Source organism: Roseovarius sp. THAF8 (genome assembly GCF_009363735.1).
Lineage (GTDB): Bacteria > Pseudomonadota > Alphaproteobacteria > Rhodobacterales > Rhodobacteraceae > Roseovarius.
On the sequence record NZ_CP045410.1, the window covers coordinates 2,256,639 to 2,369,522 of the forward strand.

Here is a 112,884-nt window from a genome sequence, read left to right on the forward strand (position 1 = left end):
TCGTGTTGCGCCGTTCGACCACGGACTGGGCCTGCGAAACCGCCTTGAGCAGCGTTCCGCGTTCGATGCTGAGTTTCATGCCCTCGCTCCCTGCGTGCGTGCCTCTGCCGGGCACCGGGACCGGCACGTTAGCAAGTTTCGCCTTATGCTCAAGCCTTTTATTGCGCCCTTAACCCTCAAGCGCGCGGCGCAGAATCTCGAGGTTGTCGGCGATGTCGCTGTCCTGCGCCCGCAACTCCTCGATGCGACGCACCCCGTGCATGACCGTGGTGTGATCGCGGCCGCCGAAACGCCGCCCGATCTCGGGCAGGGAGCGCGACGTCAGCTGTTTGCACAGGTACATCGCGATCTGGCGCGGGCGCGCGAAGGTGCGCACCCGCTTGGGTCCGATCATGTCGCTGAGACGGACATTGTAATGCTCCGACACCTTGCGCTGGATTTCCTCGATCGAGACCTTGCGTTCGGACGCGCGCAGGATATCGGCCAGGCAGTCCTGCGCCAGTTCCATCGTGATCTGGTGCCCGACAAGCGAGGCGAAAGCGTAAAGCCGGGTCAGTGCGCCTTCGAGCACGCGGACATTCGTGGAAATGCGGTGCGCCAGGAATTCCAGCACGCCCTCGGCCATTTCGAGGCTGGGATACTGCTCGGCGAAGCGGTCCGCCTTGGATTGCAGGATCCCGAGCCGCAGTTCGTAATCGGTGGGATGCAGGTCGACGACGAGGCCGCATTGCAGGCGCGACTTGATCCGCTCTTCGAGATTGGCGATTTCACCCGGCGCGCGGTCGGCGGAGATGACGATCTGCTTGTTCTGGTCCACCAGCGCGTTGAAGGTGTGAAAGAATTCCTCCTGCGTGCTGTCCTTGCCGGCGATGAATTGCACGTCATCAACCATCAGCACGTCGACCGAGCGGAAAAGCTCCTTGAAGTCCATCATGCGGCGGTCGCGCAGGGCCTGCACGAAACGGTACATGAATTGTTCGGCCGACAGGTACAGGACGTTCAGTTCCGGCTGAGACGATTGCAGTTCCCAGGCGATGGCGTGCATCAGGTGCGTCTTGCCCAGCCCCACGCCGCCGTAAAGGAAAAGCGGGTTGAAGGTGACGGGCCCGCCTTCGGCGACGCGCTTGGCGGCGGCATGGGCCAGTTCGTTGGGCTTGCCGACAACGAAACGGTCGAAGGTGAACCGCTCGTCCAGCGGGGCGGAAGACAGGACGTCGTCGGTCAGGCGGGTCGCGGTGCGAGCCGGCTCGGCGGCTGTCGCGGGCGCGGCTTTCGGTGTCGCGACCGGCTTTTGCGTCGAGTTCGCGGCGACCTGGAAATCGATGCGGCGGATGGAGGGCGCGAAGCCGTTGACCTTGAACAGGATCAGTTCGCCGAAGTTGCGCGAGACGTAGTTGCCCTGGAAGGTCGTGGGAACCTTGAAGGTGACCACGTCATCGCTGATCGCGGTCAGTTCCAGCGGCTCGATCCAGTTGGTGAAGTTGTTCTTGCCTATCGTCTTGAGCAGGTCCTGTTTGATCTGGCCCCATTGTTCTTGCGTCATGTTTGCCCCGTTCCGCGGTCAACTCGTTTCGCCTCGACGCGCCCTCGACTGGCGCGCCCCTCAATAGTTGCGATCGCAGTTCGGTCGGCAGCAGACAAAGCATCGCCGGCCCGGCGGCACGGTGTGCCGCCGACAAGCCTTGATGGCATTTGTCCGGGCGCAATCACGGGCGTGTCCCAACTCGTCCCCACAAGCCAAGGGCGGCCGCCGCAAAGATCGCGCGAATTGCGTTGGACAATACGGTACCCCGACATCTGTCGTTTGCACCGGCGCGACCAGAGCAGTCGGTCGCGTCATCCGGTGCGGGTTCCTGTCCCCCCAAGCGTGAATCGCCTGGTGAAATTAGCAATTGAGTCAGCGCAACAGCAACTGTTCTTAGCGCTTGACACGAGCTTTCCGCGAAAAAAGATCAATGGTCCCGAGTCGTTCTCAACCATAAAAAAAAGGTGCCGGACGATTCGGCACCTTTTCCTTCAATAGCTTAGTGTCGTCGCTCAGCCGATCGATTTGATCCGCGAAGCAAGCCGCGACATTTTCCGCGAAGCGGTGTTTTTATGAAACACTCCCTTGGAAACGCCGCGCATCAGTTCGGGCTGCGCGGTACGCAGTGCGTTTTGTGCAGCTTCCTTGTCGCCGGACGCGATTGCTTCCTCGACCTTGCGCAGGAATGTGCGAATCCGCGAGCGGCGCGCCTTGTTGACGCTGAGACGGCGCGCGTTCTGGCGCGCACGTTTTTTGGATTGAAGAGTGTTGGCCATGGTGTGAACCTTTTCGGGTCTGTCATTTCGTTTCAAGTGTGCACGACGACAACCCGTTCCGGCAGGCCAATGGGCCGGAATGATTCTGGCCAGAGCGGGCCGCACGCGCATGTATGGCGCAGGCGTATAGCGGCAAACTTCGCGAAAGCAAAGCGGGAATCGATGAAAACCGCTTTCGCCCGCCTCGCGCGCCCGGCATGATCCGACCGACGCAACCGGAGAAACCAAGATGACCCTTGCCCACCGGAACTGGGTGCCCGCACGAAGCGAGACCCTGGTTCAGACCATCGCGACCCGAACGGGCTCGGAAACCAGTGCCGCGATTGCCACAAGGATCGAGGCCCTGGCCGAGGAAAACCGCAAGATCCACGAGCGCGACTGTTTCAACCTGAACCCGGCCACGAACGTGATGAATCCGCGCGCCGAAGCACTGCTGTCCTCGGGGATCGGATCGCGGCCATCGCTGGGCTATCCCGGCGACAAGTACGAAATGGGCCTTGAGGCCATCGAGGAGATAGAGGTCATCGCCGCCGAGCTGGTCGCCGATGTCTTTCAGGCGAAATTCGCCGAGATCCGCGTGCCGTCCGGGGCGCTGGCGAATCTTTACGCGTTCATGGCGATCTGCAAACCGGGCGATACGATCATCGCGCCACCGGCCACGATCGGCGGGCATGTCACGCACCATGCCGATGGATGTGCCGGCCTGTTCGGTCTGCGCACCGTACCGGCGCCGGTCAACGCGGATGGGTACACGATTGACCTGGATGCGCTCCGGGAAATCGCCCGGCAAGAGAAACCAAAGCTGATCACCGTTGGCGGCTCGTTGAACCTGTTCGAGCATCCCGTGGCCGAGGTGCGCGCCATTGCCGACAGCGTGGGCGCGAAGGTCATGTTCGACGCCGCCCACCAATGCGGGATCATTGCCGGGCGGGCGTGGAAGAACCCCCTGGCGGAAGGCGCGCATCTGATGACGATGAGCACCTACAAGAGCCTCGGCGGTCCGGCGGGCGGCGTGATCGTCACCAACGAGCCCGAGATGGCGGAACGGCTGGACGCCATCGCCTTTCCGGGCATGACCGCCAATTTCGATGCCGCCAAGTCGGCGGCCCTGGCGGTGTCGATGCTGGACTGGCGCGAGCACGGGACGGCCTATGCACAGGCGATGATCGAGCTGTCTCAGGCGCTGGCAGAGGCGTTGGCGGTACTGGGCATTCCGGTCTTCGAGACGCCCAAGGGATATACCACCTCGCACCAGTTCGCCGTCGAGGCGGCGCAGTTCGGGGGCGGACAGGCGGCCTCGAAGACCTTGCGCAAGGCCGGGTTCCTGGCCTGCGGAATCGGCCTGCCCATCGCGGAGGTACCGGGCGACATGAACGGTCTGCGCATCGGAACGCCCGAGCTGGTTCGCTGGGGCGTCACGGCAGAGGACGCGCCGGCGCTAGCGGAGCTGATCCACGCCGGCCTCACCGGCGATCCACAAGCAGTCGCGCCGCGAACTCAGGAGATGCGCAGTCGGTTCGATGCGCTACATTACGTGATCTGAAACGGGCGGGGGCCTACAGGCCCCTGCGCCTTACTTGTCGCGGAACTGGGCTTCGCGTTTCTCGGCGAAGGCGGCCATGCCTTCCTTCTGGTCCTCGGTCGCGAAGAGCGAGTGGAAGACGCGGCGCTCGAACAGCAGGCCCTCGGCCAGCGGCACCTCGTAGGAGCGGTTGACCGCTTCCTTGACCGCCATGACGGTGATCATGGATTTCTCGGCGATCTTGCCTGCCGCCGCCATCGTTTCCTCCATCAGCTTCTTGGCCGGAACGACGCGGCTGACGAGGCCCGAGCGGTCGGCCTCTTCGGCATCCATGAAACGGCCCGTCAGGTTCATGTCCATGGATTTGGATTTGCCGATGAACCGCGTCAGGCGCTGGCTGCCGCCCATCCCGGCCATGACGCCGAGGTTGATTTCGGGCTGGCCGAACTTGGCGTTGTCCGCGGCGATGATGAAGTCGCACATCATGGCCAATTCGCACCCGCCGCCCAGCGCATAGCCCGAAACGGCGGCAATGATCGGTTTGCGGATGCGCACGATGGCGTCCGCCTCGGGGCCGAAGAGGTTGCCTGCGAAGACGTCCACGAAGGACTTTTCCGACATCATCTTGATGTCCGCCCCGGCCGCGAAAGCCTTTTCCGAGCCGGTGATGACGATGCAGCGCACCTTGTCGTTGCCTTCGGCATCCTGCAACGCATCGACAAGCTCGCCCAGCAGCTGGTCGTTGAGGGCGTTGAGGGCATCGGGGCGGTTGAGGGTAATCTTGGCGACGTGGTCTTCTACTTCGACGATGATCGTCTCATAGGCCATGAAATTTGCTTTCGCTTGTTTCTGTCAGGTCTGAGTCATTACCATTTGAGACAGTCGGATCAAGGTTATCTTTGACAGGTCGCACAATAGAAGCTCGAACGGCCCGATTGCACGACGCGGCGCACAATTCCGGTGCATCCGGCGCGACGGCACGGCGCGCTCTCGCGGTCGTAGACGTCGAAGCTGTGCTGAAAATATCCAAGCTCTCCATCGGCTTGGCGGAAGTCGCGCAAGGAGGAGCCGCCAGCGAGAATCGCGTCGTTCAGCACGGCGCGGATGATCGGCACCAGCGCCGCGACCCGGCTGGCCGAGACGCGACCGGCGCGGCGCAGGGGCGAGATACCGGCCCGGAAAAGCGCCTCGCAGACGTAGATATTGCCCAGTCCCGCGACGATTCGCTGATCCAGGAGGGCGGACTTGACCGGCGTGTTCTTTCCCGCCAGCGCGGCGACCAGGTAGGGCTCGTCGAACTGGTTGCCCAGGGGTTCGGGGCCCAGCTTGGCCAGCAGCGGATGCGCCTCGGCGGTGTCGGTGGCCATCAGGTCCATCGCGCCGAAGCGGCGCGGATCGTTGAAGGTGATGCGGGCACCGTTGGCCATGTCGAGCACCACGTGGTCGTGCTTTTCCACCGCGGGATGGTCGTGCACGAACTGCCCCAAGGGATCGCCCGAGATCAGGATGCGGCCGGACATGCCGAGGTGGATCAGCAGCGTCTCGCCCGAGGACAGGTCGGCAAGGATGTATTTCGACCGCCGCCGCAGGGCGAGGACGCGCTGGCCAGCCAGACGCTCGGCCATGCCCGGCGGGAAAGGCCAGCGCAGATCGGGGCGGTTGACGCGCGCGGTGGCGATCACCGCGCCGGTCATCGCGGGTTCCAGCCCGCGGCGCACTGTCTCGACCTCTGGCAATTCCGGCATTCCGCCCCTCTGCGACCAAACGGGCGCATTGTAACCCGCCCCCGGCGACCTATAAGAAGGACTCGAGGATCAAACGGCAAGGCCGCGGGGATAAATGACCGGGAAAACAACGCATTTCGGATACGAGGACATCCCCGAAGAGGAAAAGGCGGGCCGCGTGCGCGGCGTGTTCGGTTCGGTCGCGTCGAAATACGACGTGATGAACGACGCCATGTCCTTTGGCATTCATCGCCTCTGGAAAGATGCGATGATGGACTGGCTGGCGCCACGCGCAGGCCAGCGCCTGCTGGACGTGGCGGGCGGCACCGGCGACATCGCCTTTCGCTTCCTGAAACGCGCCGGGTCGGGCCATGCCACGGTGCTGGACCTGACCGAGCCGATGCTGGTCGAGGGGCGCAAGCGGGCCGAGGCGGAGCAGATGGCGGCGAGCCTCGACTGGGTGGTGGGCGACGCGATGGCGCTGCCCTTTGCCGACAACAGTTTCGACGTCTACACGATCAGCTTCGGCATTCGGAACGTCACTCGCCCGCAGGAGGCCCTGAACGAGGCCTTTCGCGTCCTGAAACCCGGCGGGCGGCTGATGGTGCTGGAATTCAGCCAGATCCCCAATGACCTGATGCAGAAGGTCTATGACCTTTATTCCTTCAACATCATCCCGCAGATGGGCCGGGCCATCGCCGGGGACCGCGACAGCTATCAGTACCTGGTAGAATCGATCCGCAAGTTCCCGGACCAGGAGACTTTCCTGGGCATGGTGCGCGACGCCGGGTTCGAGCAGGCCAAGTACCGCAATCTCAGCATGGGAATCGCCTGTCTGCATTCCGGCTGGAAGATCTGAGCCATGCGCGGGCCGCACAATATCCTGCGCCTGATCCGCACGGGCGCCACGCTGGAGCGCACCGGCGCCATGGGCCTGATCATGGACGCGATGGACGCGCCGCCGCTGGTGCGCGGGACCATGCGGTTCCTGGCTTGGCCGTTTCAATGGCTGGGCTACAAGGGCGACACCAGCATGCCGCCCGCCCTGCGCGCGCTGACCGCGCTGGGCCCGGCCTATATCAAGTTCGGACAGGTCTTTTCGACCCGGCCCGATATCGTCGGCGATGCCCTGGCGCAGGAACTGCGGGTGTTGCAGGACAAGCTGCCGCCCTTCGACGCCAGCGTCGCCAAGGCCAGCGTGGCCAGTTCGCTGGGGCAACCTGTCGACGCGATATTCTCCGAGTTCAGCGCACCGATTGCCGCCGCGTCGATTGCGCAGGTCCACAAGGCGCGGCTGCGCGATACCGGCCAGGACGTGGCGGTCAAGGTGCTGCGCCCGGGGATCGAGCGGGCCTTTCGCAGGGATATCGACGCGTTCTATTTCGCGGCGCGCATGATCGAGGTGCTGTCCCCGTCCGCCCGCCGACTGAAACCCCGCGATGTGATCGCCCATTTCGAAGGCGTGGTTAACGGAGAGCTCGACCTTCGGCTCGAAGCGGCCTCGGCCAGCGAGTTCACCGCCAACACCGCCGAGGACGAAGGTTTCAGCCTGCCGGCGGTCAACTGGGACATGTCGGGGCGGCGTGTCATGGTCATGGAATGGGCCGACGGCGCGCCGATGGGCGACAACGCCGCCATTGATGCCGCCGGTCACGACCGCGCGGAACTGGGCGAACGGGTGCTGCAGCTTTTTCTGAAACATGCGCTGCGCGACGGGTTCTTTCACGCCGACATGCACCAGGGCAACCTGAAGGTCGCGCCGAACGGAGATATCATCGCCTATGATTTCGGCATCATGGGACATATCGACGAGTACACGCGCAGGGTCTATGCCGAGATCCTGTACGGGTTCATCAAGCGTGACTACCGCCGGGTCGCCGAAGTGCATTTCGAAGCCGGATACGTGCCCGCCGACCGCGACGTCGATGAATTCGCGCGGGCGCTCCGCGCCGTGGGCGAGCCGATCTTCGGCATGGATGCCTCGAAAATCTCGATGGGGGGGCTGCTAAGCTATCTCTTTGAAGTGACAGAGAGATTCGGGATGGAAACCCGGACCGAGCTGATCCTGCTGCAACGCACGATGGTGGTGGTCGAGGGCGTCGCCCGCAGCCTGAACCCGCAGACCAACATCTGGCAGGTCGCCAAGCCCGTGGTCGAGGATTACATCCGCAAGAACATCGGACCCGGCGCCGCCGTGCGCGACTTGCGCCGCACGCTGATGGTCGTGTCGCGCTATGGCCCGCGCCTGCCGCAGATCGTGGAAAGCGCGTTGATCCGCCAATCCAGGCCTGCGCCGGAACCAAGGCAGGGCCTGCGCTGGAAATCCGTGCTATGGCTGGGGCTCGGCGTCGCGTTCGGCACGATGGCGACGCTGCTGGCGACGACTCTTTTCTGAGACGTGGTTTTGATGTGACTCCGCCCGTGTATCAAGTTGCAATCCACCGCCAAGGGTGTCGGAATCAAGGTTGCCTCGCTATCCTGCAGGGGACGTCAAAGGAAGGAAACGCGCAGTGATCCGTACATCGACATGCGTTCTGATCACGCTCGGATTGCTTGGCCTCCCCGGCCTCGCGCTGGCCGACAACCTGAAAACGCTGACGACCAACAATTATGGCGTGCCCGGCGGCCTGATCGACATGCCGACCGCCGAATCCGCGCCGGACGGGCAATTGTCGACCAACGTCACGTATTTCGACGGGTTTTACCGCGCGACCCTGAGCTTTCAGATCACCGACCGCCTGACAGGCAGCTTTCGCTACGCGGGGACGGAAGGCATCTCGCCGACCTTTTCGACCTATTACGACCGCAGCTTCGACCTGCGGTTTCGCGTGTTCGACGAGACGGATTGGACACCCGCCGTCTCGGTCGGCCTGCGAGATTTCGTCGGCACCGGGCTGCTTTCCAGCGAGTATGTCGTCGCCACCAAGTCGATCGGGGACCGCCTGCGCGTGACCGGCGGCCTCGGGTTCGGGCGGCTTGGCAGCTACGCAAGTGACGGCAGCATAGGCTCGCGGGCACCCTTCAGTTTTGCCCAGGCCGGCACGGGTGGCCAGTTCAACGTCGACGACTGGTTCCAGGGCGACTACGCGTTCTTCGGCGGTGTCAGCTATCAGGCGACGGACAAACTGTTGCTGAGCGCTGAGTATTCCTCGGACAATTACGACACCGCGCAAGCGGCAGGGGTTCTGAAACGGTCGACCCCCTGGAACTTTGCGCTGTCCTATCAGATCAACGATGGCACGGCCTTGCGGGCGTTTGCCCTGCATGGCGAAGAGTTCGGCGCCGCGCTGACCTTCAGCCTCAATCCCAAGACTCCGTCGGTCAAGGGCGGCACCGAGCTGGCGCCCCTGCCGGTCGCCGTCCGTGGGCCGCGCAGCGCCGAAGACCTTGGCTGGACCACCCAGCCGGGCCGCGAGAAGGCGATCACCGCGTCGCTGGAGAACAGCCTTCAGCAATCCGAGCTGGACCTCGAGGGCGTGACGCTGAACGCTCGCAGCGCACATGTCCGCATCCGCAACGAGAAATACGATGCCACGTCGCAGGCGCTGGGCCGGACATTGCGCGTCATGAGCCGCGAATTGCCGGCTTCTGTCGAAATGCTGCATGTGACGCTGATTGAGAACGGCATCCCGGCCAGCACGATGAGCTTCAGCCGCACCGACCTGGAACGGCTGGAACACAGGCCGGCGCGCGAGGCGCTCGCCGCCGCGCAGTTCAGCGATACGCTGCGCTTCGGCGACTATCCCGACCCGTTCCCCGAGGTCTATCCGCGCTTCGAATGGTCAATCGCTCCGTATCTTCGAACCTCTCTGTTCGATCCGAACGATCCGCTGCGCGTCGATCTTGGCGTGCGGGCGAAGGGCAAGTATCACCTGGGGTCCGGGTGGGTCCTGTCGGGGTCTGTCGGTCAAAAGGTGGTCGGCAACCTGGACGAGGCGGCGCAACCCAACAACTCCCAGTTGCCGCGGGTGCGGTCCGACACGGCGCTTTACAACCAGACGGACGAACCGTTCCTGGAGCACCTGACAGTCGCCAAGTACGGCCGGCTTGCGCCGGATTTCTACAGCCGTGTCACCGCCGGCTATCTGGAGCGCATGTATGCCGGTGTTTCGGGCGAGGTTCTGTGGAAGCCGGTGAACAGCCGGTTGGCGCTCGGGGCGGAGCTGAACTACACCCATCCGCGCGATTTCGATCAGCAGTTCGGACTTCGGTCGCGGGTCACGCCGGGCGGCACGATCCCCGAGTTCAATGGCCATGTCTCGGCCTATTACGATTTCGGCAATGGCTTTCACGGCCAGCTGGACGCCGGGCGCTACCTGGCCGGCGACTGGGGGAGCACGATCACCCTCGACCGCGAGTTCGCCAACGGCTGGAAGATCGGCGCGTTTGCCACGTTCACCGACGTGTCGTCGTCGCAATTCGGCGAAGGGTCGTTCGACAAGGGAATCCGCTTTACCGTTCCGCTTTCGTGGCTGCTGGGCCAGCCCACCAAGCAAAAGGCCAGCGGCGTCATCCGCCCCCTGACCCGGGACGGCGGTCAGCGGCTTGAAGTGGACGGGCGGCTTTACGAGACCATTCGCGGATCGCATCGCCCCGAAGTCGCAAAGAGCTGGGGGAAATACTGGAGATGACGCGTATATCGAAGCATCTGCTCGCCGCCGGTCTGATCGCGGTGCTCGGCCTGACGGCGTGCACCAACACGCGCCAGGAATCATCGATCCTGTCCGTCGGCAAATCCTTGATAGACTCCCGCCGCGCCCAACCTGGCGCCAGGCCCAAGGTCAACGATAGCATCGTCCAGCGCGAGATAGGCCGCGCCCTGCAATCGACCGACGGTCCGCTTGCCCTCATGCAGATCGAGGGAACGGGCAGCGTCGCGGTGCTGCGCGTGATCGAGACCAACGGCCCGCATTCCACCTGGGCCGCCTGGGGCACCAGCGAACGCCGCAGCGTGTCGACACGCGGCGGGGTCATCACATCGACCCGCGGGCTGGGCACCGACCTGATGTCGTCCAGTATCAAAGGGCTGCTGACCATGCTGTCGCGCCGGCAGGACGGGATCGAAAGCCAAATTCTCAGACATCTGGACGGCGAAAACCAGATCGAGGAAACGCTGGCCTATTGCGCCTTCACGCCGGGCCCACGTCAGGACTATGCCGCGGGCGCGCTGCGGCTGCAGGCAACGCGGGTCGACGTCTATTGCAAGTCCGACAACGGAACGTTCAGCAACTATTACCTGGTCAGCCAGAACGGCCGGATCGTCAAGTCGCGCACCTGGCTGGGCGAGGGGTTGGGATACTTCACCTTGAGCCATCTGCGCTGAGATCCAAAGCGTTTCGCCTTTTCCCTGAACCATCGGCGAATGGCGAAGCGCGTGCAACGATTGGCTGTTGTGCTGGGTTTCGCGGGTAAGCTGTGATCCGGGTTTATCGCGAAACGCTTTAGTGCCGTGCCGGAGTGCTGCCCGGGTCAGCGAAAGATGGGAAAGCAAAAGAAAAGCGGGCCCGAAAGCCCGCCTTTAAATCGGAATGTACCGCAAATGCGGTTTTATCAGTTCGCCACCAGGCTCGTCGTGGAGGACGACGAGTCGGCGAGGGCGACGATCAGGCCAGCGGCGACAACGCCGACGACAACGTAGGTCACGCCGCCGATTGACAGCAGCGAGCCTTGCTGGGCCTGGGTCGACACGAACGGATCGTTCGTTGCGGGTGCGTCCTGAGCGGCGGCCGGCGCAACCGAGGCTGCGACAACAGCAGAGGCAGCGATGAGTGTCGAAAGTTTCTTCATGACAGTCTCCAAGTGATAGGGTTGCACGATGCCGAAGCACCACATTTCACGTCCTGTATCTCATATCCGGGTCGGAATTAAAACCTTATCTGTACGCCAGCGGGCAAATTCGCGGATTATTTTGGCGCTGTGACCAATACGCCAATTTATTGATCCGGTCGCGGCAGACGGAGGCCCAGCAGCGACGCGGCACCGACCTCCTGGCCGTTTTCCATGACCAGGACGGTCTGGCCTGCGTCGATGCGCGCCTCGATGATTCGTCCGTGCACCTCGACCGGCGTCGACGCGACGACCTCGGCACCCGAGAAAGATTCGACCGTCACGTCATAGGTGCCGGGCGCCAGCACGGTGCCCGAAGCGTCCGTGCCCAGCCACGCGATTTCCTCTCGGTCTCCGGACACGGCGAGGCGCTGGACCTCGGCCCCGAGACTGTCACGCACGACAAGCTCGTGCCTGTCGGCCAGGCTGTCGCCCGCAATCGTCAACCTCACGGGTGCGCCCTCGAAGACCACGGGCGCGACCGCCCGCCCTTCCATGCCGATCCAGCCGGACAGTTGCGACACGCCCATGAGGCTCATCTGGGCACTGAGCGCCGACAGCAGGTCGTTGCTCTTGACCTGTTGTTCAACGCCCGAGAATGTCGCCAGCTGTGTCGCGAACTCGGTCGACTCCATCGGGTTCAACGGGTCCTGGTTCTCCATCTGGACGGTGAGCATTTTTATGAAGGTCTCGAAGTCGGAACTGAGAACGGTCGAAGCGGAGCGCGACGCCTGTGCGGCAGCCGCGCCGGTCGCAGAGGTGGTGGGAGCAACGTCCATCATTTTGTCCTTTCAGAGGGTCAAAGCCGAATATCGACGCGATCGAGCGCAATGGATGCGTGCCCGACCTGCGGGTGCGTGGCCGGTGCCTGATCTTCGGTCAGCGCCGCGTCCACCGGCCCGATGGCATCGCCCTCGGGCCCACGGCCCTGACCGGAGCGCGGATGTCCGCTTTGGCCGAACGAGAACTGGGCCGCGCCGTAGCCGATATCGCGAAAATCCTGCGCAAGCATGTCTGCATGCCGGCGCAGGAGGTCGAGTGTTTCGGGGCGGTCGGCCATCACGCTGACAAGAACCCCGGCATCGCCGGTCTGAAGGCTGATCCGCACGCGCCCAAGTTCGGCCGGATTCAGGTGAATCTCGGCGGATTTGTCGCCCGCGCCGCGGAACCCCGTGGTCAGCTGTTCGATCACGTGGCGCGGCAGGTCAGGACCGCGCGTCGCCGCCGCAAGGGAGCTTTGGCGCAAGGGCGCGCTGGTCTCGACCTGGCTCGTGTGGGCGGAGCTTGGGCTGGTGCGGCCCGTTTCATCCAGCGTGTCGCCGACGCGCTCCTCTGCGGGCAGAACCGGGTTGCGAGCTGCAAAAACCGGGGGGGTGGGTGCGACGGGGGCCGCAGGAGCGGCCACGACCGACGGAGACGGCGCGGACGGGGCCCGCTCCAGCTTTTCTGCGGGCTCGACTGTTCCTGGCGTCGGCCGCGCTACATTCTCCAAGGCTTGTTCGGGTCGAACCATCGCCGCGGGCGCAATGCGATCGATTGTTCCCGCCGGGGCGCGCGCTGGCGCCTTGGCCCGTGTCAGACCCTGGTCCGGCCGACTCTGAGGGGCCGGATGGAACGGCGCGGGTTGCTCGCCGCGTGAATACGGGCGGTTTGCAGACCCCGCATCGCGGGTTTCACCCCCGGTGTCGCGCACCGTCGCCGCAGGCCTGGCTTCGGTGTCATTTGAAGGGTTCGGGCGCGTTTGGCCGGCAGGGACGTCCAAGCTGCCGGCTCGCGCGAGTCGCGGCGCTGCATCATTTGAGGCGTTGGCCGCCCGCGTGTCCAATGTCGGACGGGCCGCGTTTGGCGCGGGTCCACCTTCGGCGGCCCGGGCAACGGTGACCGGGCCATCCGCGGGGTCGACGCGAGAGGCCGCTGTGTTCACGGACGATTGAGGCGGCTCACCCGGTGTCAGTGACGGCACGCCCGGGCCATCCTCTGCCACCTTCGACAAGGACACCTTGGCATTGTTCGCGATGGACGCGGTTATGTCAGGGTCGACGCTGCTGGAAGCCGCCTGCCCCATTTCCAAGGCCGCACGCTCCGCGCCCTGTCGCCGCATTGCTGGTGACGGCATCTTTGCAAGCAGTTCAGCGTTCGAGGACGCGGGACGATCACCCGCAATCGCGCCGGGCACTATGCGGGCCGGCCCGACGTCCTCGGATGAATCCTCCGCCTGATCCGCTTGTCCGCACGGTCCGCCCGGTCCGCCCGGTCCGCCAAAGACGGTTGCCGGGTCGCGAGCCGCGTCGGGGCCAGCCGCATGCGACGATGCGGCCCCGTCTTGCCGCGATAGGTGCGCGGCTTCTGCGGATGCCTGTGCGTCTGGGCGTTCTGCAACGGGGGTGTCGGGACGACCTGTTGCAAAGCCTGCATGAGGACCGGAGGTGGCCGGATCCTCGTTCGGCGGTCCGCCGCGCCCCGTGCCTTGTTCAGTCGCCGCAGGTAGATCGGCGGGAAGGTCGTCACGACTGCCGGCCGCTTCCGCAAAGGCGGGCGGAAAGAGCGACGAATCCTTGCCGCGATTAGTAGCCGGATCATCAACCGACACTTCCGACACTTCTTGATCTTGCGCTGCCGCATCGTCTTTCGTGTCAGGGTGCGCAGGCACGACGGCCCCTGCGGTATCGTTTACCGCACCCGCCTGATCGCGGGCGCGCATGTCCGTGAAAACGGTCGCAAAACTGCGCCGGTCGGCCCCTCCGGACGTGTTGCCCGCCTGAACCGGATCGGTCCCCTGCCTGGGAGGGCCAGCGCGGGAATGGGCGGTCGTGGCGTCGCCGGTCGGTAAGTGAAACATCGAATAGCTCCGGGATTTCTTCCTCAGCCCGGAAAACTTCGCAGATCGGAATTACCAGTTCTTTACCGCTTTGATGTCAAATGGCGGAAAGTTCACTGCATTGGAGGAAATCTGGTGACGGTTTTTTTACCCATCGGGCCGAAACTCGACCCACAAACAACGCAGCCTGCGACACCGGCGGACGCGCGTCGTCACGCCGCCGCGATGCAGGCCGCCCAGAAGCTCGAGGCGACTTTCCTCGCGGAGATGCTCAAGGCCGCCGGCCTTGGTGAGCAGGCCAGTTCGTTTTCCGGCGGCGCGGGCGAGGACCAGTTCGCCTCGTTCCACCGGCAGGCCCTTGCCGACAGGATTGCGCAAGCAGGGGGCATTGGTCTGTCCGAACATTTTCTGAGGTCAATCATGGAGAGACAAGGTGAGTGAGACTTCCGCCCAAACCCTGATCGATGAACTGGACCGGCTGCTCGATTTCGAGCGCCAAGCCGTCCTGGACGGCAACCTTCAGGAAATGTCGGGCATCATCAGGAAAAAGGAATGCCTGATCGACGCGCTGAGCGATCTCGATGCGTCCCATGCCGCCCCGATGTCCGAGATCCAGGACAAGCTCACGCGCAACCAGACATTGCTTGACGGCGCGCTGCAAGGCATCCGGCGCGCGTCGGCGCGACTCGCCGCGGTGAGAAAGGTGCGCCGGACCCTCGAAACCTACGGCGAGGACGGACAGAAGAAGACCATCGACGCACGAGTCGCCCGCCAACTGGAGAAGCGGGCGTGAGATTCGAAGCCGTTAGGCAATCATTTGTCTCAAATGCCCATCAAGCGAGCGGCCGGTGTTAAGGGTCTCTTAGCAGTTCAACGGCATTTCTCGGCCTGCGTCCGGAAACGGATGGCGCGATGCCGATCAGATGCATCGCACACGTCAGAACGACTTTCGAGGCAACCGCGTGACAGCGGTGCAATTGGACCGGCGCAAAGCGCCGCAAGTAAAGGAACATGCTATCGCGACCTTCCAGGCACCGCCATGGTGCCCGTCACCGCCCGTGACCTTTTTCCGTTTGATGATGACCGGCGCGGCGTTGTCACCAGACGCACTCATCTCACCACCTATTTACTCACCCGAAACAATCGTTAGCAGACAGCAGCTTACTCGATTGTTAACAGATCAATTTTTCCGCGTTACGCGGCGGCGGATCCCCGCGGGGAGACCAGAGCATTTGAAGCAAATGCCCTGCACTTGGCTTTTGAGATTCCCTCGCGGAAATGGTATCAAGGGATAGATCGCGCCAGTATGGCCGAAACCAACTCCAGTGACACGTGTGGTGCGTAGGGAGCACGTGGGGCAACGGAGGGTATCGGCAGATACGCGCGATACCCTCCGTACGATTTTTCCATGCGAACCTGCGAGAGGTCTGCATCCTAGGGCGTCAGGCCCGCCATCCCGCAAATGATGGTCCATTCGTCCTCGGTCACGGGTTGCACCGACAGGCGAGAGTTGCGCACCAACACCATGTCGGACAAGCGCGGGTCGTCCTTGACCATGTCCAGAGTGACCGGCGTCTTCGCGGCCTCCAGCGCCTTGATGTCCACGCACTCCCAGCGGTCATCCTCGGTCGTGCTGTCGGGATGCGCTTCGGCGATGACCTCGACGGTGCCGACCACCGCCTTTTCCGTTTGACTGTGATAGAAGAACCCGCGGTCACCCACGGCCATGTCACGCATGAAATTGCGCGCCTGATAGTTGCGCACGCCGTCCCATTCCTCGCCGGCATCGGCCTTGGCCACCTGCTGGTCCCAGCTCCAGGTCGACGGCTCGGATTTGAACAGCCAATAGCGCATGGCTCAGATCACCTTGTTCCAGGGAATCAGCTCGACACTCTGAAAAAGGTCGGCCGCCTTGTAGGGGTCTTTCGCCGCCCATGCCTCGGCGGCGGCCATGTCCTCGACCTCCAGGATCACCAGCGACCCGATCATGCCCCCCTCGGCATCCAGGAGCGGGCCGGCCTGGCTGACGACGCCGCTTTCCTTCAGATAGGCCACGTGCTTGTCACGGTTGTCGAGACGGGTTTGCAGGGCGCCGGGCTTGTCCCGGGCAATCAGGGCGATCAGCATTCATTCTTCCTTCAATGGACGTTGCAACAACATATCGACCGCGTCGCGCACGTTCAATTCACCACTGACCAGCCCGGTCACGACGCGGGTGATCGGCAGGTCCAAGCCGGTCTCCTGCGCCATCTCCGCCAGCGCCTGGGCCGTCGCCGCGCCCTCGACCGTCACACCGCTGTCAAACGCATCGCCCGCGCCGATGCTTTGACCAAAGCGATAATTGCGCGACTGCTCTGACGTGCAGGTCAGCACCAGATCGCCAAATCCCGAAAGCCCGGCCAGGGTCTCGGCCTTTGCGCCATATTTTTCCGCCACCTTCACAAGCTCGGCGAAACCGCGCGTCATCAGCGCCGCCCGCGCACTCTCCCCCAGCCCGGCACCGATCGCCACGCCGCACGCGATGGCGATGACGTTCTTCAGCGCGCCACCAAGCTCTGCGCCGATGACATCCGTGGTGCGATAGAGCCTGATGTTCGGCGTAGTCAGTCGCATCTGCAGGCGTTCGCCGGCGCTTTCATCTGCGCATGCCAGGGTCAGCGCGGTCGGCAGGCCGCGGGCGATATCATGGGCAAAGGACGGGCCGGTCAAGGTGGCGGGAATGGCGTCGGGCACATGCTCGGCGACGATCTGCGTCGGCCTCAACCCGGTGCCGCGCTCCATCCCCTTGCAACAGGCGACCACGTGTTTGCCCGCCAGGGTTTCGCCGCAAGTCTCCAGAAAGCGTCTCAGCTTTTGCGCCGGAACGGACAGCAGCACGATTTCGGCCTGCAATATAGTCTCTATATCGTCTGAAACCGCGATATTGTCCGGCAGGTCGACGCCGGGCAGACGTCGCGCATTCTGCCTCGACGCGTGGATTTCGCGCACCTGCTCGGCATCGCGCGCCCACAGGGTCACCGGGCCGTTTCGGGCCAGGGAAACGGCCAGCGCTGTTCCGAATGCACCGGCGCCGATCACCGCGATCATGCCTTCGCCCCTTTCTTTCCCCCGCCCAGAAGGGACGGGCTGCGTTGGTCCAAGGGCCAGCGCGGACGCGCGGCCAGGGTCATGTCGTCAATCCGCCCCGCGCGGAAGAGTTCCCCGCCGGCATAGGCGATCATCGCCGCGTTATCCGTGCAGAGCGCCAGCGGGGGTGCAACGAAAGCCACGCCGAATTCGCTTGAAACAGTCTCTAACCCACTGCGAACGAGCTGGTTCGCGGCCACGCCACCGGCAACGGCCAGCGCCGGCGGCGCGGAAAGGATTCTGCCGGCCTCGGTCAGGGCACGCCGCGTCTTTTCCTGCAGCACATCTGCGACCGCACCCTGGAACCCGGCGCAAAGATCGGCCCGGTCCCGCCGTGTCAGCCCGCCCTTCTCGGCGATCACCTCGTCCCGGGCGCGCAGCAGCGCGGTTTTCAACCCGGAAAACGACATGTCGCAGCCTGGCCTGTCCAGCAGGGGCCGCGGGAAACGGAACCGCTCCGCATCGCCCCCCCGGGCCTCGCGCTCGATCATCGGGCCGCCGGGCTGGGACAAGCCCAGCAAGCGCGCGGACTTGTCGAACGCCTCTCCAGGCGCGTCGTCGATGGTGCCGCCCAGCCGCGTGAAACGGTCGCTTCCCTCGACCAGCAGGAACTGACAATGACCACCCGAAACGAGCAGCATCACGTAAGGATATGCCAGACCATCCGTCAGCCTTGGCGTCAAAGCGTGCCCCGCAAGGTGGTTGACGCCCACGAGCGGCAGCCCCCGCGCGGCGGCGATGGCCTTGCCCGTCATCACGCCTGACAGCACGCCCCCGATCAGCCCCGGCCCCGCCGTCGCGGCCACGAGCTGAATGCGATCCAAGGACGTTTCAGCGTGGTTCAGAGCCTCATTGACCGCGATATCCAGCTTTTCGGCATGTGCGCGTGCGGCGATTTCCGGGACGATGCCGCCAAAGGAGCCGTGCAGGTCGTCCTGCCCCAGAACGACCGACGACAGGATCTCCGCACCGTGCTCGCGCATCCGCACGACCGCCGCCGCGGTGTCGTCGCAGCTGCTCTCCAGCCCGAGGATCGTCAGGTTGTCCGTCATTTCACGCCCGTTGCGCCAAGCCCTTGTGGCAGGTAACACCGCAAGGGCGCGCAAACAACTCCGGAGCGTCCATGTCGCCCCTGATCCTCATCACACGCCCCCGGGACGCGGCAGACGCCTTCGCAGCCGACCTGGAGGATAAGCTGGGCCGGGACGCGGACATATGCATTGCGCCGCTTTTGCAGATCGAGATGTCCCCGGACTTGCCCGACCTCGCACCCTACAGGACGCTCATATTCACCTCCGCTCACGCGGTCGAAAGCTTTGCCACGGCCACCCGGTGCCGGGATTTCGCCTGCTACGTCGTCGGCACCGGCACCGGCAAGGTCGCAGCACAACACGGCTTTGATCCGGTCGTGGGGCCCGGCACGGGCAAGGAACTGGCGCAGGATATCCGCAACGCCTCTGCCGCCACTCCGTGCCTCTACCTGCGTGGAGACCCCATCGCGTTCGACCTCGCCCAATACCTGAATTCCGCCGGAACCGAGACGCACGAGGCCATCGTCTATCGCCAGCTGCCCTGCGCCCTTTCGAAAAAGGCGCTGGACCGCATGAAAAGGCACGGTATCGTGGTCGCGCCGGTTTTTTCGCCGCGAAGTGCCCAGCTTTTGCTAGATGCGCTGCCGAAAGGCGCTAACTTGCATGTCGCGGCGATCAGCGAGGCCGTGGCGGGGATCTTTCCCCGGAACAGAGCGGCAAGGATCAGTGTGGCGGCGCGGCCCGACAGACCCGCGATGCTGTCCTGCGTCGCGCAACTTTGGTCTGATGCCAATCGGCTTGAGAGCGGAAGCACCGCACAGTAAGCTTTCTGGCAGGCTGCAATGGCAAGATTCGAAAGAGGTTTTCACGTGGCAAAGAAACCATCGTCCGGGGCAAAGACACCGCTCGACATGGACGCATCGAAGGAAGACGAGACCGCGCAGCCGGAAGACACCGTTAAAGCCACCGACAACGATACCGTCGCGCCCACAGGCGACGACACGGTCGAGGCGTCCGGCGCGACCACCGATGCGACCCCGGACACGAAACCGGCGGGCAGCCACTCCGGCATCGAAGAACCTGCATCGGGGCAGTCCGAAACGACTCCTCACGACGCGATGACCAAGGGCGACGGCGACACCGAAGAGCCTGCCGCCGAGACATCCGGCACCGATACGCCCGCGCACGACGTGACGTCGGAAACCGCCACGAATATGGGCGCTGACACTGACGAGACTTCCGACGGCGAGACCTCGGACGCGGCAGGGTCCGGCAGCAGCCCCACCGCGACCGAACCCGCCACCAGCCTGCCCGCCACGGCACCGCAGCCCGCCAAGGGGGCCGGCGCCGGAAGCATGATCCTGGGCGGCGTCGTTGCGGGCGCCATCGGCTTTGCCGCCGCCTATTTCGGCGTGGCGCAGCAAGTCATCCCGCGCGACGAGGTTCTGATCGGGGATGTCGGCGCCCTCAACCAAAGGGTCGAGGAGCAGGCCGACACGATCGACGCCCTGACCGAGAAGGTGGGCGGCATCACCAATACCGATGACAGCGCGCTTCAGGCGCAGGTCGAAGCGCTCGGAACATTGTCCGACCGCGTGGCAGAGACAGAACAACGGATCGAGGACCTCGCCGCGCGGCTGGGCGATGTCGAGCAGCGCCCGGTTTCCGAAAGCGCCGACGCCGCCACCATCGCCGCCTACGAGAACGAACTGAATGCCGCGCGCGAGGAATTCGCCGCGCAGCGCGCCGAACTCGAGGACTTGATCGCCCAGGCCATGCAGACCGAAACCGTCGCCGACGAGGCCGCGGTCGCCGCGATGCAACGCGCCGCGATCAGCCGCGTTCAGGCCGCGCTCGACAACGGCACCGGGTTTGCCGGCGCGGTGGCCGAGTTGCAGGACACCGATGTCGAGGTGCCGGGTACCCTGACCTCCGTCGCCGAAGAGGGGGTCGCAACCCTGTCCAGCCTGCAGGAAAGCTTTCCCGACGCCGCCCGGGCCGCGCTGGATGCGTCGCGCGAGGTCACCGGCGAAGGCACCGGACTCAAGGGTTTTCTGAAGAGCCAGCTTGGCGTGCGGTCGCTGGAACCCCGCGAAGGGGACGATCCCGACGCGGTGCTGTCCCGGGCCGAGGCCGCCGTGCGCGACGGCCGGCTGCAGGATGCACTGGCGGAAATCGAGACGCTGCCCGAAGAAGGCCGCGCCGAGCTGTCCGATTGGGCCGGCCGGGCGGCAGAACGGCTCGAAGCGGTGGGCGCGGCCCAGTCGCTGAGCGAGACATTGAACTAAGGCCGGGGGGAATTCAAAGAATGCTGTGGTCCGTCATCAAGATCGTTCTCTTCATCGGCCTCGTCGCCGCGGCCAGTTGGGGCGCGATCTACCTGCTCGAACTCGACGGCGGCGTGCGCATCGTCATGGCCGGACAGGAATTCAACCTGACCCCGCTAATGGCCGTGATCGCGCTTGCCCTGCTTGTCATCGCCGTCTGGCTGCTGCTGAAGATCGTATCGCTGCTGGTCGCTGTGCTGCATTTCATCAACGGGGACGACACCGCGCTGTCGCGCTATTTCCAGCGCAATCGGCAGGAGAAAGGCTATCAGGCCCTGTCCGAGGGGATGATGGCGCTGGCCTCTGGCGAGGGCGAGCTGGCCATGGCCAAGGCCGGCAAGGCCGAGCGCTATCTCAACAAGCCCGCGCTGACCAACTTGATCACCGCGCAAGCCGCAGAGATGTCCGGCAACCGCCGCAAGGCCGAGGAGACCTATAAACGCCTTCTGACCAACGAGAAGACCCGTTTCGTGGGTGTGCGCGGCATCCTGCGTCAAAAGCTGGCCGACGGCGAAACCGACACCGCGCTGAAGCTGGCCAAGACCGCCTTCACGCTGAAGCCCAAGCACGAGGAAGTGCAGGACACCCTGCTGAAACTGCAGGCGCAGACCGGCGACTGGAAAGGCGCGCGCGAAACCCTCAGTGCCAAGCTGAAATCCGGGAACCTGCCGCGCGACGTGCATCGCCGCCGCGACGCGGTGCTGGCGCTCTCCGAGGCGCGCGACATCCTCGACGAAGGCAAGAGCATCGAGGCGCGCGAGGCGGCGATCCAGGCGAACAAGCTCTCGCCCGATCTCGTACCGGCCGCCGTGCTGACCGCCCGCGGCTATATGGAGCAGGGCAACAAGCGCAACGCCACCCGCGTGATCAAGAAGGCATGGGATGCCCAGCCGCACCCGGACCTTGCCGCCGCCTTCGCGGAAATCGAGCCCGACGAGACGCCGCAGGCCCGCATCAAGCGGTTCGCCAGACTGCTAAAGACTCATCCCGATCACCGCGAAACCCGCCTGATCGACGCCGAACTGCACCTGGCGGCCGAGGATTTCCCCGCAGCCCGCCGTGCGCTGGGGGATCTGGCCGAGGTCGATCCCGATGCGCGTGCGCTGACCATCATGGCCGCCATCGAGCGTGGCGAAGGCGCGTCGGACAGCGTGGTCAAAGGCTGGCTGGCACGGGCGCTGTCGGCCCCGCGCGGGCCGCAATGGGTGTGCGAGAACTGTCACCACATCCACCCCGAATGGGCGCCGTCCTGCAGCAACTGCCACGCGTTCGACACGCTCAGCTGGCGCGCGCCGCCGGCATCTTCGGTCGCCTCGTCCACGGGCATCGAGATGCTGCCGCTCATCATCGGCTCGGTCGAGGATCACACCACGCCCGATGAGACCATCGACGAGGATGATACGACCGACGCGGAAATCGACGACGCCGAAATCGTCGAGGAACCGAAGCCGGCAGAGACGGAAAAATAGTCCTTTTCGGATGGGATTTGTGGTGCTATAGCCGCCCCCCACGGGGCCGCTGTAGCTCAGCTGGTAGAGCACGTCATTCGTAATGATGGGGTCGGGGGTTCGAGTCCCTTCAGCGGCACCACAATCGCCCAGTAGACCACTGAAAAATTCGGTTTCTCTGCTGGATGCTTGTCTTTATCCCCTTAAATATCCACTCTTTCATTTTCGCTGGCGCGACCTGTTAAGCGCGCTGGCCGAGGAGAATTCGTCTCAATTGGTATCATGTGGCTGAGCGCGGTGTTTTTCTGCTGGAAAAAGACACGTCCTGAAAGGCGCACGAATTGGATAGTATCCACTAAGACCCAAAACGGATCATACCCCAATCAACCCTAGGTGCCTATACTGGGTTGCTAGACGGGGTTAGCGTTAACGCCAGATTGACTGCGGTCTCGGCCCAGAGCGGACACTGGTCGACCCAGTCCAATGCTGTGGTGCGGCCCGTCGAAGTGGCCATTCAAGCCCAGCGCAGCATTTCACTCGCCGAATGACGGCAGAGCGGGACAAAATGTGAATTCGCTGCAACTGCACCAGTGTCTGAAATCATTGGCCGTGCAATTTTGTGTATATCCCAGCTGCGAGATTGAGGTCCCAGTCATCGCTTGGCGCATACCGCCATTCTTCCTCTTCCCATTTGCCATTTATCCATTGCGCAAAGAAACACCGAACAAAGTCTGGTTTGTGACGGCATAACGACCCTGACAACCAGTCTTTCCGCTTGTCAGGGATGGCTTCCAAGGCTTTGACAACCTCTTCTTGCGGTGCTGTCTCAAACTCGCCCAAATCCCACGCGCCATGACGCACCAACCAAGGACCAAAATCGTCGGTCCATTTGAACGCTTTGTTAGATATAGTCTCCATGTATCCGCACTCGGCCATGGCAATGCAAACCCTGTTCAAAGAGTGTTTTGTTGGGACAACAGCCTCGTAGTGTCGATACAGATCGTTGACGTAATCAGAGTGGCAGGCCAGCCCGTCAAGAAGGTGGTCAAGGTCGCTACGCTTGTGTGAGATAGCCAAGGTGGGTTGGTCGTTGTTTGGCTCTAATACTCGCCAATAGTGGCCTTCAGACGCAAGCAGACCCACTCTCTCTAAGGCACTACAGCTAATCTCGTAATTGCTTTGAGCCAAGTCGTGTAAAAGATCAGGCGCGGGTGACATATCAACAAGGTGCGATAGCATTTCTTCACGCAACCAGAACGCAACGGCCTGAAGTAGAGCGGTTTCCTCTTCGGATAGTTTTTCGACCATTTATTGTCCAAGCATTGCGTTTTAGGAGCACTGAATCGGACATTGGTTCAATACGCAACATCAGTCAAAATGGGCTCGCTGCAGACTTTCTCTGCAGGAGCTACTTTCGGTGATATGCTCTATTTCCAACGTCGGGTTGGCGTTGAGGCAGGGAGTGGCAAACCGGAGTAACCGCCATGACAATTGCGAACTTACCTGCCATTCGAGCCTGCAGACCCGCCTGGAACAAAGGCCGTGTTATCGGCCAGAAGCGACCCTTGCTGCCCAAGCACGTCTGGGCCATTCGCGTTGGTCTTGAGATCGCCGAGAGCCATCGGGACCTGGCTCTCTTCAACCTCGCCATCGACAGCAAACTGCGAGGGTTTGATCTGGTAAAGCTCAAGGTGGCCGACGTCTATGCCTCCGGCCAAGTGAAGGAGCGCGCTTTGGTCCTCCAAAGCAAGACGCAGAGGTCGGTGCGTTTCGAGGTCACAGAGGGCACACGCAAGTCGCTCGCGCGATGGATGGATGAACCGCTAATGGTTGGCTCAGAATTTCTGTGGCCGGGGCCGTTTCATGAGCGCCTCCACATATCGACGCGACAATACGCCCGCCTTGTGCGGGACTGGGTGAGTTCCATTTGATTGGAAGCTACGTCCCACGGCACGCACTCGATGCGCCGGACCAAGGGTGCACAAATCTACAAGAAAACCGGGACCCTGCGTGCCGGGCAGCGCCTGCTCGGTCACACCAAGATGGACAGCACCGTCCGCTATCTCGGGGTTGAGCTTGAAGATGCTCTCGCAACTGCGGAGGCAGTGGAAATCTGAACGATACGGGCCGGTCGGTCACGGCCGGCCCAGAGCGGTCCTTCATGGTATATCTTGCGAGGTCCGGTCAGCTCCGATCCAGTGCAGGCATCACGACCCGACCCCCAATTCCACGGCGTTCGGTGGTACCGCTCCGGGCAACAAGTCGCGTCAGGGAATAATTTCCAACTCGGCTACTTTGTTTCCTTCCAGACGGAACAGATACCGCAGATCGACCGGGCTCCCCGGAAAATTGCCGACGAGATGGCTGGTTACGATAGTGCGACCGCCCTCCTCGGTCAGCGAGAATGGTTCCACGGTATAGGTGTATTGCGTTGAGGCGTTGGCCATCCACTGCCGGATCGCCTCCCGACCCTTGTACGTATTGCCTTCATCAACAACGATCGCGTCATCGGTAAAGCATTCCGCTATCGCCTGCGCGTTGCCCTTTTTGTCGGCCGAGAAGTACTGGGCGATCACTGCCGGTAGTTCAAGTTTCATCATCATTCTCCTGTTGCGGTCCAAGGCGCGACAACCCTCTGACCGCCGCGCCAACAGATAATCTAAGTGAGGATGAAAATTCGATAATAGGGATAAAACAACACGCCGAGTTCCAGATTTCGGGATAATCAGTCTGCCGGACCTCCCCCGCACATTATCCCGGATTTCAAGATAACGCATGCCATTTAATCCATATTTTCTAAACACACGACGTCCCTTAAATTTTCCAGAAAGCAACATTCAGCAATAAATCCGGAGCTCAGATCATGACCGATTTTCTCAACCTGACTGGTAAGCGCGCACTCGTGACCGGGGGCACCCAAGGTGCCGGAGCCGCGACTGTCGAACTGCTGCAAACGCTCGGCGCAAAGGTCCTGACGACCGCGCGCTCGCGCCCTGAGCGGATAAATGCAGACGTATTCGTCGCCGCAGACCTGACGACACCCGCAGGCTGCAAGGCGGTGACCGATGCGGTCCGGGAAGAACTGGGCGGCATCGACATCGTTGTCCACATGGTCGGCGGGTCATCCGCGCCGGGCGGCGGCCACGCGGCACTCGATGACGATCAATGGCAAATGGAGCTCGATCTGAACCTCTTTCCTTCGGTCCGGCTCGACCGGTTGCTGGTGCCCGAGATGGTGGCCCAGGGCCACGGTGTCGTCATCCACGTCACCTCGATCCAGCGCGTCCTGCCCCTGCCGGAGGCCACAACAGCCTATGCCGCAGCCAAAGCCGCTCTTTCGGCCTACAGCAAGAGTCTGTCCAAGGAAGTCTCTCCGAAAGGCGTCCGGGTCCTGCGAGTCTCTCCCGGCTGGATCGAGACCGAGGCATCGGTGCGTCTCGCCCAGCGCCTCGCAGAGGAGCAAGGGACCGACTACGAAGGCGGCAAGCAACTCATCATGCAGTCTTTGGGTGGTATCCCGATAGGCCGCCCGACAAAACCCCAAGAGATCGCCAGCCTGATCGCCTTCTTGGCGTCGGACCGCGCGGCCACGATAACGGGCACCGAGTACACCATCGATGGCGGAACCGTTCCGACCGTCTGAGCGCCCGCCCCTTTGCGCGTCGGACCCCATAACCCCGGCGCGGGGCCGCATGGCCAAGTTGCGGCGTTGCATCGTCCATTCCGGTGAACGGTGAAACCACCAACGGTGGTCTGTTCGCGGTGTGCCGCAGCAACCACTTCATCTCGACCAAACCGTTCTCGACATCAACACAGCCATCCCACGGAGAATCCTGCATGGACACCGATCCGACCCTGACGCGGCACGACCTCGCCGTCTTGGACAACCAGAAAGCCCTGCGCCAAGCGCTTCGATCCGAATACGACTTCATCGTCTGTGGCGCAGGGTCCAGCGGCTCGGTCGTCGCGGCCCGGCTGGCCGAACAGCCGGACGTCAGCGTTCTACTGCTCGAGGCCGGTGGCGACGACACGGCAGACACGGTCACCAACCCGGCCCTTTGGCCCCTGAACCTCGGCAGCGAGCGCGACTGGGGGTTCTCCGGCGAACCCAGCCCGACCCTCGGCGGTCGCAGGCTTCCGCTCAGCATGGGCAAAGGCCTCGGCGGTGGATCGAGCATCAACGTCATGGTCTGGGCCCGTGGCCACAAGGAAGACTGGGATCACTTCGCTGCCGAATCCGGCGACCCCGCCTGGGGGTACCAGTCCATCCTCGGCTATTACCGCCGCATCGAGGATTGGCAGGGCACACCCGACGCCGAACGGCGCGGCATGGGCGGCCCTGTCCACGTCGAACAACCTGCAGCGCCCCAGCCCGTCGCCCGCGCGATGCTCGAGGCTGCCGGGCACATGGGCATCCCGGTCTTCGACAGCCCGAACGGGGCGATGATGGAAGGCCCCGGCGGGGCCGCTATCGCGGATCTCCGCATCCGCGACGGCCGGCGCCAGTCAGTGTTCCGCTCCTACACCCACCGCATCATGCACCAGCCCAACCTGACCGTTCTGACCGGCGCCCTCGTCTCCCGCGTCCTGCTGGATGGCTCGTCGGCCATAGGAGTCGAAGTCCTGCTCGACGGCAAGCTCCGGCAGTTCCGCGCACGCTGCGAGACCATTCTGTCGCTTGGCGCCATCCAGACCCCGAAAGTCCTGATGCAATCGGGTATCGGACCCCAGCACGAGCTTGCCGCACATGGCATCCGGACCGTGCGCGACCTTCCCGGCGTCGGCCAGAATCACCAGGATCACCTCGCCTTCGGCTGCACCTGGGCCTATCACAAGCCGGAGGGTGTCGGCGGCGGCGGATGCGAGGCGACGCTCTATTGGCAAAGCTCTGCGCGCCTCAAACAGCCCGATATCCTGCAATGCCAGCTCGAATTCCCGGTGCCCGCCCCAGAGGAAGCGGGCATCGGCACGCCGCCCCATGGCTGGACCATGTTCGCGGGCCTGGCCCAGCCGAAAAGCCGGGGCCGCCTGCGGCTGTCAGGGCCGAATCCCGACGATCCGCTCCTGATCGAGCCGAACGCGCTCAGCGAACCCGAGGATCTGGAGACCGCCCTTACCGCCGTCGAGATGTGCCGCGAGATCGGCAACCACGCGGCCTTTAATCCACTCGTCCGGCAGGAGGTCGCCCCCGGCGGCCGAAATCGAAAGGCGATGGCCGATTTCATCCGCAAATCGGCAGTCACCTATTGGCACCAGTCCTGCACCGCCAAGATGGGACGGGACGAGATGTCGGTCGTCGATCATCAGCTCAAGGTCTACGGCATCGACAACCTGCGCATCGCTGATGCCTCGATCATGCCCCGCATCACCACCGGCAACACGATGGCCCCCTGCGTGGTGATTGGAGAGCGTGCCGCCGACATGATCCGCCAGCAGCACGGTCTGACTCGCGCCGAACAGCCCCTCGCAGCCGGGGCATGAACCAAAACCGACGCGGATCGGGGGCAAGACATCCCCCGGTCCGCATGATCCGGCGCATCCTATTCAAACGGACAATGACACCGCCTTAGTCCGGACTGCGCCAGCCGACATTGCTCTCCATGCCACATGGCCACGCACCGACAACCCGCTTTCTTCGAATCCGGAACTGTGCCTTAGATGATGTAGCAAGGCGCATCAGTACGCCCGAGACCTGCGGAAACCCGAACAATGCCGGAAGATTCTTTCAGCCCGGACCTCGATCGGATCGATCGAAACATTCTGCGTGCGCTTCAGAAAGATGCCCGGATGGCCAATTCAGACCTGGCTCGGCTGGTGAACGTCAGCGCCGCGACATGCCACCGCCGCACCCAACGTCTGATCGAACAGAAATACATCACATCCGTCCGAGCGCAGATCGCGCCGGCCAGCGTGGGGCTGGGGACGCTCGTGATGGTCGGCGTTGTGCTGGACCGGTCCACACCCGAGAGCTTTTCCGAGTTCGAAGAGACCGTCGCAGATATGAAAGAGGTCCTCGACTGCAACCTCGTCGCCGGGGATTTCGACTATCTGCTGAAGATCAGGACACGGGACATGGAAGGGTTCAACCTGTTGCACGGCCGCAAACTCATCACTCTGCCGGGCGTTCGCCAGATCCGCACTTTCTTCGTGCTGAAAGAGGTCAAGGACAACGCGCCTCTGGCATTCTGACGGATTCACCTCAAACCGGCGTCCCCGACCTCTGCGGTCGCTGTCAAGGGGCGGCATGACCCGCCCCTGTAGCACGCACCGCTGGCGACCCGCCGGCCATCGGATCGCACGCGCACCGTCACGCCGCCCTGACCTGTCGCAACGCGTGCGCCCATGTGGCCATCCGCGCCCCCTGGTGCCTTGCCGCTTGCAACGTCGCCTCGGGAAGCGGCGCGCCTTGCCCGTCGGTAAAGCTGGTGCCGTACGGGTTTCCCCCGGCGGCATGAATCGCAGGATCGGTATACCCGGGCGGCACCATGATCGCGCCCCAGTGATAGAACACGTTGTGCAACGCCAGCAGGGTGGATTCCTGCCCACCATGCACGTTCCCGGCCCCTGTGAAGGCACTCACGGCCTTGTCGGTCAGCTTCCCGTTCATCCACAGACCGCCGCAGCTGTCCAGGAACTGCTTCAACTGCGCCGCCGGCAGCCCGAAACGCGTCGGCGTGCCGAAAACGAAGCCCTCCGCCCATTCCAGATCCGAGTGGGTGGCAACGGGAACTTCACGCGTTGCCTCAAGGTGTTTCCGCCATGCCCGGTTGGCATCTATTGCCGCATTGGGTGCCAGTTCCGCCACCCGCCGTATCCTAACCGCGGCGCCGTGCTTTTCGGCGCCGGCGGCGATTTCCTGTGCTATCGTGAACGTGTTGCCGGTACTGCTGTAATAGACGATTGCCAGCCGGATGGGATCTTGATCTGTCATGTCGCTTTCCTTTGTTTGACGCATGGAAAGCTATGTGCGCGCACCCGTCTGCACTACGGCGTCAGATTTCGTTTCACTGTCTGCCCGGATGGACAATCACATGTCTAAGACGCCCAGCCTCGATGATCTCGCCCGCTTCAGAAAAGTCGTCGACAAAGGCTCGTTTGCCGCCGCGGCGCGGGATCTCGGAATGCCCAAAAGCACGCTCAGCAAGGCGATCGCACGGCTTGAGCAGGATCTGGGCGTCCGCCTGCTCGAGCGGACGACGCGCAACATGCGGCCCACCGAAACCGGGCGGATCGTGGCGGATCACGGCAAGACGATGGTTGACGCCTTCGATGCGGCCCGGCGCGCGGCAAGTGACAGCGACGGGCCGTCGGGCCGCATCCGTGTCGGGTGTCCGCCGGGCCTGTTGAATGATCTGCTGGATGATGTCGTCGCCGAATTTCTCACCGACTTTCCCAAGGTCCGGATCGAACTGGTCGCGATGGCGGGCCCGCTCGACCTCGTCAGGGACGATGTGGATATCACGATCCGCGCGCGGTCACAGGTCGAGGCCGGCGCCTCGCATGTCGTGCGGCGGCTTGGGGTGTCGCGTGGCATCCTTGTTGCCGCGCCGTCCCTTGCCGGTACGAGCCATATGCTGACGCCTCGGGATTTGCAGGCCATCCCGACCCTGTGCCTGCCCGGCGACAGCCGTGTATGGGAGCTTTTTGACCGGGATGGCAAACCCCATACCATCGACGTCACCCCGCGGCTGGTCACGAGCGACATCGCCACCCTGCGGCACGCTGCAATCAGGGGGCTGGGCGTCGCCCTGCTGCCTGAACATGCCTGTATGCCGGATATTGCAGGCGGCCAGCTGATGCGGGTCTTGCCCGACATCTCGACGGTCGAGGGCACGATCTACGCTGTGTTCTCACGCGACACCGCAAGGGCCTCGGCGCTTCGCGCCTTCATAGACCACCTTGCCCGCGCCTTCGCCATCGCCCCATTCCGGCGATAGCCCGGCCAATCTTCACACCGCCCGGGCCGAGCGCGCCAGCTCGCGTGCAAGATCGACGAATACCTTGAACGCGGCCGGCGGGTTGCGCCGGCTGGGGTAATACAGGCACAGCGGCGCAACCGGTGGGGTCCAATCGTCGAGGATCCGCACCAGTCGGCCCGCCGCGATATCCGCACGCACGTTCGACTCCATGAAATAGCCGATGCCCACGCCATCTAGGACCGCGGTGCGCGCCAGGCTGGCCTCATCCAGGGTCAATGGCCCGTCCACGTCCACATGCACCGGCTGGCCCTCGGCTTCGAACTGCCAGCGATACAGCGCACCGTTCGGCAGGCGGACGCGGATACAGGTATGCGCCTTCAGGTCGGCCGGAACGCGCGGGACATCCCGGTTCGCAAAATAGGACGGTGCGGCGACGACGGCATGGCGCCGCGCTGGCCCCAGCGGAATCGCGATCATGTCCGACGGAACGAGGGTTTTGCTGCGCACCCCGAAATCGAACCCGTCCGCCACGATGTCCACAAGGCTCCCCTCGGTCACGAGATCGACCTGAACCTGGGGAAACCGCTTCAGGAACTCCAGGATCAGTGGTTCAAGAATCTCCTGCGCAGCGGTGACGAAGGTGTTGATACGCACGGTGCCGGAAGGTGTTTCCTGTTGCGATCGGACGGTGTCCAGAGCCTGGTGGATATCCCGCACCGCCGGGCTGACCTGATCGACAAACCTGTGCCCTGCCTCGGTCAGCGAGACACTGCGCGTCGTGCGATTGAACAGGCGCACACCCAGTTGTCCTTCCAGCTTGGAAATCGCATTGCTGAGCGCGCTTGTCGACATGCCCATATCGAGTGCCGCAGCCCGGAACGATCCTCTGCGGCTGATCGCGAGAACGGCATCGAAATCGGTCAGCTTGTAGTTTTTCATTGTCCTGATTTCCGTAATTCAACATCTCATTTTATCCCAATTATCAAAACGTCGTCAAAAGCTTAATTTACGGTCACGCATCAACTGACCGAAAGGAGCAGACAGCACAAAAGCTTACCCGAACCGGCGCTGATTCGAACGAGCCGGACATGAAATATTCTTTCGAAACTTGGGTAAGCCTTGGCCGAAAAAACGCCGATCTTCAATCACGCTGCAGCGTATCCAGCAAACCATACGCCAAAGTTGCAAGCACCCATCAGCGTCAAAACGCTACGATGCCGACGCCTGCGACAGGGATGCCATCCAGTAAAAAAGACCGGAAAGCCGCCCTCCCACGGCCTTTATGGACCTCTGCCAATATCAACCAAGGAACATTCAAATGTCCAAGAAACTCAGAACTGCCGTCGCCGCCGCTGCCGCCGCCGCGACCATCACGACCAGCGCAAACGCGCAAGATACGATCCCGTCCGAACAGCCGGTCAAATCCGTCGTCCTCGTTCACGGCGCCTTTGCCGACGGGTCGGGCTGGCGCGGCGTATACGACATCCTCACCGCGCGCGGCTACCGTGTCAGCATCGTGCAGAACCCGCTGACCTCTCTTGCAGATGACGTGGCCGCCACCGACCGCATCCTCCACCGTCAGGACGGTCCGGCGATACTCGTCGGGCATTCCTACGGCGGAACGGTCATCACCGAGGCGGGCATCAACCCCAAGGTTGCAGGCCTTGTATACGTCTCCGCGCTGGCTCCAGACGTGGGCGAGACCACGGGCGACCAATTCGCTGACATCCCTGCTCCGCCGGAATTCATCATCGAGACCGGCGATGACGGGTTCGGCTTCGTCAACCTCGAAGAGTTCAAGACCGGCTTTGCCGGCGACACCGCCGATGCGGACGCGGCTTTCCTCCGTGACAGCCAGGTGCCCATCAACATGGATATCTTCGGAACGCCGGTGAAACACGCCGCCTGGAAGGAAAAGCCGAGTTGGGCCGTAATCGCGACCGAGGACAAGGCCATCGACCCGAAACTGCTGCGCCAAACCGCCGACCGGATTGGCGCCGTGTCGGTCGACGTGCCCGGCAGCCATGTCGTCTTTCTGACCAAGCCGGATGAAGTCGCCGACGTGATCGATGAGGCCGCCCGCGCCTCTGGCGGAAGCTGAATTATCAAGCGCGTGCGGCGGGGCCCGCCTCGCCGCATGAACCCGCAATCTGCTCAACCAAAAATCTCACTTGGGGAAATCACCCCGGCAATGGAGCCACACCATGTCCCATCTGAAAGTGAAATCTATACTCTCCTGGAGCGCGATCCTGTTCCTCATCTCGGTCGCGGCCGTCGCCGTCGCCTCCTGGATCGTCAATGTAGACAGTTTCATCGGTGGTCACGTTCAGGCGAACCGTACCTGCAAGCTGCCCAAATCCGACCCGTGTCAGTTGATCATATCGGGAAAACGCCATGTCCGGACCTGAATCAATCCCGCTCACCCGCCGCTGCGCGATTGCCGGTGGCACGGGCCTGCTGATTGCAGCGACCACACCGCTGCTGACCGCTCCCGGCCTGCGGGCCGAAACATCTCCCTCCATCAAAGGACCTCAGACCATGACCTACATTTCCGCCGAAGACGGCACGCAGATCTTCTACCGCGACTGGGGCCCGCGCGACGCGCAGCCCATCGTGTTCCACCACGGCTGGCCCCTGACGGCCGACGAGTGGGATGCCCAGATGCTCTATTTCCTCGGCAAGGGCTTTCGCGTCATCGCCTTCGACCGGCGCGGACACGGGCGCTCGGACCAGACGGAAACCGGCAACGAAATGGACACCTATGCCTCCGATGTCATCGCCCTGGCCGACGCGCTGGACCTCAAGGCAGCCGTGCATGTGGGCCATTCCACCGGCGGTGGCGAGGTCGTGCACTACGCCGCCCGCGCCAAGCCCGGGCGCGTCTCGAAGCTGGTGCTGATCGGTGCCGTGCCGCCGGTCATGGTGAAGAAGGACAGCAACCCCGACGGCACGCCGCTGGACGTATTCGACGGCTTCCGCCAGGCGCTTTTGGCGAACCGGCCGCAATTCTACCTCGACGTGGCATCGGGCCCGTTCTATGGCTTCAACCGCCCGGACGCGGAGGTCAGCGAAGGCCTTATCCGCAATTGGTGGCGGCAGGGGATGCAGGGCAGCGCCAAGGCGCACTACGACTGCATCGAGGCGTTCTCGGAAACCGACTTTACCGAGGACCTCAAGGCGATCCAACTGCCGACGCTGGTGATGCATGGCAGCGACGATCAGGTCGTGACCATAAAGTCCTCTGCCTCAAGGACGGTCGAGATCATGCCGAACGCGACGCTCAAGGTCTATGACGGCGCCTCTCATGGCATGGCGGCGACGATGGCTGAAGCGATCAACGCGGACATCTTGGGCTATCTGCAGTCCAGTTGACGAACCGCACCGATCTGACGCAGAACGCGCCAGTTCGGGCCTCGCCTGCCAAGCTTCCCCCGTCTCTCCCCGGGGGAAGCCACCAGTCGGTTCTGGAAAAGCAATAGAAACTCCCACTCCAATTGACCAATGGCATCCAGACAGCGAACAGCCCAAAGCCGCCCTTGGTTTTAGCGGTGCCGCTGCGCGGCAGAATACTCAAAGCTGACCTCAGTGATGCCAGCATGCTTCACTGGCTAAACCCAGTTTTTGATACCAAGTTGGCAACTCATCGAACCACACGGTAGATTTGGAGACCTGTTCGACCGCCCGCTTAAATCAATACCTATATGACCAAGTCCCCGCTCATCGCGGATTGCCGTATGCGCGTTCTTTTTCCAATAGACCCTGCCGCCTCTAATCGAGCTCAGAACTACATCAACGTCTTGATCCGTGTTGGCATCACGCCAGAACGGCCAAAGAAGCTGCTTCGTGCTTGTGCTAAAACCTTGATTTTGCAATTCAGATTTTCATCAACTGACAAACTGCCTTGACTCCCGACCGACCCGCCTATGAACCTCGGGTATGCCAGACACCTACACAACGGAGGCAATCACAAACGCCGAACACTCCGAGAGACCGGTAACCGGCACGCGGCGTGTAACGGAAAATTCGCGAGCTATCAGCACAACCGGGCGGTTTTTGAAATCCCGGAAAAGTGACCATCGCGAACATCAACAGGGAGATTTAAATGAAAAAGACACTGACAGCCTCAATTCTGTACCTCGGGCTTGCGCTGCCGATATTGGCACAGGACACCGGCGGCCGGCTTGACATCGTGGTGCAACCCGAACCGCCCAGCCTGATGTTGGGTCTCGTACAAAACGGACCGACGCAGCTGGTTGCGGGCGACATTTACGAAAGCCTTTTGCGCTATGACACCGACCTGAACCCGATGCCGTCGCTGGCCAAGTCGTGGGAGATTTCAGACGATGCGCTGACCTATACCTTTACGCTTCAGGACGGGGTCACCTGGCATGATGGCGAGCCCTTCACCGCCGAGGACGTGGTGTTTTCGGTCGATACGTTCCTGCGCGAAACCCATGCGCGACTTCGGGTCAGTTTGGAACACGTTGAATCCGTGACCGCGCCAGACGATCACACCGTCGTTTTCAAGCTGAAGAACCCTTTTGGCCCATTCATCGGCGTCTTCGAGGCCGGAACCATGCCGATGATCCCCAAGCATATCTACGAGGGGACGGATTTCGCCAACAACGAAGCGAACAACGCGCCGATCGGCACCGGCCCGTACAAGTTCAATGAGTGGGAGAAAGGCAGCTACATCCACCTGGTGAAGAACGAGGATTATTATCTGGAGGGACAGCCCTATCTGGATGAGGTCTATTATCGCGTCATTCCCGATGCCGCCTCGCGCGCGGTGGCGTTCGAAAATGGCGAGGTCGACGTGCTGCCCGGTGGCTCTGTCGAGAACTGGGACGTGAAACGCCTGACCGAGATGGACGGTGTCTGTTCCACCGGCAAGGGTTGGGAGTACTTCGCGCCCCATGCGATGGCGTGGATGAACACCCGCGAAGGGGCCACGGCAAACAAGGATTTCCGCAAAGCTGTGATGCACGCTATGGACCGCGAGTTCGTGAAGGATGTGATCTGGAACGGGTTCGGCACGGTCGCCACCAGCCCGGTATCGTCCAAGACGAATTTCTACACCGACGACACCATCATGTACGATCATAACCCCGACAAGGCACGCGAGCACCTGGAGGCCGCAGGCTATGACGGGGAAACCGTGCGCATTCTGCCTTTGCCCTACGGCGAGACATGGCAACGCTGGGCCGAGGCGATGAAGCAGAACCTCGAAGAAGTGGGCGTCAACGTCGAAGTGGTGGCGACCGACGTCGCCGGCTGGAACCAGAAACAGGCCGAGTGGGATTTCGATATCGCCTTCACCTACCTCTACCAGTACGGTGATCCGGCCTTGGGTGTCGCACGCAGCTATCTTTCGTCCAACATCGCCAAGGGCAGCCCGTGGAACAACGTCGCCGGTTATGAAAACCCTGAGGTGGACGAGATGTTCGCCGAAGCCGCCATCGCCGCCACCCCGGAAGAGCGTCAGGAGATTTACACGCAAGTCCAGAAACAACTGGTCGACGACGTGCCGGTCGCCTGGCTTCTGGAGATCGAGTTTCCAACGATCTATCGCTGCGACGTGAAGGATCTCGTGACCACCGCCATCGGTGTGAATGACGGGCTGCGCGACGCGTGGGTCGAGCAATAGATCCAAGTGAGGATGCAAAGCTGGCCCGGAATGACCCGGGCCAGCCTCTATTCGGTCCCTGACGACCACCGCGAACCGAGCAGGCCCAGACAATGAACCTTGCCGCCGCCATATTTGGCCGTACCGCCAAAGCCATCATCACGCTTTTGCTGGTCGTCGTGCTGAATTTCTTCCTGATCCATGCAGCCCCCGGCGACCCGGCGATGGTCATGGCAGGCGAAGCAGGCGCAGCGGACGAACAATTCATCCAGCAATTGCGCCAGCAGTTCGGGCTGGATCAGCCGCTTTACGTACAGTTCTGGAATTACGTCTCGGGCGTCGTGCAACTAGATCTTGGCTACTCCTATCGTCAACAGATGCCCGTGCTGGACCTGATCCTGGACCGATTGCCCGCTACGCTGTTACTGACGATGACCGCCTTTGGCATGTCCCTGCTTCTGGGGATCGTGTTCGGCCTTGCCGCCGCCGCACGGCAGGGCAAATGGAGCGATACCGCGATCACCACCATGGCATTGCTGTTTTATGCCACACCGCTTTTCTGGGTTGCGCTGATGGCCGTCGTGCTGTTCTCGGTGCATCTGGGCTGGTTCCCGGCCTTCGGATACGAAACCGTTGGCGCTGAATACACCGGCATAACCGCTGTGCTGGACCGGCTGAAACACCTGTTCCTGCCGGCGCTGACGCTTGGGCTTTTCTTCATGGCAGTGTACCTGCGGATGACCCGGTCCTCGGTTCTCGAAGTCAGCCAGATGGATTTCGTCAAGACGGCCCGCGCCAAGGGTCTGCGCGAGGGAACCATCCGGCGTCGTCACATACTGCGCAATGCCCTCTTGCCCGTCGTCACACTGGCCGGTCTTCAGGCGGGGCAACTGGTGGGCGGTGCCGTTCTGACCGAAACCGTGTTCGCATGGCCCGGCATCGGTCGCCTTATGTTCGAGAGCTTGACCGCGCGTGACTATAACACGCTCCTCGGTGTGTTCCTTGTCTCGGCCGCCATGGTGATCGCCTTCAACATCATCACCGATATTGTGTATCGGCTGATTGATCCGCGGATTTGAGGAGACACCCATGATCGATTTCCTCAAAAGATTCTCCCGCAACCGGGGCGCGGTGATCGGCGCGGTGATCCTGACTTGCGTCGTTCTTTTGGCCATATTCGCGCCTCTGATTTACCCAGAAAGCCCGTGGAAGATGGTGCAGCGCCCCTTCCTCGAACCGTTCAGCACCGATGGCTTTCCCTTGGGCACCGATACGTTGGGCCGCGACGTGGCGGCGGGGTTGGTGCATGGCGCGCGCGTGTCGCTGATCGTGGGGCTGGTGTCGACCCTGGTGGCGCTGTTGATCGGCGTGCCGCTCGGGGCATTCGCGGGCTTCTACGGAGGGCTGGTGGATGACGGCGCCATGCGTTTTACCGAGTTTTTCCAGACCATCCCGAACTTCGCCCTTGCCATCGTTCTCGTCGCGATTCTGGAACCGACGCTGCCGACGATAACGCTGGCCATCGCCATCGTCAGCTGGCCGCCCGTCGCCCGCCTCGTGCGGGCCGAGGTACTGTCGCTGCGCAAGCGGGAATTCGTCGATGCCGCACGGCTGGCCGGGCTGTCCAACGCCCGTATTCTTTTCGGACATATCTTGCCCAACGCGATGTCACCGATCATCGTCATGGCCTCCTTAATGGTGGCAACGGCAATCCTGCTGGAAAGCTCGCTGTCCTTCCTCGGGCTGGGCGATCCCAACATCATGAGCTGGGGCTACATGATCGGTGCGGCGCGCACGGTGATCCGCACCGCGTGGTGGCTCAGCTTCATTCCGGGCGTGGCGATCCTGCTGACGGTTCTGGCCCTGAACCTCATTGGCGAGGGCTTGAACGACGCCCTGAACCCCCGGCTGGCAAGAAAGGGGCGCTAAGATGGAGACCGTTCTGTCGATCCGCGAGCTGGCGATATCCCTGCCGCCCGGCGCGGACCGGGACTATGCAGTTCAGAACGTGGACTTCGACCTGAAGTCCAGCGAAATCCTCTGTGTGGTCGGCGAATCCGGGTCGGGCAAGTCCATGACCGCCAACGCACTCATGGGCCTGCTGCCCGATCAGGTTGAGATCGCCCAAGGCTCTGCCGAATTTGCAGGACGCGACCTTCTGGCAATACCGGACAACGAAAGGCGCAAACTCCGTGGAGACCGGATCGGCATGATCTTCCAGGAGCCGATGACGGCACTCAACCCGTTGATGCGCATCGGCGACCAGATCACCGAGGTCTTCGAGGCGCATAACCGCCACAGCCCGCCCGAACGGCGCGCCAAGGCGCTGGACCTGGTCCGCGAGGTTGGTCTGCCCGACCCCGAAAAGATCATCCGCGCCTATCCGTTCCAGTTGTCGGGTGGGCAACGGCAACGTGCGATGATCGCCATGGCGTTGGCTCTTGATCCGGCGATCCTGATTGCCGACGAACCGACAACCGCTCTGGACGTCACCACGCAGGCCAAGATCCTCGACCTTATCAAGACCATCCAGTCCCGGCACGGCATGGCGGTGATGTTCATCACCCATGATTTCGGCGTGGTCGCGGAAATCGCCGACCGGGTGATCGTCATGCGCTATGGCGAGATCGTCGAGCAAGGCGCGGCGCGCGAGGTTCTGGCCAATCCGCAACACGCCTATACCAAGGCCCTGCTAGAGGCGATCCCGTCCGATCACGTCCCGACGCCGGAGCCTGTACGCGCGCAGCCGGTGCTAGAGGTCCGCAACCTGTGCAAGACCTTTGTCACCTCGGGCGGGCTTTTCAAAGCCTCCCGCAGCGTGACCGCAATCGACGATGTCTCTTTCACCATCGCACGCGGCGAGGTCTTGGGGATCGTCGGAGAGTCCGGCTCGGGCAAGTCCACCGTGGGCCGTGCAATCGTCCGGCTGGTGGAGTCCGACAGCGGGGAAGTCATCCTTGACGGCCAAGACATGAACAGCCTCACCGCTCAGGAGCTACGCCGCGCCCGCTGCCGGGTTCAAATGATTTTTCAGGATCCTTACGCGTCACTTAATCCGCGCAAGAAGATCCTCCATGCGCTCTCCGAAGGCCCCATCGTGCAAGGCGTGTCCAAAGAGAAAGCCCATGCCCGCGCACGTGAACTGCTGGAAATCGTCGAGTTGGATGCAGGCGCCGCCGATCGCTTCCCACACGAGTTTTCCGGCGGACAGCGACAGCGCATCGGGATTGCACGGGCCTTGGCGATGGATCCAGATCTTATCATTGCGGACGAGGCGGTTTCGGCGCTTGACGTATCCATCCAGGCCCAAGTGCTGGACCTTTTGCGGGACCTGCAAAGCCGACTGAATCTTTCGCTCATGTTCATCACTCACGACATGCGCGTGGCGGCTCAACTTTGCGATCGGGTGGCCGTGATGCAAAAGGGCAAGCTGGTGGAGATCGGGCCGGTGGCCGAGGTGTTTCTCGATCCCAAAGAGGACTATACGCGCAGCCTTCTGGCGGCCGTGCCCGGCACGACATGGGATCGACAATTGGCATGAGCGATCCTTGGACGAGGATCAATCCGGATCGCAGCGTCTTCCAAAGCAGCAGGGTTTCGAGATACAAGGCTCGACACTTCGGCGCCACGTTCATAAACGCCTTGGCAATATTCTAAGCGGTGGCGACTTGAATGAAAGGACCGTGCTGCGCAGGCGGTCCTTGGCTGACGTCTACACCTTCGGACAGTGCGGCGAAGCAGTTATCGAAACCGGATTCTCGAGTTTACTCGAGTTTGCCTATGGCAACGACAACGGGCCAATTGCAACTGGCGCATTTTTGACGAAGGTTGATGAAAGTCTGTCCCTGGCACGCAAATCATATCCACCAAGGTTAGAGGATACGCCGAGGCAAAGGACGACTTATCCGGGCATTTAATTTCATAATTACAATGAGGTAAGCACTCCCAGCGGTCACAGAGAGACACGCGTGAGCATGAAGGCGATGCCCTTCAGTGGCACCACTTTCCTGGATACATCTCAGTCCTCTCTACAAGGGTTCGTCGCCTTCGGGGTTTACTGTGCCGTGTCGACCCAAGGTGCGATATGGAACGCTGGAACCGCCGTCGCCTCTACGCAGGAATTGTCGAGTGTGCGTGAAGGCTCATTGACGAAGGCCACGGTCATGTCCCCGACGCAATCGACATAAGCCAGCGCGCCGTGACCGGCCTCGGCAATGAAGAAGTGCTGCGCGTTGCTCAGCCCGCGCGTGGCCTCCTTTGCCCAGCTCGCAGCAGTCTGCGTGTCCCATCCCGACCCGATTGAAACCGTGGGAATATCGCTTTCCACCACCTCGTGCCAATTGTCGCGCGGCGCCGGCGTGAACGCCTTGCAAGCCGTGTAGACGCCCATGGCCGGGCCATCGAAAAAAGCCGTCACGTCATAGGGCTGTTCCGCGACCGTCTGCCGGTAACCTTCCATCGTGTTGTACGGCACATCCTCCTGGCATGCGTAGAGCATCAGGTCGATGGAGTTCTGCTGAAACTCCAACGTGTGAGACTGCACCGATTGCGCAGCGTCGGCATAGACGGCGGCGACTTCGTCGTCGGTCATCGCCTCCACGATGGCCAGCAGGCGCGCAAGGTGTGGCCCCTCGAAATGCGTTTCGACAAACTCCGACAACCTGGCGCGCGTGGGTTCGCCCAACTGCAGCGCCGAGTATCCTTCCAGTGTCGCGCGGGCGGCATCCGAGGTGACGATCGTGTCGGGCACGGCGGCCGACATTTCGGCATCGAACAATCCCGGCATCGGGCCAAGCACGCGGTCACGGCGCAACTGACGGCGCAGGTCAGCCACGGCGATCCCGAGCGCCGCTGTGGCATCCTCGATGATCTCGGCATCTCCCAGCGCCATCTGCAGAAGATGCAGCTGCTGCTCGGTCAGGTCCTCCCGCCGTGCCGCAAGAACCGCCTCCGCATCCGGCTGCGGCACCGAGAAATTCCAGTCCTTCACGACCATCTCGATGGTCGGCGTGTCTTCTCCCCGGTGCAATTCGTACACCATCGCGGGGATATACGGCGTGAGCGAGCCGAGGTTGAACCGATCGTTGCGCTGCGAAAAGAAGCTGAGCACCAGTTGCGGCGGAATGGTCGCGCCGTCGACCACCAGGTCCTCCGCCGTCGACCGCGCGATGACGTCGCGCAGCACCTCGTCCAGATCAGGATAGGCGGTGTCACAGGCCGTGTCCGCGGCGCAATCCTCGACCAGCCGCTGCATCGATTCCGCCAGAGGCAGGGTCAGCGTGTCATAAAGCCTGACCCACGGGGGCGCGACGCCGTCGATCACGGCTGACCGGACACCCTCGGGCGCAGTGCGCAACACCTCCAGCGTCAGCTTGGTACCGTAGGAAATGCCGTAAAGGTTCCATTCCTCGTAGCCCAGCGCGGTCAGGATCATCGGCACGTCCAGCGCGTTCTGCCGCGTGTTGTATTTCGAAAGATCCGTGCCGTCCGCTTCGATCTCGGACAGGCAATCCTTCAGGAACTGGCTGACCACGGGGTTTCCCTCCGGGTCCGCTTCCAGCGCGCCGGTCTCCTCGGTCATGACCTGGCTGACATTCTGCGCAATCTGCTCGTTGCAGACCACGCTGCCCGAAGAGATGCCCGCGGCCCGCTGATCGAAGATGATCACGTCGCGATTGGCACGAAACGGCGCAAAGGCGTCCGCCATGAAGCTCAGACCGCTGTTCAGGTTACCGATCCCCGGCCCGCCATGCAGGTAAACCAGCGGGTCCGGGGCCGGATAGGTCGTCTCGGATCGCAGGATCGCAAAGGCGAGGTCGACACTTTGCCCGTTCTGCGGCGCGTCGTGATCCTCCGGCACGGTGACCGTTCCGCAAAGGATCGTCTCGCCGACGATTTCCGACATCGCCATCGGGTCGCGACAAGACACGATCTCGACGGGGGCGCCTTCGCCCCGAGCCAACAGGGTCTCAAAATACCTCCCGTCCGGCTCGGGCGCCGTCAGGGCCATCAGCAGTGTGATGATATCTTTCATCGTGAACCTCGCCTGAATGAATTGCGGGCAGAAAACGCCCCGGTTCATCGTTACAAATACACATGTCGAAAACTTGTAATTCCGGCGACTGTCACATCGGACCAAAGGCAACGGACTGCAGGTGACTCACGCCAGGGCAACGCCACGGCTTGACGGTGCAAGACCACACTACCACGTATGTCGTGATCGGTCCAAAGACGGGCCACGCGATTGCTTTTCGTTGAGCGTCCGCATCTTTTCGCTTAAGCAGGCGCACATCGCGCGGCAGCGCCCTATATGAGTTCGAAAACAAGCGGGCGGATCATGGCCAATCACTTCTACAAATCGGACCTCCCGGACGACCTCGATCTTGGGTCCGTCGTCGCCATCGACTGTGAAACGATGGGGCTCAACCCCCATCGAGACAGGCTCTGCGTGGTGCAGCTGTCGGGCGGCGACGGCGACGCGCATATCGTTCAGGTGATGCAGGGCCAGACCAGCGCGCCCAACCTCGAACGTCTGCTGACCGATCCCGGCGTCCTGAAGCTGTTCCATTTCGGCCGCTTCGACATCGCCGCGATGTTCAACGCCTTCGGGGCGCTGGCCGCGCCTGTCTACTGCACCAAGATCGCCAGCAAGCTGATCCGCACCTATACCGACCGGCACGGGCTGAAATACCTGCTTCAGGAACTGCTGGGCGTCGATATTTCCAAGCAACAGCAATCGTCGGACTGGGGCGCGCCCGAACTGAGCGACGCGCAGCTGGACTATGCCGCCTCTGACGTTCTTTACCTGCACCGGCTGCGCTCGGAACTGGACGCCAGGCTGGCCCGCGAGGGCCGCACCGAGCTGGCCCAAAGCTGTTTCGACTTTCTGCCGACGCGGGCCCGGCTGGACCTGGCCGGCTGGCCCGAAACGGATATCTTTGCGCACTGACCATGGCAACGACCGACAACTTCTACTCGCGCCTGGTGGCCTGGATGAAGATCATCCTGCCGTTGGCCGCGCTTGGCCTGTTGTCCACGATCTTCCTGATTTCGCGCCATATCGACCCGACCAAATCCATCCCCATCGCCAATATCGACCTGGAGCAGCGCGCGCGCGACCAGGGCGCGACGAACGCGGCCTTTGCCGGCGTGACCAGCGGCGGGGACGAGGTGACGATCACCGCCGAAACCGCCCGCCCGGCGACGGACGATCCCCGCCTGATCAATGCCGAGGATGTCACCGCCGAGATGCGGTTGTTTTCCGGCGGCATGGTGACCGTCAGGTCCGATCGCGGCGACATGCACCAATCCGATCTGAACGCCTCGCTGATGGGCAACGTCCATATCGACACGACCACCGGCTACGAGATGACCACCGAGCGGCTGAACGCAAAGCTGGACGTGCTTTACGCCGAAACGCCCGGCCCCGTGTCGGGCACCGGCCCCGCCGGAGACCTGACCGCGGGGCGCATGGTCTTGTCCGAGGACGACGAAACCGGCGAGGCACATTTGGTTTTCACCGAAGGGGTGAAGCTGGTATATACTCCGCAGCCGTCCGAGGACCCAGATCAGTGACCCATTCGTTTCGCATTTTGATTGCAGTCATTTTGTTGTGCCAGCCACTCGCCGCCGCCGCCCAGGGCGCGCAGGTCGCCTTCGGCAACACCGCCCAGGACAGCAGCCTTCCGGTCGAGGTCACCGCCGACAATCTGGACGTGAACCAGCAGGACGGCACCGCGGTCTTTACCGGCAACGTTCTGATCGGACAGGGCGAGATGCGCCTGTCCGCGCCCCGCGTTCTGGTGGTCTACAAGAGCGATCAAAGCGGCATCGAAGAGCTTCAGGCGACCGGCGGCGTCACCCTTGTCAGCGGCGAGGATGCGGCCGAGGCGTCGCGCGCCGATTACAACGTCGACACCGGCCTGATCGAGATGGAGGGCGACGTGCTCCTCGTTCAGGGTATCAACGCACTGAGCGGTGACAAGATGTTCGTCGACACGCGGGCCGGCACCGCCCGTGTCACGGGCCGCGTCAAGACGATCCTGCAACCCGAGGACGGGAACGAGTGATGGCCCGGCCCGAGTTGCATATCGCCCACGAAAGCACCGGCCTGTCGGTCGAGAACCTGCGCAAGAGCTACAAGAAGCGCGTCGTCATCCGCGATGTCACCCTCTCCCTGCGCCAGGGCGAGGTCGTGGCGCTTCTCGGCCCGAACGGGTCGGGCAAGACGACGACCTTCTACGCCATCGCCGGGCTGATCCATCCCGAGGGCGGGCATGTGCGGATCGACGGGCGCGACGTGACCAACCTGCCGATGTATCGCCGCGCCAAGCTGGGCGTCGGCTACCTGCCGCAGGAAATGTCGATCTTTCGCGGCATGTCAGTCGAGGACAACATCATGGCGATCCTCGACATCTCGAAGGACAGCCGCCACAAGCGCCGCGAGCGGCTCGAGGAATTGCTGTCGGAATTCTCCATCGAGCACCTGCGCCGCGCCCCCGCGCTGGCCCTGTCGGGCGGTGAGCGGCGCCGGGTGGAGATTGCCCGTTGCCTTGCCGCCCAGCCCAAGTACCTGCTGCTGGACGAACCCTTTGCCGGGGTCGATCCGATCTCGGTCGGCGATATCCGCCACCTGGTCGCCGACCTCAAGAAGCGCGGCATCGGCGTACTGATCACCGACCACAACGTGCGCGAAACGCTCGAAATCGTGGACCGTGCCTATATCCTGCATGACGGCAAGGTCCTGATGTCGGGCACCCCGTCCGAGGTCGTGTCGAACGAAAACGTCCGCCGCGTCTACCTCGGCGAAAATTTTCGTATATCCTGAGCGATCTTGCGCCGGGCCCTCACGCAATCTCCATTGACAAGATGCCCATATCGCGGATCAAATGAGGTATGACGCTTTCGGTTTTTGCACTGTTCGAGCCGTGCGACCCATCCTTTGGGCCGGGCCCGGGCACACAGAAAACGTCATTACATCCCTCACGGATTTGACCTGGATCAGCGCGTCTCATCGCGCCACAGGCCATTTCTGTCCGCATGTTGGAGGTTCTGAATGCGCTATCAAATCAGTGGAAAACAAATCGATGTCGGCCAGGCTTTGCAGACTCATGTCGAGAACGAGTTGAACTCCATTGTGGAAAAATACGCCGAACGGCCGACGGACGCGCACGTGATCTTTTCCAAGAGTGCGAGCGAATTCGTCTGCGAGGCAACGGTCCACCTGTCCACCGGGCTGACCGCCCAGGCCAAGGCCCACGCGCATGAGATCTACGCCGCGTTCGACGATTGCAGCGAGAAACTGGAAAAGCAGTTGCGCCGCTACAAGCGCCGTTTGAAGGACCATCATCGCGACCGGGCGGAACCTATTGAACTTTCTCAGGCTTCCGCCTATATCCTCGCCTCCGAAGCCGATGGGGGAGAATCGGAACCCGAAAGCCTGCAGCCGGTTATCGTTGCAGAGATGGAGCATCATATTCCCTCTCTGTCGGTCGGCGAGGCGGTCATGCAGATGGAACTTGCCGGCGCCCCGGTGCTCGTGTTCCGGAATGAAGGAAAAGATGGGGTCAACGTCGTTTATCGCCGCGATGACGGCAATATCGGATGGATCGACCCGTAAACGATCGAGCTAGCAAGGCGGAACCGGCCGCCGATGGAGCATAACTGAATGCAGTTCACTCAGATTTTGCGGCCTGACGCGGTCCGGGTCTATTCCTCCGTGTCCAGCAAAAAGCGCCTTCTGCACGAGCTTGGCAGCATTGCCGAGTCCGTCTACGGCCTCGATCCGCAAAAAGTGGTGGACGCCCTGATCGAGCGCGAAAACCTCGGACCCACAGGCGTGGGGCATGGCGTGGCCTTGCCCCATGCGCGTCTGGCGGGCATCGACTCGGTCGTGGGTGCGCTGGTGCTGCTGGACACGCCGATTGACTTCAACTCGGTCGACCGCCAGCCGGTCGATCTGGCCTTTGCCCTGTTCGCGCCCGAAGATGCCGGCGTGGAACATCTCAAGGCGCTGGCGCTTGTCTCGCGCACCCTGCGCGATCCGGCGATCTGCGCCAAGCTGCGAGCCAATGACGATCCCGCGACGCTGCACACGATTATCACCGAGGCACAGTCGGTTCAGGCGGCGTAAGCCCGAAACCCGAACATCATGTAGTCGCGCTGGTAGATGTCACTGACCAGCGTCTCGATCTCTTCGTCGTAAATTTCGTCGATCGAAAAGGGCTGATCGGGCACAGATGTTGCCGGGCGCGCGGCCGCGTCATAGCCCACCGATGCCGCAAGCCGCGGAAGCGCCTCGGCCAGTTCCTCCTCGCGCAGCACGAGATCCGGCAGGCTGAACTGCGCCATGCCCTGCATGATCGCCGATTGCGTGGCCCAGTGCGCGTCCACACGGATATTCGTCTGTCCGGCAAGGTTCGCTTTCAGAAACTCCAGGAACGCCGCAAAGGCCTGCTTGTGCGCCTCCCGGTCATAGCCCTCGTCCGGCATCCTGCCCGGCAGCGGCAGCTTGTGGAAATTGCGCAAAGTCTTTCGGATGTCCGCAAGACATCCCGGCCCGGTTTGCAGGATCTTGTCGCAGAACGCCGCATGGGCCCGCGCCACGGGATGCCGCACCACGGTAAAGCCGCGATGCCCCGGATGACGCCGCTTCCACTGGCGCAGGTCCTTCTGGTTCAGCTTGGTCGGCAGGTCGTCCGCCGCCACGCTATCCAGCCCCGCCAGCCAGTCGCACACCGCCGCCTCGGGTCCCGACCGGATCGGCATGTACAGCAGCGCCGCATGGGCCCCGGTCACGAAGCCCGGCACCGCCGGCCCCCGGCGCGGCTCGAAATTGGGCGTCCGGGTCAGGTTGAACGGATCGAGCCCGGCAAAGGCTTGCTCCATATCCTTGAAGTTGGACACCTTGTCTTCAAGTCCGCTGGGATTCTGTTTTTTCAACGAGCCGTCCAGCGCCTCCAGCCGTTCGTCGCAGCCCAGGAACTTCGCCAGACCGTTCAGAACGTCGAGGTTCTGCAGATCCTCGTAGGCGATGTAGAACGCTGCCTGTCCCGACGCTTGCAGCCGGTTCAGCAGGAACACCTGAAATTCCTGCAGCTTGGTCACATGCGTCTCGAACTCGGCCTTGTCGAAGCGAACCTGGCTGTCCTTGCGCCGCTTCACGTTGGTCAGCTTCCACTGGCCCGTGGCCTGGGCGATCTTCCAGCTGACATAGCTGTCCAGCGGGTTGCGCGTCAGGATGATCTTGGCGCAGCGCGGATCGTCCAGCATCACGTCAAGGATGCGCGGGTCATGATCGTGAAAGTACCGGAAACCGCCCATCTTGCCCGGCACGTCCCGCACCGCCTTGATCAACTGCATCGGGTCGGCATCGCGCGTATGCTGCGCCACGCCGGCGATCTCGTCGCGGTTGGGATAGCCGATGAAATGCGGGTTGAACGCCTCGCCGAAACACTCGAAGCTTTCGAACGCGTTCAGGTTCGCCTCGAGAAAGTTGGACCCGGTGCGCATCTCGGCAAACACCGCGAAATAGTCGAATTGACCTGCCATCTATCGCACCAGATAGGGTTTGCGTTGTTGAGCCTGCGGCTCGCGCAGGCGGTGCTCGACCGGAAAATCGCCCATCAGGTAGGGATGCATCCCCTGGTTCTTGAGGTTCTGCAAAAACTGCCCGAACCCGGTCAGGTCGGCCATCTTCGGCACCTCGGCCAGGCCATGCACGCTTTGCTTTCCGATCTCGTCGATGATTGTTTGCAAGGGCTCCATCGGCGCCTCGATGAACTCCGCCATGGTCCAGATCCGCACCCGCGCCTTGCCCCATTGCGAGCGCAGCACATCCAGGTGCTTGCTTTCGATCTGCTGCAGCAGCGCGGCCTCCTGCCGGATGTCGGCGAAGTTCATGTTCGACTTGAACAGCGGCACCGCCCACGCGCCCGAAATGACCGAGATCTGCGCGTTCTGGTCCTTGGCCAGCGGCCACTCGATCTTCTTGATGTGGTCGCGCGGACCGACCTGGAAACACTGCCGCTCGCCACGCGTGTTCCAGATCAGGCTCGCCAGGAACGCCTGCGGATTGTAATCGCGCAGCTTCGCACTGTCGCTCAGCGCGCCGTTCATCACCGTCTGGCCATCGGAAAACTCGGCCCGCTCGGGAGCAAAGAGATGCCCGTGCACCCGCGTGCCCGTGACCTTGGCCAACCAGGGCTCGAAATTCTCGAAAAGGTCGCTGAACCCCTCGAACACCGAGTATTGCGCGCAGGTCAGCCCGTTCTCGCGCCCCTCCACCGGAAACCGGCTCTGCATCAGCAGGCCGGGCCGCCCGCGCGTCCGACGTTCCACCGCCTTGGCAAAGATCCGGTCGATCTTGCCGGGGTTGGGCTCGGTCCGCTTCATCGCGCCCGCCGCATCGGTCAGGAACGCATTGTAAAGCCGGTTGGCAAAGGGCCAGATCTTGCGCGCCACGAAACAGTCCGACCGCCGCAAAAGCTGCAGGTGATCGTCGTAGAAGATGTGCGGCTTGCCCTGGTAATCGAACTTCGACAGGGTCAGCGACCGGCTCTCGATTTGCCTGGAATAGAGCCTTGCAAGCGTCTGGAAATAGCTTTCGTCCGGGATCCACACCCGCTTGAAATAGCTGTCATAGGTCGCCCGCTCGGGGTCCGTCAGGATCGCCGACAGGGTCTGGCGCGTCAGGCACCACCATTGGCTGCCCATATGCGGCACGATCCCGTTGGGAATGCGCCGCTTGTAGCCGATCTTACGTTGCAGGCGAACATAGGCGTCGAACAGCTTGCGGTGCCGCCGCCACGAAAACGGGAACCTCAGGGTGAACCGCTCGTGATCCAGGCCCCCGATGGTCCAGGGCACATCCGCCGTCGTGGCGCTTTCGATGAAATCGGTCTGCGGCCGATCCTCCAGGTAGTCGATCAGTTCCTGCACCGGCCGCAGCGGCAGGCACGAGCCGGACGCCAGGTAAACATGCCGCACGTCGGGAAAGCTCTTGAGCATGATCTCCGACGCCGCCTGCGTCGCCGCCACCAGCCCCCAGGTGCCCCACTCGCACCGATGCCGCCTGGCGAATTTCACCTGCTCGAGGTCGGACAGCGCCGCGACGAAATTCCTGTACGTCTCGCTGGGCACGTTGCGGTCTGCATGAATGACCAGCGGACAGCCCGCCGCGGCCCAATGGCGCGCCACCTGCTCGGCCCGGTCGAATGCCGTATGGACCAGCATTATGATGCCGACGCTCACCCTCTGCCCATCCTCATGCCCAGTTGCCCTTGGACATCAGCCCAAGAATTTCCAATTGTCGCCAGTTTATATATTTCTCCGACCATTTGCACCAAAGGTCGGGACTGTCCTGAAATTTCTCGGCATATGATCTGTATTCGACACTGCCGGCATAGTGTTGCCCGCGCTGCAACTCTTCCTCGGCCTTGGCGGTGAAGGTGTTGAGGAACTTCGCGTGCAGCAGGATGCCACTGGCCTTCTCTCCGCCCCACTCGTCATAGGTCAGGTTCAGACCCCGCGGCAAAAGCGTGTGCGTCGAACTGATATAGGTGTACCGCTTGTCCCACTTCACCAGCGGTGTCTTGTTCAGCGCCGGTGACTTCTTGGGCCTGTCGGCAAAGAACACCCGGCTGCGCGGCCCGCCCTGGATCCACAGGTTGCCGTATTTGCGGTTCTTCTCGATCACGTAGTTGCCCGGATCGAACCAGCCGGCAATTTCCAGCGGGTCCTGCCCCGGCAGGTACGACACCGAGTCGATCCGGCCCTTCGGGTACATGTCCAGCAGCATCGCGCCGAAGGATTTGACCTGGCTGGTGTCCAGCCAGTCGGTCAGCGCCCGAATGGGCCGCGTGTCGCAGAACGGGTAGATGAACAGCTCGTCCGGATCGACCACCAGCGTCCAGTGCCCATGGCCATATTTGCGCTGCAGCCAGTTCAGCCAATCGACCCCGAACTTCGAGCCCTTGTAGCTGGCCTTGGTGGTCCAGATCGACACGTCCTCCTGGTCGGCCATGAACTCGCGCCCGCCATCGGTGCTGTCATTGTCGACGATCAGGAAATGCGAAACCCCGAGGTTGCGGTAATATTGCAGAAAGAAGGGAAGGCGCACGAACTCGTCGCGCATGGTCGAGAACAGCAGGATGTCCCCGGGCCGGATCTTGCGCGTGCGGTCCACCACGGGCTTGAGCGAGAAATGCTTGCGAAACGCACGGATGCGATGCCGCTTCCGCCGCAGCCGCATCGCGTATGACTGCAAGATACTCACTACTCATATCCCTTTGGCCGCCGGCCAGACCAGCCGCCACCATACCCGGACTGCGTTAAAGCATTCTTTTCCAAAATGGTACACCGATGAAAACACCGGCTCCGTTCCCCTCGCTCCGGTATAAGCGACTGTTTACAAAACGCAAACAATTCCGAACTCATCAAATCCAGTTACCTTTCGACATCAGGCCCATCGCCTCCAGCTGCCGCCACCCGATCAGCCGCGTGGACTGCTCGCACCACAGGTCCGGGTTTTCGGTCAGCGCGTCGTAATAGCTGTCGTAAAGCGTGCTGTTGGCGAAATGCTCGGCCCGCGTCTTCTCTTCGGCCGAGCGGTCGACGATCGTGTTCAGGAACTTCGTGTGCAGCAGAATCCCGGACAGAAGCTCTCCACCCTGCTCGTCGTAGACCCGGTTCAGGCGCCGGGGCAACAGGGAATGCGCGCTGCTGACATAGGCGTAGCGGCGGTTCCACTTCACCAGGGGCATCTTGCCCATCGTCGGCGCCCGCTCTGGCCGTTCGGCAAAGAACCTGCGCGCCCGCACCCCGCCCTGGATCCACAGGTTGTGCAGGTCCGGTTTCTTCTGGAACATGTAGTTGCCGCCATCGAACCAGCACAGCCGCTCGAACGGATCGTCGCCCGCCGCGTAGGGATGCGCCGCCAGCGGGCCCTTGGGATACATGTCCAGCATCAGCGTGCCGAAAGACCGGCGGCCCGATTGCTCCAGCCGTTCGACCAGCGCGGGCAGGGGGCGGGTCTCGTGATGCGGATAGATCAGGATCTCGTCGGCATCTAGCGTCAGGCACCAGTGCCCGTGCCCGTGCTGCATCTGCAACCATGTCAGCCAGTCGACCCCGAAGCGCGACAGCTTGTAACTGGCCTTCGTCCGCCAAAGGGAAACGTCGTCTTGCGCCTGCAGGTAGTCGCGCGTGCCGTCGTCGCTGTCATTGTCCACGAACAGGAAATGCCGCACGCCCAGCGCGCGATGATGCGCCAGGAAAAACGGCAGGCGCACCGCCTCGTTGCGGACGGTCGAAAAGCACAGGATGTCCCCCGGCGCGATCCGGTCGGTGCGGTCCACCACCGGACGCAGCTGGCGTCGCTTGCGCAGCGCACGGAACAACAGGCGCCGGCGCTTCCACCGAAGCTTGTACGCCAGCCACGCCTCCGAAAGCACGCTCATCCGTCCTGCCTGACCATTCCTTCGACCTCAGGGTCGGCGTTATTTCTCGTAATGTCCAGTTTGATGCCACCGCCACGCATCGCGGATCATCTCGTCCAGCGTCGACCTTGACGGTGTCCAGCCCAGCTCGGACACCGCGCGTTCGGACCCCGACACCAGCTTGGTACAATCGCCGGGCCGCCGCAGCCCCTCGACGACGGGCACGTCCTTTTTGGTGATGCTGCGCGCGTGGTCGATCACCTCGCGCACCGAGAAACCGTCGCCGGTGCCCAGGTTGAAGACACGGCTTTGCTTGTCGTTTTCCAGCCATTTCAGCCCAAGAACATGCGCATCGACAAGATCGCAAACATGCACGTAGTCGCGGATGCAGGTCCCGTCGGGCGTGTCGTAATCCGTCCCGAAAATGGTCAGCGCATCGCGCTTGCCATCCACCGCATCCAGGATCAGCGGCACAAGATGCGTCTCCGGCTGGTGAAACTCGCCCACCTCCGCCTCCGGGTCCGCACCCGCCACGTTGAAATAGCGGAAAATCACGTGCCGCAGCCCGTGCGCCGCCTCGAAATCGCGCAGCATGTCCTCGATCGCGCGCTTCGACGCGCCGTAGGCGTTGATCGGCGCCTGGGGGCTGGACTCGTCCAGCACCACGTTGTCCTGGTCGCCATAGGTCGCGCAGGTCGATGAAAACACCAGGTTCAGGCACCCGGCCGCCACCGCCGCTTCCATCAGCACCAGCGACCCCGTGACATTGTTGTCCCAGTACCGGCCCGGCTCGCGCATGCTCTCGCCCACCTGGCTCAGCGCGCCGAAATGCAGCACGGCGGTCGGCTGATAGGCCGCGAACACGGAATCGAGCCGCGCCCGATCGCGCAGGTCCCCCTGCTCGAACGGGCCGAACCGGACCGCCTCGGCCCATCCGGTGCTCAGGTTGTCATAGGTTATCGGCGTATACCCGGCGGCCGCCAGCGCCTTGCAGGCGTGCGAACCGATATACCCGGCCCCTCCGGTGACAAGAATATTGGCCACGGGACGGGCTCCTTCCTTACTGCGCGGCCTTGGCCGGCTGAACCACGTCCGTCAGGTACTTCATCAGGTCGTCGCGCAACTCTGGCCGGTTCAGCGCGAAGGCCACCGTGGCCTGCAGGAACCCGGACTTCGAGCCGCAGTCGAAGCGCTCGCCCTCGAAGCGGAAGCCGAAGACCTCTTCGCCCTCGTCCCGGGCCGAGTCGATCGCATCGGTCAGTTGGATTTCTCCGCCCGCGCCGGTCTGCTTCTTGTTCAGCTTCTGCAGCACGGTCGGCGTCAGGATATATCGCCCGATCACCGCAAGGTTCGACGGCGCCTCGCCCGGGGCAGGCTTTTCGACCATGCCCTTGGTCGAGACCATCCGGCCCATGTCCTCCTTGACGTCCAGCACACCATAGGCCGAGGCCTTGTCCGGGGGCACTTCCATGGCGGCCACCATGTTGTTCTCGCCATCGGTTTCCTTGAACGCCTCGGCCATCTGCGCCAAGCACGATTTTTCCGCCGCGATCACGTCGTCGGGCAAGATCACCGCGAAGGGCTCGTTGCCGATCAGGCGCCGCGCGCACCACACCGCGTGGCCCAGGCCCAGCGCCTTGTTCTGGCGCGTATAGGCGATCTCGCCGCTGTCCATGTTGGTCGACTTCAGGATTTCCAGCAGCTCGTCCTTGCCCTTCTTGCGCAATTCCTGCTCAAGCTGCGGCGCGTTGTCGAAGTAATCCTCCAGCGCGCCCTTCCCGCGCGAGGTGATAAAGATGAACTCCTTGATCCCCGCCTCGCGCGCCTCGTCGATGGCGTATTGCACCAGCGGGCGGTCGACCAGGGTCATGATCTCCTTCGGCACCGACTTGGTCGCCGGCAGAAAGCGCGTGCCAAGCCCTGCGACGGGAAAGATAGCCTTTGTCAGTTTCTTGCGCATCAGAAGCTCCTTAACCGCGATCACTGCATTACGAGATAACTTGGCTCACGCCGCCGACCGGAACACAACGGGTCATATATGGCAGGCCGATGAAACCTCGTGCCTTCATCTCGTATTGCTCATGACATGTGCATCTCGCGCATCATGCCTTCTATTCTCTCAATATCTTCCGGGTTGTTGAGTTCCCAGAATTGCCGTCCGCGCGCCTCGACCTCGACGCACAGGATAGCGCGCCCGTTCTCGAGAAACCGCAACTGTTCCAGGCCTTCCAGCTGTTCCAGCGGACCTGCCGACCAGCCGCCGTAGGCGTACAACGCCTCCGGTCTGTAGGCATAGACGCCCACATGGTGAAAGACCGGGGTATTTGCCCCGTCGTCATATACTTCCGAAGTATAGGGAATGACTTCCTTGGAGAAGTAGAGCGCATGTCGAGATCGGCTGAAAACGGCCGTCGTCCCGCCGACACGCCCATTCGCCCGGTCCTGCAGAAACCCGTTGAGCGCACGACCATCGCAGCGCAGCACCGGGGTGGCCACGTCGGCCTGCGGGTCGCTGCGCATCCCGGCGACAAGATCCTCGACGAACCAGTGCGGCGTCAGCGGCGCATCGCCCTGCAGGTTCACCACGATCTCGTAATCCTCCCCGACGCTGCGCAGCGCCTCTGCGCAGCGCTCGGTTCCGTTGGCGCAGTCCGGCGACGTCATCACCACCTCCGCGCCAAAGGCGTGCGCCGCGTCCTCGATCCGTGCGTCATCCGTGGCCACGACCACCCGCGCGACGCCGGCCACGCTCTGCGCGGCACGCCAACTGCGCTCGATCAGGCTTTTCGAGGTCCCGTCGGCGCCGCGCAGCATCGCAAGCGGCTTGCCCGGAAAACGGCTCGAGGCGTATCGCGCCGGAATGACAATCAGGACACTCATCAGGCGGGCTTCAGCTCGACGCCGGGCGCGTGGCCGATGAAGAAGGGGTTGGCGAAGTCCTCCTTGCCATAGGTCAGCGGCGTCTGGTCATCGTACCGCACGACCCGACCGCCGGCCCCCGCCAGCACGGCGTGCCCGGCGGCGGTGTCCCATTCCATCGTCCGGCCCAGGCGCGGATAGATATCCGCCTCGCCGGTCGCGACCAGGCAGAATTTCAGCGAGGACCCGGCGCTTGTCATGTCCTTCACCGCATACTTGCCGATGTAATCGTCCGTGGCCTGATCCCGGTGGGACTTGCTGGCCACCACCATCAGCGCATCATTGTCGGGGTTCGACACGCCGATGTCGGTCAGCGCGCCCGACCTGTGGCGGGCAAACGGCCCGGTTTCCTCGACCGACGTGCCATCGGCTTGGGTAAAGAACATCCGGCCCTTGGCCGGCGCATAGACCACGCCACGCGTGGGCACGCCGTTCTCGACATAGGCGATGTTGACCGTAAAGTCGCCGCGGCGGTGGATGAATTCCTTCGTTCCGTCCAGCGGATCGACGATCAGGAACGTGTCGGCCCGCGCCCCGTGGGTGTCGGCCTGTTCCTCGGTGATCAGCGTCACATCGGGAAACGCCGCGCGCAGCCCGTCCGAGATGATCTTGTCCGCCGCCTCGTCCGCCGCCGTGACCGGGCTGTCGTCGGACTTCACCTTCACATCGAAATCGTCCGCGTCGTAGATCTCCATGATCCGATCGCCGGCTTCCAGCGCCAGGCGGCGCATCACCGTGACAAGTTTGTCGTAATCCAAACCCTGCTCCAATTCTTTTTCACAGTCCGCAAAGGCGTTTGTTGCGGGAATGTTGCGCGCCCCTTATGCTGCGTCACTAACGGAACGGCAAGAATTCCGTGTGAGATTTCAGCAAAAGGCAGCCGGTCCAGACAGGTCATGTTTCAGAACACGCGCAAGAAATCCCTGCTGTCGTCCATCGTGACGATCTGCGAGCTGATCTACCACACCACCGTCCGGGATGTGCGCAGCACGCATGGCAACGCCTTCATGGCGCTGTTCGTCAATATCAGCACGGCGATCATCTTCGTCCTCGCCTTCTATTTCATGTTCACGGTGCTGGGCCTGCGGGGCGCCAAGCTGCGCGGCGATTTCATGCTCTACATGATGTCCGGCGTGTTCCTTTATCTCACCCACATCAAATCGCTTGGTGCGGTCGCCGGGGCGGCCGGGCCATCGTCGCCGATGATGCAGCACGCGCCGATGAACACGGTGATCTCCATCACGTCCGCCGCACTGGGTGCCCTTTACATCCAGGTGCTGTCCGCCCTGGTGATCCTGTTCGTATATCACACCGCCTTTCAGCGGATCGAGATCGACGATCCGATCGGCGCCCTGGGGATGCTTCTTCTGGCGTGGTTCACAGGCTGCGGCGTCGGCCTGCTGATCATGGCGGCGAAACCCTGGTTTCCGACCGCCGTGAACCTGGTCCAGGTCGTCTACACCCGCGCCAACATGATTGCGTCGGGCAAGCTTTTCGTCGCCAACACGCTGCCCGGCTACATGCTGGCCATGTTCGACTGGAACCCGCTGTTTCACGCCATCGACCAGTGTCGCGGTTACGTGTTCGCCAACTATTTCCCGCACAACACCAACGCCCAGTATGCCCTGATCGTCGGCTGTGTCCTGCTTGTTCTCGGCCTGCTGGCAGAGTTCTACACGCGTCAGTTCGCCTCCAGCAGCTGGTACGCCCGCCGATGAAAGCAGTCCTGTCAGCCTGTCTTCTGTCGCTCTGGGCCAGCCTTGCCCACGCGCAGGCCGTGCCCGCCTTCTACGACGTATCCGGCGTGGCGCCTGACGACGTCCTGAACGTGCGCGCCGCGCCCGGCGTCGGCAATTCCATCGTCGCCAAGCTAGACTCCGGCGCCACCTACATCGAGGTCGTGGGTTTCGACGACAGCCGCGAGTGGGCGCGCATCAATGTCGAGGAACAGTCGGGCTGGGTCGCCGCGCGTTTCCTCACGCGCCGCGCCGGTCAGCCCGACGATGAACTGCCCCGCCCCCTTGTCTGCACCGGCACCGAACCGTTCTGGTCGCTCGAAGTCGCGCGCACCGCAAGCGCCACTCTCGACCGCATGGACGAAGACCCGGTCTCGGTTTCCACGCTCAATCCGGTCACGTCGGAGAACCGGACGGACCGCTACGCCATATTCGGCCAGTCGCAGACCCAAGAAGTCTTCACCTTCATGTTCCAGCGCGATGCCTGCACCGACGGCATGTCCGACCGCTACTATGGCATGAGCGTGGACCTCTTCGTGACCGAGGAATCAGGCGTCACCTACCTGACCGGCTGCTGCAACCTGTCGCGCTAGGCGCGGCTGTGGTCAGTCCACCACCCGGCACGTCAGGTTGATGCGCCCCGGATGTTCCAGCAGCATCGAGGTGCCCGGCCTGATCCGGTCGATCCCGTGATAGGTCAGCCGCGCGTCGCCGCCCATCACCACCACGTCCCCCGATTGCAACCAGTGCGACTCGGTCTTGCCGCCCCGCGTCGCGTTCCCGATGCGGAACAGCCCCTCGTCGCCCAGCGACACGGACAGCACCGGCCATCCGAAATCGGCCTCGTCCCGGTCCTGGTGCATCCCCATCCGCGCGTCGGCATCGTAGAAATTCACCAGGCAGCAATCCGGCATCCTCTCGGCGCTCACCACGTCCCGCCAGATCGACAGAACCTCCTCGGGGATCGGCGGCCAGGCCATGCCCTCGGGGTGCCGCTCCTCGTAGCGGTATCCGCGCCGGTCCGACACCCAGCCATAGCGCCCCGCCGACGTCATCCTGACCCGCATCGGCTTGCCATAGGGCGTCATCGGCGAAAACAGCGGCGCCGCGCGCACCACCTCGCGCAGCGCCGTCACCAGCGCAGCCTGCTCCGCCGTATCAAGATATCCCTTGAAAATGCGAAACCCGCGTATCCGAAGCGTCTCGTCGGTCATGTCTCCCCGGATTCCATCGAATCCGCCAAATTAAAACCCGAATCCTGCGATTCACCGCTTTTCAACCGCTTGCAGGGCCATATTCCCCTGCCTATATACCGTCCGAAGCGCAGAGACCGCTTTCGGGATCTGTAACTCACACGGTGGCCAGATGCCTTTAACGGGTCCGGTCGCCCCTCAATCGCCTTAAGAAGAGAAGGGATCGAAAAACATGTCCAAAGTCATTGGTATTGACCTCGGAACCACCAACAGCTGCGTCGCCATCATGGATGGTTCGCAAGCCCGCGTCATCGAAAACTCCGAAGGCGCCCGTACGACGCCCTCGATCGTCGCCTTCACCGACGAAGAGCGTCTTGTCGGCCAGCCGGCGAAACGCCAGGCGGTCACCAACCCCGAAAACACCATCTTCGGCGTCAAGCGCCTGATCGGTCGCCGCGAGGACGACAGCGATCTGGCCAAGGACAAGAAGAACATGCCGTTCGAAGTGATCGACGGTGGCAATGGCGACGCCTGGGTGCGCGCCAAGGGCGACAAGTATTCGCCCAGCCAGATCTCGGCCTTCATCCTCGGCAAGATGAAAGAGACCGCCGAATCCTATCTCGGCGAGGAAGTGACCCAAGCCGTCATCACCGTGCCCGCCTATTTCAACGACGCCCAGCGTCAGGCCACGAAAGACGCCGGCAAGATCGCCGGTCTCGAAGTGCTGCGCATCATCAACGAGCCGACCGCGGCCGCGCTGGCCTATGGCCTCGACAAGGAAGAAACCCAGACCATCGCGGTCTACGACCTTGGCGGCGGTACGTTCGACGTGACCATCCTCGAAATCGACGAGGGCCTGTTCGAGGTAAAATCCACCAACGGCGACACGTTCCTCGGCGGTGAAGACTTCGACATGCGCATCGTCAACTACCTTGCCGACGAGTTCAAAAAGGAACACAGCGTCGACCTGACCAAGGACAAGATGGCGCTGCAACGCCTGAAAGAGGCCGCCGAGAAAGCCAAGATCGAGCTGTCCAGCTCGTCCCAGACCGAGATCAACCAGCCGTTCATCTCGATGGGCTCCAATGGCCAGCCGCTGCACATGGTCATGAAGCTGACCCGCGCCAAGCTGGAAAGCCTGGTGGGTGACCTCATCACAAACTCGCTCAAGCCCTGCAAGGCCGCGCTCAAGGATGCGGGCCTCTCGGCCAGCGACATCGACGAGGTCGTCCTGGTCGGCGGCATGACCCGCATGCCCAAGGTGGTCGAGGAAGTGACCAAGTTCTTCGGCAAGGAACCCCACAAGGGCGTGAACCCCGACGAGGTCGTCGCAATGGGCGCCGCCATTCAGGCCGGCGTTCTGCAAGGCGACGTCAAGGATGTCGTCCTTCTGGACGTCACGCCGCTCTCGCTCGGCATCGAAACCCTGGGCGGTGTCTTCACCCGCCTGATCGACCGCAACACCACGATCCCGACAAACAAGTCGCAGATCTTCTCCACCGCCGAGGACAACCAGTCGGCCGTGACGATCCGCGTCTTCCAGGGCGAGCGTGAGATGGCCGCGGACAACAAGCTTCTGGGTCAGTTCAACCTCGAGGACATCCCGCCGGCCCCGCGCGGCATGCCCCAGATCGAAGTGACCTTCGACATCGACGCCAACGGCATCGTCTCCGTGTCGGCCAAGGACAAGGGCACGAACAAGGAGCAGAAGATCACGATCCAGGCGTCGGGCGGTCTGTCCGAGGAAGACATCGACAAGATGGTCAAGGACGCCGAGGAAAACGCCGACGCCGACAAGGAGCGTCGCGCCCTGGTCGAGGCCCGCAACCAGGCCGAAAGCCTCATCCACTCGACCGAGAAGTCGATGGAAGAGCATTCGGACAAGGTGGACCCGTCCACCATCGAAGCCATCGAGCTGGCCATCTCGGCCCTCAAGGACGACCTCGAGAAAGAGGATGCCACCGCCGACAAGATCAAGGCGGGCATCCAGAACGTGACCGAGGCCGCCATGAAGCTGGGCGAGGCGATCTACAAGGCCAGCCAGGAAGACGGCGACGACGAGCCTGCGGCGGCCGATGAAATGGGCAAGGACGATGAAGACATCGTCGACGCCGATTTCGAGGACCTCGACAACGATAAACGCGCTTAAGCGTCAAACGGACAGGCAGGGGGCGCACCGGCGCTCCCTGCTCTCCGATGCAAAGGAGACATCCGATGGCCAAACGCGATTATTACGACGTTCTTGGCGTCTCGAAAGGTGCCAACGCCGACGAGATCAAGAAAGCCTACCGCACCAAGGCCAAAGAGCTTCACCCGGACCGCAACAAGGACAACCCCGACGCCGAGAAGCAATTCAAGGAAGCGGGCGAGGCCTATGACATCCTGAAGGACGCCGAGAAGAAAGCGGCCTATGACCGCTTCGGTCACGCGGCTTTCGAGGGCGGCACCGGCGCGGGCGCACGCCCCGGCGGCGGGTTCGGCGGGGCCGGTCCCGGCCAGGGCGATTTCGCCAGCGCGTTCTCCGACGTGTTCGACGACCTATTCGGCGATTTCATGGGCGGCGGCGCCCGTGGCGGCGCGGGCGGACGTCAACGCGCCGCGCGTGGCGCCGACCTGCGCTACAACCTGCGCGTCAACCTCGACGAGGCCTATCGCGGCCTGCAGAAAACCATCAACGTGCCCACCTCCGTGACCTGTGATGCCTGCGACGGCTCCGGGGCCGAAGGCGGCGCCGAGCCGACCACCTGTCCGACCTGTTCGGGCATGGGCAAGGTCCGTGCGCAACAGGGGTTCTTCACGGTCGAACGCACCTGCCCCACCTGCTCGGGCCTGGGCCAGATCATCAAGAATCCGTGCAACGTGTGTGGTGGCCAGGGCCGCGTCCAGAAGGACCGCTCTTTGTCGGTGAACATCCCCGCCGGCGTTGAGACCGGCACCCGCATCCGCTTGGCCGGTGAAGGCGAGGCCGGCATGCGCGGGGGTCCCGCGGGAGATCTGTATATCTTCATCGAGGTCGCGCCCCACAAGATCTTCGAGCGTGAGGACACCAACCTCTTTTGCCGCGTGCCCGTGTCCGTGGCCAAGGCAGCGCTCGGCGGCGATATCGAGGTGCCCACGATCGACGGCGGCCGCAGCCGCGTGAAAATCCCCGAAGGCTCGCAATCGGGCCGCCAGATGCGCCTGCGCGGCAAGGGCATGCCCGCCCTGCGCGGCGGCGGCCACGGCGACATGTTCATCGAACTGGCAGTTGAAACGCCGGTCAACCTGACCTCGCGGCAAAAGGAAATCCTAAAGGAATTCGACACGCTGTCAGAGGATAACAACCCGGAAACCAAGAGCTTCTTCAAATCGGTGAAGGGCTTCTGGGACTCTATGAAAAGCTGACGCACAGAGGTCATCCCCGGGCGTGACCCGGGATCTCCCACAGTCAACGTCATCCTCGGGCACGACCCGAGGATCTACCACGGGCAACGTCATCCTCGGGCTCGACCCGAGGATCTCTTGAACTCGGAGATCCCGGATCAAGTCCGGGATGACGTCGCGCAACGCAAAGCCCCGCCCCGGGCCTGACCCGGGGCCTCCTTTCAGCCATTAACGATTCACTAACCTTCCCGCGCCACCATCGGGCCCATGTCCGACTCGCGCGCCTTCAAGGAACTGCCCCTGCCGCTCTTCGACAGCGACGAGGTTCCCGTCGCCGCCAGCGCGCCGGGCAAGCAACCCTCCTACATCCGCGACCACCGCAAGCGCCTGCGCGACCGTTTCATGTCCGGCGGGGCCGCCGCGCTGCCGGATTACGAGATGCTCGAACTCGTGCTCTTTCGTGCCATCCCCCGGCGCGACGTCAAGCCGCTGGCCCATGCCCTGCTGGACCGGTTCGCCAGTTTCAACGCCGTCATCTCCGCGCCTTTCGACCAGCTTTGCGCAGTGCCCGGCGTGGGCGAGGCCGTGATCTGCGAACTCAAGATCGTCGAGGCCGCCGCCCATCGCCTCGCGCGGTCGCGCGTGGCCCAACGCCCCATCGTCTCCAGCTGGGATGCCCTGCTGGATTATTGCCACACCGCCATGGCGCACCGGGATGTCGAACAGTTCCGCGTCTTCTACCTCGATCGGCGCAACACGCTCATCGCCGACGAGGAACAGGCCCGCGGCACCGTCGATCACGTGCCCGTCTACCCGCGCGAGGTGGTCAAACGCGCCCTGCACCTCAACGCCAGCGCGCTGATCCTCGTGCACAATCATCCCTCGGGCGATCCCACGCCGTCCCAATCCGATATCGACATGACCATACAGATCGAAGCGGCAGCAACCGCGCTTGGCATCACGCTCCACGATCACATCATCATCGGCAAATCCTGCGAAACCAGTTTCCGCGCCCAGGGCCTGATCTAGCGCGCTATCGCACCCAGACCTCGACCCGCCGGTTGATCTGGCGGCCCCATCCGGTCCCGTCACAGGCCATCGGCATCGCCTCGCCAAAGGCTTCCAGCTCCATGCCGATCCGGTCCATGTTCGCCATCTCCGCCGCCGCGACCACGGCACTGCGCACGGCTTCGGCGCGGCGCAGGGCAATCCGCCGGTTGTTCTCGGCCGGGCCGGCGCCGTCGCTGAACCCCACGAAGACCAGCCGCCGCGCGTCGTACTTGCCGACCTCCATCGCCCGCGCCAATTGCGCCACGTTCGACCGCGACTGCGCGTCCAGCCGCGCCGATCCGGCCTCGAACCGGAAGGTCGTCGTCAGGCGTTTCAGCGGCGTCAGCGCCGCCACCATCCGTTGCAACTCCTCCAGCCCCAGTTCCTCTCCCGCCTGCGCGATGGCATTGGCAAAGCGGTCGCCCTGCTCTTCGATGCCAATCTCCTCGGGCGCCTGGTCCACGAAGCCCGCCCGCCGGATCACCAGCTGTGCCGTGGGGTCCTTCAGATAGGCCAGGAACTCACGCCCCAGCTTCGGCAGACGCCGTGCGGGCAGGTACAGGAACATCGGCGCGGTCAGCGGATAGTCCTCGGTCTTCACCGCCCGGCGCGTCGCCCTCAGGGCAAATCCGCACTCGCCGCTAAGCGCAAGCGCCGCCGTATCCCCGATCTCGGCCCGCGCCGTCAGACCCATTGCGAAAGGGTCCCCGGCCACGGCCTCGGCCAGCGTGGCGCCGTCCCGATGCCGCGTGATCGCCTCCGCGAACGCCACGCCCGCGGGGCGCATCACAAGGTCTTCGGTGGCCTGGCCCAGGCCGCTGGTCTCTTCGAAGAGATGCAGCGCGATGGGCGCATCCGGCCCCCCCAGCCCGGCCCAGTTGTCGACCTGCCCCGACAGCACGCGTGCCAGCTCCGACAGGGTCACCTGCCGCAGCGGGTTCGAGGGCGCCACCACCGGCACCAGCGCCTCCAGCGCCATCACCCGGCCGCGCCCCTGCGCCGACATGTCGCCCAGCGCGGCATCCTTGCCCAGGAACACTTCCTGGGGACGGATCTCGCGCATCGACATGGCGATGTCCGCCACATCCGCGATAAGGTCGGCAAACCCCTCGTCGGAATTGGTCAGGCGGAACACGAATTCCCCGACCACGCGATCCTCGCCTGGATCATGTATCGCCAGCAGAAGATTGCCGTCCTCCAGCACCTCGCGCTCCATTTCATAGCCCTCACGGATCGCGAAAGCCTCGACCAACGCGGGCATCAGCAGCCGCCCGATCGTTGGCGCACCCGAAAACACGATCTCGGCGACGTAGGTCTCCAGGTTGGGGCATCCCGGCCCGGCGCAATCCACACCGGACCCGTCGACCGTCAATTCGCCATAGATCGTGTCGACGCGGTAGAATTCACCGTCGAACCCCAGCAGGTTGCCGGTGATTTCCACGTCGCCATCGCGTGAGGTCAGCGTCACGTCCTGCCCATGTGCCGGAAATACGCCCGCAAAAAGGAAAAGTGCGGCGAAGGCCGCCGCACGGTACATTTTCATGGATGCCCTCGGATCGCAGCGTCAGTTGCGTGCGATCTTCAGGTCTTCGTACAGGTTTTTCAACACCAGAAAGTCGCCGACGGCATCGCACTCGGGGATGGCCATGGTCAGATCCCGCGCCGTCATTTCACCGATGCCCGGTTTGATCAGGGCCTGCGCTTCAACGTCGCGTCCACAATTCATCGCGTTGATCTCGGCTTCGAGACTGACCTGCACCTCGCCGTCACGCTGCGCAGTCCGCGTCGGAAAGGTGTAGACCTCCGCCATCAGGGTCGTCTCCTCGATGACGCCTTCGCCAAGTCGCAGCAGGAACCCGCCCAGGCCGGTCTCGGCGCTGGTGGCATCGCGCCCCGCATCGCGCCAGACATGGCCGTCCTCGCCATAATCGGCACCGTATTCCATCGCGTGAAGCTCCATGCCGCTCCGGCCCTGCCATTGCACGACATAGCGGTCGTAACGGTCCAGCGTATCGACATTCGTGGTTGCCACCGCGCCCTCGCCGCTCTCGAAGGCGGCGATGAACACCGCGTTTTCCGCCAGCGCCGGCACCTGCATCGACCACGCGCCGTCATCGTCGATGATCGCGCTGAACATCATGCCGTTATGGTGCAGGGTGAACTGCTTGTTGGCCCCGCAAGGCGCGGTCAGATCCAGCTGGACCATCGCGGCGGCGGCGGGGCTTGCCGTCATTTCGATCTCGCCGTCGCAGGTCAGGGCCGGCGCCGTCTCTTCCTTCGGGAAGGTGCGAATGGGCGCATCCTGAAGCGCGGCCAGTTCCAGCGGCGTGTCCGGCAAGGCCTTGGGCTGCGGAGCGGCCGCGGGCGGCACCGGCTCGGCCGACGTCAGCGCCACTCTCTCGATCTGAAGCCCGTCGACATCAAAGCTCTGCCCGCCCGTCATCGCGGCGGTCCGGAAAATGGCCTTGTCGGCGGGGTCGGCCATCGGCAGGGGCGGCGCTTGGGTTTCGGCCGTTTCAACGGCTCCCAGCTTGTCGTCAACCGGGGCGGGGACCGCTTCGGGCTCTGAAACCGCCGGCGCCGGGGCCGCAGACTCCGGGACAGACGGCGCGGGCGTGCCGCCGACGAAGGCCTGCGCGAACGCCTCGGCGGTCTCGGGTTCGACTTGGGGCGCGGGTGGCTGCGTCACGGTGCGGTCGGTCGCAGAGGACTGCATGATGTAGCCAATACCAAGGGCACAGCCCATAGTCACGCCGGCCATGACGATACGCTTCGGATTGCCCAGCTTGATCATAACGATCTCCCAAACCTGTCATAGGTCGAGCGAACGCTATTGCGCGAAAGTGGCCCCTTGAAGGCACGTCAGGGGAGTCATTGAGGCCGAGTTGTGGCGCCCCCTTGTCAGCCCAGCCGCCCGTGACAATGCTTGAACTTCTTGCCCGAACCGCAGGGGCACGCCTCGTTCCGGCCCGGGTTGCCCCATGTGGTCGGGTCGTTCTCGTCAAAGCCGGGCAAGGCGGCGCCGGTGGGATCCTTCAGGCTTTCGGCACCGGGCTCACGTTCCTCCGTCTCGGACGGTTTCGGCGCCATCGCGGCCTGCTTGGCCCGCAGGTCGCGCAGCATTTGCTGCTGTTCTTCGTCCGTCACCGGACGGATGCGGGCCAACTGCTGCGTCACGTCCTGACGCAGGCTGTTCAGCATCGACTCGAACAGCGCGAATGCCTCGTTCTTGTATTCGTTCAGCGGGTCGCGCTGCGCATACCCGCGAAAGCCGACGACACTGCGCAGATGCTCCAGCGTCAGAAGGTGTTCACGCCATTTGCTGTCGATGGTCTGAAGCAGCACCTGCTTCTCGATCATCCGCATCTGCTCGGGCCCGAACGCCTCTGCCTTCTCGGCCATCATCTTGTCGGCGGCCTCTTCCAGGCGGTCGGCGATCTCGTCGTCGTCCACGCCTTCCTCTTCGCCCCAAGCCATCACCGGCACATCCAGGTTCAGCCGCTCGATCACGGCGACATAGAGCCCTTCCGTGTCCCATTGGTCGGCATAGGTCTTGGGCGGCATGTACTGATCGATCAGGTCGTCGATCACCTCGCCGCGCATGTCCTTGATGATCTCCGACAGGTCCGTGGCTTCCATGATGTCCAGCCGCTGGCGGAAGATCACCTTCCGCTGCTCGTTCATCACGTCGTCGAATTTCAGCAGCTGCTTGCGGATGTCGAAGTTGCGGCCCTCGACCTTCGCCTGCGCGCGTTCCAGGCTCTTGTTCACCCACGGGTGAATGATCGCCTCGCCTTCCTTCATCCCCAGCGTCGACAGCACCTTTTCCAGCCGTTCAGAGCCGAAAATGCGCATCAGGTCATCGTCCAGCGACAGGAAGAACGCCGACCGTCCCGGGTCGCCCTGCCGGCCCGACCGGCCGCGTAGCTGGTTGTCGATCCGGCGGCTTTCGTGCCGTTCCGTGGCCAGAACGAACAGGCCACCGGCGTCGATCACCGCCTGCTCGTCATCCTTGTGCCCGGCTTCCAGCCGCTTGCGCAGCTCCTCGGGATCGGCGTCGGGATCGGCGGCAATCGCCTCCATGATCTTGAAATCGAGGTTCCCGCCCAGCTTGATGTCGGTCCCGCGCCCTGCCATGTTGGTGGCGATGGTCACGGCGTTCAGCTTGCCGGCGTCGGCGACGATCTGCGCCTCCTGCTCGTGCTGGCGCGCGTTCAGCACGTTGTGCTTCACCCCCGCCTTCTTCAGCAGCTCGCTCAGCATTTCGGATTTCTCGATCGAGGTGGTGCCGACAAGGATCGGCTGACCCTTTTCATGCGCCTTCTTGATCGAGTCGACCACCGCGTCGAACTTCTCCTGCGCGGTCCGGTAGACGGCATCGTCCTCGTCCACCCGGGCGATCGGCTTGTTCGTCGGCACCTCAACCACGCCCAGACCGTAGATCTGCCCGAATTCCTCGGCCTCGGTCGTCGCCGTGCCGGTCATGCCCGACAGCTTGTCGTACAGGCGAAAATAGTTCTGGAACGTCACCTGCGCCAGCGTCACGTTCTCGGGCTTGATCTCGCAGCCTTCCTTGGCCTCGATCGCCTGGTGCAGACCGTCAGACAACCGCCGCCCGGCCATCATCCGCCCGGTGAACTCGTCGATCAAAACGACCTCGTTGTCGCGGACGATATAGTCTCTGTCCTTGAGGAAGAGCTTGTGCGCCCGCAGGCCCTGGTTCATGTGGTGCACGATGGTCGTGCTCTCGGGATCGTAGAGCGACTGACCCTCTTCCAGCAGATCCTTCTGGTGCAGCAGTTCTTCGATATATTCGTTGCCTTCGTCCGTGAAGGTGACGTTCTTGGTCTTCTCGTCGATCTTGTAATGATCTTCTTCCAGGCTCGGGATCAGCCCGTCGATGGTCACGTAAAGCTCGCTGCGGTCCTGTGCCGGGCCCGAGATGATCAGCGGCGTCCGCGCCTCGTCGATCAGGATGCTGTCCACCTCATCGACGATGGCAAAGTAATGCCCGCGCTGCGCCATTTCCTCGAGGCTCGATTTCATGTTGTCGCGCAGGTAATCGAAGCCAAGCTCGTTGTTGGTGGCATAGGTGATGTCGGCAGCATAGGCGCCTTTCTTCTCCTCATCCGGCTGCTGCGGATAGACCACGCCCGTGGTCATCCCCAGCGCGGAAAACACGTTGCCCATCCACTCGGCGTCCCGCTTGGCGAGGTAGTCGTTGACCGTCACGATATGCACGCCCTTGCCGGACAGCGCGTTCAGGTAGGCCGGAAAGGTCGCCACGAGCGTCTTGCCCTCGCCCGTCTTCATCTCCGAGATATTGCCCTGGTGCAGAAAGATCCCGCCCATCAGCTGCACGTCGAAGGCCCGCAGTCCCAGCGCCCGGCGCGCCGCCTCGCGACAGTTGGCAAAGGCTTCGGGCAGAATCGCATCCAGGCTCTCGCCCTCCGCGATACGTTTCTTGAAATCCTGGGTCCTGGCGATCAGTCCGGCATCGTCGAGGGCCTCGTACTCGGGCTCCAGCGCGTTGATCTTCTCCACCAGCGGGCGGGTCGTCTTGACCTTGCGGTCGTTCGGGGTGCCAAAGATCTTCTTGGCAACCGTTCCAATACCCAGCATATCCTATCCGTTCCGGTCTTTCGCTATCTCGTGAATGGCAATCGCTTGCCCCGTCCGTCGCACCGCCCTAGAACGGGCCCAAGGGGACGGTCCTGCCTTTGATCATAAGGCGATGTAAGGGGCCGCTCATGGACTGTCAACGTCACAACGCGTCGCGTTCCGGCGCGAGAAAGCAAAGGGTTTTCCATGTCACATCCGATAAAGTCGATCCTCGCCGCAACCTGTACCGCCGCGATGCTGGCGCAGGGCGCCTGGGCGCAGGATACGGCTGAAACAGAGACTGATGCGCCCGCCGCCGACCCGTCGCAGGTTGTCGCCACCGTCAACGGCACCGAGATCACGCTGGCCCATGTCATCGCGCTCCGCGCCACCTTGCCGCAGCAATACGACCAGTTTCCGCCCAACCTGCTGTTGCAGGGCATCGTCGACCAGCTGATCCAGCACACGCTCCTGAAACAGTCTCTCGACGGCGAACCGTCGCTGCGCAGCCGCGTGTCGATCGAGAACGAAGAGCGCGCCATCATCGCCGGCGAGGTCATGGCCGGCGTGATGCAACAGGCCCCGTCCGAAGAGGACCTGCAGGCGGCCTACGAGGAACAATACCCCGCCGATGTCCAGGAGACCGAGTATCGCGCCTCGCACATCCTCGTCGAAACCGAGCAAGAAGCGCAGGAGCTGGCGACCGCCCTCGAAGGCGACGCCGATTTCGCCGCGCTCGCCCGCGAGAAATCCATCGGTCCCTCGGGCGCCTCCGGCGGCGATCTCGGCTGGTTCGGTGCCGCCGACATGGTCGCGCCGTTCTTCGATGCCGTGGCGGCGCTCGAACCGGGCGAGGTCTCGGACCCTGTCGAAACCCAGTTCGGCTGGCACGTGATCACCCTGACCGAAACCCGCAACAAGGAACGCCCCGCGCTCGACACCGTGCGCGAGGAACTGTCCTCGCAGCTTCAGCAAGGCGCGCTCGAATCCTTCATCGAAGGCCTGAAATCCGACGCCGAGATCGACCAGGTCGACCTTGAGGGGATCGACCCGAACGTGATCACCAATCTCGACCTCCTGGAGAACTGACAATGGCCAAGACCCTCGCCGTTTCGCCACTGGCGCCTGCCACCTTTCCAGAGCTTCCCGCAATCGGCGGGGTAGAGTTCGCCAGTGTCGAGGCCGGCGTGCGCTATGCCGGCCGCAAGGACGTGATGCTGGCCCGGCTCGCGCCCGGTTCGGTCTTGGCGGGGGTCTTCACCCGGTCCGCGACGCGCTCTGCCGCCGTGCTCGACTGCCAGGAAAAGATCGGGTTCCAATCCGCGGAAGGCGCGGCGATCATCGTCAACTCGGGCAATTCAAACGCCTTTACCGGGCGCAACGGTGTCACATCGGTCAAGGCGGTCACGAACGCCGTCGCACAGACCCTATCCCTGCCGGAGTCGCGTATTTTCAGCGCGTCCACCGGGGTCATCGGCGAACCGCTCAAGCACGAGCGCATCACCGCGAAGCTGTCCGAACTCACGGAAAAGCTGTCGCCCGACGGGATCGAGGATGCCGCCCGCGCGATCATGACCACGGACACGTTTGCCAAGGGCGCCACCGCCACGATCACGATCGACGGCCAGGAGGTGCGCATCGCCGGCATCGCCAAGGGCTCGGGCATGATCGCGCCGGACATGGCCACGATGCTCGTCTACATCTTCACCGATGCCGCCATCGACCGCGAACACCTGCAACAGATGGTCTCCGCCCTGAACGAAAAGACCTTCAACTGTATCACCGTCGACAGCGACACCTCCACGTCCGACACGCTGCTGGTCGCCGCCACCGGCGCCTCGGGCGTGCGCGTCACCGACCAAAGCGTCGGCTTCATGGAAGCGTTGCGCGGCGTCATGCTCGACCTCGCGCACCAGGTTGTCCGCGACGGCGAAGGCGCGACGAAGTTCGTCACTATCTCCGTCACCGGCGCGTCCAGCGACAATGACGCCAAGACCCACGGCCTCGCCATCGCCAACTCGCCGCTGGTAAAAACCGCCATCGCCGGCGAAGACCCCAACTGGGGCCGTATCGTGATGGCCATCGGCAAATCCGGCGCTCCGGCCGACCGGGACACGCTCTCGATCTGGTTCGGCGACACGCTCGTGGCCGAAAAAGGCTGGGTCAGTCCCACATATCGCGAGGAAGACGGCGCCGCCCACATGAAGAACCAGGAGATCACGATCCATGTCGATCTCGGTCTGGGGGGCGGCACCGCCCATGTCTGGACCTGCGACCTGACCCACGGCTACATCTCGATCAACGCCGACTACAGGTCATGAAGCCGAAGCGATCAGAGGAGAAGTGGCCTCCGGTTTTCCGCCCGGGATTGCGACAATGAAAACTGTTCTCGTGTCCGCCGTCGCCCTGATCGACGTCGACGGCCGCATCCTTCTGGCGCAACGCCCCGAGGGCAAGTCCATGGCCGGCCTCTGGGAATTTCCCGGCGGCAAGGTCGAAGCCGGCGAGACGCCCGAGGTGGCGCTCATCCGCGAGTTGGAAGAAGAGCTTGGCATCGACACCTGGGAAAGCTGCCTTGCGCCGCTGACCTTCGCCAGTCACAGCTATGACGATTTCCACCTGCTGATGCCGCTCTTTGCCTGCCGCAAGTGGGACGGCACCCCCCGATCGCGCGAGAACCAGACCCTGAAATGGGTCCGCCCCAACGCGCTGCGCGACTATCCCATGCCCCCCGCGGACGTGCCGCTCATCCCGATCCTCCGCGACTGGCTCTGAACGCCGCAAAAGCTTTCAGAAAGCTTTTGCCAAGTCTTTTCAGAAAAGACTTGGGTCCAGCACATGAAAAAGGGCGACCCATAAGGCCGCCCTTTCCCGAAAACAGTCTCTGACACGGCTCAGTCGAGGTTCCGCTCGACTTCCTCGCGCTCAAAGATCTCAATGACGTCGCCTTCGCGAATGTCCTCGTATTTCTCGAACGCCATGCCGCATTCCTGGCCCGACTGAACCTCCGACACTTCGTCCTTGAAGCGCTTCAGCGTCTTCAGCGTGCCTTCGTGGATCACCACGTCGTCGCGCAGCAGGCGCACACCGGCCGACCGGCGGGCAACACCCTCGGTCACCAGACAGCCCGCAACCTTGCCGACGCCGGTGACCTTGAAGACCTCCCGGATCTCGGCATAGCCGATGAAGTTCTCGCGGATCTCGGCACCCAGCAGACCGCTCGCGGCCGCCTTCACGTCATCCACCAGGTCATAGATCACGCTGTAATAGCGGATCTCGACACCCTTCTGGTTCGCTGAATTTCGCGCCGGCGCGTTGGCCCGCACGTTGAACCCGATCACGGGGGCACCCGATGCTTCGGCCAGGCCGATATCGGATTCGGTGATCGCGCCCACGCCCGAATGCAGCACGCGCACGCGCACCTCGTCGTTGCCGATCTTTTCCATCGCCTGAACGATCGCCTCGGCAGAGCCCTGCACGTCGGCCTTCATCAGGATCGGAAGTTCCTTGACGTTCTCGTTCTCCTTAGCCTGGGCCAGAAGCTGTTCGAGCGTGGTCCCGGCACCGGCTGCCGCGCGTTTTTCCTTCGCGGCCTTCTCGCGGTACTCGGCGATTTCGCGCGCCTGACCTTCGGACTGCACAACGTTCAGAACGTCGCCCGCCTCTGGCGTGCCATTCAGGCCCAGAACCTCGACAGGCACCGACGGCCCGGCTTCCTTCACGCGCTCGCCGCGGTCGTTGATCAGCGCACGGACCTTGCCGTACTGCTCACCCACGACAAAGATATCGCCCTGTTTCAGCGTCCCGCGCTGCACCAGAACCGTCGCAACGGGGCCGCGGCCCACGTCCAGCTGCGCCTCGATCACCGCACCTTCGGCGGCGCGGTTGGGATTTGCCTTCAGTTCCAGGATCTCGGATTGCAGCGCGATGGCTTCCAGCAGTTCATCCAGGCCCTGACCCGTCTGCGCCGACACCTCGACATCCTGCACGTCGCCCGACATCGCCTCGACGATCACCTCGTGCTGCAGCAGTTCGGTGCGCACCTTGTCGGGGTTCGCCTCGGGCTTGTCGCACTTGTTGATCGCCACGATCATCGGCACCTTGGCGGCCTTGGCGTGGTTGATCGCCTCGATCGTCTGCGGCATCACCGAATCGTCGGCAGCCACCACCAAAACCACGATATCCGTCACCTGCGCGCCACGGGCCCGCATACTGGTGAACGCGGCGTGACCCGGCGTATCGAGAAAACTCAGCACGGCACCGCTGTCGGTCGTGACCTGGTAGGCACCGATATGCTGGGTGATGCCCCCGGCTTCGCCGGCCACCACCTTGGCGTCGCGAATCGCGTCCAGCAGCGACGTCTTGCCGTGGTCCACGTGACCCATGATGGTGATCACCGGTGGACGCGGCATCAGGTCGGCTTCCTTGTCCTCAACCGAATCGATCACGTCCTCAACATCCGAATCGCTGACCCGGACGATACGATGGCCGAATTCCTCGACGATCAGTTCGGCCGTATCGGCGTCGATCGACTGGTTCTGCGTGACCATCATGCCGTTGTTCATCAGCGCCTTGACCACGTCGCCCACGCGCTCGGCCATCCGGTTGGCCAGCTCGCTGACCACGATCGCCTCGGGCACCTGCACGTCGCGCACGACCTTTTCACGCTCCTGCGCGCCACCCATGGCCTTTTGCCGCGCACGCTCCTGCTTGCGCTTCATCGCCGCCATGGATTTCTGCCGGCCGCCTTCGCCACCCGACAGCGCCTGGTTCAGCGTCAGCTTGCCGGCCCGACGGCCACCATCGTCGCCACGGCCCTTGCCCTTGCCGCGGCCATCGTCGCCACGCTGGTCGCGCTCGGGCGCCTTGCTGCGGGGCGCCTGCTTGGCAGGGCGGGTCTGCTGATCTTCGGCCGGCGGTGCGGCGGCGGCGGCCGCAGCCTGCTTGGCGGCGTCCGCTGCTTCGCGCTTCTTGCGCTCTTCCTCGTCGGCCTTCGCCTTGGCGCGTTCCTCGGCCTCGCGCTGTTCGCGCTCCTTGGCCTCGGCCTCCTCGCGGCGGCGCATCTTCTCTTCCTCGCGCTCACGCTCTTCAGCCTCACGCTGCGCAGCTTCCTCCGACTCGCGTTCCTTCGCGGCGGCCAGCGCCCTCATCCGGCGTTCCATCTCCTCGTCGGAGATCCCCGCCGGGCGTTTCGATCCTGCCCCGGCTGCACCCGGCTTGGCGCCACCCGGCGCAGGCGCCGCGGCCCCGGGTTTCGGTTTCACGATCCGCTTGCGCTTGGTTTCCACCACGACGTTCTTGGTGCGGCCATGGCTGAAGCTCTGCTTCACGTTCCCCGACCGAGGACCGCCACCACGTACACCCAGAGTTTTCTTTCCGTCGTTGTCGCTCATCTATCTCAACTTCCTTTCCGGCGGGGTCGGTCCCCGTCCGTGACGCGCAAGCCCTTGAGTCTTGCCGCCTCCTCTACAACACGTTCGCACAAACCGCCAGCCGCGAGTGCGGCGTGGATGCTTGTTTCACGCCCGAATGCCTGGCCCAGCTCATCGGCGGTGATCCAGCCGATCCAGCTGCCGCCATAGGGCGTGCTCAGTTTCGTCTTCCCGCGCGCCGAGCCGTCGCTGGCCTGGATCAGGACCTCGGCCTCTTCCTTGGCCAGCCAGTCCTTGACCTTCTCGTACCCGGCCACCGCCTGCCCGCCTTTCCGCGCCAGGCTCAGCAGTTCCACGACCCGCCGCGCAAGCATCGCCTCGACCTGTTCGACCAGGCCGTCGGGCACCGTGACGCTCTGCTTGGCGCTGCGCGAAAACAGGCCCTTCTTCACGGCCGTCTCCAGCGCCTGCCGCGTCGAACTCACCCAGATGCCCCGGCCCGGCAGCTTCTCCAGGATGTCCGGCACAACCTGCCCCTCGGGACTTATGGCAAACCGGATCAACCCATGCTTCGGGCGCACCTCCCCCGTGGCAATGCACTTGCGCTCGGGACCATTCGTCCGGTCCTTGGGCTGCCCACCGCGCCCCATATCAACGTCTACGAGGCCTGACGCATCAGGCCTCGGCCTCCTCTGCGGTGTCGCCTTCGGACTCTTCGCCGTCTTCGGCCTCTGCCTCGGGCTCAAGATCCGCCGGATCGACCCAGCCCAGCATGACGCGTGCTGTCATCACCAGGTCCTGCGCCTCTTCCAGCGACACTTCGAAAGGTTCCAGAACGCCATCGTCCTTGACGCGCTCGCCGTCCACGGTGGTCCAGCCGCCCGCCAGTTCCCAATCGGCGCAGGTGGCGAAGTCTTCCAGCGTCTTCACGCCATCCTCGGCCAGTGCCTGTACCATCTGGGGTGTCAGGCCCTCGAATTCAATAAGGCTGTCCTCGGCACCCAGCGCGCGGGCCTTCTCCAGCGCTTCCTTGGCCTGTGCTTCCAGAACGTCACGAGCGCGCGCCTGCAATTCGTTGGCGGTGTCCTCGTCCACGCCGTCGATCACCAGCAGCTCGTCGATCTCGACATAGGCGACCTCGTCGAGGTTGGTAAAGCCTTCCGACACCAGCAGCTGGGCAAAGAACTCGTCCAGGTCCAGCGTGTCCATGAACAGCTTCGTGCGCTCCTCGAATTCCTTCTGACGGCGCTCGCTGTCCTCGGCCTCGGTCATGATGTCGATATCAAGGTTGGTCAGCTGGCTCGCCAGCCGCACGTTCTGACCGCGACGGCCAATCGCCAGGCTCAGCTGGTCCTCGGGCACGACCACCTCGATGCGCTCGGCTTCCTCGTCCAGAACCACCTTGCTCACCTCGGCGGGCTGCAGCGCGTTCACCAGGAAGGTGGGCTGGTCCTCGTTCCACGGGATGATGTCGATCTTCTCGCCCTGCAACTCGTTCACCACGGCCTGCACACGGCTGCCGCGCATACCCACACAGGCGCCCACCGGGTCAATCGAGTTGTCATAGGAGATGACCGCGATCTTGGCGCGGCTGCCCGGATCACGGGCCACGGCCTTGATCTCGATGATGCCGTCATAGATCTCCGGCACTTCCATCTTGAACAGCTCCGCCATGAACTCGGGCGCGGTGCGGCTCAAGAAGATCTGCGGTCCACGGGCCTCGCGGCGCACATCCTTGATGTAGCACCGGATCCGGTCGTTCGGGCGATAGCTTTCGCGCCCGATCTTCTCGTTCCGGCGCAGGATCGCCTCCCCGGCACCCACGTCGACGATGACGTTGCCGTATTCCTCGCGCTTGACCACGCCGTTGATGATCGTGCCGGCCCGGTCCTTGAATTCCTCGTACTGGCGGTCGCGCTCGGCCTCGCGCACCTTCTGCAGGATCACCTGCTTGGCGCTCTGCGCGGCGATCCGGCCCATGTCCACCGGCGGCACTTCCTCGACGAAGGTGTCACCGACCTTTGGATCGTCCAGGTATTGCTTGGCCTGCTCGACGGTGAACTCCGCCTGGTAGTTCTCCAGCTCCTCGTCCTCGACCACCGTGCGCACGCGGGTGAAGGTCGCCTTGCCGGTCTTGCGGTCGATGCTGACGCGAATGTCCATCTCGGCGCCGTACCGGCTCTTGGCCGCGCGCGAGAGGCTCTCTTCCATCGCCTCGATCACAAGGCCGGGGTCGATCATCTTCTCCCGCGCCACCGCCTCGGCGGTCTGCAAAAGCTCAAGCTGGTTGGCAGAGGTAATAGCCATTGTCTCAGGTCTCCTCGGACGAGTCAGTCTCTATGTCGTCAAAATTGTCTTCGTTCAGAACGCCCGCTTCCTTGCGCGCCTTCAGCATGTCCTTGATCAGCTCATCGGTCAGTACCAGCTTGGCATCGGCCAGCCAGTCGAAATGCAGCCCGATCGTGCCTTCCTCGACATTGATCAGCACTTCGCCGCCCTCGGTCCCGGCCAGAACGCCCTTGAACCGCTTGCGCCCGTCGATCAGGTCGTGGGTCTCCAGCTTTGCCTCGTAGCCCTCGAACTCGTCGAAATCCTTCAACCGGGTCAGCGGCCGGTCGATGCCGGGGCTGGACACTTCCAGCGTGTACTCATCAACGATCGGGTCTTCCACGTCCAGCACGGCGCTGATGGCGGTGGAAATCTCGGCGCATTCATCCACCTCGATACCGCCCTCGGGCCGCTCGGCCATGATCTGCAACGTGGCGGTCTTGCCGCCCATCAGACGCACGCGCACCAGCTCGAACCCCATGTCCTCAATGACAGGGGTAATGATCTCGGCGATCCGCCGATCCATCGACGATTTTGCAATCAGGTCGTTGCTCATGGGTCTTTCAAACACAAAAAAACGGGCGCGCGGCCCGTCGATCTTTCCCGGTGGAGCGCCGGGTGTGGACCCCAGCGCGCCGCTGTTGAAAGGGGATATACGACTCAGAGGCTGAGTCTGCAAGGGGGAAAGCAGGTTGCGCAGACGTCAGCTTTTCCCACACCCGTCATCCCCGACTTGATCGGGGATCTCTCGGGGCCAGGGATCCTCTGGTCAAGGCAGAGGATGACGGCGCTCTGACACCCCGCCCGCTACCGACCGGCCACCATCCGGTCCATAATCTTCACCAGCTCGGCGCTGATCCCCGGCTCGGACAGCGCATGCCCCGCCACCGGAATGATCCGCAGATCACCTTTCGGCCACAGCCCTGCCAGCCGGTGCGCCGCCTCGGGCGGGCAGATCATGTCGTAACGCCCCTGCACGATCACACCGGGCGTATCCGCCAGCTTGTCCATGTTGTCATAGATATAGCCGTCCTGACCCAGGAACCCGTTATGCAGAAAGTAATGGTTCTCCAGCCGTGCGAAAGCACGGGCATAATCCGCCGGGCTGTCACCGCTCTGGCCGCTGGAATTGACCGTGGCCAGCGCATTCTCCCACGCGCTCCACGCCTTGGCGAACCGCACCTCCTCGGCCCGGTCGCCGGAAAACAGGCGTTTGTTATAGGCGCCGATCATGTCGCTCTGTTCATCCTCGGGGATCAGCGACCGGAACTTCGCCCATGTCTCGGGCCAGAACCGCCCCGCGCCGCCGCCATAGAACCAGTCCAGCTCCCGCTGCGTCATGGTAAAGACGCCACGCAACACCAGATGCGCCACCGCCTCCGGATGGCTCTGGCCGTAGATCAGCGCCAGCGTCGCGCCCCAGCTTCCGCCAAAGACGATCCACCTCTCGATGCCCAGCGCATCCCGGATCCGTTCGATATCCGCCACCAGATGCCAGGTCGTGTTGTCCTCGACACTCGCATGGGGCTTCGACCGGCCACAGCCGCGCTGGTCGAACAAGACGATCCGGTAATGGTTCGGATCGAAGTAGCGCCGCATCGCCGGGCTGCACCCGCCACCGGGCCCGCCATGCAGCACCACAACGGGCGTGCCCTCGGGATTGCCCGACTGCTCCACATAGATCGTGTGTCCGTCGCCCACATCCATCATACGCCGGTCGAACGGCTCGATCGACGGATACAGGAATTGCGCTGCGCTCTTTTGGCTCGAAAACTTGTCCATGAATGTCCTATATAGACCGTCCAAGACATTGAGCACATGGAACGCGGAATGCAACCCAACTCGACCACGATCGACACCGATGAAGTCGCCAAATTCGAGGCGATGGCCGCCGAATGGTGGGACCCGAACGGCAAGTTCAAGCCGCTTCACATGCTCAATCCCTGTCGCCTTGATTACATTACCTCCCAGATCGCGGCGGAATTCGACCGCGACCTGAAAACGGCGAAACCGTTCACCGGCCTGCGGTTGCTGGATATCGGCTGCGGCGGCGGATTGCTGGCCGAACCGATGGCCCGCCTTGGCGCGACGGTGGTCGGCGCCGACGCGGCGGCCGGCAACATCCCCGTGGCACAGGTCCACGCCGCGCAATCCGGCCTCGACATCGACTACCGCAACACCACCGCCGAGGATCTCGCCGCAGCAGGCGAGCAGTTCGACGTTGTCCTGAACATGGAAGTGGTCGAGCATGTGGCCGACCCCGCCACCTACCTCACCGCCTGCAAGCGCCTTCTGAAACCGGGCGGCCTGCATATCTGCTCCACCCTCAACCGCACCGCCAAAAGCTTTGCCGCCGCCATAGTCGGCGCGGAATTCATCATGCGCTGGCTGCCCAAGGGCACCCATGACTGGAAGAAGTTCATCACCCCAGAAGAGCTTTACGACCTTCTGCGCGACGCCGGCCTCGACCCGGTCGACCGCAAGGGGTTCGTCTTCAATCCGATCAGCTGGACATGGTCCCTGTCAGACCGAGACCTCGCCGTGAACTACGTCACGACCAGCGTGAAGCCCTGAAATAGACCCTAGTTTTCGTCCGACAGCTTCGCACGCATCTCGCGCAGCACGGGCAGGGTGGCGCGCACATTACCCTCGCCCAACTCGCTCACCACCTCGGTGATCAGCGGCATGATCGCGGAAATCGCCGCGTCCCGCGCCCGCGTTCCGGCGGGGCTGATCGACACCATCTTGCGCCGCGCATCGTCCCAGTCGGGCCGGATATGCACATATCCCGCCCATTCCAGCTTGCTCAGCGTGTTGGTCATCGCCCCGCGCGTCACGTGAAAGCTCTTGGCCAGCTGCGCCGGGCTCCGCTCGCCATTGGCCCGCGCGAGGTGATTCAGCACCGAGAAATGCGAGATCTCCATGCCTTTCGGCAGCACCCGGCTCAGCCGGCTCCGGATCAGCTGCTCGTTCGCTAGAACCTCGCTGAACAGCGAAACGGCAATCGAATGCAGCGTGTTATCCGTTGTCACGACCAAGTGATGTCGACCTCACTGTTTACCGCCGGTATCCGCGCCCGTGCCTGGGTCACCTCGTCCCGGTTCACGTCCACGAATACCACACCGGGGCCCGTTCCGGCATCTGCCAATACGTCACCCCACGGCCCCACGGCCAGCGAATGCCCATAAGTGCGGCGTTCCTTGCCGCGCGTGGCCGAATGTTGGCCGGTCTGTGCCGGGGCCAGCACATAGCACCCCGTCTCGATCGCCCGCGCCCGCAGCAGCGTTTCCCAATGCGCCTCACCAGTGGGCACGGCAAAGGCCGACGGCACCGTCAGGATCTCCGCCCCGGCCTGCGCCAACCGCCGGTACAGCTTGGGAAATCGCAGGTCATAGCAAACCGTCATCCCCACGGTGCCAAACGGCGTCTTGGCCGTCACACCCCGGTCGCCGGGGCGATAGCCCGCCGATTCCCTATATTGCTCCGTCTCGGAGACCTTCACGTCGAACATATGAATCTTGTCATACCACGCCGCTATCCCGCCCCTGGGGTCGATGAGAAACGAGCGATTGGCAAAACGACCGTCCGCATCATCCGTCTTGACCGCAATCGACCCAATCAGCACCCAGATCCCCAGCCGCTCCGCCTGTTCCCGAAGGCCCGCGAGCGTCGGATCGTCCTCCTGGTGGCGCAGCACTTCCTTCTGCCGCGTCCGGCTGGCCGACAGGCAATTCGTCACTTCGGGCGTCAGAACGAACCCCGCGCCACCCGCCGCCGCCTCGTCGATCAGACCTTGCGTGACCGGCAGGTTCTCGTCCGGGTTATCCGACGAATTCAGCTGGATCAGGGCCGCTTTCATGCCTTCAGCAGCGCATCCAGCTTGCCCGCCCGGTCCATCGCGTAAAGCTCGTCACAGCCACCCACATGCACGTCGCCCACGAAAATCTGCGGCACCGTCCGCCCGCCATTCGCGCGCTGCGTCATCTCGGCCCGCTTCTCGGGCTCCCGCCCCACGTCGATCTCGGTGTACTCCACGCCCTTTTGCGACAACAGCCGCTTGGCCGCGTGGCAAAATCCGCAAAGCTGCGAGGTGTAGATTTCGACGGGTCTCATGACAGGGTCCAATCCTTTTCTTGGCTGGACCTTATCTAAGCATCCTTTACCACGCGCGCCAGTGTCAGTGTCCTGACCTCCGCCGCGCCCCCGGCCAGCAAGGCACCCGCACAGGCCGCCAGCGTCGCGCCCGATGTCATCACGTCATCGACCAGTATCACCACGCGCCCATCGATCCTCACGCGCCGCCCCTGACGCACGCCTATGGCCGCATCCAGCGTTGCGAACCGCGCCTCCATGCCCATTCCGTCCAGCGACGGCGTCCGCCTTACCCGTTCCAGAACGTCGGGGCACCACGCCGCATTCACCTCTTTCGCCACCGCCTGGGCCAGCAGGGCCGACTGGTTGAACCGCCGTTTCAACAGCCGCGTCCAGTGCAAAGGCACCGGGACGAACAGACACTCCGGCACCAGCAGCGGGGCCGCCGCCCCTTTCATCCACGTCGCCGCCAGCGGCACAACGTCATGCCGGTCGCCGTGTTTCAAGGCCAGCACCAGCTTGCGCGCGTTGTCCTTGTAGATCAGCGCCGCGCGCCCTTTCTGCCAGGGCCGCGCCACCCGCAAGCAGTCGTCACAGCGCGCGTCGCTTCCCGCCTCCTCCCCGGGCAACGGACAGCCACACAGGTCACAGACCAGCCCGGCCAACACCGGCGTATCCCGCCAACAAGGCCCGCACAGGCCGAACTCGCTCTCCACCAGCCCGCCGCACAAGGTGCAGCGCGGCGGATAGACCACGCGAAGCGCCGTTTGAATTGCCTCGAAAGCCACTCTATTTAGCCACCATGACCAGAACCCTCACCGATCGCCGCGCGCTTCAGCGCCACCGCCAACGGGCCAGCCGCGCCCCCGCGCTGTTCCTGCACGAGACCGCGATCGACGAGGTCAAGGATCGGCTGAGTTTCGTTAACAAATCGTTTACGCAGACGAGTATCGTCGCTGGCCTCCCCGATCCGTGGACGGCCGCCTTCCCCGAAGCGCAGATCATCGAAGACGCCGAAACCCTCGCATTAGAGCCTGACTCGCGGGACCTGATCCTGCACGCCATGTCCCTGCACTGGGCCGACGATCCGGTGGGCCAGCTGATCCAGTGCCGCCGCGCCTTGCGCCCCGATGGCCTGTTCATCGCCGTCTTCTTCGGCGGCCAGACCCTGCATCAACTGCGCGCCGTTCTCGCCCAGGCCGAATCCGACCTGCGCGGCGGCCTGTCGCCCCGCGTCCTGCCCATGGGCGATATCCGCGACCTCGGCGCGCTCCTGCAACGCGCCGGTTTCGCGCTGCCCGTGGCCGACACCCTGCCGCTCGAGGCCAGCTACGAAAACCTTGTCGCCCTGATGCACGACCTGCGCGCCATGGGCGAGGCCAATGCGCTCGACGCCCGGCCCCGCAGATTCACCCGGCGCGACGTGCTTTTGCGCGCCGCCGACCTCTACGTCGAAACCTTCGCCACCCCCGACGGCCGCATCCCCGCCACCTTCGAGCTTATAACCCTCACCGGCTGGGCCCCGTCCGAAGACCAACCCCAGCCCCTCCGCCCCGGAAGCGCGACAACACGTCTCGCCGACGCGCTTGGCACGTCCGAGACCAAGCTCAAAGATTGACGACCGACCGCAATCCTTTATGTGTCCGTGATCCAATCCGACAAGAAAAGACGCCCGCCCATGTTTGACGCCGCCAAGAACAAGACCTGTCCGGTCCACGCCCCGTCCGACCATCCGGCCATCCCGGACCCCAAGACGGGCGTTCTCATCGCCAATCTCGGCACGCCCGACGATTACGGCTACTGGTCCATGCGGCGTTATCTCAACGAATTTCTGTCGGACCGCCGCGTGATCGACTATTCGCCCTGGCTTTGGCAGCCTCTTCTGCAACTGGTGATCCTGTCGAAACGCCCCTTCACCAGCGGCGAGGCCTACAAATCCATCTGGAACGAGGACAAGGGCGAAAGCCCCCTGATGACCATCACCCGCGACCAGACGACCAAGCTGTCCGAGGCGCTGCAGGCCCGGTATGGCGACAATGTCATGGTCGATTTCTGTATGCGCTACGGCAACCCGTCGACCAAATCCAAGGTACGCAAGCTGGTCGAGGCTGGCTGCACCCGGATCCTCTTTTTCCCGCTCTACCCGCACTATGCCGGCGCCACCTCGGCCACCGCGAACGACCAGTTCTTCCGCGCCCTGATGGACGAAACCTGGCAGCCCATCGCCCGCGTGGTCGAACCCTATTTCGAGCACCCGCTTTATATCGAGGCGTTGGCCCAATCGGTCGAAAAGGCCTATGCAGAGACTGACAAGAAGCCCGAAATCCTCGTCGTCTCCTACCACGGAATGCCGCAACGCTACCTGAAACAGGGCGACCCGTACCACTGCCAGTGCCAGAAAACGACGCGCCTCTTGAGGGAGCGTCTGGGCTGGGACGACACCCAAATCACCACCACCTTCCAGTCCGTCTTCGGCCCCGAGGAATGGCTGCGCCCCTACACGGTGGAACATGTCGCCAAGCTGGCCGAGGACGGCAAAAAGAACATCGCCGTCATCGCCCCCGCCTTTTCCGCCGACTGCATCGAAACGCTCGAAGAGATCAACGAAGAGATCAAGGAAAGCTTCGAGGAGGCCGGCGGCGAGGAATTCCTCTATATCCCCTGCCTCAACGACAGCGACGCCCATATCAAGGCGCTGAGCACGGTGATCGAAGACAACCTCAAGGGCTGGCTGGACTGAAGCGGTCGGAACAAATGGCACACGTCATCCCGGACTTGATCCGGGATCTCGTGGGGCAAGAGATCCTCTGGTCAAGCCAGAGGATGACATAGGGTCAGAAGGCGCAGGGGGCGGTCTGGCGATCGCGCGGCGGCCTGCGGCCTTGGGTCCGCGTGAAGCAACTTGATCCTCCAAACAACAGAAAAGGCAGCGCCAAAACGCTGCCCCTTTTCGTCTCTATTCCAGCGCAAAACGCCTCAGATCACCAGCACCTGCGTGCCCACCTTGGCCCGGGCGAACAGCTTCGCGATATGCTCGTTGTAAAGCCCGATACACCCGTTCGACGACCGCCGCCCGATCTTGCGCGTGTCATGCGTGCCGTGGATCCGGTAATAAGTCCAGCCCAGGTACAGAGCATGGGTGCCCAGCGGATTGTCCGGCCCCGGCGGCACATAGGACGGCCAGTCCGGGTTCCGCTTCAGCATCGACGGCGTCGGCCGCCAGTCCGGGCCCTCCACCTTGCGCACCACCCGCGTCCGACCCCGCCGTGTCAGCTCCTCGGACATCGGGATGCTCGACGGGAACAGGAACTTCGTCTGCCCGTCCTCGTCCCAGAAATGCAGCGCGCGGGACGAGATATCGACCAGGATCGCACCATTCCTCAGGCTCTTGAAATGCGGCCGCCAGTCCGCTGCGCGAAAGCTCGAAATGTTGCGCCGCACCGTCTGGGTAATCGCGCTCTCCATCTCGGTGGTGCCGGTCTGCGCCAGCGCGGGCGCGCCCAGCGAAACGGCGGTGCCGGCCAGGAAAGCGCGCCGGCTGAATGTGTTTTTGGGATATAGGGACATGTCTGTCTTCCAACTGTCTGCTTTGGAACTGATCGCAGCATATGGCGCGAATGCCTCAGTCGCAAATCAAACCGGCAACATTCGGGCACCTGACGTGGTTGTGGGTTTGAAAGACCACTCAAGCCGCGCTAAGAGGCGAGTCGAACGAACTTCTGGGTGGTAGAGACTGATGACGCGTATTTTTGGCCTGCTGGTTTCCGCACTTGTGCTCTTGTCGGCCTGTGCCGCGCCGCCGCCGCAATCCACTGTCGGCCCCGACGGCGAGCCGCTGCAGCAGGTCTACCGCATCCGCCCGGGCCAGACCGCTGAAATCCAGTACCGGATGCTCGACGCCGTCAATGCCCTGCGCCAGGCCGCCGGGCGCCCGGCCGTTCAGCTGAACGCGCAGCTCAACGCGGCCGCCGCCACCCATTCGCGCGACATGTCGGTGCAGAACCGCCCCTGGCATTTCGGCTCCGACGGCTCCTCGCCGATCGACCGGGTCCGCCGCGTCGGCTACAGCGGCGACCTGGTCGGCGAGAACATCTCGGAAACCTACGAGACCGAGCTTGAAACCCTGACCGCCTGGATGGACGAGGCGTCGACCAAGCAGGTCATCATGGCACCCGACGCCCGGCAAATGGGCTTTTCCTGGGAACAGGAACGCAACGGCAAGATCTGGTGGACGCTGGTGATGGGCAAGTAAGCCCAGCCCATCACGGCATGATGCGGATCGGGGTGCCGTTGCGCACCATCGCATAGATCTTTTCCATTTCCTTGTTCCGGACGGAAATGCACCCGGCGGTCCAGTCACGGCCAAGCCGCCGCTTCCGAATCCAGCCCAGATCATTGGGCTCGCCGTGGATAAAGATATCCCCGCCGGGCTTCTTGCCCTGCGCCTTGGCAAAGGCACGGTCCGCCTCGTTGGGGTACGAAATCCCCAGCGACAGGTGGAACGAACTGTTCGGATTGCGCCGGTCGATGAAATAATCGCCTTCCGGCGTCTTGCCATCGCCCTCGAACTGCTTGTGCCCCGCGGCGGTAAAGCCCAGGTCCACGTCATAGGCCTTCAGCACCTTGTCGTGGTGGAAAAGGTACATCCGCCGCCGGCTCTTGCTGATCAGAACCTGCGTCACTTCCGGCCCGTTATAGGATTTGAACTTCGATCCACAGGCCGCCAGAAATGCGCTGGCGACCGACAGAAGCATGAAATTTCTGCGATTCATTGCTCGATTAACCTGTTGCCTGTCTCTGGCCGCATTTTACACAGTCAGGACCGCCGCGTCATTTCAATTTTGTGCAATCAGCCTGTTTTGCGGCGGATTGCGGCAACCAGTTCGACATGCACCGACCAGCGAAACTGGTCGACCGGACGCACCCACTCCACCACGTAGCCTGCATCGGTCAGGATCTTCGCATCGCGCGCGAATGTCACCGGGTTGCAGGACACGTAGGCGATCACGGGCACATGAGCTTCGGCCAGTTCGCGGCATTGCGCCTCGGCGCCGGCGCGCGGAGGGTCGATCACCGCGCCGCCGAACCGTTTCAGGTCCTCGGCCATGACAGGCTGGCGAAACAGGTCCCGCACCTCGACCGTCACTTTCTTCAACCGCGCGCTGTGCCGCCATCCCTCGTCCAGCGCCCGCGTCATCCCCGCGCTGCCTTCCACGGCATGCACCGCCCGCTCGCGCGCCAGCGGCAGAGCAAAGGTGCCGCATCCCGCGAACAGGTCGATAACAGGCTCTGTTCCGGCCAAAATCGCCGCAACCTCATCCTGCAACAGCCGCTCGGAGTCCTTGGTTGCCTGCAGGAACGCCCCCGGCGGCGGGGTCACGGCGATCCCGTCGAAATCCTGCATCGGCGGTCGCCGCGTGACCACGGTTTCCTCGTCCCATGTCAGCCGCGCCAGGTCTTCGCTCTCGGCCAGTTGCGCCAGCGCGATCCGCAGGGGCCCATCCAATGACTTGCCTCCCTCCACGCGCACGTCCAGCCCCGCCTCGGACAAGGCGACCGCGACGCTCAATTCGCCTTTCCGGCTGGTGCCGATCCGGGCCAGCGCCTGCGCCACGCGGGCGCCTTCCAGCAGTTCCGGCACCACCACCTGGCATTCGCTCAGTTCCACGATCACGTCCGACCCTTTGGCGTGAAACCCCGCCGTCGCGCCTTTCTTGGTGCGGCGCGCCGAAAACCCGGCCCTGCGCCGCGCGTTGGCCGGCGATACGGCGATCTCGCGCATCTCGGTCTCGATCCCCTGGGCCGCCAGCGCCTCGCGCACGATCCCGGTCTTCCAGTCGGCCAGAAATCCGTCATCGGCGTGCTGCAACTGGCACCCGCCGCAGGATTTGTAATGCCGGCAAGGCGCCTTCACCCGTGTCGCGGCGGGCTCCAGGATCTTCACGTCCCGCAGAACGTTGCCCTCGAGCGTGCCGGTCACCCGCTCGCCGGGCAGCGCGCCGGGCGCATATACCGGTCCCTCGGCAATCCCGTCGCCCAGATGCCCCAACCGCTCGATCATGACTTCGGACATGCCCTACTCCGCCGCCTCGTCCTCGTCGGCATTGATGAACCCGCCCGACTGGCGGCTCCAGAACCGGGCGTACAGCCCGCCTTGCGCCAACAACTCGGCATGGCCGCCTTCCTCGACGATTCGACCCTGATCCAGCACAACAATGCGGTCCATATGCGCAATCGTCGACAGGCGGTGGGCAATCGCGATCACCGTCTTGCCTTCCATCATGCCATAGAGCGTTTCCTGAATCGCCGCCTCCACCTCACTGTCCAGCGCACTGGTCGCCTCGTCCAACAGCAGGATCGGCGCGTCCTTCAGGATCACCCGCGCCAGCGTGATCCGCTGCCGCTGCCCGCCCGACAGCTTCACGCCGCGCTCTCCGACATGCGCGTCATACCCCGTGCGCCCCTGCGGGTCCTGCAAATCGAGGATAAAGTCATGCGCCTCGGCCTTCTTGGCAGCCTCAAGCATCTGCGCCTCGCTCGCCTCGGGCTTGCCATAAAGGATGTTGTCCCGCACCGAGCGGTGCAGCAAAGAGCTGTCCTGCTGCACCATCCCGATCCGGTCGCGCAGACTGTCCTGGGTCACCTTGGAAATGTCCTGACCGTCGATCAGTATCTGTCCCTTCTCGGCGTCGTAAAACCGCAAAAGCAGCTTGACCAGGGTCGATTTTCCGGCCCCCGACCGGCCCACAAGTCCGATCTTCTCGCCCGGTTGGACATTCAGCGAAATCCGGTCCAGACCGCCGCTGTCACGCCCGAAATGATGCGAAAGCTCCCGCAGTTCGATCCGGCCTTCCTGCATGTCCAGCGGCTTGGCATCCTTCGCGTCCACAAGGGTGATCGGCTGGGCAATCGTCTCCATCCCCTCGGCCACGACCCCCAGCTGCCGAAAGAACGAGGTCAGCGCCCACATGATCCACCCGGTCATCGCGTTCAGCCGCAAGGTCAGCGCCGTCGCCGCGGCCACCACGCCGACACTCGCCTGCCCCTGCATCCACAGCCAGAACGCCCAGCCGACAACGGCCACGATCAAGAGGCCATTGAGCAGCGTCAGGACCACGTCCATCACCGTGTAGATCCGCATCTCGTTCTGGAAGGTCTGCCGCGCGTGTTCGATCGCCTCCTTGGCGTATTCCACCTCGCGCGTGTTATGCGCGAACAGCTTCACCGAATGAATGTTGGTATAGGCGTCCACCACGCGCCCCGTCACAAGGCTGCGCGCATCCGACGCCGCTTTCGAGGCCGGCTGCACCCGCTTGACCGTCCAGTGCACCAGGAATCCGTAGAGCGCCAGCCAGCCCACCAGCGGCAGCATCAGCCGGGGGTCGGAATCGCTCAGCAATATGCCCGCCCCGATGATATAGGCGATGGAAAACGCGATGGCGTCGAATGCCTGGAAGACCGCCTCGCCCGCCGCCGGCGGGGTCTGCATGATCCGGTTGGCGATCCGTCCGGCAAAGTCGTTCTCGAACCAGCCCACCGATTGGCGCAGCACGTGCTTGTGCGCCCGCCAACGGATCAGCGTGCCGAAATTCGGCAGGATCGTGTTGTTCAGCAACATCACGTCGAACGCCTGGATTGCGGGACGTACAGCCAAGATGAACACCGCCACCACGATGATCTCGGTGCCGTAATCCCGCCAGACCTCCATCGGGTCGCCCGCCAGGATGTCGACAATCCGCCCCATGTAGTAGATCAGCCAGATCTCGATGGCCGCCACCACGACCGACATGATCCCGGCCATCCAGAACACCCGGCGAAACGGCACCATGTACAGCCGCATGAACGGCCACAGCCGCGTCGGCGGCGTGTCCGACTCCTCATACGGCACATAAGGATCAACGAGGTTTTCGAAAAACTTGAACATGGAGGGGACTCCGCGAAGGAATAGACATGACAAAGGGGCGCGACGCCGCGCACGGGATCACTTCCGCGATCCGGCGCTTATGAGCGTTCGAAGTCCCCGATAAGCATGTCTCAACCTCCATGTGGTGGGGGCAAGATGCCGCCAAATTCCGGCGAAGTCAAATGACCCTTTCATGTCGCCAGTTTCAGCAGCGCCTGCCGGTCGAGCGCAAACCCCGACGCGATCCACGCATCCTCCAGTTCTTTCAGGGCCTTGCCCAATGCGGGACCTTCCAGCGCCGGCATCAGGTCCTGCGCGTTGATAGGAAACACCGCGTTCGCCCCCAACTCTGCGGCGGCAAAGGCGTGACGCGGAACCGGCAGCTCGAACAGCGCGGCGCGCAACAGCACGATGTCCCGCGCCGTCTCCGCCCCGTAGTGATACCCCAGCGCCTCGGGCGGCTGCGGGCCCGCGGCCTCGTTGCGCAGACCCTCCAGCCGCCGCGCATCCTTCCGGCTCAGGCGCAGCGCGTCGGCCGGATTGTCCCCACCCAGCGCCGCCAGCCGCCGCATCGCGTCCGGGTCAAACCCGTGCATCTCTTCCAGATGGACCAGCGGCGCCAGGGCCCGGTCATCGGATCCAGGCAGGACACGCGTCAGAACGCCCGCCTGCCGCATCGCCGCGACCGACGGCGCAGGGTCGCGCGCCGCCAGCAGTTTGACCATCTCCCCTCCGATCCGCTCTTTCGACAGCCCGTCGATCCCGTCCGCCAGCGCCGCGCAGGCCGCCAGCCCGTCCGGGTCCAGACCCCCCGCAGGGTCCCCATAGGCCACGTGAAAGCGAAAGAACCGCAGGATGCGCAGGTAATCCTCCCGTATCCGCGTCTCGGCATCGTCGATGAACCGGATGCGCCGCGCCGCGATATCCGGCAACCCGCCCAGCGGGTCGATTACCTCACCCTTTCGCGTCGCATAGAGCGCGTTCACCGTGAAATCCCGCCGCCGCGCGTCACTTTCCACGTCATCGGCAAAGGCGACCACGGCGCGCCGCCCGTCCGTCTCCACATCCTTGCGAAAGGTCGTCACTTCGAAGGGCACGCCCCGGCAGACCACCGTCACCGTGCCATGCTCGATGCCCGTGGGCACCGGCTTCATCCCCGCCGCCTCTGCCAGCGCGACAACGGCATTTGGCCGCGCGTCCGTGCTGATGTCGATGTCGTTCACCGCCACGCCCATCAGCGCGTTTCGCACGCAGCCGCCGACCAACAGGGCGCGATGCCCGGCTGCCTCCAGCATCCGGCACACGTCCTGCGTCTCGCCCGCGTCGATCCAGTCACCTGTCAGGGTCATGCGCCCAAGCGTACAGCCTCGGCCATCGCGCGCAACATCCGCGCGGTCGCGCCCCAGATGTAATAGGGGCCATACGGCACCGTGAAATAATGCCGCCGCGTCCCGCGCCAACGCCGGGATTCGACCCTGAACCGGCCCAACTCCAACACGTGCTCCAACGGAACCGAGAACACTTCCTCCACTTCGCCCGCCTCGGGCACCGGCGAAAACGGCGTCGAGATCACCCCGATCACCGGCGTCACGTGGAAACTCGTCACCGTCTCGTGCGGCGGCAACGTGCCCAGGACCTCCACCTTGTCCGGGTCCAGCCCGATCTCCTCGTGCGCCTCGCGCAGGGCGGCGGCCACGATATCGGCGTCACCGTCCTCCTGCTTGCCACCGGGAAACGCCACCTGCCCCGGATGATGCTGCAAGGCCGAGGACCGCTTGGTCAGCCACAGCCGGGTGCCCGCTTCCGTCACCTCGATCGGCACCAGCACCCCGGCGGGCCGCAGCTTGCGCCCCTCCGGCAGTACCACATCCGGGTTCAGATCGTAATCCGACGACGGCGCCATGTCGCCCTGCAACGCGCCGCGCAGGGTCGCAATCAGGTCACTCGTCATCGCCCTTCGCCTCGGCCTCGAAACCCAGCGTCGCCGGGTCGAGCGTGTAATGCGCCCCGCAGAACTGGCAATCGGCGGTGACCGTGCCCTCGTCGGTGGTCATGTGCCCGATATCCTTGGCCGAATAGATCGACAGGCTGTTGCGCAACCGCTCCTCGGAACAGGTACAGCCAAAGCGCACCGGCTGAACGTCGAAGACGCGCGGCGTTTCTTCGTGAAACAGACGCACCAGCAGGTCGGTCGACGACACCGACGGCCCGATCAGTTCCAGGTCCTCGACCGTATCCAGCAGGGTGTTTACGCGGTTCCAGTTTTCCTCGCCATCCTCATCCAGGATATCCGAGGCCGACAGCAGCCCGTCTTCGCCGCTTCCGCCACCGCTGGCAAAGGGCGACGCCTTGGGCATCATCTGGATCATCACGCCGCCCGCGCGCCAGTGCTCGCGCCCGTCGCCCTCGGTCGAACGGCCATAGCTCAGGGCAAACCGCGTCGGCAATTGCTCGGACTGCGCGAAATAGGCCTCGGCGCAATCGCTCAGACGCGTGCCCGCAATCGGCGTGATTCCCTGGTAGGGCGCGGTATCCTTGCCCTGGTCCAGAATCACCGCGAAATACCCTTCGCCGATCTGCTCGAACGGCGTGGCATCGGTAATCTGCTCCGGGTCGAAACTGGCATAGGCGCGGATCTTCGCGGGCTCGCCATCCTCGGACGGGGCGAAGTAATCCGTCGCGATCATCCGCACCGGGCCTTGTGACTGCACCTGCAAAGACAGCTTCCAGCGCAGCTTGATCGTCTGTCCGATCAGCGCCGTCATCAACGCCATCTCGGCGATCAACGCCTCCACCGGCGCGGGGTAATCATGCTGTTTCAGCACACCATCCAGCACACCGTCCAGCCGCACCACGCGGCCGCGCACGTCCGACTGGTCCAATTGAAATGGCAGGACGGTATCGTCCCAGGCGATCTTCTGGCCGAGTGTCATCGCGTATCCTTTGGGGGGTTTTCTTGTGCGCCCGTTCTTGGCATATCGCGACTATATATGCGCAACAAGGCATACTCCAAGGGGGGCCGCGCCATGCGACGCTTCGGCAAGCCGCCAAGGCCCGACATCCGATACACCGCGCGCCCCGGCGCCTACGCCATCCTGCCGCGCAACGGAAAACTGCTGCTGACCTGGCAGGAAGAGCCCAAGCCCGAGATGCAATTGCCCGGCGGCGGCATCGACCCCGGCGAATCGCCCCTGCAGGCCCTGCACCGCGAAGTGTTCGAGGAAACCGGCTGGCGCATTGCCGCGCCCCGGCGGCTGGGGTCGTTCCGCCGCTTCGTCTACATGCCGGAATACGATCTCTGGGCCGACAAGATCTGCATCATCTACCACGCCCGCCCGGTGCGGCCCCTCTCGGCACCGTCCGAACCCGGCCATACCGCCTTTTTCGCCGATCCCGAAACCGCCGCGCGCCATGTCGGCAATCCCGGCGACGGGCACTTCGTCAGGGCGCTTTTCCGACTGGCCTGAACTCCAGCAGCACCGCCGACACGTCGTCGTCGAAATCGTCGCGCCCGGCATACTCCGCCAGCTTCCAGATCACCGATTCCAGCAACGCCATGCCTTCGGTCTGGCGCAGCTCGCGCAGGATACGCCGCACCCCGTCCTCGCCCAGCAGCCTGCCCGCGCGATCCGCGCATTCGTCCACCCCGTCCGAATGCAGCAACAGCCGGTCCCCGGGATACAGCTGCACCTCGAAAGCGTCATACGTCGCGCCGTCGATCAGCCCCACGGGCAGGCCCCCCGGCCCGTTTATCTCGACCCGCCCGTCGGCGCGCTGGATGGCCGGGCACGGGTGCCCCGCCTGCGCCATGGTCACGCGCCCGGTGGCAAGATCGACATCGGCCAAGAGCATCGTGAAATAAAGTTCAGTCTCTATTTCACCCAGAAACATCTGGTTCAGGTCCGCCAGCACCTCGTTCGGCGGCCGCGGCAGAAACCCATCCGGGCCATGCACCAGCGCCACGTTCTGCTCGGGCGTGGTGGCCGACAGGTATCCCGCCAGCCGCGCCGTCATCAGGGCCGAACTCACGCCATGCCCCGACACGTCTATCGCATAAAGACCGATCCGCGTCTCGCTGACCGGAAAGACCCCCACCAGGTCGCCTCCCACATGCGCCGCAGAGCGCAACAGCAACGACACCTGCGCCGGGCCAAACTCGCGGTAGCGTTCGGAAATCAGGGACTGTTGCAGCTTCTTCGCCTCGATCAGGTCACTGTCGAGCGAATCGTAAAGCGCCTGCAATTCCGCCAGCGTTTCGCGCACCAGCCGGTTTGTCTCGCTCAGCTCGCGCTGCATCCGCACGATCCGGTCCCCCGCCGCGATCCGGGCTCGCAGCTCGCCCGGGTTGATCGGCTTCGTCAGGAAATCGTCCGCCCCGGCATCGAGGCCCAGCGCCACCTCTTCCTTTTCGCTTTTCGAGGTGACGAGGATGAAATACCCATAATCCTCTCGCGGCAGCGCCCGGAACGCGCGGCACAGCTCCAGCCCGTTCATCCCCGGCATCATCCAGTCGCTGATCACCAGGTCCGGCGGCGCCGCCTCGCAAATCGCCAGCGCCTCGGTCCCCGACCCCGCCTCGACCACGTCCAGCCCCAGCCGCGACAGGGCCGCGTTGATGATGCGCCGCTGCAACCGGCTGTCATCGACAACCAGCACACGGCGTATGCTCATCTGATCGGGCGGCGGATCTATCGCCTTGCTGGGGTGGGCCGACACGGGTCTTGCCTATGCGTTTTGACCCATATGCAACCACGCCCCCCTTAATGCCATGTGAAGCCTAAAATGCCGCCTAATTCGCCCCGGCCCTTCACCGGCCTTTAATCGAGTGCCCCTAGCGTCCGGCAGAAAGGAGGCTGCCATGATCGATTGGAACCGTGTGACCCAGTTGCGCGACGAAATCGGGCCCGAGGATTTTGACGAGGTGGTCGAGATCTTCCTCGAGGAGGTCGAGGAGGAGATTGCCGAGCTTCGCGCCAACCCCGCCCCCGAAACGCTCGAGGCCAAGCTGCATTTTCTCAAGGGCAGCGCGCTCAACCTCGGCTTCGATGACTTTTCCAAGCTCTGCAAGGATGGCGAACTCACGGCCGCCCGCGGCGACGCCACGGATATCGACCTCGCCCATATCGTCGAGACCTACACCTCGTCCAAGACCGAGTTCCTGGGCGAACTGCCCCGCCTCACCTCAAATTAGGAACTCCGCCAGGATCTGGTCATTGGTGATATCGCGGTGCTCGAACCCGCCCGCGGTCATCTCCGCCTCGATCCTCTGGAAATTGGCCGCGTCACTGGTCTCGATCCCGATCAGGACCGAGCCGAAATTGCGCGCCGATTTCTTCAGGTACTCGAACCGCGCGATATCGTCGTCCGGCCCCAGAATCGTCAGGAAGTCCTTCAGCGCCCCGGGCCGCTGCGGCATCCGCAGCACAAAGTATTTCTTCAGCCCCGCGAACCGCTGCGCGCGCTCCTTCACTTCCGGCAGGCGTTCAAAATCGAAATTCCCGCCCGAGGTCACGCAGACGATCTTCTCGCCGGGGCTTATATCCAGGTCCTTCAGCGCATCCACCGCCAGCGCACCTGCCGGTTCCAGCACCATGCCCTCGATGTTCAGCATCTCCAGCATCGTGGTGCAGACCCGATCCTCGGCCACGGCCAGAACGCTTGCGGAATCCACATCGCGCAACCGCTCAAACGTCCGCGCCCCGATCTGCGCCACAGCCGCCCCGTCGGCAAAGGTGTTCACGGATTTCAGCCGCACAGGCGCCCCGGCCTGCAACGCGGCGGCAAGACAAGCGCCGCCCATCGGCTCCACGAACACCATGTTCGCCTCCGGCCCGAAATAACTGCGCACGCCCGACGACAGGCCCCCGCCGCCCACCGGCAGCACGATCCGGTCCGGCACCACGCCCAACTGCGCCTCGATTTCCACCGCGACCGACGCCTGCCCCTCGATCACGTCCTCGTCGTCAAACGGCGACAGGAAATGCCCGCCCACCTCGGCGCAATAGGCTTGCGCCTTGGCCAGCGTGTCGTCGAAATAGTCCCCAACCATGCGGATCGTCACTGCATCGCCGCCAAACTTGCGCGTCTGGCCGATCTTCTGCTGCGGCGTCGTCACCGGCATGAAGATCACGCCCTTCACCCCGAAATGCCGGCACATGAAGGCCACGCCCTGCGCATGGTTGCCGGCACTGGCGCAAACGAACACCGGCGCATCCTCGCCCGCCGCCATCACCTTGCGCATCGCGTTGAACGCCCCACGCAGCTTGTAACTTCGCACCGGGCTCAGATCCTCGCGCTTCAGGTACACCTCCGCGCCGTACCTGTCGGACAGGTGCGCATTGCGCTGCAGCGGCGTCGGCTCGAAGACGGCGCGCATTTCGGCCTCGGCGGCCCGGGCCTTGGTTCGGAAATCGCTCATGCCCCGTCCTTCGCTCATCGCGGCCCGCGTGACAAGCCTCCGCCGCCTTGCCCCGCCTGTGAAAACCCGGTAATCGCCCCTGCAACATCATGCAAAGGGGTACCAAGATGTCCGCGCCCAAGAAAGTCGTGCTGGCCTATTCCGGCGGCCTCGATACGTCGATCATCCTCAAGTGGCTGCAAACCGAATACGGCTGCGAGGTCGTGACCTTCACCGCCGATCTCGGTCAGGGCGAAGAGCTCGACCCGGCCCGCAAAAAGGCCGAGCTTCTGGGCATCGACCCCGCAAATATCTACATCGAGGATATCCGAGAGGAATTCGTCCGTGATTTCGTCTTCCCGATGTTCCGCGCCAACGCGCTCTACGAGGGCCAGTACCTGCTCGGCACCTCCATCGCGCGCCCGCTCATTTCCAAGCGCCTTGTCGAGATCGCGGCCGAGACCGGCGCCGATGCCGTCGCCCACGGCGCCACCGGCAAGGGCAATGACCAGGTCCGGTTCGAACTGGCCGCCTACGCGCTCAACCCCGATATCAAGGTCATCGCCCCTTGGCGCGAATGGGACCTGACCTCGCGCACCCGCCTGATCGAATTCGCCGAGAAGAACCAGATCCCCATTGCCAAGGACAAGCGCGGCGAGGCGCCGTTCAGCGTGGACGCCAACCTCCTGCACACCTCATCCGAGGGCAAGGTGCTGGAAGACCCCGCCGAGCCGGCACCCGACTACGTCTACCAGCGCACCACGAACCCCGAGGATGCGCCCGACGTCCCCGAACTCGTCGAGATCGGGTTCGAAAAGGGCGACGCCGTGTCGATCAACGGCGAGGCCATGTCCCCCGCCACGATCCTGACCAGGCTCAACGAGCTGGGCGGCAAGCATGGCATCGGTCGACTCGACTTCGTCGAAAACCGCTTCGTCGGCATGAAGTCCCGCGGCATCTACGAGACCCCCGGCGGCACGGTCCTTCTCGAGGCGCATCGCGGCATAGAGCAGATCACGCTCGACAGCGGCGCGGGCCACCTCAAGGACAGCCTGATGCCCCGCTACGCCGAGCTCATCTACAACGGCTTCTGGTACAGCCCCGAGCGCGAGATGCTGCAAGCCGCCATCGACAAAAGCCAGGAACACGTCACCGGCACCGTACGGCTAAAGCTTTACAAAGGGTCGGTCACCTGCGTCGGTCGCTGGTCCGATCACTCGCTCTATTCCGAGGCCCACGTGACCTTCGAGGAAGACGCCGGCGCCTACGACCAGAAAGACGCCGCAGGGTTCATTCAGTTGAATGCCCTGCGCCTGAAACTTCTCGCCGCGCGCAATCGGCGCCTGAAAGGCTAGGCGCGGCAACTCAGACGGGCCGACGCGCGTTCGGCCCGTTCACCACGGCGTTCTGCAAAATCGGCACCGTCGCGATACCACTGAAATACCGACGCGATACCGACATGCCAAATCAGGCTCTGATTCGCCCGTTAACCCTGATACGGTGCGTTAACCGCTTCCCCGCGCAACGCCTCGTAATAGGGCATCGCGGCGGCGGACAGATCAGCCTTCCACCCGGTCAGTTCCGGCACCTCTCCCTCGGCCGATGCGAACCCGGTCGAGCCGTGCACAGCCCCGTACCAGTGGCTGGCCCAGACCCCATCATCCGCGTGCCCGCCCTTGGGCCAGCGCAGCATGTCCGGCGTCCATTCCAACCCGATCCGGTCGCACAAGGCCCGCAAGTGCCCCTCGGGATCGCGCCGGATATCGGCGCTGTCGATCACCACCGGATCGCCACCCAGCGCCTTGACCTGGTCGAACAGCTCCGCCTGCTGACGAAAGCCGATATCGTCCAGCGTGGGCTTTTCGTACTTGGCGGAAAAACTCGCCACCACCCGCGCCGGATGCCGGATCAGGAACACGTTCACCACGTCCCGGATCCAGTCGCGCGGCACGCCGTCTATCATGTGCTGCGCCATGTGCTTGTGATAAAAGTGCTGCTTTCCCTGTGGGATAGGCCCCATCAGCCCGGCGACCACATCCGCAGGATCACACGGTTGCGAGGCAATGATCTCGTCCCGCATCGGGTGCTCCAGCCCTGTCATCGTCAGGTAGGCGGCATAGAACGGCTCATCGATCACGGCGCAATCGCCCCGCGCCGCAAAGGCATACATCATCGCCGTCGACAGGTTGCGCGGCCCCGACCACATCGCGATCCGCATCAGGCGCATTCCTTGGCGATCAGGTCCTTGTAAAGCGCTTGGATCCGCTTCGTCACCGGCCCGGCCTCGCCATCGCCAATGGGCCGCCCGTCGATCTCGCTCACCGGCGTCTGCGCGCCGAATGTGCCGGTCAGAAACGCCTCCTCCGCGCCATAGGTATCCACCAGAGAATAATTCCGCTCGTGAACCGGAATGCCGTTTTCCCGGCACAGGTCGATGACTTTCTGCCGCGTGATCCCGTTCATGCAATAGTCCCCGGTCGAGGTCCAAACGGCCCCTTTACGAACGATAAAGAAATTGCAGGCATTAGTCGTGTTCACGAACCCATGCACATCCAGCATCAAGGCTTCGTCCGCACCCGCTTTTTCCGCGGCGATGCAGGCCAGGATGCAGTTGAGCTTGGAATGCGAATTCAGCTTCGGGTCCTGCGTCATCGGCAGGCCCCGGAGATGAGGCACAGTGGCCAGCCGTATGGGCCGCGCAATCTTGGGGCGCGAATGCTCCATGATGATCGTGACCGTCGGCCTCTGCCGCGACAGGCTCGGGTGCTGGAACGGTCGCGTCTTGACGCCCCGCGTCACCATCAGGCGTGCATGGGCATCGCTTGTCATGTCGTTAGCTTTCTGCGTGTCCAGAATGGCTTGCAACACCTCCTCGCGCGACAGGCCGATATCCAGGTCAATCGCCTTCGCCGCCTCGAACAACCGATCCAGATGCTCATCGACAAAGGCCCACGTCCCGTCATACAGCCGAAGACCTTCCCACACCCCGTCGCCCAGCATGAAGCCGCTGTCATAGACACTGACCAGCGCTTCTGCCTTCGGCACGATCCGCCCGTTCAGCCAGATCAGGATGTCCTCGTTCCGCGCATCCTCTTCCGCCTGGTGTGTCGTCTGATGCTCTGCCATACCCGTCGCCCTTTCGCTTTGTTACAAACCGCCCCGCGATTTGTTTCAGCACACGCTAGGAACAGGCAATTTCGGTGCCAAGGGGTAAATTCGCATCACCGGCCCGTGACCTCACGGCGTGGTGAGTTGGAACAGCTGCCGAAGCGCGGCAGTTTGACCCTGACCAAAGGGAGGCTGTGCCATGCACCATCTGCGAAACATCAAGGCGACCGTGCTCGCCATATCCATCGCCGTCGGCTTCGGTGTCCAGACCAACGCCGCCAAGGCCGCCGAAACCGAAACGCTCACGGTGGCCGGCGGCTGTTTCTGGTGCGTCGAGGCGGATTTCGAATCCGTCGAAGGCGTCAGCGAGGTCGTCTCCGGCTATACCGGCGGCACCGTGGAAAACCCGACCTACAAACAGGTCGTGCGCGGCGGCACGGGCCACTACGAGGCGGTACAGATCGAGTACGATCCCGCGCAGGTCAGCAGGGACGAGCTCTTGTCACTCTTCTTCCGCTCGGTCGATCCCACCGACGCCGGCGGCCAGTTCTGCGACCGGGGCGACAGTTACCGCACCGCGATCTTTGTCAACGGAAACGCCGAAAAAGAGGCCGCAGAGACCGCCAAGGCAAAGGCGGCCGCGTCTCTTGGGCAGGATATCGTGACGCCGATCCTGCCCGCGTCGGACTTCTACCAGGCGGAGGACTATCACCAGGATTACTACAAAGGCGACCGCCTGATCATCACCCGCTTCGGTCCGAAAACCCAGGCCAAGGCCTACAAGGCGTATCGCAAGGCGTGTGGCCGCGACGCCCGCATCCGTCAACTGTGGGGCGACGACGCACCATTCGTCGGGTCCTGACGCATAAAGGCCTGAACCTCCGCCAGGTCCGGGATAGCGTCCGCGGTCCCGCGCCGCGTCACCTGCAACGCCGAGGCAGACACCGCGCGCTGGACCGCGACCGCGGCATCCAGCCCGGCATCGAGGCCAGCGGCCAGATAGCCCGCGAACGTATCACCAGCACCTGTCGTATCCACCGGGTCTATTGCGGGTGCGGCGAAAGCCCGTTCCGTCCAACCGGCGCTTTCCTCCAGCAACAGCGCCCCTTGGGCCCCGCGCGTCACGACTATGGTTGCAACCCCAAGCGTTGCCACGTCCCGCCCGGTGGCCTGCATCATCTGGCTGAACTCAATTTCATTCAGCACCAGAATTTGAGTGTATGAAAGCACATCCTTCATTGCGATTTCGTCGTAGGGCGCAGGCACATACACGACCTGCAGCCCCTTTTCCCGCGCTTGCGCCACCGCAAATTTCTTGCCGTTGGTTTCGTTCTGAAACATCAGAATGTCACCTTGGCGCGCATCCTGCAGTGCCGCCTCAATTGACCCGGGTGACTGTTTGCGGTTCGCGCCGGGGAAGATCACGATCGCGTTCTCTCCCTGGCGGTCCACATTGATCACGGCATGGCCCGTCGCCGTGTCGACCTCGGATATGTGCGCAACGTCTATCCCGTAGTCCGCCAGCCGCGTTTTTAGCCAGGCCCCCTCGGGCCCGACAGCTCCGATATGGCGCACTTGTCCTCCGGCCCTGGCGATGGCCACCGAAATGTTCGCGCCCTTTCCCCCCAGTCCCGTCGCATAGGATTTTGCCGCCAGCGTCTCGCCCGGCTGCGGCAGATGCGGAACTTCGTAGAAATAGTCGACGTTGATCGAGCCCAGATTGAAGATCATGCCATCCCTCCCTCACCAAGCACTCATTCCGCGCTTTGCCCCGGTTTTCAAGGATTCCCGGCGGTTTTGCCTTTTACCCCCAGCCGGTGATTTGTAAGCTGCCCGCCAAAGCCAATGGGGGGCAGGGTGGCATCCACGACAACAGCCGTGACACCGATGATGGCGCAGTATCTGGAACTGAAGGCGCAGTACCAGAATGCGCTGCTGTTCTATCGTATGGGTGACTTTTACGAACTGTTCTTCGACGATGCCGTTGCCGCCGCCGAGGCGCTGGATATCGCGCTGACCAAGCGCGGCAAGCACCTGGGCGAGGATATCGCGATGTGCGGCGTGCCCGTGCATTCTGCCGAAGGCTACCTTCTGACGCTGATCCGCAAGGGGTTTCGCGTGGCCGTCTGCGAACAGATGGAGGACCCCGCCGAAGCCAAGAAACGCGGCTCGAAATCGGTCGTCAAACGCGATGTCGTCCGTCTGGTCACCCCCGGCACCCTGACCGAGGAAAGCCTGCTCGAGGCACGGCGCCACAATTACCTGACCGCCTTCGCCAAGGTGCGCGACGCCACCGCGCTGGCCTGGGTGGATATTTCCACCGGGGCGTTCCATGTCATGCCACTGACCGAGGTGCGTCTTTCACCCGAACTGGCGCGGCTTGCCCCCAGCGAGCTGATCGTTGCCGAAGGGCACGAGGCTGAAATTCGCGACATCGCCGACGAGCACGGCGTCTCGCTCACGCCGCTCGGCCGGTCGGCTTTTGACAGCGCGGGTGCCGAAAAACGGATTTGCGCCCTGTTCAATGTCAGCACGCTCGACGCCTTTGGCCAATTTGATCGTGCCGAGGTCGCGGCCATGGGTGCGATCGTCGAGTACCTGGAGATCACCCAGAAAGGGAAACTCCCACTGCTGCAAAAGCCCGTGCGCGAGAACGAAGAGCGGGTGATGCAGATCGACGCGGCCACACGGCGCAACCTGGAACTGACACAGTCCTTGAGCGGTGGCAGGTCCGGTTCACTGCTGGCGTGCATCGACCGGACGGTAACCGCCGGCGGTGGCCGCTTGCTGGAGCGGCGCATCTCCAGCCCGAGCCGGGTGCTGCACGTTGTTCAGGATCGGCTCGATTGCGTGGATTTCATGGTCGGGCACACCCGCTTTGCACAAGATCTGCGAGAGGTGCTGCGCAAGGTTCCCGACCTGGATCGGGCGCTGTCCCGTCTTGGTCTTGACCGGGGCGGACCCCGGGATCTGGCCGCCATTCGCAACGGCCTCACGCAAAGCGCCGAGGTCGCGCGGATGCTGGACGGCCAGGACCTGCCCAAGCCCCTGCAGGAGGTGTCCGCCGCGCTCACCGGCCATGATGAACTGTTGGACCTGCTGGACGAAGCCCTGATTGCAGAGCCGCCCCTGCTGGCCCGCGACGGCGGCTTCATCGCCGATGGGTACGACGCCGAGCTGGACGAGGCCAGAAAACTGCGTGACGAAGGGCGCAGCGTCATCGCGGGGATGCAGGCGGAATACGCCCAGGCGACCGGCATCCAAAGCCTGAAAGTCAAGCACAACAATGTCCTTGGGTATTTCGTCGAGGTGACGGCGACCCACGCCGACAAGATGCTGTCCGAACCGCTAAATGAAACCTTCAAGCATCGCCAGACCACGGCGAACCAGGTGCGTTTTACCACCGTCCCGCTCAGCGAAATGGAAACACGCATCCTCAATGCGGGAGGGCGAGCGCTCGAAATTGAAAAGCGGCTCTATGACGCCCTGAAACGGGCAATCCTGGAAAAATCGGCCGAGGTTTCGCTGGTCGCGCGGTCCTTGGCCGAGTTCGACCTCTCCGCCGCTTTGGCGGATCTCGCACGCGCCGAGAACTGGTGCCGCCCGCAGATCGACGACAGCCGAGCGCTGCATATCGAGGCGGGACGTCATCCGGTGGTCGAGGCCGCGTTGCGCACGCAGGATGGGGCGCCTTTCATCGCGAACGATTGCGCTTTGGGCGATGCCAGCGACATCTGGCTTCTGACCGGGCCGAACATGGCCGGTAAATCGACCTTCCTGCGCCAGAACGCGCTTGTTGCCGTGCTCGCGCAGATGGGGAGTTACGTGCCCGCAGCCCGTGCGCATATCGGCCTTGTCAGCCAGCTTTTCAGCCGAGTTGGCGCCTCCGACGACCTGGCGCGCGGCCGGTCCACCTTCATGGTCGAGATGGTGGAAACCGCCGCCATCCTGAACCAGGCCGACGACAAGGCGCTGGTGATCCTTGACGAGATCGGACGCGGCACCGCCACCTATGACGGCCTCAGCATCGCTTGGGCCACCTTGGAACATCTGCACGAAACCAATCGGTGCCGCGCCCTGTTCGCGACGCATTACCATGAACTGACGCGTCTGAGCGACAAATTGGAGCGCGTGGACAATGCCACTGTCGCGGTCAAGGAACACGAGGGCGACGTGATCTTCATGCACGAGGTCCGGCGCGGTGCCGCGGATCGCAGCTATGGGGTGCAGGTGGCAAAACTGGCCGGCTTGCCCGCCACCGTGGTCGAACGCGCCCGGGTCGTGCTGGACGCCCTGGAGAAAGGCGAGCGGGAAGGCGGCGGCAAGCGGGCCGCCTTTATAGACGACTTGCCGCTGTTCGCCGCGAGCCCTCCCCCGCCGCCGAGTCCGAAAGCCGCGGAGTCCGCCGCCGTGCTGCGGCTGAAAGAGGTCCTGCCCGACGACCTGACCCCGAAAGAGGCTCTGAATCTGATCTATGAGCTGAAAGCGCTCGCGCGCGAAGAGTGACGACCGGCTGCCACCGTCGCGACTGCGGCGACACTCACCTTCGAGTCGCGAGATTTTCCGGATACCGTCGGGATGCTTCTGCGCCAGGACCGTCGCCAATGCGCAGGCATCGACGATCGGTCCTGCCGGACATCGCATCACCCGGTGAAGGACGACACGCCGACCTGCGCGGGGCGCAGGATGCGATCATACAGCATGAAACCCTGGGCAGAGACCTGAATGATCTCGCCGGCCTTGGTTCCCGGAACCGGCGCCTCGAACATCGCTTCGTGCTGCTTGGGATCGAACTTGTCCCCCACCTGCGGGTCGATCACCTGGATTCCGTGCTTGGAAAACACGTTGACCAGTTCGCGCATCGTCAGTTCGATCCCTTCGATCAGGGCCGCTGATTGCGCGCGCTGTTCGTCCGTCACGGTTTCGACCGCACGTTTCAAATTGTCGAACACCGGCAGCATATCGCGTGCCAGTTTCGAACCGCCATAATTCTCGGCCTCGGTCCGGTCCTTCTGGGCGCGCTTTCGGGCGTTCTCTGCGTCGGCAAGCGCGCGCATGAACTTGTCTTGGAACGCATCGCGCTCCGCGCGAAGGGTTTCGACCTGATCCTCCAGACTTTCCGGAGCATCCTCTTCGGCCATCGCGGCGTGTTCCTCGTCTTCCGCTTGCTCTATGTCATCAAGAAACGGGTCTTCTTTCGACTGCGCCATGCTCTTCCTCTATTTCCGGTCCGCGATCAGCTTTCCGACAAGCTGCGCGGTGTAATCCACGATTGGTACAATTCGACCGTAGTTGAGCCGGGTCGGACCAATCACACCGACCGCGCCCACGATCTTTCGATCAGCGTTCATATATGGAGAGACCACCAAAGAGGAACCCGAAAGTGAGAAAAGTTTGTTTTCCGAGCCGATAAAAATGCGCACACCCTCGCCCTGATCGGTCAATTCCAGGAACTCGGCGATGTCGCGCTTGCGTTCAAGGTCATCGAACAGCGTTTTCATCCTGTCGAGGTCCTCTTGCTCGACCTCTGAATTGATCAGATTCGCACGCCCACGCACGATCAACCGCTCGTAACTGTCAGCCTCGCCCTCCCAGACGGCCAGGCCGCTTTCGACCAGTTGATGCGCTAGTCCGTCGATCTCCTGCCGGCGCGCCTCGATCTCCCTGGCGATCACGGTTTGCACGTCTGACAGCGTCTTGCCTTCGATCAGCGCGTTCAAGAAATTGGCGGCCTCGCGCATCGAGCTGGGGGTCTGGCCCGGCGGCGGGTGAAAGATACGGTTCTCGACATGCCCATCGCCAAAGACGATCACCACAAGCGCACGATCATGGCCCAGCGACACGAACTCGATATGCTTGATCGGCGCCTCGTGCTTTGGCGCCAGAACCAGGGAAGCGCCTTGCGTCACGCCGGACAAGGCCGATCCGATACGATCGAGCGCGAGGCTGACATCGTCGGAATTCGAGCCCAATGTCGCGTCAATCTTCTCTCGGTCGTTCAGCTCCAGGTCACTGACTTCGAGCAGACCGTCGACGAACATGCGCAGGCCCTGTTGTGTCGGGACACGCCCGGCCGAGACGTGCGGGCTGTCCAGCAGGCCCAGATACTCCAGGTCCTGCATCACGTTGCGGATCGTCGCGGCGGATACCTTTTCGCTCATGTCACGCGTCAGGGTGCGCGACCCGACCGGATCGCCCGTTGCAAGATACCCTTCGACCACGCGACGGAACACCTCCCGCGAGCGGTCGTTCATTTCATCCAGGATCTTTCGCGCGTTTTCCATCTGCATTTCTGTCGCCTCGTGAAGTGCCATTAAAAACGGCCCGGCAAAAAGGTCAATCAGGGTTGCTATCGGGTTTCGGTCACCTGTATTCCCGACATGCAAACAAGGAGTTCTGGCATGCGTCCTTCTGGGAGAGACTTAAGTGAAATGCGCGCGGTTTCAATCGAGACCGGGGTCACGAAACATGCCGAAGGGTCCTGCATGATCCGTATCGGCGACACCCATGTCCTGTGCACCGCGACGATCGAGGATCGCGTACCGCCTTTCATCAAGGGATCGGGCCTGGGCTGGGTCACGGCCGAATACGGAATGCTGCCCCGCTCGACCACCTCCCGGATGCGGCGCGAGGCGTCGGCCGGCAAGCAAGGGGGACGAACCGTCGAGATTCAGCGCCTGATCGGCCGCAGCCTGCGCGCCGGCGTTGACCGCGTGGCATTGGGAGAACGCCAGATCACCGTCGATTGCGATGTGATCCAGGCCGACGGCGGAACACGCTGCGCCTCGATCACCGGCGGATGGGTTGCCTTGCGGCTTGCCGTGAACAAGCTGCTCAAGACCGGCGATATCGTCAGCGACCCTCTGGTAGACCCTGTTGCGGCGGTCAGCTGCGGTATCTACGCCGGTCAACCTGTCCTGGACCTCGACTATCCCGAGGACAGCGATGCAGGCGTCGATGGCAACTTCATCATGACCGCATCCGGTCGCCTGATCGAGGTGCAGATGAGCGCGGAAGGCGCGACTTTCAGTCGGGACCAGATGACGAGCCTCATGGACCTGGCTGAGAAAGGCGTGGCGGAGCTGGTAGAAGCGCAGAAGGCGGCGACAGGTGCGTAAACTGTCAAGCGACACCTTGTTGGTGGCCACGCACAACGCCGGAAAGCTTGAAGAAATCTCCAAACTGCTGGCGCCTTATGACGTGTCCGTTGTTGGGGCCGCCGAGATGAACCTCGGCGAGCCCGACGAGACCGAGACCACGTTCGTCGGCAACGCTCGCATCAAGGCGCACGCCGCGGCGCAGGCAACCGGCCTTCCCGCGCTCTCGGACGATAGCGGGATTGAAATCGACGCCCTGGATGGGGCGCCCGGGGTCTACACCGCAGATTGGGCAGAAACAGAGACTGGTCGCGATTTTGGAATGGCCATGAAGAAAGCCTATGACGGGATCATTTCCAAGCAGGCTGCACCGCCTTGGACGGCGCGTTTCTGTTGTACGCTCGTGCTGGCCTGGCCGGATAGGCATGACGAAGTCTTCCCCGGTACCGTCGAAGGCCAGATCGTCTGGCCGATGCGCGGCGAACACGGTCACGGCTACGATCCCATCTTCCAGCCCACTGGCCATGACGTGACCTTTGCCGAGATGGACCCGGATCTCAAGAACCGGATCAGCCACAGGGCGGACGCGTTCAGAAAACTGGTGAAGGGCTGCTTTGACTGAGGATTGGCAAGCCGGGGGGTTCGGCCTCTACCTGCATTGGCCATTTTGCGAAGCCAAGTGCCCATATTGCGACTTCAACAGTCATGTTCGGTCCGAAATCGACCAATCCCGCTGGCTTGCGGCGTATCTTCGGGAACTCGACAGATATGCCGAGACGTTTTCCGGGCGGGTGCTGAACTCGGTCTTTTTCGGTGGGGGTACGCCCAGCCTTATGAAACCGGACGTGGTCGCGGCGATCCTGCAGCGGGTTCACGAGATCTGGACACCCGCGAATGACCTGGAGGTCACGCTGGAGGCCAACCCCGGGTCGGTCGAGGCTGGCCGGTTCTCGGGGTTTGCAGAGGCTGGCGTCAATCGCGTTTCTCTTGGTGTTCAATCCCTGCGGGACGAAGACCTGCGACGACTCGGACGGATTCACACGGTCAGCGACGCAAGAAAAGCGTATGAAATCGCGCGCGTGTATTTCGATCGCGTCAGTTACGACCTAATCTATGCACGGCAGAACCAAACACTTGAAAACTGGCGCGAGGAACTGTCCGAAGCGCTTGATTTGGCTGTCGATCACCTCTCGCTCTACCAACTGACAATCGAGCCCGGTACCGTCTTTCATCAACGCCGCGCCCGTGGCGGATTGCGCGGTCTGCCGTCCGAGGATCTTGCGGCCGACATGTACGAACTGACCCAGGAGCTTTGCAACGAAGCGGGTCTTTCTGCATACGAAGTGTCCAACCATGCTGCGCCGGGCGCCGAGTGCAGACATAATCTCGTCTACTGGCGATATGGGGATTACATCGGCATTGGTCCCGGCGCACATGGCCGCATAACGGTCGGAAGCGGGCGTAGAGAAACCGAAGCCTGGTCAAATCCCGAAAAGTGGCTGACGCTTTCGGAGATAGACAAGTCATTGAAAAACAATGATAAAGTGTCTTCCCAGGATCAGGCAACAGAGCATTTCCTGATGGGTCTACGCCTTGTCGAAGGGGTCGATCTTGAACGCCACAGGAAGCTCGCTGGCGCTCCGGTCCCGGCGTCCAAAATCCAGAACTTCTGTGACCTGGGTCTTTTGACCCATCAAAACGGCCGTATCGCGGCGACGCCGTCGGGCAGGTTGATCTTGAACCATATCATTGCCGATTTGCTTGACGACTAGTTTCCGGCAAGTTTGCGGCACAGGTCGTCCAGTTGATCCAGGCTTTCATAGCTGATCGTCATGCTGCCATTCTCTTGCCCCGGCCGATGGTTGAGCGCGACCTTCATACCGAGGTTCGCGGACAGGTCCCCTTCCAGCGCTTTCGTGTCGGCGTCTTTCTCAACCGGATTTTTCTTCTTCGGGGCGGAGCCGTCAGAGAAGATATTCTGCTGCGCTTTCTTCGCCAGCTTTTCCGTCTCGCGCACCGAAAGCCCTTTTTTCACCACCTGCTGCGCCAGTTCAGAAGGATTGTCGGCAGTGATCAGCGCCCGCGCATGACCCGATGACAGTTTTCCGTCGCGCAGCAATCTTTGGACGTCATCGGGCAAACTCAAAAGACGGACAAGGTTGGCGATATGGCTTCGGCTTTTCCCCAGGGCTTGCGCAAGCTTTTCCTGCGTGTGCCCGAATCGCTCCATCAGCTGGCTGTACCCGGCCGCTTCCTCCACCGGGTTCAGGTCCGCGCGTTGGACGTTTTCGATGATGGCCACTTCCAGGACTTCGGTGTCATCGAATTCCCGGATAATCACCGGCACCTGGTGCAATTTGGCAAGCTGCGCAGCACGCCAGCGGCGTTCACCGGCAACGATCTCGAACCCGTTTTCGGCCCGGGGGCTGGGCCTGACGATCAGGGGCTGAATGATCCCTTTTTCGGAAATCGAAGCGGCAAGATCACGCAACGCGTCTTCGTCAAAGTCGCGGCGAGGCTGATCGGGATTGGGTTCTATCCTCTCGATCGGCACGGTCTTGTCCGCCGCTTTTACGGCGCCTTCGGAGGTCTCGGGAACTTCCGCGACATCGGACATCAAGGCGGAAAGGCCCCGGCCAAGACCGCGCTTGGATTTCTTGTCTGACATGCTGTCCTCCCTACGCCGCTTGGCGCTTGTTGTTATTCACCAATTCCCGCGCCAAGGCGCGATAGGCCTCGGCACCTTTCGACGAAGGGTCGTAGGTCAAGACGGGAACAGAGTAAGACGGCGCCTCACTTACCCGTACGTTCCGTGGGATCTTTGTCTGGAACACCAGCGGCCCGAGATTCTCGCGCGCATCCTGTTCGACCTGGGCGGACAGGTTGTTTCGACCATCGTACATCGTCAGCACGACACCTTCGATCCGCAGATCCTTGTTGGCGGATTGCCGGACCTCGCGCACCGTCAGCATGAGTTGCGACAGGCCTTCGAGAGCGAAGAACTCCGACTGCAACGGAACGAGAACTGAATGTGCCGCGACCATGGCATTGACCGTCAAAAGGTTCAGCGACGGCGGGCAATCAATCAGTATGTAATCAAACCCAAACTCATCCATGGCGGGCTGGCGCAGCGCGTCATGCAACAGGAAGCTGCGCTTCTCATTTGAGATCAGTTCCATGTCCGCCGAACTCAGATCGACGGTTGCGGGGACGATGCTCAGGTTGCGCTGAGGTGTCTCCTGGATCACGCGCGAGAGCTCGATTTCCTCGAGCAAAAGCTCGTAGGCGGTATACTCGCGCGCATCCGGCTCAATCCCCAAGCCGGTTGAGGCGTTGCCCTGCGGGTCAAGGTCAACGATCAGAACCTTGAAGTTTTCCTCAGCCAAAGCCGCCGCGAGGTTGATAGCTGTCGTCGTCTTTCCGACGCCCCCCTTCTGGTTGGCAATCGCAATAATCTTCGGGTTTGAAGAGCGCGTGAGTTCAAGCACGGCGTACTCCTGAAATGCGCAGAATGACGGATTGGTCGCTCGTTACACTTTTAACAACCTGATGATTGAAACGCCACTTCGATTGCGCCTCAACAAGCTCCGATTGCCAATTTTTTCCCTTCGGGAAAAGCATCACGCCATTTGTCGCAAGATGGTCATGAGACAGGGAAAAGAGCTTCGACAGGTTTGCCAACGCCCGCGCAGATATAACATCGGCGCACAAAGGCGGTATTTCCTCCACCCTCTCGCACACGACCTTGGTGTTTATGGAGGTCTCCCGAACAACGTTCCGCAGGAAAGCCGATTTTCGAGCGTCGCTCTCTGCCAGCATCACGGACATATCCGGCCGCAGTTCATGGGCCAAAATCGCGATCACCAGCCCCGGAAATCCGCCGCCAGCGCCGAAATCAGCCCACGTCTTCGTATTATCAGGAGCCAACTGAAAAAGCTGCGCAGAATCAAGGAAGTGACGGCTCCAAATTTCTTCTAGCGTCGACTTCGCGACCAGGTTTACGCGAGGATTCCATTTTCTGACGAGGTCAGCATACCTCTCTAGGCGCTTGAATGTTTCACGTGAAACATCGACGCCGAGATTGTAGCTCATGCGGACTTCTCGCGCTTCATCTGCCGCAAGCGCGCCAGAATGATTGTCAGCGCGGCGGGAGTCATCCCATCAATACGGCCCGCCTGCGCAAGGTTTGCAGGTTTCGCGGATACCAGCTTGGCCTTCACCTCATTCGACAAGCCCTGGATCGAGCCAAAGTCGAAATCAGGTGGAATAACCTGCTTTTCATCTTTCTTGATGGCCTCGATGTCCCGGTTTTGCCGCTCAATATAGTTTGCGTACAGCGCATCTCTTTCCAGCTGCCGTCTGGTTTCCTGATCAATATCCGACAAGGACGAATCCAGCGCCAAGAGGTCTTCGAAACTTACGTCGGGAAAGGACAGCAGTGTATACCCACTGCGCTTGGTCCCATCCTCGTTGACCTTGAGCCCGGCCTGGTTCAGCTGCCGCGGCGTATAAAGGGTGTCCGAAATCCGCGCTTTGGCATCCGACAGCCGCTGCATCTTGTGTTCGAATGCGTCCCGTCTTCCCGCACTGACGGAGCCAAGCTCCACACCTATCGGGGTCAGGCGCTGGTCTGCATTGTCCGCGCGCAGGGAAAGCCTGAACTCCGCCCGCGAGGTAAACATCCTGTACGGTTCCGACACGCCGCGGGTGACCAGATCGTCTATCATCACACCGATATAGCTTTCGGCGCGACTGAAAATGACTGGATCTCTGTCCATAGCAGAAAGCGCTGCGTTCAGGCCCGCCACGACCCCCTGCGCCGCAGCTTCTTCGTATCCGGTGGTGCCGTTTATCTGGCCTGCCAGGAACAGGCCGGGCACTGAGCGCACCGCCAACGTCGCGTCCAGCGCTCTTGGATCAACAAAATCATACTCGATCGCATAGCCCGGCTGCAGAATCTTCGCATTCTCCAGCCCCTTGATCGAGTGAACGTAATCTTCCTGGATCTCTTCGGGCAAAGATGTCGAAATTCCGTTCGGATAAATCACGTCATCCGAGAGGCTTTCAGGTTCCAGAAATATCTGGTGAGACGGCTTGTCCGCAAAGCGCACGATCTTGTCCTCGATAGACGGACAATAGCGCGGCCCGACACCGCCGATATGCCCTCCATACATCGCAGAACGATGGAGGTTTTTCTGGATGATCTCGTGCGTTTTGGTGTTGGTATGCGTGATTCCGCAGGCCACTTGCCGCGCGGAGGGACGTTTCGACATGAAGGAAAAGAGAACGGGCTGGTCGTCGGCCGCCTGCATATCCAGCCCTGCCCAGTCGATGGTCTTTCCATCAAGGCGCGGCGGCGTTCCTGTCTTCAAGCGCCCGAGGGGTAAACCGAACGTATCTATCCGCTCCGCCAGACGAACCGACGGATTGTCGCCCATTCGTCCGCCGGGCCTGGACACGTCCCCGATATGAATCACACCCCGCAAAAACGTTCCAGTGGTAAGAACAACAGCCCGCGCAGAAATCTCGCTGCCATCCGCGAGAACGATCCCGGATACCTTTTGATCTGTCATGATGAAGTCGGCCGCCTCACCCTCGATCACCGACAAATTCGGCTGGGACGCGACTTCCGCCTGCATCTCTTCGCGATAGATCTTCCGGTCCGCCTGTGTGCGCGGCCCCTGCACTGCAGGCCCTTTCCGGCGGTTCAAAAGGCGAAACTGTATGCCTGCCTTATCCGCGACACGTCCCATGACCCCATCCAGCGCGTCGATTTCGCGAACGAGATGTCCCTTCCCCAAACCGCCAATCGCTGGGTTGCATGACATAACCCCGATCGATGATCGGCTCAAAGTAATCAGCGCCGTGTTTGCGCCAAGGCGAGCAGATGCATGGGCAGCATCGGTTCCGGCATGGCCGCCCCCTATGACAATCACATCAAAATGTTTCACGTGAAACACTCCACTACTTGCCCAGACAAAAACTCAAGAAGATCTCGTCAAGAACGGCTTCGACATCAACACGTCCTACCAGAGAATCAAGACGACGCACAGCACTCCGCAACTCTTCCGCGGCCAGGTCCGTTTGTTCGTTGCCAAGCCCCAGATGCGCCATCGCTCTGCCGAGGCATTCACTGCCGGATATAAAGGCTTCCCTGTGGCGCATCCGCGTCGCGACGCCCGCGTTCGCAGCCCGCGAGGAAAGAACATTCGACACGCTGTCGATCAAAGCAGGAACGCCGTGACCCGTGATGCCTGAAATCGAATTCTCAGGGCATCCGTGAAGATCAGCCTTTCCGATCAACACCACGTCTTCGGCGGCCGCTTCCATTGCAGGCTCCTGGCCCGGCTCCACGAGGAAAACCCGAAGGTCGGCTGTCTCAGCTCGCTTCATGGCCCGGTCCACGCCAATGGATTCAACCTTGTCCTCGGTGGCGCGCAACCCCGCAGTATCAAGCAATGTTACAGGCAGACCGTTCAGATCCATCCGCACCTCGATGACATCCCGTGTTGTTCCGGCAACCTCGGACGTGATTGCAGCATCCCGCCCGGCAAGCGCATTCAGCAAAGTCGACTTGCCAACATTCGGTGCGCCGACAATCGCGACCTCGAAACCTTCACGGATACGCTCCGCGGTTCCGACGCCAGAGGCCTCTCTGTCCAATTCGGTGCGCACGCTCTCAAGCAGGCTCAACACTTCCGGTGACACGTCTTCCGGCACGTCTTCGTCCGCGAAATCTATTGTCGCTTCCAGGAGCGCCGCGGCGCGGATCAATTTTTCACGCCACTCTTCCGCCCGTGCGCCCAACTGGCCGGACAGAACGCGCACGGCCTGCCTGCGTTGCGCCTCCGTTTCCGCTTCGATCAGGTCTGCCAGGCCTTCCACCTGTGCGAGGTCCAGGGTTTCATTCTCCAATGCGCGTCGCGTGAACTCGCCTGGTTCGGCTGGTCGCAAGCCGTCTTGACCGCCCAGCGCATCGAGGATTGCCGAAACCACCGCCCGCGATCCGTGGCAATGGATTTCAACCGTCGCCTCTCCGGTAAAGCTGTGGCCGGCCTCGAAGGTCAGTACCAGGGCTGTGTCCAACAAAGAACCATCTGGCGCCTTGAAGTTCCGCAAGCCTGACTGCCGCGGCCTAGGCAAACCGTCAACCAAGGACCCGACGGCCTGAAACGCTCCGGCGCCGGAAACGCGGATAATCGCGACGCCAGCTTTGCCTGGCGCGGTCGAAAGAGCAAAGATTGTGTCCATAGGTCCTCTGACCGGGCTCACATCAGGTGTTCATGGAATCGAAGAAATCCGAATTCGTTTTCGTTTGCTTCAGCTTTCCAAGAAGGAATTCGATCGCGTCCGTGGTGCCCATCGGGTTCAGGATACGACGCAGGACATACGTCTTCTGCAGATCGACCTTGTCTATCAACAGGTCTTCTTTCCGTGTGCCCGATTTCAGAATGTCGATTGCCGGGAACACGCGCTTGTCGGCAATCTTGCGATCCAACACCAGCTCCGAGTTGCCTGTGCCTTTGAATTCTTCAAAGATCACCTCGTCCATCCGGCTGCCGGTATCGATCAGCGCGGTAGAAATGATGGTCAGCGATCCACCTTCTTCGATATTTCGGGCTGCGCCAAAAAACCGCTTGGGCCGTTGCAGGGCGTTCGCATCCACACCACCCGTCAGGACTTTGCCCGATGACGGCACGACCGTGTTATAAGCCCTACCAAGTCTTGTTATCGAGTCGAGCAAAATAACAACATCTCGTTTATGCTCGACCAAGCGCTTTGCCTTTTCGATTACCATCTCCGCAACCGCGACGTGCCGGCCGGCGGGCTCATCGAATGTCGAGCTGATGACCTCGCCTTTGACCGAGCGCTGCATGTCGGTCACCTCTTCGGGCCGCTCGTCGATCAGCAGGACGATCAGATAGCACTCGGGATGGTTCCGCTCGATGCTCGAGGCAATGTTCTGCAGGATCACCGTCTTACCCGTCCGCGGCGGCGCCACGATCAGAGACCGCTGACCTTTACCGATGGGCGCCACCAAGTCGATCACGCGGGCCGATTTGTCCTTTATCGTGGGATCGTCGATCTCCATCTGCAGGCGCTCGTCGGGATAGAGCGGCGTCAGGTTGTCGAAGGCGATCTTGTGCTTGGCGTTCTCGGGATCCGCAAAGTTGATCTGCGTCACCGACGTCAGGACGAAATACCGCTCATTCTCCTCCGGGGCCTTGATCTCACCCTCGATCGTGTCGCCGGTGCGCAGCGAATGTTTCCTGATCGTGTCCGGCGACACGTAGATGTCATCCGGTCCGGGAAGATAGTTTGCCTCGGAGGACCGAAGAAACCCGAACCCGTCCTGCAGCACCTCGAGAGTGCCATCGCCGTAAACCGTCCAGCCTTCATCCGCCCGCTCGCGGAGGATCTGAAACATCATCTCCCCCTTGCGCATGGTGGACGCGTTTTCAATCTCCAGCTCTTCCGCCATCGAAAGCAGATCCTTGGCGGATTGCTTCTTGAGATCGGACAGGTTGAGGCGTTCGTCAGACATGGAAGTATCCCTAAGAAATCGGCGCGAGATCCTCGCGCTGTTTCTTCATTCTGTTATGAAAATCGGCACGCCCGGACGGGCACCGTTCACAGCTACCTAAGAGCAGTCGTGCGCCGAGTCAATCTCAGAACTTCACGACGACGGACAGAACGATCACGACCATCAACAGCGTCGGCACTTCGTTCATCATGCGGTACTGCCGGCCCGTCAGAGTATTGTCGCGAGCCACAAAGGCCTTGCGGCGACCCGCCAACCACATGTGGAACCACGTCATGGCAAGGATGCCGGCCAGCTTCAGGTAAGGCCATATCGCGTTCCAGTCCACGATCCCGGGCGTGGCGACCAGGCATAACCCTGCACCCCAAGCCACGATCATCGCCGGGTTCATGATCACCCGCAGCAGCTTGAGCTCCATCGTCTGGAACACCTCGTCGCGGCTGTCTCCCGGCGTCGATTGCTCTGCGTGATAGACGAAAAGCCTTGGCAGGTAGAACAGGCCGGCCATCCAGGAGATCACGGCCATGATATGCAGCGACTTCATCCAGGGATAAAGTGAGGCCAGAAGGTCGGTCATGTTTTCCCCGCGTTCCCTGCCCCTCCCTTAAATAATAAATATAGAAAGAAAAAGGATGATGATTTTGTAGGGGTCTGTCTAAGCTGGGGATTATGAATCTGTCCACCGAATTCCCCACACTGCCTGCGGATGTGGATAAATGTGTTGAATACATCAGCCCGCACCGTGCTGATGTGTGTCAAGTATTTGAAAATAAAAGATAGTTCAGGTTCCCAGATCCAGTAAACCCCGTGGATGAAATGGCCCGGTATCGGGTCCGAACGCCGTTTTCCCGGTGTCGAAGTTTTCCTTGTCCCCACGTGCAAAGAAACCCTGAAGACGCACGAAAACACGGACTTTGTCCCTCAGTCCCTCTAATGTTGGAAACTTCGCCATTCTGTCCTTAAAAAACCAGTGAGATATGCAACAGGTTATCCACATGCCACACAGGATCATTCTGGCCTCCGGATCGGCCATCCGAAAAACTCTGCTTCAGAATGCGGGCGTCTCATTCGATGTCGT

The 112,884-nt window shown here is 62.8% G+C and carries 108 protein-coding genes, 1 tRNA gene and 2 pseudogenes (2 of these 111 running past the window's edge); 51 read left to right on the top strand and 60 right to left on the bottom strand.

What is annotated here, in order from left to right; all coding sequences use genetic code 11:
- The 3 genes from dnaN to rpsT all read right to left on the bottom strand — a co-directional run.
- Positions 1-79 carry the 5' end (the start) of a DNA polymerase III subunit beta gene (gene dnaN, locus FIU85_RS11045; protein ID WP_152496932.1) on the bottom strand. Its footprint begins 1,040 nt before the window's first position, so 79 of the gene's 1,119 nt are visible here — the first part of the coding sequence; its start codon is at positions 77-79; the stop codon falls past the left edge of the window.
- Positions 80-169: 90 nt separating this feature from the next.
- Positions 170-1,543, bottom strand: coding sequence for a chromosomal replication initiator protein DnaA (gene dnaA / locus FIU85_RS11050; RefSeq protein WP_152490700.1), 1,374 nt, complete (start codon positions 1,541-1,543; stop codon positions 170-172).
- A gap of 494 nt (positions 1,544-2,037) precedes the next feature.
- On the bottom strand, positions 2,038-2,301 hold the full coding sequence (gene rpsT, locus FIU85_RS11055) for a 30S ribosomal protein S20 (RefSeq protein ID WP_152494345.1): 264 nt from the start codon (positions 2,299-2,301) through the stop codon (positions 2,038-2,040).
- A gap of 229 nt (positions 2,302-2,530) precedes the next feature.
- Between rpsT and FIU85_RS11060 the strand changes: the two genes are divergently transcribed.
- Positions 2,531-3,844 carry a serine hydroxymethyltransferase gene (locus FIU85_RS11060; protein ID WP_152496933.1) on the top strand — a complete coding sequence of 438 codons (1,314 nt, stop codon included), beginning with the start codon at positions 2,531-2,533 and terminating at the stop codon, positions 3,842-3,844.
- A gap of 30 nt (positions 3,845-3,874) precedes the next feature.
- On the opposite strand, the gene FIU85_RS11065 is transcribed toward FIU85_RS11060, so the two are convergent.
- A complete protein-coding gene (locus FIU85_RS11065) occupies positions 3,875-4,651 on the bottom strand; it encodes an enoyl-CoA hydratase (RefSeq protein ID WP_152494343.1) in 777 nt (258 codons plus the stop codon).
- A gap of 65 nt (positions 4,652-4,716) precedes the next feature.
- Positions 4,717-5,568 carry a bifunctional DNA-formamidopyrimidine glycosylase/DNA-(apurinic or apyrimidinic site) lyase gene (mutM, locus tag FIU85_RS11070; protein ID WP_152496934.1) on the bottom strand — a complete coding sequence of 284 codons (852 nt, stop codon included), beginning with the start codon at positions 5,566-5,568 and terminating at the stop codon, positions 4,717-4,719.
- Between the two features lie 94 nt (positions 5,569-5,662).
- Between mutM and ubiE the strand changes: the two genes are divergently transcribed.
- The 4 genes from ubiE to FIU85_RS11090 all read left to right on the top strand — a co-directional run bounded on the left by ubiE (position 5,663) and on the right by FIU85_RS11090 (position 10,870).
- On the top strand, positions 5,663-6,406 hold the full coding sequence (ubiE, locus tag FIU85_RS11075; protein WP_152496935.1) for a bifunctional demethylmenaquinone methyltransferase/2-methoxy-6-polyprenyl-1,4-benzoquinol methylase UbiE: 744 nt from the start codon (positions 5,663-5,665) through the stop codon (positions 6,404-6,406).
- Positions 6,407-6,409: 3 nt separating this feature from the next.
- Entirely contained in the window at positions 6,410-7,942 is a 1,533-nt protein-coding gene (gene ubiB, locus FIU85_RS11080; protein ID WP_152494340.1) for a 2-polyprenylphenol 6-hydroxylase, read from the top strand.
- Positions 7,943-8,057: 115 nt separating this feature from the next.
- Positions 8,058-10,178 carry a YjbH domain-containing protein gene (locus FIU85_RS11085; protein ID WP_254702882.1) on the top strand — a complete coding sequence of 707 codons (2,121 nt, stop codon included), beginning with the start codon at positions 8,058-8,060 and terminating at the stop codon, positions 10,176-10,178.
- On the top strand, positions 10,175-10,870 hold the full coding sequence (locus FIU85_RS11090; protein ID WP_152494339.1) for a YjbF family lipoprotein: 696 nt from the start codon (positions 10,175-10,177) through the stop codon (positions 10,868-10,870). The genes FIU85_RS11085 and FIU85_RS11090 overlap by 4 nt, the downstream gene beginning before the upstream one ends.
- A 227-nt stretch (positions 10,871-11,097) precedes the next feature.
- Here FIU85_RS11090 and FIU85_RS11095 read toward each other — a convergent pair whose 3' ends face one another.
- The 3 genes from FIU85_RS11095 to FIU85_RS22035 form a co-directional block, all read right to left on the bottom strand.
- Entirely contained in the window at positions 11,098-11,334 is a 237-nt protein-coding gene (locus tag FIU85_RS11095; RefSeq protein WP_152494338.1) for a hypothetical protein, read from the bottom strand.
- Positions 11,335-11,480: 146 nt separating this feature from the next.
- Positions 11,481-12,152, bottom strand: coding sequence for a flagellar hook capping FlgD N-terminal domain-containing protein (locus FIU85_RS11100; protein WP_152496936.1), 672 nt, complete (start codon positions 12,150-12,152; stop codon positions 11,481-11,483).
- Positions 12,153-12,172: 20 nt separating this feature from the next.
- Positions 12,173-12,778: a flagellar hook-length control protein FliK gene (locus tag FIU85_RS22035; RefSeq protein WP_172978866.1), complete on the bottom strand. Its 606-nt coding sequence runs from the start codon at positions 12,776-12,778 to the stop codon at positions 12,173-12,175.
- Positions 12,779-14,416: 1,638 nt separating this feature from the next.
- Here FIU85_RS22035 and FIU85_RS11110 point away from each other — a divergent pair.
- A complete protein-coding gene (locus tag FIU85_RS11110; protein WP_152494623.1) occupies positions 14,417-14,632 on the top strand; it encodes a rod-binding protein in 216 nt (71 codons plus the stop codon).
- Positions 14,625-14,984 (top strand): flagellar protein FlgN, encoded by a 360-nt coding sequence (locus FIU85_RS11115; protein WP_152494335.1) that lies wholly within the window; start codon positions 14,625-14,627, stop codon positions 14,982-14,984. The genes FIU85_RS11110 and FIU85_RS11115 overlap by 8 nt, the downstream gene beginning before the upstream one ends.
- 219 nt (positions 14,985-15,203) lie before the next feature.
- On the opposite strand, the pseudogene FIU85_RS22325 reads toward FIU85_RS11115, so the two are convergent.
- From FIU85_RS22325 to tsaD, 5 genes and pseudogenes are all read right to left on the bottom strand, one after another.
- A pseudogene (locus FIU85_RS22325) lies at positions 15,204-15,305 on the bottom strand (chemotaxis protein MotB); the annotation flags it as partial.
- 320 nt (positions 15,306-15,625) lie between these two features.
- A complete protein-coding gene (locus tag FIU85_RS11125) occupies positions 15,626-16,045 on the bottom strand; it encodes an EVE domain-containing protein (protein ID WP_152494334.1) in 420 nt (139 codons plus the stop codon).
- 3 nt (positions 16,046-16,048) lie between these two features.
- Positions 16,049-16,318 (bottom strand): YciI family protein, encoded by a 270-nt coding sequence (locus FIU85_RS11130; RefSeq protein WP_152496938.1) that lies wholly within the window; start codon positions 16,316-16,318, stop codon positions 16,049-16,051.
- Complete coding sequence (locus FIU85_RS11135) at positions 16,319-17,278, bottom strand: NAD(P)H-dependent glycerol-3-phosphate dehydrogenase (protein ID WP_152496939.1); 960 nt, start codon at positions 17,276-17,278, stop codon at positions 16,319-16,321.
- Positions 17,275-18,369: a tRNA (adenosine(37)-N6)-threonylcarbamoyltransferase complex transferase subunit TsaD gene (gene tsaD / locus FIU85_RS11140; protein ID WP_152496940.1), complete on the bottom strand. Its 1,095-nt coding sequence runs from the start codon at positions 18,367-18,369 to the stop codon at positions 17,275-17,277. The genes FIU85_RS11135 and tsaD overlap by 4 nt, the downstream gene beginning before the upstream one ends.
- Positions 18,370-18,440: 71 nt before the next feature.
- Here tsaD and FIU85_RS11145 point away from each other — a divergent pair, with 71 nt between their 5' ends.
- The 4 genes from FIU85_RS11145 to FIU85_RS11160 all read left to right on the top strand — a co-directional run bounded on the left by FIU85_RS11145 (position 18,441) and on the right by FIU85_RS11160 (position 22,265).
- Positions 18,441-19,172 (top strand): uroporphyrinogen-III synthase, encoded by a 732-nt coding sequence (locus FIU85_RS11145; protein ID WP_152496941.1) that lies wholly within the window; start codon positions 18,441-18,443, stop codon positions 19,170-19,172.
- A 45-nt stretch (positions 19,173-19,217) separates the two neighbouring features.
- Positions 19,218-20,636 (top strand): hypothetical protein, encoded by a 1,419-nt coding sequence (locus FIU85_RS11150; protein WP_152496942.1) that lies wholly within the window; start codon positions 19,218-19,220, stop codon positions 20,634-20,636.
- A 20-nt stretch (positions 20,637-20,656) separates the two neighbouring features.
- Positions 20,657-22,144, top strand: a complete 1,488-nt coding sequence (locus FIU85_RS11155; protein ID WP_152496943.1) for a heme biosynthesis protein HemY — start codon at positions 20,657-20,659, stop codon at positions 22,142-22,144.
- 45 nt (positions 22,145-22,189) lie between these two features.
- Positions 22,190-22,265: transfer RNA gene (locus FIU85_RS11160), tRNA-Thr, on the top strand.
- A 458-nt stretch (positions 22,266-22,723) separates the two neighbouring features.
- On the opposite strand, the gene FIU85_RS11165 is transcribed toward FIU85_RS11160, so the two are convergent.
- Positions 22,724-23,431 carry a hypothetical protein gene (locus FIU85_RS11165; protein WP_152496944.1) on the bottom strand — a complete coding sequence of 236 codons (708 nt, stop codon included), beginning with the start codon at positions 23,429-23,431 and terminating at the stop codon, positions 22,724-22,726.
- Between the two features lie 176 nt (positions 23,432-23,607).
- On the opposite strand from FIU85_RS11165, the pseudogene FIU85_RS11170 reads away from it, so the two are divergent.
- Positions 23,608-24,240 (top strand): annotated as a pseudogene (locus FIU85_RS11170) (tyrosine-type recombinase/integrase).
- A gap of 150 nt (positions 24,241-24,390) precedes the next feature.
- Here the strand turns inward: FIU85_RS11170 and FIU85_RS11175 are convergent.
- Complete coding sequence (locus FIU85_RS11175; protein WP_152496945.1) at positions 24,391-24,720, bottom strand: nuclear transport factor 2 family protein; 330 nt, start codon at positions 24,718-24,720, stop codon at positions 24,391-24,393.
- 266 nt (positions 24,721-24,986) lie between these two features.
- Here FIU85_RS11175 and FIU85_RS11180 point away from each other — a divergent pair, with 266 nt between their 5' ends.
- The 3 genes from FIU85_RS11180 (at position 24,987) to FIU85_RS11190 (ending at position 28,312) form a co-directional block, all read left to right on the top strand.
- Entirely contained in the window at positions 24,987-25,766 is a 780-nt protein-coding gene (locus FIU85_RS11180) for an SDR family oxidoreductase (RefSeq protein ID WP_152496946.1), read from the top strand.
- A 194-nt stretch (positions 25,767-25,960) separates the two neighbouring features.
- On the top strand, positions 25,961-27,604 hold the full coding sequence (locus tag FIU85_RS11185) for a GMC family oxidoreductase (RefSeq protein ID WP_152496947.1): 1,644 nt from the start codon (positions 25,961-25,963) through the stop codon (positions 27,602-27,604).
- A gap of 306 nt (positions 27,605-27,910) precedes the next feature.
- Positions 27,911-28,312: an Lrp/AsnC family transcriptional regulator gene (locus FIU85_RS11190; protein WP_254702883.1), complete on the top strand. Its 402-nt coding sequence runs from the start codon at positions 27,911-27,913 to the stop codon at positions 28,310-28,312.
- A 118-nt stretch (positions 28,313-28,430) separates the two neighbouring features.
- Here FIU85_RS11190 and wrbA read toward each other — a convergent pair whose 3' ends face one another.
- On the bottom strand, positions 28,431-29,054 hold the full coding sequence (gene wrbA, locus FIU85_RS11195) for an NAD(P)H:quinone oxidoreductase (protein WP_152496949.1): 624 nt from the start codon (positions 29,052-29,054) through the stop codon (positions 28,431-28,433).
- Between the two features lie 100 nt (positions 29,055-29,154).
- On the opposite strand from wrbA, the gene FIU85_RS11200 reads away from it, so the two are divergent.
- Entirely contained in the window at positions 29,155-30,060 is a 906-nt protein-coding gene (locus FIU85_RS11200; RefSeq protein ID WP_172978867.1) for a LysR family transcriptional regulator, read from the top strand.
- Positions 30,061-30,072: 12 nt separating this feature from the next.
- On the opposite strand, the gene FIU85_RS11205 is transcribed toward FIU85_RS11200, so the two are convergent.
- Entirely contained in the window at positions 30,073-30,981 is a 909-nt protein-coding gene (locus FIU85_RS11205; protein ID WP_152496951.1) for a LysR family transcriptional regulator, read from the bottom strand.
- A gap of 379 nt (positions 30,982-31,360) precedes the next feature.
- Here FIU85_RS11205 and FIU85_RS11210 point away from each other — a divergent pair, with 379 nt between their 5' ends.
- The 8 genes from FIU85_RS11210 (at position 31,361) to FIU85_RS11245 (ending at position 39,585) form a co-directional block, all read left to right on the top strand.
- The gene (locus tag FIU85_RS11210; protein WP_152496952.1) at positions 31,361-32,143 is read left to right on the top strand and encodes an alpha/beta fold hydrolase; all 783 of its coding nucleotides are present in this window, start codon (positions 31,361-31,363) and stop codon (positions 32,141-32,143) included.
- 103 nt (positions 32,144-32,246) lie between these two features.
- Entirely contained in the window at positions 32,247-32,450 is a 204-nt protein-coding gene (locus FIU85_RS11215; RefSeq protein WP_144435619.1) for a hypothetical protein, read from the top strand.
- Positions 32,451-32,580: 130 nt separating this feature from the next.
- Positions 32,581-33,414 (top strand): alpha/beta fold hydrolase, encoded by an 834-nt coding sequence (locus tag FIU85_RS11220; RefSeq protein WP_152498229.1) that lies wholly within the window; start codon positions 32,581-32,583, stop codon positions 33,412-33,414.
- A gap of 730 nt (positions 33,415-34,144) precedes the next feature.
- Positions 34,145-35,689 (top strand): ABC transporter substrate-binding protein, encoded by a 1,545-nt coding sequence (locus FIU85_RS11225; protein WP_152494316.1) that lies wholly within the window; start codon positions 34,145-34,147, stop codon positions 35,687-35,689.
- Between the two features lie 92 nt (positions 35,690-35,781).
- Positions 35,782-36,747 carry an ABC transporter permease gene (locus tag FIU85_RS11230; RefSeq protein ID WP_152473885.1) on the top strand — a complete coding sequence of 322 codons (966 nt, stop codon included), beginning with the start codon at positions 35,782-35,784 and terminating at the stop codon, positions 36,745-36,747.
- Positions 36,748-36,757: 10 nt separating this feature from the next.
- Positions 36,758-37,597, top strand: coding sequence for an ABC transporter permease (locus tag FIU85_RS11235; protein WP_216648873.1), 840 nt, complete (start codon positions 36,758-36,760; stop codon positions 37,595-37,597).
- 1 nt (position 37,598) lies between these two features.
- Complete coding sequence (locus FIU85_RS11240) at positions 37,599-39,209, top strand: ABC transporter ATP-binding protein (RefSeq protein ID WP_152496953.1); 1,611 nt, start codon at positions 37,599-37,601, stop codon at positions 39,207-39,209.
- Positions 39,210-39,216: 7 nt separating this feature from the next.
- On the top strand, positions 39,217-39,585 hold the full coding sequence (locus FIU85_RS11245) for a hypothetical protein (RefSeq protein ID WP_152496954.1): 369 nt from the start codon (positions 39,217-39,219) through the stop codon (positions 39,583-39,585).
- Positions 39,586-39,722: 137 nt separating this feature from the next.
- On the opposite strand, the gene FIU85_RS11250 is transcribed toward FIU85_RS11245, so the two are convergent.
- Positions 39,723-41,702, bottom strand: coding sequence for an alpha/beta fold hydrolase (locus FIU85_RS11250; RefSeq protein ID WP_172978869.1), 1,980 nt, complete (start codon positions 41,700-41,702; stop codon positions 39,723-39,725).
- Positions 41,703-42,005: 303 nt separating this feature from the next.
- Between FIU85_RS11250 and FIU85_RS11255 the strand changes: the two genes are divergently transcribed.
- The 6 genes from FIU85_RS11255 to FIU85_RS11280 all read left to right on the top strand — a co-directional run bounded on the left by FIU85_RS11255 (position 42,006) and on the right by FIU85_RS11280 (position 45,800).
- Positions 42,006-42,617 carry a ribonuclease D gene (locus tag FIU85_RS11255; protein ID WP_152498231.1) on the top strand — a complete coding sequence of 204 codons (612 nt, stop codon included), beginning with the start codon at positions 42,006-42,008 and terminating at the stop codon, positions 42,615-42,617.
- 2 nt (positions 42,618-42,619) lie between these two features.
- On the top strand, positions 42,620-43,243 hold the full coding sequence (lptC, locus tag FIU85_RS11260; RefSeq protein WP_152494312.1) for an LPS export ABC transporter periplasmic protein LptC: 624 nt from the start codon (positions 42,620-42,622) through the stop codon (positions 43,241-43,243).
- 32 nt (positions 43,244-43,275) lie between these two features.
- A complete protein-coding gene (lptA, locus tag FIU85_RS11265) occupies positions 43,276-43,737 on the top strand; it encodes a lipopolysaccharide transport periplasmic protein LptA (RefSeq protein WP_254703054.1) in 462 nt (153 codons plus the stop codon).
- Positions 43,737-44,495, top strand: coding sequence for an LPS export ABC transporter ATP-binding protein (gene lptB, locus FIU85_RS11270; protein ID WP_152494310.1), 759 nt, complete (start codon positions 43,737-43,739; stop codon positions 44,493-44,495). The genes lptA and lptB overlap by 1 nt, the downstream gene beginning before the upstream one ends.
- A 228-nt stretch (positions 44,496-44,723) precedes the next feature.
- The gene (gene raiA, locus FIU85_RS11275; protein WP_152496957.1) at positions 44,724-45,287 is read left to right on the top strand and encodes a ribosome-associated translation inhibitor RaiA; all 564 of its coding nucleotides are present in this window, start codon (positions 44,724-44,726) and stop codon (positions 45,285-45,287) included.
- A gap of 48 nt (positions 45,288-45,335) precedes the next feature.
- Complete coding sequence (locus FIU85_RS11280; RefSeq protein WP_152494308.1) at positions 45,336-45,800, top strand: PTS sugar transporter subunit IIA; 465 nt, start codon at positions 45,336-45,338, stop codon at positions 45,798-45,800.
- Here the strand turns inward: FIU85_RS11280 and FIU85_RS11285 are convergent.
- The 8 genes from FIU85_RS11285 to cysQ form a co-directional block, all read right to left on the bottom strand.
- On the bottom strand, positions 45,788-47,218 hold the full coding sequence (locus FIU85_RS11285) for a sulfotransferase family 2 domain-containing protein (RefSeq protein WP_152496958.1): 1,431 nt from the start codon (positions 47,216-47,218) through the stop codon (positions 45,788-45,790). The two genes, FIU85_RS11280 and FIU85_RS11285, sit on opposite strands and share 13 nt — an antisense overlap.
- Positions 47,219-48,919, bottom strand: a complete 1,701-nt coding sequence (locus FIU85_RS11290) for a beta-1,6-N-acetylglucosaminyltransferase (RefSeq protein WP_152496959.1) — start codon at positions 48,917-48,919, stop codon at positions 47,219-47,221.
- Between the two features lie 13 nt (positions 48,920-48,932).
- The gene (locus FIU85_RS11295) at positions 48,933-49,919 is read right to left on the bottom strand and encodes a glycosyltransferase family 2 protein (RefSeq protein ID WP_152494621.1); all 987 of its coding nucleotides are present in this window, start codon (positions 49,917-49,919) and stop codon (positions 48,933-48,935) included.
- 184 nt (positions 49,920-50,103) lie between these two features.
- Entirely contained in the window at positions 50,104-51,126 is a 1,023-nt protein-coding gene (locus tag FIU85_RS11300; RefSeq protein WP_152496960.1) for a glycosyltransferase family 2 protein, read from the bottom strand.
- A 39-nt stretch (positions 51,127-51,165) separates the two neighbouring features.
- Positions 51,166-52,149 carry a UDP-glucose 4-epimerase GalE gene (gene galE / locus FIU85_RS11305; RefSeq protein WP_152496961.1) on the bottom strand — a complete coding sequence of 328 codons (984 nt, stop codon included), beginning with the start codon at positions 52,147-52,149 and terminating at the stop codon, positions 51,166-51,168.
- A gap of 16 nt (positions 52,150-52,165) precedes the next feature.
- Entirely contained in the window at positions 52,166-53,065 is a 900-nt protein-coding gene (locus FIU85_RS11310) for a UTP--glucose-1-phosphate uridylyltransferase (protein ID WP_152494303.1), read from the bottom strand.
- Between the two features lie 119 nt (positions 53,066-53,184).
- The gene (locus FIU85_RS11315; RefSeq protein WP_152496962.1) at positions 53,185-53,985 is read right to left on the bottom strand and encodes a 3-deoxy-manno-octulosonate cytidylyltransferase; all 801 of its coding nucleotides are present in this window, start codon (positions 53,983-53,985) and stop codon (positions 53,185-53,187) included.
- Positions 53,985-54,782 carry a 3'(2'),5'-bisphosphate nucleotidase CysQ gene (gene cysQ / locus FIU85_RS11320; protein ID WP_152496963.1) on the bottom strand — a complete coding sequence of 266 codons (798 nt, stop codon included), beginning with the start codon at positions 54,780-54,782 and terminating at the stop codon, positions 53,985-53,987. The genes FIU85_RS11315 and cysQ overlap by 1 nt, the downstream gene beginning before the upstream one ends.
- 138 nt (positions 54,783-54,920) lie before the next feature.
- Between cysQ and FIU85_RS11325 the strand changes: the two genes are divergently transcribed.
- Positions 54,921-55,742, top strand: coding sequence for an ABC transporter permease (locus FIU85_RS11325; protein WP_152494300.1), 822 nt, complete (start codon positions 54,921-54,923; stop codon positions 55,740-55,742).
- Positions 55,739-56,353 (top strand): SH3 domain-containing protein, encoded by a 615-nt coding sequence (locus tag FIU85_RS11330; RefSeq protein ID WP_152496964.1) that lies wholly within the window; start codon positions 55,739-55,741, stop codon positions 56,351-56,353. The genes FIU85_RS11325 and FIU85_RS11330 overlap by 4 nt, the downstream gene beginning before the upstream one ends.
- 12 nt (positions 56,354-56,365) lie before the next feature.
- On the opposite strand, the gene FIU85_RS11335 is transcribed toward FIU85_RS11330, so the two are convergent.
- Complete coding sequence (locus FIU85_RS11335; RefSeq protein WP_152496965.1) at positions 56,366-56,974, bottom strand: alpha-ketoglutarate-dependent dioxygenase AlkB; 609 nt, start codon at positions 56,972-56,974, stop codon at positions 56,366-56,368.
- Positions 56,975-57,185: 211 nt separating this feature from the next.
- Here FIU85_RS11335 and dnaK point away from each other — a divergent pair, with 211 nt between their 5' ends.
- The 3 genes from dnaK to radC all read left to right on the top strand — a co-directional run bounded on the left by dnaK (position 57,186) and on the right by radC (position 61,345).
- Positions 57,186-59,102, top strand: a complete 1,917-nt coding sequence (gene dnaK, locus FIU85_RS11340) for a molecular chaperone DnaK (RefSeq protein WP_152494297.1) — start codon at positions 57,186-57,188, stop codon at positions 59,100-59,102.
- A gap of 65 nt (positions 59,103-59,167) precedes the next feature.
- Positions 59,168-60,337, top strand: a complete 1,170-nt coding sequence (dnaJ, locus tag FIU85_RS11345; protein WP_152494296.1) for a molecular chaperone DnaJ — start codon at positions 59,168-59,170, stop codon at positions 60,335-60,337.
- 246 nt (positions 60,338-60,583) lie between these two features.
- Positions 60,584-61,345 (top strand): DNA repair protein RadC, encoded by a 762-nt coding sequence (gene radC / locus FIU85_RS11350; protein WP_152494295.1) that lies wholly within the window; start codon positions 60,584-60,586, stop codon positions 61,343-61,345.
- Between the two features lie 4 nt (positions 61,346-61,349).
- Here the strand turns inward: radC and FIU85_RS11355 are convergent, their stop codons facing one another.
- The 3 genes from FIU85_RS11355 to secA all read right to left on the bottom strand — a co-directional run bounded on the left by FIU85_RS11355 (position 61,350) and on the right by secA (position 66,988).
- The gene (locus FIU85_RS11355; protein ID WP_152496966.1) at positions 61,350-62,909 is read right to left on the bottom strand and encodes a substrate-binding domain-containing protein; all 1,560 of its coding nucleotides are present in this window, start codon (positions 62,907-62,909) and stop codon (positions 61,350-61,352) included.
- Between the two features lie 21 nt (positions 62,910-62,930).
- Positions 62,931-64,160, bottom strand: a complete 1,230-nt coding sequence (locus FIU85_RS11360; protein WP_152496967.1) for a hypothetical protein — start codon at positions 64,158-64,160, stop codon at positions 62,931-62,933.
- Positions 64,161-64,267: 107 nt separating this feature from the next.
- Positions 64,268-66,988, bottom strand: a complete 2,721-nt coding sequence (gene secA / locus FIU85_RS11365) for a preprotein translocase subunit SecA (RefSeq protein WP_152496968.1) — start codon at positions 66,986-66,988, stop codon at positions 64,268-64,270.
- A 186-nt stretch (positions 66,989-67,174) separates the two neighbouring features.
- Here secA and FIU85_RS11370 point away from each other — a divergent pair, with 186 nt between their 5' ends.
- The 3 genes from FIU85_RS11370 to FIU85_RS11380 are packed head-to-tail and all read left to right on the top strand — an operon-like array spanning position 67,175 to position 69,742.
- Complete coding sequence (locus FIU85_RS11370) at positions 67,175-68,056, top strand: peptidylprolyl isomerase (RefSeq protein WP_152496969.1); 882 nt, start codon at positions 67,175-67,177, stop codon at positions 68,054-68,056.
- 2 nt (positions 68,057-68,058) lie between these two features.
- On the top strand, positions 68,059-69,288 hold the full coding sequence (gene argJ / locus FIU85_RS11375; RefSeq protein ID WP_152496970.1) for a bifunctional glutamate N-acetyltransferase/amino-acid acetyltransferase ArgJ: 1,230 nt from the start codon (positions 68,059-68,061) through the stop codon (positions 69,286-69,288).
- Positions 69,289-69,343: 55 nt separating this feature from the next.
- On the top strand, positions 69,344-69,742 hold the full coding sequence (locus FIU85_RS11380) for a (deoxy)nucleoside triphosphate pyrophosphohydrolase (protein WP_152496971.1): 399 nt from the start codon (positions 69,344-69,346) through the stop codon (positions 69,740-69,742).
- Between the two features lie 119 nt (positions 69,743-69,861).
- Here the strand turns inward: FIU85_RS11380 and infB are convergent, their stop codons facing one another.
- From infB to pip, 5 genes are all read right to left on the bottom strand, one after another.
- Positions 69,862-72,360, bottom strand: a complete 2,499-nt coding sequence (infB, locus tag FIU85_RS11385) for a translation initiation factor IF-2 (protein ID WP_152496972.1) — start codon at positions 72,358-72,360, stop codon at positions 69,862-69,864.
- A 5-nt stretch (positions 72,361-72,365) separates the two neighbouring features.
- Complete coding sequence (locus tag FIU85_RS11390; RefSeq protein ID WP_152494287.1) at positions 72,366-72,989, bottom strand: RNA-binding protein; 624 nt, start codon at positions 72,987-72,989, stop codon at positions 72,366-72,368.
- A gap of 25 nt (positions 72,990-73,014) precedes the next feature.
- Positions 73,015-74,646: a transcription termination factor NusA gene (gene nusA, locus FIU85_RS11395; RefSeq protein ID WP_152496973.1), complete on the bottom strand. Its 1,632-nt coding sequence runs from the start codon at positions 74,644-74,646 to the stop codon at positions 73,015-73,017.
- Between the two features lie 4 nt (positions 74,647-74,650).
- Complete coding sequence (gene rimP, locus FIU85_RS11400) at positions 74,651-75,223, bottom strand: ribosome maturation factor RimP (RefSeq protein WP_152496974.1); 573 nt, start codon at positions 75,221-75,223, stop codon at positions 74,651-74,653.
- A 251-nt stretch (positions 75,224-75,474) separates the two neighbouring features.
- Entirely contained in the window at positions 75,475-76,449 is a 975-nt protein-coding gene (gene pip, locus FIU85_RS11405) for a prolyl aminopeptidase (protein WP_152496975.1), read from the bottom strand.
- A 48-nt stretch (positions 76,450-76,497) separates the two neighbouring features.
- Here pip and ubiG point away from each other — a divergent pair, with 48 nt between their 5' ends.
- The gene (ubiG, locus tag FIU85_RS11410) at positions 76,498-77,241 is read left to right on the top strand and encodes a bifunctional 2-polyprenyl-6-hydroxyphenol methylase/3-demethylubiquinol 3-O-methyltransferase UbiG (protein ID WP_152498232.1); all 744 of its coding nucleotides are present in this window, start codon (positions 76,498-76,500) and stop codon (positions 77,239-77,241) included.
- Between the two features lie 8 nt (positions 77,242-77,249).
- On the opposite strand, the gene FIU85_RS11415 is transcribed toward ubiG, so the two are convergent.
- The 4 genes from FIU85_RS11415 to FIU85_RS11430 are packed head-to-tail and all read right to left on the bottom strand — an operon-like array spanning position 77,250 to position 79,547.
- Entirely contained in the window at positions 77,250-77,699 is a 450-nt protein-coding gene (locus tag FIU85_RS11415) for a MarR family winged helix-turn-helix transcriptional regulator (protein WP_152496976.1), read from the bottom strand.
- Positions 77,696-78,526 (bottom strand): carbon-nitrogen hydrolase family protein, encoded by an 831-nt coding sequence (locus FIU85_RS11420; RefSeq protein ID WP_152496977.1) that lies wholly within the window; start codon positions 78,524-78,526, stop codon positions 77,696-77,698. Before FIU85_RS11420 ends, FIU85_RS11415 begins: the two co-directional genes overlap by 4 nt.
- Positions 78,523-78,780, bottom strand: a complete 258-nt coding sequence (gene grxC / locus FIU85_RS11425) for a glutaredoxin 3 (RefSeq protein WP_152494281.1) — start codon at positions 78,778-78,780, stop codon at positions 78,523-78,525. The genes FIU85_RS11420 and grxC overlap by 4 nt, the downstream gene beginning before the upstream one ends.
- A 35-nt stretch (positions 78,781-78,815) precedes the next feature.
- Positions 78,816-79,547 (bottom strand): double zinc ribbon domain-containing protein, encoded by a 732-nt coding sequence (locus FIU85_RS11430; RefSeq protein ID WP_254702884.1) that lies wholly within the window; start codon positions 79,545-79,547, stop codon positions 78,816-78,818.
- A 14-nt stretch (positions 79,548-79,561) separates the two neighbouring features.
- Between FIU85_RS11430 and FIU85_RS11435 the strand changes: the two genes are divergently transcribed.
- Complete coding sequence (locus FIU85_RS11435; RefSeq protein ID WP_152496978.1) at positions 79,562-80,377, top strand: methyltransferase domain-containing protein; 816 nt, start codon at positions 79,562-79,564, stop codon at positions 80,375-80,377.
- A gap of 60 nt (positions 80,378-80,437) precedes the next feature.
- Positions 80,438-81,499, top strand: coding sequence for a ferrochelatase (gene hemH, locus FIU85_RS11440; RefSeq protein WP_152496979.1), 1,062 nt, complete (start codon positions 80,438-80,440; stop codon positions 81,497-81,499).
- A 236-nt stretch (positions 81,500-81,735) separates the two neighbouring features.
- On the opposite strand, the gene FIU85_RS11445 is transcribed toward hemH, so the two are convergent.
- Positions 81,736-82,326: a L,D-transpeptidase gene (locus FIU85_RS11445; protein ID WP_152494278.1), complete on the bottom strand. Its 591-nt coding sequence runs from the start codon at positions 82,324-82,326 to the stop codon at positions 81,736-81,738.
- 169 nt (positions 82,327-82,495) lie between these two features.
- Between FIU85_RS11445 and FIU85_RS11450 the strand changes: the two genes are divergently transcribed.
- Positions 82,496-83,011 carry a CAP domain-containing protein gene (locus FIU85_RS11450; protein ID WP_152494277.1) on the top strand — a complete coding sequence of 172 codons (516 nt, stop codon included), beginning with the start codon at positions 82,496-82,498 and terminating at the stop codon, positions 83,009-83,011.
- Between the two features lie 10 nt (positions 83,012-83,021).
- On the opposite strand, the gene FIU85_RS11455 is transcribed toward FIU85_RS11450, so the two are convergent.
- The 6 genes from FIU85_RS11455 to FIU85_RS11480 all read right to left on the bottom strand — a co-directional run bounded on the left by FIU85_RS11455 (position 83,022) and on the right by FIU85_RS11480 (position 89,595).
- Positions 83,022-83,531, bottom strand: a complete 510-nt coding sequence (locus tag FIU85_RS11455; protein ID WP_152494276.1) for a murein L,D-transpeptidase family protein — start codon at positions 83,529-83,531, stop codon at positions 83,022-83,024.
- 77 nt (positions 83,532-83,608) lie between these two features.
- Positions 83,609-84,832, bottom strand: coding sequence for a class I SAM-dependent RNA methyltransferase (locus FIU85_RS11460; RefSeq protein ID WP_152496980.1), 1,224 nt, complete (start codon positions 84,830-84,832; stop codon positions 83,609-83,611).
- Positions 84,833-84,835: 3 nt separating this feature from the next.
- Positions 84,836-86,683: an ABC transporter ATP-binding protein gene (locus FIU85_RS11465; RefSeq protein ID WP_152496981.1), complete on the bottom strand. Its 1,848-nt coding sequence runs from the start codon at positions 86,681-86,683 to the stop codon at positions 84,836-84,838.
- A 170-nt stretch (positions 86,684-86,853) separates the two neighbouring features.
- Entirely contained in the window at positions 86,854-88,011 is a 1,158-nt protein-coding gene (locus tag FIU85_RS11470; RefSeq protein ID WP_152496982.1) for a CCA tRNA nucleotidyltransferase, read from the bottom strand.
- The gene (locus FIU85_RS11475) at positions 88,008-88,613 is read right to left on the bottom strand and encodes a CoA pyrophosphatase (RefSeq protein ID WP_152496983.1); all 606 of its coding nucleotides are present in this window, start codon (positions 88,611-88,613) and stop codon (positions 88,008-88,010) included. The genes FIU85_RS11470 and FIU85_RS11475 overlap by 4 nt, the downstream gene beginning before the upstream one ends.
- Positions 88,603-89,595 carry an Hsp33 family molecular chaperone HslO gene (locus FIU85_RS11480; protein WP_152494271.1) on the bottom strand — a complete coding sequence of 331 codons (993 nt, stop codon included), beginning with the start codon at positions 89,593-89,595 and terminating at the stop codon, positions 88,603-88,605. Before FIU85_RS11480 ends, FIU85_RS11475 begins: the two co-directional genes overlap by 11 nt.
- 93 nt (positions 89,596-89,688) lie before the next feature.
- Here FIU85_RS11480 and FIU85_RS11485 point away from each other — a divergent pair, with 93 nt between their 5' ends.
- Positions 89,689-90,129, top strand: a complete 441-nt coding sequence (locus tag FIU85_RS11485; protein ID WP_152496984.1) for an NUDIX hydrolase — start codon at positions 89,689-89,691, stop codon at positions 90,127-90,129.
- On the opposite strand, the gene FIU85_RS11490 is transcribed toward FIU85_RS11485, so the two are convergent.
- Positions 90,104-91,333, bottom strand: a complete 1,230-nt coding sequence (locus FIU85_RS11490) for a PP2C family protein-serine/threonine phosphatase (protein ID WP_152496985.1) — start codon at positions 91,331-91,333, stop codon at positions 90,104-90,106. The two genes, FIU85_RS11485 and FIU85_RS11490, sit on opposite strands and share 26 nt — an antisense overlap.
- Positions 91,334-91,520: 187 nt before the next feature.
- Here FIU85_RS11490 and FIU85_RS11495 point away from each other — a divergent pair, with 187 nt between their 5' ends.
- Positions 91,521-91,853: an Hpt domain-containing protein gene (locus FIU85_RS11495; protein WP_152496986.1), complete on the top strand. Its 333-nt coding sequence runs from the start codon at positions 91,521-91,523 to the stop codon at positions 91,851-91,853.
- Here FIU85_RS11495 and ilvA read toward each other — a convergent pair.
- Positions 91,845-93,080, bottom strand: a complete 1,236-nt coding sequence (gene ilvA / locus FIU85_RS11500; protein ID WP_152494267.1) for a threonine ammonia-lyase IlvA — start codon at positions 93,078-93,080, stop codon at positions 91,845-91,847. The genes FIU85_RS11495 and ilvA overlap by 9 nt on opposite strands.
- A 107-nt stretch (positions 93,081-93,187) precedes the next feature.
- Between ilvA and FIU85_RS11505 the strand changes: the two genes are divergently transcribed.
- Positions 93,188-94,414: an argininosuccinate synthase gene (locus tag FIU85_RS11505; protein WP_152496987.1), complete on the top strand. Its 1,227-nt coding sequence runs from the start codon at positions 93,188-93,190 to the stop codon at positions 94,412-94,414.
- 131 nt (positions 94,415-94,545) lie between these two features.
- Here the strand turns inward: FIU85_RS11505 and FIU85_RS11510 are convergent, their stop codons facing one another.
- Entirely contained in the window at positions 94,546-95,277 is a 732-nt protein-coding gene (locus tag FIU85_RS11510) for an HAD family hydrolase (protein WP_152496988.1), read from the bottom strand.
- Positions 95,277-96,185 carry a D-amino acid aminotransferase gene (locus FIU85_RS11515; RefSeq protein WP_152496989.1) on the bottom strand — a complete coding sequence of 303 codons (909 nt, stop codon included), beginning with the start codon at positions 96,183-96,185 and terminating at the stop codon, positions 95,277-95,279. Before FIU85_RS11515 ends, FIU85_RS11510 begins: the two co-directional genes overlap by 1 nt.
- Before the next feature lie 181 nt (positions 96,186-96,366).
- On the opposite strand from FIU85_RS11515, the gene msrA reads away from it, so the two are divergent.
- Positions 96,367-97,029: a peptide-methionine (S)-S-oxide reductase MsrA gene (gene msrA, locus FIU85_RS11520; RefSeq protein ID WP_152496990.1), complete on the top strand. Its 663-nt coding sequence runs from the start codon at positions 96,367-96,369 to the stop codon at positions 97,027-97,029.
- On the opposite strand, the gene FIU85_RS11525 is transcribed toward msrA, so the two are convergent.
- Positions 96,990-97,898 (bottom strand): ribokinase, encoded by a 909-nt coding sequence (locus tag FIU85_RS11525; protein WP_152496991.1) that lies wholly within the window; start codon positions 97,896-97,898, stop codon positions 96,990-96,992. The two genes, msrA and FIU85_RS11525, sit on opposite strands and share 40 nt — an antisense overlap.
- A 156-nt stretch (positions 97,899-98,054) precedes the next feature.
- Here FIU85_RS11525 and mutS point away from each other — a divergent pair, with 156 nt between their 5' ends.
- On the top strand, positions 98,055-100,673 hold the full coding sequence (gene mutS / locus FIU85_RS11530; protein WP_152498234.1) for a DNA mismatch repair protein MutS: 2,619 nt from the start codon (positions 98,055-98,057) through the stop codon (positions 100,671-100,673).
- Positions 100,674-100,810: 137 nt separating this feature from the next.
- Here the strand turns inward: mutS and FIU85_RS11535 are convergent, their stop codons facing one another.
- A complete protein-coding gene (locus FIU85_RS11535; protein WP_152494261.1) occupies positions 100,811-101,377 on the bottom strand; it encodes a nucleotide exchange factor GrpE in 567 nt (188 codons plus the stop codon).
- A gap of 9 nt (positions 101,378-101,386) precedes the next feature.
- Positions 101,387-102,451, bottom strand: a complete 1,065-nt coding sequence (gene hrcA, locus FIU85_RS11540) for a heat-inducible transcriptional repressor HrcA (protein WP_152498235.1) — start codon at positions 102,449-102,451, stop codon at positions 101,387-101,389.
- A 117-nt stretch (positions 102,452-102,568) separates the two neighbouring features.
- Between hrcA and rph the strand changes: the two genes are divergently transcribed.
- The 3 genes from rph to hemW are packed head-to-tail and all read left to right on the top strand — an operon-like array spanning position 102,569 to position 105,036.
- Positions 102,569-103,285: a ribonuclease PH gene (gene rph, locus FIU85_RS11545; protein ID WP_152494259.1), complete on the top strand. Its 717-nt coding sequence runs from the start codon at positions 102,569-102,571 to the stop codon at positions 103,283-103,285.
- The gene (rdgB, locus tag FIU85_RS11550; RefSeq protein ID WP_152494258.1) at positions 103,278-103,886 is read left to right on the top strand and encodes an RdgB/HAM1 family non-canonical purine NTP pyrophosphatase; all 609 of its coding nucleotides are present in this window, start codon (positions 103,278-103,280) and stop codon (positions 103,884-103,886) included. Before rph ends, rdgB begins: the two co-directional genes overlap by 8 nt.
- Entirely contained in the window at positions 103,879-105,036 is a 1,158-nt protein-coding gene (gene hemW / locus FIU85_RS11555) for a radical SAM family heme chaperone HemW (RefSeq protein ID WP_152496992.1), read from the top strand. Before rdgB ends, hemW begins: the two co-directional genes overlap by 8 nt.
- Here hemW and FIU85_RS11560 read toward each other — a convergent pair.
- The 7 genes from FIU85_RS11560 to FIU85_RS11590 all read right to left on the bottom strand — a co-directional run bounded on the left by FIU85_RS11560 (position 105,033) and on the right by FIU85_RS11590 (position 112,383).
- Positions 105,033-105,932: a ParB/RepB/Spo0J family partition protein gene (locus FIU85_RS11560; protein WP_152496993.1), complete on the bottom strand. Its 900-nt coding sequence runs from the start codon at positions 105,930-105,932 to the stop codon at positions 105,033-105,035. The two genes, hemW and FIU85_RS11560, sit on opposite strands and share 4 nt — an antisense overlap.
- Positions 105,933-105,942: 10 nt before the next feature.
- A complete protein-coding gene (locus tag FIU85_RS11565; RefSeq protein ID WP_152496994.1) occupies positions 105,943-106,752 on the bottom strand; it encodes a ParA family protein in 810 nt (269 codons plus the stop codon).
- Positions 106,745-107,356, bottom strand: coding sequence for a 16S rRNA (guanine(527)-N(7))-methyltransferase RsmG (gene rsmG / locus FIU85_RS11570; RefSeq protein ID WP_152496995.1), 612 nt, complete (start codon positions 107,354-107,356; stop codon positions 106,745-106,747). Before rsmG ends, FIU85_RS11565 begins: the two co-directional genes overlap by 8 nt.
- Positions 107,353-109,215, bottom strand: coding sequence for a tRNA uridine-5-carboxymethylaminomethyl(34) synthesis enzyme MnmG (mnmG, locus tag FIU85_RS11575; RefSeq protein WP_152496996.1), 1,863 nt, complete (start codon positions 109,213-109,215; stop codon positions 107,353-107,355). The genes rsmG and mnmG overlap by 4 nt, the downstream gene beginning before the upstream one ends.
- 13 nt (positions 109,216-109,228) lie before the next feature.
- Entirely contained in the window at positions 109,229-110,515 is a 1,287-nt protein-coding gene (gene mnmE, locus FIU85_RS11580; protein ID WP_152496997.1) for a tRNA uridine-5-carboxymethylaminomethyl(34) synthesis GTPase MnmE, read from the bottom strand.
- 22 nt (positions 110,516-110,537) lie between these two features.
- Positions 110,538-111,809 (bottom strand): transcription termination factor Rho, encoded by a 1,272-nt coding sequence (gene rho, locus FIU85_RS11585; RefSeq protein ID WP_152494251.1) that lies wholly within the window; start codon positions 111,807-111,809, stop codon positions 110,538-110,540.
- A gap of 124 nt (positions 111,810-111,933) precedes the next feature.
- The gene (locus FIU85_RS11590) at positions 111,934-112,383 is read right to left on the bottom strand and encodes a CopD family protein (RefSeq protein WP_152496998.1); all 450 of its coding nucleotides are present in this window, start codon (positions 112,381-112,383) and stop codon (positions 111,934-111,936) included.
- Positions 112,384-112,801: 418 nt separating this feature from the next.
- Here FIU85_RS11590 and FIU85_RS11595 point away from each other — a divergent pair, with 418 nt between their 5' ends.
- Positions 112,802-112,884: the start of a nucleoside triphosphate pyrophosphatase gene (locus FIU85_RS11595; protein WP_152496999.1), read on the top strand. The gene runs 517 nt beyond the window's last position; the window shows 83 of its 600 coding nt (coding positions 1-83); its start codon is at positions 112,802-112,804; its stop codon lies off the right edge, out of view.

What these genes read in the sequence shown, in the direction of transcription:
- dnaA (WP_152490700.1), bottom strand. Translation starts at nt 1,543, where the DNA reads ATGACGCAAGAACAATGGGGCCAGATCAAACAGGACCTGCTCAAGACG.
- rpsT (WP_152494345.1), bottom strand. Translation starts at nt 2,301, where the DNA reads ATGGCCAACACTCTTCAATCCAAAAAACGTGCGCGCCAGAACGCGCGC.
- FIU85_RS11060 (WP_152496933.1), top strand. Translation starts at nt 2,531, where the DNA reads ATGACCCTTGCCCACCGGAACTGGGTGCCCGCACGAAGCGAGACCCTG.
- FIU85_RS11065 (WP_152494343.1), bottom strand. Translation starts at nt 4,651, where the DNA reads ATGGCCTATGAGACGATCATCGTCGAAGTAGAAGACCACGTCGCCAAG.
- mutM (WP_152496934.1), bottom strand. Translation starts at nt 5,568, where the DNA reads ATGCCGGAATTGCCAGAGGTCGAGACAGTGCGCCGCGGGCTGGAACCC.
- ubiE (WP_152496935.1), top strand. Translation starts at nt 5,663, where the DNA reads ATGACCGGGAAAACAACGCATTTCGGATACGAGGACATCCCCGAAGAG.
- ubiB (WP_152494340.1), top strand. Translation starts at nt 6,410, where the DNA reads ATGCGCGGGCCGCACAATATCCTGCGCCTGATCCGCACGGGCGCCACG.
- FIU85_RS11090 (WP_152494339.1), top strand. Translation starts at nt 10,175, where the DNA reads ATGACGCGTATATCGAAGCATCTGCTCGCCGCCGGTCTGATCGCGGTG.
- FIU85_RS11095 (WP_152494338.1), bottom strand. Translation starts at nt 11,334, where the DNA reads ATGAAGAAACTTTCGACACTCATCGCTGCCTCTGCTGTTGTCGCAGCC.
- FIU85_RS11100 (WP_152496936.1), bottom strand. Translation starts at nt 12,152, where the DNA reads ATGGACGTTGCTCCCACCACCTCTGCGACCGGCGCGGCTGCCGCACAG.
- FIU85_RS11110 (WP_152494623.1), top strand. Translation starts at nt 14,417, where the DNA reads ATGCAGGCCGCCCAGAAGCTCGAGGCGACTTTCCTCGCGGAGATGCTC.
- FIU85_RS11125 (WP_152494334.1), bottom strand. Translation starts at nt 16,045, where the DNA reads ATGCGCTATTGGCTGTTCAAATCCGAGCCGTCGACCTGGAGCTGGGAC.
- FIU85_RS11130 (WP_152496938.1), bottom strand. Translation starts at nt 16,318, where the DNA reads ATGCTGATCGCCCTGATTGCCCGGGACAAGCCCGGCGCCCTGCAAACC.
- FIU85_RS11135 (WP_152496939.1), bottom strand. Translation starts at nt 17,278, where the DNA reads ATGATCGCGGTGATCGGCGCCGGTGCATTCGGAACAGCGCTGGCCGTT.
- tsaD (WP_152496940.1), bottom strand. Translation starts at nt 18,369, where the DNA reads ATGACGGACAACCTGACGATCCTCGGGCTGGAGAGCAGCTGCGACGAC.
- FIU85_RS11145 (WP_152496941.1), top strand. Translation starts at nt 18,441, where the DNA reads ATGTCGCCCCTGATCCTCATCACACGCCCCCGGGACGCGGCAGACGCC.
- FIU85_RS11155 (WP_152496943.1), top strand. Translation starts at nt 20,657, where the DNA reads ATGCTGTGGTCCGTCATCAAGATCGTTCTCTTCATCGGCCTCGTCGCC.
- FIU85_RS11165 (WP_152496944.1), bottom strand. Translation starts at nt 23,431, where the DNA reads ATGGTCGAAAAACTATCCGAAGAGGAAACCGCTCTACTTCAGGCCGTT.
- FIU85_RS11175 (WP_152496945.1), bottom strand. Translation starts at nt 24,720, where the DNA reads ATGAAACTTGAACTACCGGCAGTGATCGCCCAGTACTTCTCGGCCGAC.
- FIU85_RS11180 (WP_152496946.1), top strand. Translation starts at nt 24,987, where the DNA reads ATGACCGATTTTCTCAACCTGACTGGTAAGCGCGCACTCGTGACCGGG.
- FIU85_RS11185 (WP_152496947.1), top strand. Translation starts at nt 25,961, where the DNA reads ATGGACACCGATCCGACCCTGACGCGGCACGACCTCGCCGTCTTGGAC.
- FIU85_RS11190 (WP_254702883.1), top strand. Translation starts at nt 27,911, where the DNA reads ATGGCCAATTCAGACCTGGCTCGGCTGGTGAACGTCAGCGCCGCGACA.
- wrbA (WP_152496949.1), bottom strand. Translation starts at nt 29,054, where the DNA reads ATGACAGATCAAGATCCCATCCGGCTGGCAATCGTCTATTACAGCAGT.
- FIU85_RS11200 (WP_172978867.1), top strand. Translation starts at nt 29,155, where the DNA reads ATGTCTAAGACGCCCAGCCTCGATGATCTCGCCCGCTTCAGAAAAGTC.
- FIU85_RS11205 (WP_152496951.1), bottom strand. Translation starts at nt 30,981, where the DNA reads ATGAAAAACTACAAGCTGACCGATTTCGATGCCGTTCTCGCGATCAGC.
- FIU85_RS11210 (WP_152496952.1), top strand. Translation starts at nt 31,361, where the DNA reads ATGTCCAAGAAACTCAGAACTGCCGTCGCCGCCGCTGCCGCCGCCGCG.
- FIU85_RS11215 (WP_144435619.1), top strand. Translation starts at nt 32,247, where the DNA reads ATGTCCCATCTGAAAGTGAAATCTATACTCTCCTGGAGCGCGATCCTG.
- FIU85_RS11220 (WP_152498229.1), top strand. Translation starts at nt 32,581, where the DNA reads ATGACCTACATTTCCGCCGAAGACGGCACGCAGATCTTCTACCGCGAC.
- FIU85_RS11225 (WP_152494316.1), top strand. Translation starts at nt 34,145, where the DNA reads ATGAAAAAGACACTGACAGCCTCAATTCTGTACCTCGGGCTTGCGCTG.
- FIU85_RS11230 (WP_152473885.1), top strand. Translation starts at nt 35,782, where the DNA reads ATGAACCTTGCCGCCGCCATATTTGGCCGTACCGCCAAAGCCATCATC.
- FIU85_RS11235 (WP_216648873.1), top strand. Translation starts at nt 36,758, where the DNA reads ATGATCGATTTCCTCAAAAGATTCTCCCGCAACCGGGGCGCGGTGATC.
- FIU85_RS11240 (WP_152496953.1), top strand. Translation starts at nt 37,599, where the DNA reads ATGGAGACCGTTCTGTCGATCCGCGAGCTGGCGATATCCCTGCCGCCC.
- FIU85_RS11250 (WP_172978869.1), bottom strand. Translation starts at nt 41,702, where the DNA reads ATGAAAGATATCATCACACTGCTGATGGCCCTGACGGCGCCCGAGCCG.
- FIU85_RS11255 (WP_152498231.1), top strand. Translation starts at nt 42,006, where the DNA reads ATGGCCAATCACTTCTACAAATCGGACCTCCCGGACGACCTCGATCTT.
- lptC (WP_152494312.1), top strand. Translation starts at nt 42,620, where the DNA reads ATGGCAACGACCGACAACTTCTACTCGCGCCTGGTGGCCTGGATGAAG.
- lptB (WP_152494310.1), top strand. Translation starts at nt 43,737, where the DNA reads ATGGCCCGGCCCGAGTTGCATATCGCCCACGAAAGCACCGGCCTGTCG.
- raiA (WP_152496957.1), top strand. Translation starts at nt 44,724, where the DNA reads ATGCGCTATCAAATCAGTGGAAAACAAATCGATGTCGGCCAGGCTTTG.
- FIU85_RS11280 (WP_152494308.1), top strand. Translation starts at nt 45,336, where the DNA reads ATGCAGTTCACTCAGATTTTGCGGCCTGACGCGGTCCGGGTCTATTCC.
- FIU85_RS11285 (WP_152496958.1), bottom strand. Translation starts at nt 47,218, where the DNA reads ATGGCAGGTCAATTCGACTATTTCGCGGTGTTTGCCGAGATGCGCACC.
- FIU85_RS11295 (WP_152494621.1), bottom strand. Translation starts at nt 49,919, where the DNA reads ATGCGGCTGCGGCGGAAGCGGCATCGCATCCGTGCGTTTCGCAAGCAT.
- FIU85_RS11300 (WP_152496960.1), bottom strand. Translation starts at nt 51,126, where the DNA reads ATGAGCGTGCTTTCGGAGGCGTGGCTGGCGTACAAGCTTCGGTGGAAG.
- FIU85_RS11310 (WP_152494303.1), bottom strand. Translation starts at nt 53,065, where the DNA reads ATGCGCAAGAAACTGACAAAGGCTATCTTTCCCGTCGCAGGGCTTGGC.
- FIU85_RS11315 (WP_152496962.1), bottom strand. Translation starts at nt 53,985, where the DNA reads ATGAGTGTCCTGATTGTCATTCCGGCGCGATACGCCTCGAGCCGTTTT.
- FIU85_RS11325 (WP_152494300.1), top strand. Translation starts at nt 54,921, where the DNA reads ATGTTTCAGAACACGCGCAAGAAATCCCTGCTGTCGTCCATCGTGACG.
- FIU85_RS11330 (WP_152496964.1), top strand. Translation starts at nt 55,739, where the DNA reads ATGAAAGCAGTCCTGTCAGCCTGTCTTCTGTCGCTCTGGGCCAGCCTT.
- FIU85_RS11335 (WP_152496965.1), bottom strand. Translation starts at nt 56,974, where the DNA reads ATGACCGACGAGACGCTTCGGATACGCGGGTTTCGCATTTTCAAGGGA.
- dnaK (WP_152494297.1), top strand. Translation starts at nt 57,186, where the DNA reads ATGTCCAAAGTCATTGGTATTGACCTCGGAACCACCAACAGCTGCGTC.
- dnaJ (WP_152494296.1), top strand. Translation starts at nt 59,168, where the DNA reads ATGGCCAAACGCGATTATTACGACGTTCTTGGCGTCTCGAAAGGTGCC.
- radC (WP_152494295.1), top strand. Translation starts at nt 60,584, where the DNA reads ATGTCCGACTCGCGCGCCTTCAAGGAACTGCCCCTGCCGCTCTTCGAC.
- FIU85_RS11355 (WP_152496966.1), bottom strand. Translation starts at nt 62,909, where the DNA reads ATGAAAATGTACCGTGCGGCGGCCTTCGCCGCACTTTTCCTTTTTGCG.
- FIU85_RS11360 (WP_152496967.1), bottom strand. Translation starts at nt 64,160, where the DNA reads ATGATCAAGCTGGGCAATCCGAAGCGTATCGTCATGGCCGGCGTGACT.
- secA (WP_152496968.1), bottom strand. Translation starts at nt 66,988, where the DNA reads ATGCTGGGTATTGGAACGGTTGCCAAGAAGATCTTTGGCACCCCGAAC.
- FIU85_RS11370 (WP_152496969.1), top strand. Translation starts at nt 67,175, where the DNA reads ATGTCACATCCGATAAAGTCGATCCTCGCCGCAACCTGTACCGCCGCG.
- argJ (WP_152496970.1), top strand. Translation starts at nt 68,059, where the DNA reads ATGGCCAAGACCCTCGCCGTTTCGCCACTGGCGCCTGCCACCTTTCCA.
- FIU85_RS11380 (WP_152496971.1), top strand. Translation starts at nt 69,344, where the DNA reads ATGAAAACTGTTCTCGTGTCCGCCGTCGCCCTGATCGACGTCGACGGC.
- infB (WP_152496972.1), bottom strand. Translation starts at nt 72,360, where the DNA reads ATGAGCGACAACGACGGAAAGAAAACTCTGGGTGTACGTGGTGGCGGT.
- FIU85_RS11390 (WP_152494287.1), bottom strand. Translation starts at nt 72,989, where the DNA reads ATGGGGCGCGGTGGGCAGCCCAAGGACCGGACGAATGGTCCCGAGCGC.
- nusA (WP_152496973.1), bottom strand. Translation starts at nt 74,646, where the DNA reads ATGGCTATTACCTCTGCCAACCAGCTTGAGCTTTTGCAGACCGCCGAG.
- rimP (WP_152496974.1), bottom strand. Translation starts at nt 75,223, where the DNA reads ATGAGCAACGACCTGATTGCAAAATCGTCGATGGATCGGCGGATCGCC.
- pip (WP_152496975.1), bottom strand. Translation starts at nt 76,449, where the DNA reads ATGGACAAGTTTTCGAGCCAAAAGAGCGCAGCGCAATTCCTGTATCCG.
- ubiG (WP_152498232.1), top strand. Translation starts at nt 76,498, where the DNA reads ATGCAACCCAACTCGACCACGATCGACACCGATGAAGTCGCCAAATTC.
- FIU85_RS11420 (WP_152496977.1), bottom strand. Translation starts at nt 78,526, where the DNA reads ATGAAAGCGGCCCTGATCCAGCTGAATTCGTCGGATAACCCGGACGAG.
- grxC (WP_152494281.1), bottom strand. Translation starts at nt 78,780, where the DNA reads ATGAGACCCGTCGAAATCTACACCTCGCAGCTTTGCGGATTTTGCCAC.
- FIU85_RS11435 (WP_152496978.1), top strand. Translation starts at nt 79,562, where the DNA reads ATGACCAGAACCCTCACCGATCGCCGCGCGCTTCAGCGCCACCGCCAA.
- hemH (WP_152496979.1), top strand. Translation starts at nt 80,438, where the DNA reads ATGTTTGACGCCGCCAAGAACAAGACCTGTCCGGTCCACGCCCCGTCC.
- FIU85_RS11445 (WP_152494278.1), bottom strand. Translation starts at nt 82,326, where the DNA reads ATGTCCCTATATCCCAAAAACACATTCAGCCGGCGCGCTTTCCTGGCC.
- FIU85_RS11450 (WP_152494277.1), top strand. Translation starts at nt 82,496, where the DNA reads ATGACGCGTATTTTTGGCCTGCTGGTTTCCGCACTTGTGCTCTTGTCG.
- FIU85_RS11455 (WP_152494276.1), bottom strand. Translation starts at nt 83,531, where the DNA reads ATGAATCGCAGAAATTTCATGCTTCTGTCGGTCGCCAGCGCATTTCTG.
- FIU85_RS11460 (WP_152496980.1), bottom strand. Translation starts at nt 84,832, where the DNA reads ATGTCCGAAGTCATGATCGAGCGGTTGGGGCATCTGGGCGACGGGATT.
- FIU85_RS11465 (WP_152496981.1), bottom strand. Translation starts at nt 86,683, where the DNA reads ATGTTCAAGTTTTTCGAAAACCTCGTTGATCCTTATGTGCCGTATGAG.
- FIU85_RS11470 (WP_152496982.1), bottom strand. Translation starts at nt 88,011, where the DNA reads ATGACCCTGACAGGTGACTGGATCGACGCGGGCGAGACGCAGGACGTG.
- FIU85_RS11475 (WP_152496983.1), bottom strand. Translation starts at nt 88,613, where the DNA reads ATGACGAGTGACCTGATTGCGACCCTGCGCGGCGCGTTGCAGGGCGAC.
- FIU85_RS11480 (WP_152494271.1), bottom strand. Translation starts at nt 89,595, where the DNA reads ATGACACTCGGCCAGAAGATCGCCTGGGACGATACCGTCCTGCCATTT.
- FIU85_RS11485 (WP_152496984.1), top strand. Translation starts at nt 89,689, where the DNA reads ATGCGACGCTTCGGCAAGCCGCCAAGGCCCGACATCCGATACACCGCG.
- FIU85_RS11490 (WP_152496985.1), bottom strand. Translation starts at nt 91,333, where the DNA reads ATGAGCATACGCCGTGTGCTGGTTGTCGATGACAGCCGGTTGCAGCGG.
- FIU85_RS11495 (WP_152496986.1), top strand. Translation starts at nt 91,521, where the DNA reads ATGATCGATTGGAACCGTGTGACCCAGTTGCGCGACGAAATCGGGCCC.
- ilvA (WP_152494267.1), bottom strand. Translation starts at nt 93,080, where the DNA reads ATGAGCGATTTCCGAACCAAGGCCCGGGCCGCCGAGGCCGAAATGCGC.
- FIU85_RS11505 (WP_152496987.1), top strand. Translation starts at nt 93,188, where the DNA reads ATGTCCGCGCCCAAGAAAGTCGTGCTGGCCTATTCCGGCGGCCTCGAT.
- FIU85_RS11510 (WP_152496988.1), bottom strand. Translation starts at nt 95,277, where the DNA reads ATGCGGATCGCGATGTGGTCGGGGCCGCGCAACCTGTCGACGGCGATG.
- FIU85_RS11515 (WP_152496989.1), bottom strand. Translation starts at nt 96,185, where the DNA reads ATGGCAGAGCATCAGACGACACACCAGGCGGAAGAGGATGCGCGGAAC.
- msrA (WP_152496990.1), top strand. Translation starts at nt 96,367, where the DNA reads ATGCACCATCTGCGAAACATCAAGGCGACCGTGCTCGCCATATCCATC.
- FIU85_RS11525 (WP_152496991.1), bottom strand. Translation starts at nt 97,898, where the DNA reads ATGATCTTCAATCTGGGCTCGATCAACGTCGACTATTTCTACGAAGTT.
- mutS (WP_152498234.1), top strand. Translation starts at nt 98,055, where the DNA reads ATGATGGCGCAGTATCTGGAACTGAAGGCGCAGTACCAGAATGCGCTG.
- FIU85_RS11535 (WP_152494261.1), bottom strand. Translation starts at nt 101,377, where the DNA reads ATGGCGCAGTCGAAAGAAGACCCGTTTCTTGATGACATAGAGCAAGCG.
- hrcA (WP_152498235.1), bottom strand. Translation starts at nt 102,451, where the DNA reads ATGGAAAACGCGCGAAAGATCCTGGATGAAATGAACGACCGCTCGCGG.
- rph (WP_152494259.1), top strand. Translation starts at nt 102,569, where the DNA reads ATGCGTCCTTCTGGGAGAGACTTAAGTGAAATGCGCGCGGTTTCAATC.
- FIU85_RS11560 (WP_152496993.1), bottom strand. Translation starts at nt 105,932, where the DNA reads ATGTCAGACAAGAAATCCAAGCGCGGTCTTGGCCGGGGCCTTTCCGCC.
- rsmG (WP_152496995.1), bottom strand. Translation starts at nt 107,356, where the DNA reads ATGAGCTACAATCTCGGCGTCGATGTTTCACGTGAAACATTCAAGCGC.
- mnmE (WP_152496997.1), bottom strand. Translation starts at nt 110,515, where the DNA reads ATGGACACAATCTTTGCTCTTTCGACCGCGCCAGGCAAAGCTGGCGTC.
- rho (WP_152494251.1), bottom strand. Translation starts at nt 111,809, where the DNA reads ATGTCTGACGAACGCCTCAACCTGTCCGATCTCAAGAAGCAATCCGCC.
- FIU85_RS11590 (WP_152496998.1), bottom strand. Translation starts at nt 112,383, where the DNA reads ATGACCGACCTTCTGGCCTCACTTTATCCCTGGATGAAGTCGCTGCAT.